Origin of the sequence: Novosphingobium sp. ZN18A2 (genome assembly GCF_036784765.1) — a bacterium.
Lineage (GTDB): Bacteria > Pseudomonadota > Alphaproteobacteria > Sphingomonadales > Sphingomonadaceae > Novosphingobium.
In genome coordinates, this window is sequence record NZ_CP136651.1 from 3,219,510 (window position 1) to 3,304,454 (window position 84,945).

89 protein-coding genes and 2 tRNA genes (1 of these 91 cut by a window edge) are annotated in these 84,945 nt (G+C 66.0%); 41 read left to right on the plus strand and 50 right to left on the minus strand.

Annotated elements, in window-relative coordinates; genetic code table 11:
* Positions 1 to 954, minus strand: partial view of an L-aspartate oxidase gene (gene nadB, locus RXV95_RS15385; protein ID WP_338466897.1) — the 5' portion only. It extends 624 nt beyond the left edge of the window; only the first 954 of its 1,578 coding nucleotides appear in the window; the start codon lies at positions 952 to 954; the stop codon falls past the left edge of the window.
* The gene (locus RXV95_RS15390; RefSeq protein WP_338468586.1) at positions 951 to 1,895 is read right to left on the minus strand and encodes an ABC transporter ATP-binding protein; all 945 of its coding nucleotides are present in this window, start codon (positions 1,893 to 1,895) and stop codon (positions 951 to 953) included. Before RXV95_RS15390 ends, nadB begins: the two co-directional genes overlap by 4 nt.
* A 97-nt stretch (positions 1,896 to 1,992) precedes the next feature.
* On the opposite strand from RXV95_RS15390, the gene RXV95_RS15395 reads away from it, so the two are divergent.
* From RXV95_RS15395 to RXV95_RS15435, 9 genes are all read left to right on the plus strand, one after another.
* Positions 1,993 to 2,253: a zinc-finger domain-containing protein gene (locus RXV95_RS15395; RefSeq protein WP_338466898.1), complete on the plus strand. Its 261-nt coding sequence runs from the start codon at positions 1,993 to 1,995 to the stop codon at positions 2,251 to 2,253.
* Between the two features lie 51 nt (positions 2,254 to 2,304).
* The gene (gene tldD / locus RXV95_RS15400) at positions 2,305 to 3,747 is read left to right on the plus strand and encodes a metalloprotease TldD (RefSeq protein WP_338466899.1); all 1,443 of its coding nucleotides are present in this window, start codon (positions 2,305 to 2,307) and stop codon (positions 3,745 to 3,747) included.
* A 99-nt stretch (positions 3,748 to 3,846) separates the two neighbouring features.
* Positions 3,847 to 4,284 carry a hypothetical protein gene (locus RXV95_RS15405; protein WP_338466900.1) on the plus strand — a complete coding sequence of 146 codons (438 nt, stop codon included), beginning with the start codon at positions 3,847 to 3,849 and terminating at the stop codon, positions 4,282 to 4,284.
* Positions 4,285 to 4,336: 52 nt separating this feature from the next.
* Entirely contained in the window at positions 4,337 to 4,891 is a 555-nt protein-coding gene (locus tag RXV95_RS15410; protein ID WP_338466901.1) for a DUF924 family protein, read from the plus strand.
* A gap of 141 nt (positions 4,892 to 5,032) precedes the next feature.
* The gene (locus tag RXV95_RS15415; RefSeq protein ID WP_338466902.1) at positions 5,033 to 5,548 is read left to right on the plus strand and encodes a GNAT family N-acetyltransferase; all 516 of its coding nucleotides are present in this window, start codon (positions 5,033 to 5,035) and stop codon (positions 5,546 to 5,548) included.
* Positions 5,549 to 5,588: 40 nt separating this feature from the next.
* Positions 5,589 to 6,722 (plus strand): flavodoxin-dependent (E)-4-hydroxy-3-methylbut-2-enyl-diphosphate synthase, encoded by a 1,134-nt coding sequence (gene ispG / locus RXV95_RS15420; RefSeq protein WP_338466903.1) that lies wholly within the window; start codon positions 5,589 to 5,591, stop codon positions 6,720 to 6,722.
* 60 nt (positions 6,723 to 6,782) lie between these two features.
* Positions 6,783 to 7,337 carry a TIGR02281 family clan AA aspartic protease gene (locus RXV95_RS15425; protein WP_338466904.1) on the plus strand — a complete coding sequence of 185 codons (555 nt, stop codon included), beginning with the start codon at positions 6,783 to 6,785 and terminating at the stop codon, positions 7,335 to 7,337.
* A gap of 46 nt (positions 7,338 to 7,383) precedes the next feature.
* A complete protein-coding gene (locus RXV95_RS15430; RefSeq protein WP_338466905.1) occupies positions 7,384 to 7,890 on the plus strand; it encodes a GNAT family N-acetyltransferase in 507 nt (168 codons plus the stop codon).
* A 53-nt stretch (positions 7,891 to 7,943) separates the two neighbouring features.
* Positions 7,944 to 8,567, plus strand: a complete 624-nt coding sequence (locus RXV95_RS15435) for a murein L,D-transpeptidase catalytic domain-containing protein (RefSeq protein ID WP_338466906.1) — start codon at positions 7,944 to 7,946, stop codon at positions 8,565 to 8,567.
* Between the two features lie 105 nt (positions 8,568 to 8,672).
* On the opposite strand, the gene RXV95_RS15440 is transcribed toward RXV95_RS15435, so the two are convergent.
* Entirely contained in the window at positions 8,673 to 10,130 is a 1,458-nt protein-coding gene (locus RXV95_RS15440; RefSeq protein WP_338466907.1) for a L,D-transpeptidase family protein, read from the minus strand.
* 206 nt (positions 10,131 to 10,336) lie between these two features.
* Between RXV95_RS15440 and RXV95_RS15445 the strand changes: the two genes are divergently transcribed.
* Together RXV95_RS15445 and acnA are read left to right on the plus strand one after the other, a co-directional pair.
* Complete coding sequence (locus tag RXV95_RS15445; protein WP_338466908.1) at positions 10,337 to 11,212, plus strand: DMT family transporter; 876 nt, start codon at positions 10,337 to 10,339, stop codon at positions 11,210 to 11,212.
* Between the two features lie 263 nt (positions 11,213 to 11,475).
* Positions 11,476 to 14,148 carry an aconitate hydratase AcnA gene (gene acnA, locus RXV95_RS15450; RefSeq protein WP_338466909.1) on the plus strand — a complete coding sequence of 891 codons (2,673 nt, stop codon included), beginning with the start codon at positions 11,476 to 11,478 and terminating at the stop codon, positions 14,146 to 14,148.
* A gap of 124 nt (positions 14,149 to 14,272) precedes the next feature.
* Here the strand turns inward: acnA and RXV95_RS15455 are convergent, their stop codons facing one another.
* Positions 14,273 to 14,371 carry a PEP-CTERM sorting domain-containing protein gene (locus RXV95_RS15455; protein ID WP_338466910.1) on the minus strand — a complete coding sequence of 33 codons (99 nt, stop codon included), beginning with the start codon at positions 14,369 to 14,371 and terminating at the stop codon, positions 14,273 to 14,275.
* A gap of 52 nt (positions 14,372 to 14,423) precedes the next feature.
* On the opposite strand from RXV95_RS15455, the gene RXV95_RS15460 reads away from it, so the two are divergent.
* On the plus strand, positions 14,424 to 15,092 hold the full coding sequence (locus RXV95_RS15460) for a hypothetical protein (protein ID WP_338466911.1): 669 nt from the start codon (positions 14,424 to 14,426) through the stop codon (positions 15,090 to 15,092).
* A 529-nt stretch (positions 15,093 to 15,621) separates the two neighbouring features.
* Here the strand turns inward: RXV95_RS15460 and ruvB are convergent.
* The 14 genes from ruvB to RXV95_RS15530 form a co-directional block, all read right to left on the minus strand.
* Positions 15,622 to 16,653, minus strand: a complete 1,032-nt coding sequence (gene ruvB, locus RXV95_RS15465) for a Holliday junction branch migration DNA helicase RuvB (protein WP_338466912.1) — start codon at positions 16,651 to 16,653, stop codon at positions 15,622 to 15,624.
* Positions 16,654 to 16,671: 18 nt separating this feature from the next.
* Entirely contained in the window at positions 16,672 to 17,217 is a 546-nt protein-coding gene (locus tag RXV95_RS15470; protein ID WP_338466913.1) for a DsrE family protein, read from the minus strand.
* 62 nt (positions 17,218 to 17,279) lie between these two features.
* Entirely contained in the window at positions 17,280 to 17,882 is a 603-nt protein-coding gene (ruvA, locus tag RXV95_RS15475; protein ID WP_338466914.1) for a Holliday junction branch migration protein RuvA, read from the minus strand.
* An 84-nt stretch (positions 17,883 to 17,966) separates the two neighbouring features.
* Positions 17,967 to 18,437, minus strand: coding sequence for a crossover junction endodeoxyribonuclease RuvC (gene ruvC / locus RXV95_RS15480; RefSeq protein ID WP_338466915.1), 471 nt, complete (start codon positions 18,435 to 18,437; stop codon positions 17,967 to 17,969).
* A gap of 117 nt (positions 18,438 to 18,554) precedes the next feature.
* Positions 18,555 to 19,307, minus strand: a complete 753-nt coding sequence (locus RXV95_RS15485; protein WP_338466916.1) for a YebC/PmpR family DNA-binding transcriptional regulator — start codon at positions 19,305 to 19,307, stop codon at positions 18,555 to 18,557.
* Positions 19,308 to 19,414: 107 nt separating this feature from the next.
* Positions 19,415 to 20,191 carry a DsbA family protein gene (locus RXV95_RS15490; protein ID WP_338466917.1) on the minus strand — a complete coding sequence of 259 codons (777 nt, stop codon included), beginning with the start codon at positions 20,189 to 20,191 and terminating at the stop codon, positions 19,415 to 19,417.
* A gap of 50 nt (positions 20,192 to 20,241) precedes the next feature.
* Positions 20,242 to 21,606, minus strand: a complete 1,365-nt coding sequence (locus tag RXV95_RS15495; protein ID WP_338466918.1) for a M48 family metalloprotease — start codon at positions 21,604 to 21,606, stop codon at positions 20,242 to 20,244.
* Between the two features lie 9 nt (positions 21,607 to 21,615).
* Positions 21,616 to 22,554 carry an alpha/beta hydrolase gene (locus tag RXV95_RS15500; RefSeq protein WP_338466919.1) on the minus strand — a complete coding sequence of 313 codons (939 nt, stop codon included), beginning with the start codon at positions 22,552 to 22,554 and terminating at the stop codon, positions 21,616 to 21,618.
* Positions 22,555 to 22,661: 107 nt separating this feature from the next.
* Positions 22,662 to 24,005: a hypothetical protein gene (locus RXV95_RS15505; protein ID WP_338466920.1), complete on the minus strand. Its 1,344-nt coding sequence runs from the start codon at positions 24,003 to 24,005 to the stop codon at positions 22,662 to 22,664.
* A gap of 125 nt (positions 24,006 to 24,130) precedes the next feature.
* The gene (locus RXV95_RS15510; RefSeq protein WP_338466921.1) at positions 24,131 to 25,009 is read right to left on the minus strand and encodes a CoA ester lyase; all 879 of its coding nucleotides are present in this window, start codon (positions 25,007 to 25,009) and stop codon (positions 24,131 to 24,133) included.
* Positions 24,996 to 26,300: an MFS transporter gene (locus RXV95_RS15515; protein WP_338466922.1), complete on the minus strand. Its 1,305-nt coding sequence runs from the start codon at positions 26,298 to 26,300 to the stop codon at positions 24,996 to 24,998. Before RXV95_RS15515 ends, RXV95_RS15510 begins: the two co-directional genes overlap by 14 nt.
* 66 nt (positions 26,301 to 26,366) lie before the next feature.
* On the minus strand, positions 26,367 to 26,810 hold the full coding sequence (locus RXV95_RS15520; protein WP_338466923.1) for a DUF2141 domain-containing protein: 444 nt from the start codon (positions 26,808 to 26,810) through the stop codon (positions 26,367 to 26,369).
* Positions 26,807 to 27,517, minus strand: a complete 711-nt coding sequence (locus RXV95_RS15525; protein WP_338466924.1) for a sterol desaturase family protein — start codon at positions 27,515 to 27,517, stop codon at positions 26,807 to 26,809. Before RXV95_RS15525 ends, RXV95_RS15520 begins: the two co-directional genes overlap by 4 nt.
* A 261-nt stretch (positions 27,518 to 27,778) precedes the next feature.
* Positions 27,779 to 28,141: a UrcA family protein gene (locus RXV95_RS15530; RefSeq protein ID WP_338466925.1), complete on the minus strand. Its 363-nt coding sequence runs from the start codon at positions 28,139 to 28,141 to the stop codon at positions 27,779 to 27,781.
* A gap of 221 nt (positions 28,142 to 28,362) precedes the next feature.
* Between RXV95_RS15530 and RXV95_RS15535 the strand changes: the two genes are divergently transcribed.
* Positions 28,363 to 30,141: a winged helix-turn-helix domain-containing protein gene (locus RXV95_RS15535; RefSeq protein WP_338466926.1), complete on the plus strand. Its 1,779-nt coding sequence runs from the start codon at positions 28,363 to 28,365 to the stop codon at positions 30,139 to 30,141.
* Between the two features lie 58 nt (positions 30,142 to 30,199).
* Here RXV95_RS15535 and RXV95_RS15540 read toward each other — a convergent pair whose 3' ends face one another.
* Positions 30,200 to 31,669: a DEAD/DEAH box helicase gene (locus RXV95_RS15540; RefSeq protein ID WP_338466927.1), complete on the minus strand. Its 1,470-nt coding sequence runs from the start codon at positions 31,667 to 31,669 to the stop codon at positions 30,200 to 30,202.
* Positions 31,670 to 32,091: 422 nt separating this feature from the next.
* Positions 32,092 to 33,576: a SulP family inorganic anion transporter gene (locus RXV95_RS15545; RefSeq protein WP_338468587.1), complete on the minus strand. Its 1,485-nt coding sequence runs from the start codon at positions 33,574 to 33,576 to the stop codon at positions 32,092 to 32,094.
* Positions 33,577 to 33,798: 222 nt separating this feature from the next.
* On the opposite strand from RXV95_RS15545, the gene RXV95_RS15550 reads away from it, so the two are divergent.
* Both RXV95_RS15550 and RXV95_RS15555 read left to right on the plus strand, forming a co-directional pair.
* Positions 33,799 to 34,134, plus strand: a complete 336-nt coding sequence (locus RXV95_RS15550; RefSeq protein WP_338466928.1) for a YbjQ family protein — start codon at positions 33,799 to 33,801, stop codon at positions 34,132 to 34,134.
* Complete coding sequence (locus tag RXV95_RS15555) at positions 34,131 to 34,436, plus strand: hypothetical protein (protein WP_338466929.1); 306 nt, start codon at positions 34,131 to 34,133, stop codon at positions 34,434 to 34,436. The genes RXV95_RS15550 and RXV95_RS15555 overlap by 4 nt, the downstream gene beginning before the upstream one ends.
* Before the next feature lie 33 nt (positions 34,437 to 34,469).
* On the opposite strand, the gene aqpZ is transcribed toward RXV95_RS15555, so the two are convergent.
* From aqpZ to RXV95_RS15570, 3 genes are all read right to left on the minus strand, one after another.
* Positions 34,470 to 35,186, minus strand: a complete 717-nt coding sequence (gene aqpZ / locus RXV95_RS15560; protein WP_338466930.1) for an aquaporin Z — start codon at positions 35,184 to 35,186, stop codon at positions 34,470 to 34,472.
* A 134-nt stretch (positions 35,187 to 35,320) separates the two neighbouring features.
* Positions 35,321 to 35,812, minus strand: coding sequence for an MmcB family DNA repair protein (locus tag RXV95_RS15565; RefSeq protein WP_338466931.1), 492 nt, complete (start codon positions 35,810 to 35,812; stop codon positions 35,321 to 35,323).
* 59 nt (positions 35,813 to 35,871) lie between these two features.
* Positions 35,872 to 36,276 carry a hypothetical protein gene (locus tag RXV95_RS15570; RefSeq protein ID WP_338466932.1) on the minus strand — a complete coding sequence of 135 codons (405 nt, stop codon included), beginning with the start codon at positions 36,274 to 36,276 and terminating at the stop codon, positions 35,872 to 35,874.
* A 210-nt stretch (positions 36,277 to 36,486) separates the two neighbouring features.
* Between RXV95_RS15570 and RXV95_RS15575 the strand changes: the two genes are divergently transcribed.
* Positions 36,487 to 36,563 (plus strand) — tRNA-Arg (locus RXV95_RS15575).
* A 76-nt stretch (positions 36,564 to 36,639) separates the two neighbouring features.
* Here the strand turns inward: RXV95_RS15575 and hypF are convergent.
* The 9 genes from hypF to RXV95_RS15620 form a co-directional block, all read right to left on the minus strand.
* Entirely contained in the window at positions 36,640 to 38,949 is a 2,310-nt protein-coding gene (gene hypF, locus RXV95_RS15580; protein WP_338466933.1) for a carbamoyltransferase HypF, read from the minus strand.
* Positions 38,950 to 38,952: 3 nt separating this feature from the next.
* A complete protein-coding gene (gene hypE / locus RXV95_RS15585) occupies positions 38,953 to 39,999 on the minus strand; it encodes a hydrogenase expression/formation protein HypE (protein WP_338466934.1) in 1,047 nt (348 codons plus the stop codon).
* Entirely contained in the window at positions 39,996 to 41,147 is a 1,152-nt protein-coding gene (hypD, locus tag RXV95_RS15590; RefSeq protein WP_338466935.1) for a hydrogenase formation protein HypD, read from the minus strand. Before hypD ends, hypE begins: the two co-directional genes overlap by 4 nt.
* Entirely contained in the window at positions 41,144 to 41,398 is a 255-nt protein-coding gene (locus RXV95_RS15595) for a HypC/HybG/HupF family hydrogenase formation chaperone (RefSeq protein ID WP_338466936.1), read from the minus strand. Before RXV95_RS15595 ends, hypD begins: the two co-directional genes overlap by 4 nt.
* A gap of 4 nt (positions 41,399 to 41,402) precedes the next feature.
* Complete coding sequence (gene hypB / locus RXV95_RS15600) at positions 41,403 to 42,278, minus strand: hydrogenase nickel incorporation protein HypB (protein ID WP_338466937.1); 876 nt, start codon at positions 42,276 to 42,278, stop codon at positions 41,403 to 41,405.
* Positions 42,278 to 42,619 carry a hydrogenase maturation nickel metallochaperone HypA gene (hypA, locus tag RXV95_RS15605; RefSeq protein WP_338466938.1) on the minus strand — a complete coding sequence of 114 codons (342 nt, stop codon included), beginning with the start codon at positions 42,617 to 42,619 and terminating at the stop codon, positions 42,278 to 42,280. The genes hypB and hypA overlap by 1 nt, the downstream gene beginning before the upstream one ends.
* Positions 42,619 to 43,602 carry a hypothetical protein gene (locus RXV95_RS15610; RefSeq protein WP_338466939.1) on the minus strand — a complete coding sequence of 328 codons (984 nt, stop codon included), beginning with the start codon at positions 43,600 to 43,602 and terminating at the stop codon, positions 42,619 to 42,621. The genes hypA and RXV95_RS15610 overlap by 1 nt, the downstream gene beginning before the upstream one ends.
* Complete coding sequence (locus tag RXV95_RS15615; RefSeq protein WP_338466940.1) at positions 43,599 to 43,760, minus strand: hypothetical protein; 162 nt, start codon at positions 43,758 to 43,760, stop codon at positions 43,599 to 43,601. Before RXV95_RS15615 ends, RXV95_RS15610 begins: the two co-directional genes overlap by 4 nt.
* Before the next feature lie 159 nt (positions 43,761 to 43,919).
* Positions 43,920 to 43,994, minus strand: a tRNA-Gly gene (locus RXV95_RS15620).
* 223 nt (positions 43,995 to 44,217) lie between these two features.
* Between RXV95_RS15620 and trxA the strand changes: the two genes are divergently transcribed.
* From trxA to RXV95_RS15635, 3 genes are read left to right on the plus strand one after another with little or no spacing between them, the layout of a single operon-like run.
* Positions 44,218 to 45,138, plus strand: coding sequence for a thioredoxin (gene trxA, locus RXV95_RS15625; RefSeq protein ID WP_338466941.1), 921 nt, complete (start codon positions 44,218 to 44,220; stop codon positions 45,136 to 45,138).
* Positions 45,139 to 45,148: 10 nt separating this feature from the next.
* Positions 45,149 to 45,778, plus strand: coding sequence for an LON peptidase substrate-binding domain-containing protein (locus RXV95_RS15630; RefSeq protein WP_338466942.1), 630 nt, complete (start codon positions 45,149 to 45,151; stop codon positions 45,776 to 45,778).
* Between the two features lie 20 nt (positions 45,779 to 45,798).
* Positions 45,799 to 46,839 (plus strand): nitronate monooxygenase, encoded by a 1,041-nt coding sequence (locus RXV95_RS15635; RefSeq protein ID WP_338466943.1) that lies wholly within the window; start codon positions 45,799 to 45,801, stop codon positions 46,837 to 46,839.
* Positions 46,840 to 46,885: 46 nt separating this feature from the next.
* Here the strand turns inward: RXV95_RS15635 and RXV95_RS15640 are convergent, their stop codons facing one another.
* From RXV95_RS15640 to RXV95_RS15665, 6 genes are all read right to left on the minus strand, one after another.
* Positions 46,886 to 47,512: a MarC family protein gene (locus tag RXV95_RS15640; protein ID WP_338466944.1), complete on the minus strand. Its 627-nt coding sequence runs from the start codon at positions 47,510 to 47,512 to the stop codon at positions 46,886 to 46,888.
* Positions 47,509 to 48,327 carry a hypothetical protein gene (locus tag RXV95_RS15645; protein WP_338466945.1) on the minus strand — a complete coding sequence of 273 codons (819 nt, stop codon included), beginning with the start codon at positions 48,325 to 48,327 and terminating at the stop codon, positions 47,509 to 47,511. The genes RXV95_RS15640 and RXV95_RS15645 overlap by 4 nt, the downstream gene beginning before the upstream one ends.
* Before the next feature lie 70 nt (positions 48,328 to 48,397).
* On the minus strand, positions 48,398 to 49,294 hold the full coding sequence (gene folD, locus RXV95_RS15650; RefSeq protein WP_338466946.1) for a bifunctional methylenetetrahydrofolate dehydrogenase/methenyltetrahydrofolate cyclohydrolase FolD: 897 nt from the start codon (positions 49,292 to 49,294) through the stop codon (positions 48,398 to 48,400).
* Positions 49,294 to 49,593, minus strand: a complete 300-nt coding sequence (locus RXV95_RS15655; RefSeq protein WP_338466947.1) for a YggT family protein — start codon at positions 49,591 to 49,593, stop codon at positions 49,294 to 49,296. The genes folD and RXV95_RS15655 overlap by 1 nt, the downstream gene beginning before the upstream one ends.
* Positions 49,594 to 49,727: 134 nt before the next feature.
* Complete coding sequence (gene argB / locus RXV95_RS15660; protein ID WP_338466948.1) at positions 49,728 to 50,624, minus strand: acetylglutamate kinase; 897 nt, start codon at positions 50,622 to 50,624, stop codon at positions 49,728 to 49,730.
* A 60-nt stretch (positions 50,625 to 50,684) separates the two neighbouring features.
* Positions 50,685 to 51,380: a queuosine precursor transporter gene (locus RXV95_RS15665; RefSeq protein ID WP_338466949.1), complete on the minus strand. Its 696-nt coding sequence runs from the start codon at positions 51,378 to 51,380 to the stop codon at positions 50,685 to 50,687.
* Positions 51,381 to 51,475: 95 nt separating this feature from the next.
* Between RXV95_RS15665 and RXV95_RS15670 the strand changes: the two genes are divergently transcribed.
* Positions 51,476 to 52,777: a NupC/NupG family nucleoside CNT transporter gene (locus tag RXV95_RS15670; RefSeq protein WP_338466950.1), complete on the plus strand. Its 1,302-nt coding sequence runs from the start codon at positions 51,476 to 51,478 to the stop codon at positions 52,775 to 52,777.
* Positions 52,778 to 52,781: 4 nt separating this feature from the next.
* A complete protein-coding gene (locus tag RXV95_RS15675) occupies positions 52,782 to 53,420 on the plus strand; it encodes a DUF2185 domain-containing protein (protein ID WP_338466951.1) in 639 nt (212 codons plus the stop codon).
* Between the two features lie 31 nt (positions 53,421 to 53,451).
* On the opposite strand, the gene RXV95_RS15680 is transcribed toward RXV95_RS15675, so the two are convergent.
* Both RXV95_RS15680 and mutS read right to left on the minus strand, forming a co-directional pair.
* Positions 53,452 to 53,655 carry a hypothetical protein gene (locus RXV95_RS15680; protein WP_338466952.1) on the minus strand — a complete coding sequence of 68 codons (204 nt, stop codon included), beginning with the start codon at positions 53,653 to 53,655 and terminating at the stop codon, positions 53,452 to 53,454.
* 104 nt (positions 53,656 to 53,759) lie between these two features.
* Positions 53,760 to 56,336, minus strand: coding sequence for a DNA mismatch repair protein MutS (gene mutS, locus RXV95_RS15685; protein ID WP_338468588.1), 2,577 nt, complete (start codon positions 56,334 to 56,336; stop codon positions 53,760 to 53,762).
* 92 nt (positions 56,337 to 56,428) lie between these two features.
* Here mutS and RXV95_RS15690 point away from each other — a divergent pair, with 92 nt between their 5' ends.
* The 3 genes from RXV95_RS15690 (at position 56,429) to RXV95_RS15700 (ending at position 61,195) form a co-directional block, all read left to right on the plus strand.
* On the plus strand, positions 56,429 to 58,060 hold the full coding sequence (locus RXV95_RS15690; protein WP_338466953.1) for a hypothetical protein: 1,632 nt from the start codon (positions 56,429 to 56,431) through the stop codon (positions 58,058 to 58,060).
* 178 nt (positions 58,061 to 58,238) lie between these two features.
* Positions 58,239 to 60,503: an NADP-dependent malic enzyme gene (locus tag RXV95_RS15695; protein ID WP_338466954.1), complete on the plus strand. Its 2,265-nt coding sequence runs from the start codon at positions 58,239 to 58,241 to the stop codon at positions 60,501 to 60,503.
* Between the two features lie 167 nt (positions 60,504 to 60,670).
* Positions 60,671 to 61,195 carry a hypothetical protein gene (locus RXV95_RS15700; RefSeq protein WP_338466955.1) on the plus strand — a complete coding sequence of 175 codons (525 nt, stop codon included), beginning with the start codon at positions 60,671 to 60,673 and terminating at the stop codon, positions 61,193 to 61,195.
* Positions 61,196 to 61,407: 212 nt separating this feature from the next.
* Here RXV95_RS15700 and thiS read toward each other — a convergent pair whose 3' ends face one another.
* Together thiS and RXV95_RS15710 are read right to left on the minus strand one after the other, a co-directional pair.
* Positions 61,408 to 62,424 carry a sulfur carrier protein ThiS gene (gene thiS, locus RXV95_RS15705; RefSeq protein ID WP_338466956.1) on the minus strand — a complete coding sequence of 339 codons (1,017 nt, stop codon included), beginning with the start codon at positions 62,422 to 62,424 and terminating at the stop codon, positions 61,408 to 61,410.
* Positions 62,425 to 62,479: 55 nt separating this feature from the next.
* Positions 62,480 to 62,857, minus strand: a complete 378-nt coding sequence (locus RXV95_RS15710; protein WP_338466957.1) for a MerC domain-containing protein — start codon at positions 62,855 to 62,857, stop codon at positions 62,480 to 62,482.
* Positions 62,858 to 62,997: 140 nt separating this feature from the next.
* On the opposite strand from RXV95_RS15710, the gene RXV95_RS15715 reads away from it, so the two are divergent.
* The 5 genes from RXV95_RS15715 (at position 62,998) to rpsI (ending at position 66,324) form a co-directional block, all read left to right on the plus strand.
* On the plus strand, positions 62,998 to 64,047 hold the full coding sequence (locus RXV95_RS15715; RefSeq protein WP_338466958.1) for a COX15/CtaA family protein: 1,050 nt from the start codon (positions 62,998 to 63,000) through the stop codon (positions 64,045 to 64,047).
* A gap of 20 nt (positions 64,048 to 64,067) precedes the next feature.
* Positions 64,068 to 64,445 (plus strand): divalent-cation tolerance protein CutA, encoded by a 378-nt coding sequence (gene cutA / locus RXV95_RS15720; protein WP_338466959.1) that lies wholly within the window; start codon positions 64,068 to 64,070, stop codon positions 64,443 to 64,445.
* Complete coding sequence (locus RXV95_RS15725) at positions 64,442 to 65,173, plus strand: hypothetical protein (protein WP_338466960.1); 732 nt, start codon at positions 64,442 to 64,444, stop codon at positions 65,171 to 65,173. The genes cutA and RXV95_RS15725 overlap by 4 nt, the downstream gene beginning before the upstream one ends.
* Positions 65,174 to 65,305: 132 nt before the next feature.
* Positions 65,306 to 65,785: a 50S ribosomal protein L13 gene (rplM, locus tag RXV95_RS15730; RefSeq protein ID WP_338466961.1), complete on the plus strand. Its 480-nt coding sequence runs from the start codon at positions 65,306 to 65,308 to the stop codon at positions 65,783 to 65,785.
* Positions 65,785 to 66,324 carry a 30S ribosomal protein S9 gene (gene rpsI / locus RXV95_RS15735; protein WP_338466962.1) on the plus strand — a complete coding sequence of 180 codons (540 nt, stop codon included), beginning with the start codon at positions 65,785 to 65,787 and terminating at the stop codon, positions 66,322 to 66,324. Before rplM ends, rpsI begins: the two co-directional genes overlap by 1 nt.
* 106 nt (positions 66,325 to 66,430) lie before the next feature.
* Here rpsI and RXV95_RS15740 read toward each other — a convergent pair whose 3' ends face one another.
* The 4 genes from RXV95_RS15740 to RXV95_RS15755 form a co-directional block, all read right to left on the minus strand.
* Positions 66,431 to 66,628 (minus strand): hypothetical protein, encoded by a 198-nt coding sequence (locus tag RXV95_RS15740; protein ID WP_338466963.1) that lies wholly within the window; start codon positions 66,626 to 66,628, stop codon positions 66,431 to 66,433.
* Positions 66,629 to 66,763: 135 nt separating this feature from the next.
* Entirely contained in the window at positions 66,764 to 67,666 is a 903-nt protein-coding gene (locus tag RXV95_RS15745; protein WP_338466964.1) for a metallophosphoesterase, read from the minus strand.
* Complete coding sequence (locus tag RXV95_RS15750) at positions 67,663 to 68,505, minus strand: diacylglycerol kinase family protein (RefSeq protein WP_338466965.1); 843 nt, start codon at positions 68,503 to 68,505, stop codon at positions 67,663 to 67,665. The genes RXV95_RS15745 and RXV95_RS15750 overlap by 4 nt, the downstream gene beginning before the upstream one ends.
* Before the next feature lie 53 nt (positions 68,506 to 68,558).
* Positions 68,559 to 68,825 carry a hypothetical protein gene (locus RXV95_RS15755; protein ID WP_338466966.1) on the minus strand — a complete coding sequence of 89 codons (267 nt, stop codon included), beginning with the start codon at positions 68,823 to 68,825 and terminating at the stop codon, positions 68,559 to 68,561.
* A 270-nt stretch (positions 68,826 to 69,095) separates the two neighbouring features.
* Here RXV95_RS15755 and RXV95_RS15760 point away from each other — a divergent pair, with 270 nt between their 5' ends.
* Positions 69,096 to 69,386 (plus strand): UrcA family protein, encoded by a 291-nt coding sequence (locus RXV95_RS15760; protein WP_338466967.1) that lies wholly within the window; start codon positions 69,096 to 69,098, stop codon positions 69,384 to 69,386.
* Between the two features lie 111 nt (positions 69,387 to 69,497).
* Here the strand turns inward: RXV95_RS15760 and RXV95_RS15765 are convergent, their stop codons facing one another.
* Positions 69,498 to 69,992, minus strand: a complete 495-nt coding sequence (locus tag RXV95_RS15765; protein ID WP_338468589.1) for a helix-turn-helix domain-containing protein — start codon at positions 69,990 to 69,992, stop codon at positions 69,498 to 69,500.
* A 145-nt stretch (positions 69,993 to 70,137) separates the two neighbouring features.
* Between RXV95_RS15765 and RXV95_RS15770 the strand changes: the two genes are divergently transcribed.
* The 7 genes from RXV95_RS15770 (at position 70,138) to RXV95_RS15800 (ending at position 76,029) form a co-directional block, all read left to right on the plus strand.
* Positions 70,138 to 70,479, plus strand: coding sequence for a hypothetical protein (locus tag RXV95_RS15770; RefSeq protein WP_338466968.1), 342 nt, complete (start codon positions 70,138 to 70,140; stop codon positions 70,477 to 70,479).
* Between the two features lie 161 nt (positions 70,480 to 70,640).
* Complete coding sequence (locus tag RXV95_RS15775) at positions 70,641 to 71,351, plus strand: hypothetical protein (RefSeq protein WP_338466969.1); 711 nt, start codon at positions 70,641 to 70,643, stop codon at positions 71,349 to 71,351.
* 107 nt (positions 71,352 to 71,458) lie between these two features.
* Positions 71,459 to 72,439, plus strand: a complete 981-nt coding sequence (locus tag RXV95_RS15780; RefSeq protein WP_338466970.1) for an SPFH domain-containing protein — start codon at positions 71,459 to 71,461, stop codon at positions 72,437 to 72,439.
* Between the two features lie 4 nt (positions 72,440 to 72,443).
* Positions 72,444 to 72,896 carry an NfeD family protein gene (locus tag RXV95_RS15785; protein WP_338466971.1) on the plus strand — a complete coding sequence of 151 codons (453 nt, stop codon included), beginning with the start codon at positions 72,444 to 72,446 and terminating at the stop codon, positions 72,894 to 72,896.
* Between the two features lie 46 nt (positions 72,897 to 72,942).
* Positions 72,943 to 73,344 (plus strand): peptide-methionine (R)-S-oxide reductase MsrB, encoded by a 402-nt coding sequence (msrB, locus tag RXV95_RS15790; RefSeq protein ID WP_338466972.1) that lies wholly within the window; start codon positions 72,943 to 72,945, stop codon positions 73,342 to 73,344.
* Between the two features lie 133 nt (positions 73,345 to 73,477).
* On the plus strand, positions 73,478 to 75,703 hold the full coding sequence (locus RXV95_RS15795) for a PBP1A family penicillin-binding protein (RefSeq protein WP_338466973.1): 2,226 nt from the start codon (positions 73,478 to 73,480) through the stop codon (positions 75,701 to 75,703).
* An 86-nt stretch (positions 75,704 to 75,789) separates the two neighbouring features.
* Entirely contained in the window at positions 75,790 to 76,029 is a 240-nt protein-coding gene (locus RXV95_RS15800; RefSeq protein ID WP_338466974.1) for a hypothetical protein, read from the plus strand.
* A 146-nt stretch (positions 76,030 to 76,175) separates the two neighbouring features.
* Here RXV95_RS15800 and RXV95_RS15805 read toward each other — a convergent pair whose 3' ends face one another.
* The 3 genes from RXV95_RS15805 to RXV95_RS15815 form a co-directional block, all read right to left on the minus strand.
* Positions 76,176 to 77,699, minus strand: a complete 1,524-nt coding sequence (locus tag RXV95_RS15805) for a Do family serine endopeptidase (RefSeq protein ID WP_338466975.1) — start codon at positions 77,697 to 77,699, stop codon at positions 76,176 to 76,178.
* Between the two features lie 129 nt (positions 77,700 to 77,828).
* Complete coding sequence (locus RXV95_RS15810) at positions 77,829 to 78,671, minus strand: protease modulator HflC (protein WP_338466976.1); 843 nt, start codon at positions 78,669 to 78,671, stop codon at positions 77,829 to 77,831.
* A 1-nt stretch (position 78,672) separates the two neighbouring features.
* On the minus strand, positions 78,673 to 79,800 hold the full coding sequence (locus RXV95_RS15815) for a protease modulator HflK (protein ID WP_338466977.1): 1,128 nt from the start codon (positions 79,798 to 79,800) through the stop codon (positions 78,673 to 78,675).
* Between the two features lie 378 nt (positions 79,801 to 80,178).
* Between RXV95_RS15815 and RXV95_RS15820 the strand changes: the two genes are divergently transcribed.
* From RXV95_RS15820 to rpsT, 4 genes are all read left to right on the plus strand, one after another.
* Positions 80,179 to 80,946, plus strand: coding sequence for an Mrp/NBP35 family ATP-binding protein (locus RXV95_RS15820; RefSeq protein WP_338468590.1), 768 nt, complete (start codon positions 80,179 to 80,181; stop codon positions 80,944 to 80,946).
* Between the two features lie 5 nt (positions 80,947 to 80,951).
* A complete protein-coding gene (locus RXV95_RS15825; RefSeq protein ID WP_338466978.1) occupies positions 80,952 to 83,237 on the plus strand; it encodes a molybdopterin cofactor-binding domain-containing protein in 2,286 nt (761 codons plus the stop codon).
* 12 nt (positions 83,238 to 83,249) lie between these two features.
* A complete protein-coding gene (hemH, locus tag RXV95_RS15830) occupies positions 83,250 to 84,305 on the plus strand; it encodes a ferrochelatase (RefSeq protein ID WP_338466979.1) in 1,056 nt (351 codons plus the stop codon).
* A gap of 113 nt (positions 84,306 to 84,418) precedes the next feature.
* A complete protein-coding gene (rpsT, locus tag RXV95_RS15835) occupies positions 84,419 to 84,679 on the plus strand; it encodes a 30S ribosomal protein S20 (protein ID WP_338466980.1) in 261 nt (86 codons plus the stop codon).
* Positions 84,680 to 84,945: the final 266 nt, after the last annotated feature.

Consider the following 84,945-nt stretch of genomic DNA (forward strand, 5'->3'; position numbering starts at 1 on the left):
CGGGAAGTGATGCCGGACGAATTCGGGCTCCTTGTGGCTGATATCCAGGTGGACGTAATCGAGGCCGAAGCGCTTGATCTGGTCGTCATTGGCGCGCGCCACGATGTCGCGCGGGGCCAGTTCCGCGCGCTCGTCGTAATCGGGCATATATCGGTGGCCGGTTACAGGGTGCTTCAGTATCCCGCCTTCACCGCGAACCGCCTCTGTTATCAGGAAATTCTTGACCTCGAGGTTATAGAGGCAGGTGGGGTGGAACTGCATGAATTCCATGTTGGAGACGCGGCAGCCCGCGCGCCATGCCATCGCGATCCCGTCTCCCGTCGCGCCGCGCGGCGCGGTCGAGAACAGGTAGGTTCGCCCTGCCCCGCCCGTGGCAAGGATCGTCGCCTTGGCGGAAAGGCATTCCACCCGCCCCGCGTCCTTGTTCAGTGCATAGACGCCCCATGCGCGGCGCTGCCCCTTGGGGTGCGCGCGGTGCCGGTCGGTCACAAGGTCGATCGCGACCATGTTGGGCTTCAGCGTGATGTTGGGATGCGCATTCGCCGCCTTCAGCAACGCTTCCTGCACCGCCCAGCCGGTGGCATCGTTCACATGGACGATGCGACGATGCGAATGCCCGCCCTCGCGCGTCAGGTGAAGCGCGCCCTTTTCATTGTTGAACGGCACGCCCAGATCGATCAGCCGCTGGATCGCCTCGGGTGCGTGTTCCACCACGAATTCCACGGTTTCGCGCCGGTTGAGGCCCGCCCCGGCGACCATCGTATCGCGAATGTGGTCTTCGAACGTGTCGCCCTTGTCGAGCACGGCGGCGATGCCGCCCTGCGCCCACGCGGTCGATCCTTCGTCCAGTCCGCCCTTCGCCAGCACCATCACGCGGCAATGTTCGGCCAGCACCAACGCTGCCGTAAGCCCTGCCGCGCCCGAACCGACGATCAGGACATCATGGTTGCTCACGCCGGTTGCTTCGCGGTCAGTTCGACGAATACGTCTTCAAGGTCCGCCTCGCGCGTGGACACGTCGACAATGCCGCAACCCAGGCCCTGGACGACCGCCAGCACCTCGCCCGCGTTCATCCGGTCCTTGTCGTAGGTAATCTCTACCTCGCGCTCGTTGCTGATGCGGCTCTTGAGGAAAGCCTGGTGCTGCGGCGCCTGTTCAAGTTCGCGGTCGAGCGTCAGCACCACGATCTTCTCGCGCGCCATGTCCACCAGTTCGCGCGTCGGCTTGTCTGCGATCAACTGGCCGTGGTTGATGATCGCGATGCGGTCACACAGTTCCTCTGCCTCTTCGAGGTAGTGCGTGGTGAGCACCACGGTCACGCCTTCGTCGTTCAGTTCGGTCACCAGTTCCCAAAGCTGGCGGCGCAGTTCCACGTCCACGCCCGCGGTCGGCTCGTCCAGCACAAGGATCGGCGGCGAATGCACCATCGCCTTGGCGATCAGCAGGCGGCGCTTCATGCCGCCCGAAAGCGTGCGCGAATAGGCATCGCGCTTGTCGGCCAGGTGCACTTCGCGCAGCAGCGCTTCCGACCGGCGCAGCGCCTTGGGCACGCCATAAAGGCCCGCCTGGTTTTCCAGCACCTCATACGGCGTGAAGAACGGATCGAACACGATTTCCTGCGGCACTATGCCGATGCTGGCCTTCGCGTTGCGCATGTCGCGGTCGATATCGAAGCCCCAGATCTCCGCCGTGCCGGAGGTTTTCATCACCAGCCCGGCAAGGATGTTGATAAGCGTGGACTTGCCCGCGCCGTTGGGGCCGAGAAGGCCGAATATCTGGCCCTGCGGCACATCGAAGCTGACGCCGCCCAGCGCGAGCTTGCCCTCTCCCTTGCCGGTGGGGGCGTAACGCTTGACGAGATCCTTGATGCGGATGGCTGGTGGCGGGGTATCCATGCGCCGCTGCCTGCCGCGCGCGGCGCGCAAAGTAAAGGCCCGGATCGATCCGCAGGCAGCTTGCCGCACCGCAGCGATTTTGCTAGCGGCGCTGTCCATGATCCAGCCTCCTGAAACCGTGACGACCGACCAGCCCCGCGTCTGCTGCGACGGGGCCAGTTCGATCCGCTCCACCGGCGCCTACAAGCCCAGCGCACTGGGCCACCCGCGCATCTGGCTTGAGATCGACGAGAAGGGCTATGTCGACTGCCCTTATTGCGATCGTCGCTTCGTGCTTGAAGGCGGCCCCGCGCAGCCGGGCATCGACGAACTGGAACCGGGCGACCTTCCGGCGCCGGGAGACGGCTCGGTCGCGTAATCGCCGCGCCGGGCGTTGGCGCTTTGCGTCCAAGCGCCTATATCCGGCGGCATGACACAGACGCCCGATCCCCGTTCGCTGCTCTATCGTCCCGGCCTGCTCGATCCCGATACCGCGCAGCGGTTGACGGCAGAGGCGCTGAAAGCCTGCGACGATGGCGAGCTTTACATGCAGTTCATCGCCAGCGAATCGTTCGGGTTCGACGACGGGCGACTGAAGACGGCGGACTATTCGCGCGATGCCGGTTTCGGCCTGCGCGGCGTTTCCGGAGAGATGACGGGCTTTGCCCACGCGAACGAGATTTCCGCCGCCGCCATCGCGCGCGCCGGCGAGACGCTGGCGCTGCTCGATCCGGCGAAGGGCCAGCCCGCTCCGCCGCCGCGCAGCACCAACCGCCACCTCTATACCGACGCGTCCCCGCTGGACCTTGTGCCTTTCGAAAAGAAGGTGAAGCTGCTGGAAATGATCGACGCGGCCGCCCGCGCCCGCGACCCGCGCGTGGCACAGGTTTCCGCCTCGCTCGCCGCATCGTGGTCGGTGGTGGAAATCGTGCGTGCAGACGGCTTCATCGGGCAGGACATCCGCCCGCTGGTGCGGCTCAACGTGCAGATCGTGGCCGAACGCGACGGCCGCCGCGAGGTGGGCAGCTTCGGCATCGGCGGACGCCGCCTTTACGATGACCTGTTCGAACCGGAAACCTGGAACCGCGCGATCGACACCGCGCTGGCGCAGGCGCTGGCCAACCTTGAATCGGTGCCCGCGCCCGCCGGAGAGATGACCGTCCTTCTCGGCCCCGGCTGGCCCGGCGTGTTGCTGCACGAAGCGGTGGGCCACGGGCTGGAAGGCGATTTCAACCGCAAGGGCACCAGTGCCTTTTCCGGCCGCATCGGAGAGCGCGTGGCCGCCCCCGGCGTGACCGTGGTGGACGACGGCACGATGGCCGGCGTTGGCGGACAGGGCCGCCGCGGATCGCTTTCCATCGACGACGAGGGCACGCCGACGCAGGAAAACGTGCTGATCGAGGACGGTGTGCTGAAGGGCTATATCCAGGACCGGCTGAATGCACGCCTGATGGGCGTTGCCCCCACCGGTAACGGGCGGCGCGAATCCTATGCTCACGCGCCGATGCCGCGCATGACCAACACTTTCATGCGCGCCGGAAACGACGATCCGGCAGAGCTGCTTTCGCGCGTCAGGGACGGCATCTATGCCAAGTCGTTCGGCGGCGGGCAGGTGGACATCACCAGCGGCAAGTTCGTGTTCAGTTGCACGGAAGCCTACCGCGTGGAAAACGGAAAGCTGGGCGCGCCGGTCAAGGGCGCAACGCTGATCGGCGACGGCCCCAGCGTGCTGGGCAAGGTAACCGGCATCGGCAACGACCTGGAACTGGACGAAGGCATCGGCGTGTGCGGCAAGGGCGGCCAGTCGGTTCCGGCAGGCGTGGGCCAGCCGACCCTGCTGGTTTCGGGACTTACCGTTGGCGGAACCGCCTGAATCCGCGACAATTCGCGACAACAATTCGTGGAACTTCACCACCGGTTCAGCGCATTTGTGATTAGACTATCCGGGAAATTGCACGAAAGGACCGATTCCATGCGCAATACCGTTGCCAAGGTCGGCCTCGCGCTGGCCGCCGCGTCGATGATCGCCGTGCCCGCCGCCGAAGCCCGCACGAAAAAGACACCGCAGGAAGAACTGGCCAAGGCGCTGAAGGGCCGCGTCGCCGGAAAGCCGGTGAACTGCATCTGGATGCCAACCGTCGATTCCACCCAGATCATCGACAAGACCGCCATCATCTACAAGGCGGGAAGCACCTGGTATGTGAACTTTCCGAAGACCGGTGCGGATTCGCTGGACGACGACGATATCCTGGTGACCAAGCTATATACGTCCAACCTGTGCTCTATCGATACCGTGCAACTGCATGATCGCACGTCGGGCATGTGGTCCGGCTTTGTCGGGCTGGGGCCGTTCATCCCCTATACCAAGCCCAAGGACGGGCAAAAGGACGCGGGCGAAAGCGGAAAGTGACGCAAGTGACCCCGGCGGCAGGCGCATTGGCGTTTGGCGGGCTGGCCCGCGGGTGACGGCGGCAACGCGCTTCTGGGCGCGGGACATCCTGCATTTCTGGTTCGCAAAACTGCGTCCGCAGCAGCGGTTCGCACGCGACGATGCGGTGGATGCCCTGCTGCGCCGCCACTTCGCGCCGCTGCTTCCCGGCCTTTCGCACCAGCCTGTTTCCGGCTTCCTGTCCGATCCGCTGACCGCGCGCGCGGCGATCCTGCTGTTCGACCAGGTGCCGCGCAACGTGTTCCGCGACGATCCGCGCGCTTTCGCGTTCGATCCGCTCGCCCGCGCGATAACGCACGGCGCGATTGCGCGCGGGTTCGACAAGGGCCTTGCGCTGGAGCAGCGCCAGTTCCTTTACATGCCGCTGATGCACAGCGAACATATCGCCGACCAGCGCGAAAGCGTGCGGCGCTTCACATCGCTGGGCAGCGCCTATGTTACCGGGTTCGCCCGCGCGCACTATCGCATGGTGGCGCGCTTCGGCCGCTTCCCGCACCGCAACGCGGTTCTGGGCCGTGCCTCCACGCCTGCCGAAAAGCGCGCCGTCGCTGCCGGGAACCACTGGTAATACCAAGGCGCTAAGATGCTGACGCATCACGCCTTGGAAATGTTCAAGCGCCACACGGGCTTAACCAAAGCCCGATGAGTCAAGCTCATCGCGCTTGGGTATGACTTGCCAGTCGCGCGCGGTGCCCCTTATGGCGCGCGCATGAATCTCCGCCTTGCCACCCCCGCAGACGTTCCCGCGCTTGGCGCGCTGTCCCGGCGCGCGATGTCGGCCAAGTGGGAACATCTCTATCGCCCCGAAGATTTCGCCGCGTGGATCGAAAGCAGCCATTCGGACCGCAAGATCGAAAGCGAAATCGCCGATCCGGCAATGCGCGTCGCGGTGATGGAAGACGCGGGCGAACTGGTCGCGTTCTGCAAGCTCAACCTTTCGGCCAGCTTCGACCGCGACCATTCGGACGCTGCAAACCCGCTTGAACTGAAGCAGCTTTATACCGCGCCCGAACGGCTTGGCCGGGGGCTTGGCGCGCGGCTGATGGACTGGACGCTGGATCAGGCGCGCGCGGCGGGCGCGGACGAGATCCAGCTTTCGGTATGGAGCGGCAACCACGATGCGCAGCGGTTCTACCGTCGCTATGGCTTCGCGAAGATAGCGGACATCACGTATCCGGTGGGCGAACAGATCGACGAGGAGTTCCTTTTCGCGCTTCGTCTCTGACCGTTTGCCCCGCCCCGTCGCAGCGCCTATATGGCGGGCCATGTCTTCGATCCGTCCCTGGCGCGATATCGCGCGCCGAAACAGCCGCCAGATCATGGTCGGCAGCGTCCCCGTTGGCGGCGATGCGCCGATTACCGTGCAGACGATGACCAACACGCCCACGTCGGACGCGGCGGCGACGATCGACCAGATCCGCCGATGCGAGGACGCGGGCGCGGACCTGATCCGCGTTTCGTGCCCAGACGTGGAAAGCACTGCCGCGTTCCGTGCAATCGCAAAAGCCGCGCGGGTGCCGCTGATCGCGGACATCCATTTCCACTACAAGCGCGCGCTGGAAGCGGCGGATGCGGGCGCGGCCTGCCTGCGCATCAACCCCGGCAATATCGGCAGCAGCGAACGCGTTGCCGAAGTGGTGCGCGCGGCCAAGGCCAACGGCTGCGCGATCCGCATCGGCGTGAACGCGGGATCGCTGGAAAAGGACTTGCTGGAAAAATACGGCGAGCCCTGCCCCGAAGCGCTGGTGGAATCCGCGCTGGACCATATCAAGCTGCTGCAGGATCACGATTTCCACGAATACAAGGTGGCCGTGAAGGCCAGCGACGTGTTCCTTGCCGTTGCCGCCTATATGGGCCTTGCCGAAGCGGTCGATTGCCCGCTGCACCTTGGCATCACCGAAGCGGGCGGGCTGATTGGCGGAACGGTGAAAAGCGCGATCGGCATCGGCAACCTGCTGTGGGCCGGGATTGGCGACACGATCCGCGTATCGCTTTCGGCCGAGCCGGAGCAGGAAGTGCGCGTGGGCTTTGAAATCCTGAAATCGCTGGGCCTGCGCACGCGCGGGGTGCGCGTGGTTTCATGTCCCAGCTGCGCGCGGCAGGGCTTTGACGTGGTGAAGACCGTCTCGATCCTGGAAGACCGGCTGAGCCACATCAAGACGCCGCTCTCGCTTTCGGTGCTGGGCTGCGTGGTCAACGGCCCCGGCGAGGCGCGCGAAACAGACATCGGCATCACCGGCGGCGGTGCGGGCAAGCACATGGTCTATCTTTCGGGCGTGACCGACCACCACGTGACGAGCGACGCCATGCTCGATCACATCGTGGAACTGGTCGAAGCGAAGGCCGCCGAAATCGAGGCGCAGATGACCGACGCGGGCAAGGCCGACGTAGCCGCCTGAGCAATTGGTCCCGATCCAGCTTGAACTTTGCGTAACCCTTTGGCGCTAGACCTTGCGCCGATGGTACGGCTGCTTTCCATTGCCTTCGGCATGATCGGGATCATGCTGCTGGCCGCCCAGTTCCTGGGCGGGGCACATCCGCTTTCTCCCGCAGCCGATGCACCTGCCGTCACCGGCCGCAACCCGTGGTCGAACCACGCCAGCGAAGCGGCCGCGAAGAACGCACCCACTGTCTATACCGGCGTGAACGAAGCGAGCACGATTGCGCGCGGGCCGGACGGCCAGTTCCACCTGAACGCCACCATCGACGGGCAGGATACGCGCTTCCTTGTCGATACCGGGGCAGACGTTGTCGCGCTGACCGTGGACGAGGCGCGGCGGCTGGGCATTTTCGTCGATCCGCCGTCGTTCCAGCCGATCCTGCGCACCGCTTCGGGCACGGGATACGGCCAGGCGATCCAGATCGACCGGCTCGAGATCGCGGGGCGCGAACTGGACGATGTCGATGCGGTGGTCGTGCAGGGGCTGAGCACAAACCTCCTCGGCCAGTCGGTGCTGCGCCGCCTTGGCCGGGTGGAACTCAGCGGCGACCGCCTTGTGATCGAGCCGGCCTGAATCGCCGCCTTCGACAAGCCGCGACCGAGCCGATAGGGATGCGCGAATGACCACGATCTCGATCCGATCCGCCGCCCCGCCAGACCTGCCGCTGATCGCGCAGTTGATCCGCGATCTTGCCGAATACGAAAAGCTCTCCCACGAAGTGCGCTTCGACATGGACGTGCTGGGCGAAAACCTGTTCGGCCCGCGTCCCGGCGCGGAAGTGGTGATCGGAGAGATCGACGGAACAGCGCAGGGATTTGCGCTGTTCTTCCATAACTTCTCCACGTTCGAGGGGCGGCCCGGCCTCTATCTTGAAGACCTGTTCGTGCGGCCCGCAGCGCGCGGGGCGGGGCTTGGCAAGGCGCTTCTGATGCACCTCGCGTCGCTGGCGCTGGAAAGGGGCTGCGCGCGGTTCGAATGGTCGGTGCTGGACTGGAACGAACCGTCGATCGGCTTCTACCGGTCGCTGGGCGCGCGGATGATGGACGACTGGCGCATCATGCGCGTGGATGGCGCCGCGCTCGCTCGGCTCGGCGCAAAGGATGCGCAAACCGCCGAAACGCGCTAGAATACCGGTTCGACCTTCGCGCATATTCGAAAGGAGGGGACAACGGACGGGTCATGAAGAACACGATCGACAGGCGTAACCTCCTGAAAGCGGGCGCATTCGCAGGCGCCGCGCTTGCCATGCCCGCGCGCGTCTTTGCGCAGGCATCACCGCTCACCGGCCAGCAACGCCGCATCTTGGACGTTGCGAAAGAGCAGCTGGAGCGCGTGCGCGACCGGTTGTGGCGCACCGACCTTGTCGGCGTGGCCGACTTCGGCCTGCCGTCCTCGCAGCCGCGCCTCCATTTCGCGAATCTCGACCAGGGAACGGTGCGCAGCTTCCTTGTCGCTCACGGCATCGGCTCCGACCCGGAGCATGACGGATACCTCCACAACTTCTCGAACGTCGAAGGCAGCCGCGCGACCAGCAAGGGCGCGTTCGTCACCAATGAATGGTACAAGGGCAAGTACGGCACCTCCATCCGGCTCGTCGGCGTCGACCCCACCAACAGCAACGCGCTCGACCGGCTGATCGTGATGCACCCGGCGTGGTACGCGAACGAGGACATGGTCGAAAAGTGGGGCAAGCTGGGCCGCAGCGACGGCTGCTTCGCGATGGGCGAACAGAACTTCAACGAAGCGCTGTGGCACCTTTCGGGCGGACGGCTGCTCTATTCGGACCAGCTGGGGATTGCTTGACCAACCCTAAGTCGAACCTGCGACTGCCCGCATAACCGTCATAGGCTGACGGAAGCTCGCAAAAGTGCCGTTCGCAGGCCCGCATGGGCTGAACCCACGCGGCGCCTACAATGGATCCTGCGCGACGATTACTTCCTGCGTCGAATGACGCTGGCCGGTGTGTTCCGGGCGCGGGCCGGCGAAGCTTTCCAGTACCGGCGGATCGCGGTCGTACAGGTCCTTGAACGCGTGCAGGTCGCCGTTCACATCGCGCGCATAGGTGAAATAGACGATATAGACCGGGAAGGTCTTGCTCATCGGCACGCGCGTGTACTTGCCCGACGTGGAAATCTCCACGCCTTCCTCCGGCGACATGTCCGCGCCCAGGATCGCCATCGTCATGCCCAGCTCCGTCGCGCGCTGGGTGCGGATGCAGCCATGGCTTAGCGCGCGGTTATCCTGATCGAACAGGTTGCGGTTGGGCGTATCGTGGATGAAGATCGCGTGCTGGTTGGGCATGTCCAGCTTCATCAGGCCCAGCGCGTTGTTGGCGCCGGGCTGCTGGACGACCGTGATCATGCCGCTGTCGCTTTTTGTCACCTTGTAGCCCTGCCGCCGCGCAGAGGCGGGATTGGCCAGCAGGCGCGCGCCCAGCCCTTCGCCCTTCACGATTGATTGCGGCACGGTCCACGTGGGGTTGAAGATCACCCCCTGCACCGTTTCGGCCAGCTGCGGTGTGGCGGTGCGGCCCGGCTTGCCCACGATCGTCTTGTACGTGGTGATGATCTTGTTGTTCACCGTAAGCCGCAGCATCTCTTCGGGCACGTTGGTAATCAGGTATTGCAGGCCCAGGTCTTGCGGCAGCCACCGCCAGCGGTCCATGTTGATGCGGATCAGCGCCTTTGTCTTCGGGTCTTTCGTTTCGGCCAGCTTCGCCTTCAGCGCCGCATAGTCCGGGTTCGTCGGGTCCAGTTCCGTCAGCGCACCCTTGATGTCATGCATTTCCAGCGCGTGGGCGAGCACGACCGACGTGGGATCGTTGTCCGCATCGGGATCGAACACGAACCACTGGATGCGGTCGTCCATCGGCGTGCGCCCGTCGCGCAGGTCTTCCACCAGCCACGAGAACAGCCGGGTTGCGGTGGCGTTCAGCGCATCGCCTTCCCCCGCGGCAATCGCTTCGGCCAGTGCCGTCGGCTCGTAATCCTTGGGGAACAGACCTTCCGCGCCGATGCCTCGGATCGCCGCCAGAAGCTGTTTCGCGTCGCCAAGCGACCAGTGCGGCGGCGGAGGCGGCGGACCTTGAAGTTCGGGCGGCGTCACGCCGGGAATCGGCTGGATCACCGGCACGGACGTCGCCTGCGGCTGGGGCGCGGTGTCTCCGGGCGCGGCGTTGGCGGCCTGCTTCGTCTGCTGCGGCTTGGCCTGTTCCACCTCGCCTTGCCGGTCGGTTGCCGCCTGCTGCGCCGTGGCGGTCAGGTCCACCGGGCCTTGCTGCCGCGCGAAAGCGGGCGCAGCCGTAAGCGCCGTGCCGGCAACAAGGGCGGCGATGCTGGCCGCGCGCAAGGAAACGATCCTGTTCATGTGGTCGCAAAAATCCTGTTGCCGCCAAAAGGTCAAACGCCTGCGGGCGGTCCGTATCTCCACGCCCCGAATAACCCGAGGCTTCAGCCAGTATCAAGCATGGCGGCTGAAGCCCCGCTGAATCGCCCGCGCGCAGACCGCGACCGATCGCGTCAGGCGCGACTTCGCGCATGACAGCCCGGCCCGCACCGCAGTAGGGCACGCAGGTGCCAAGCCTTCCGCGCCAGTCCCTGCCGATTCTCGCCGCGATCCTGGGGCTGGGCACCTATGGCGTGATGGACGGCTTCATGAAGGCCGCCGCAATCGCCGCCGGGGCATATAGCGCGACCTTTTTCCGCAACATGATAGGCGCGGGAATCATGGCCGGGCCGTGGTTGTGGCGGGCGCGTTCGCTGCCCGGCCCTGACGCCTTGCGCATCCACGCCCTGCGCGGCGCGGTTACGGGCGTCATGGCCGTGCTGTTCTTCTATGGACTGGCGCGCACGCCGATGGCCGAAGCGATGGGCCTGACATTCACCGCCCCGCTGGTCGCGCTCTATCTTGCCGCCGCGCTGCTGCACGAACCCGTGGGCGGCCGCGCGATCGCAGGCTCACTGCTTGCGCTCGGAGGCGTGGGCGTGATCGCGCAGGGCAAGTTCACCGGCGCCTATGACGCGGAAAGCGTGAAGGGGCTGGGCGCGATACTGGTTTCGTCGATGCTCTATGCGGTCAACCTCGTGCTCCAGCGCAAGCAGGCACAACTGGCCGCACCGCAGGAAATCGCGTTTTTCCAGGCGCTGTTCGTCACCGCATTCCTGGGCCTTGGCGCGCCGCTGCTTGCCCATGTCCCGTCTTCCGAAACTTGGGGCTATATTGTCGCGGGCGCGGCGCTGGCGGGCATTTCGCAACTTTTGCTCAGCTGGGCCTATGCCCGCGCAGAGGCGCAAGTGCTGGTGCCGATGGAATATACCGCCTTCGTCTGGGCCGCGCTGGTCGGCTGGATCGGATTCGCAGAACCGCTGACATGGCGCACGCTGGCCGGGGTGGCGCTGATCGTGGCGGGCTGTCTCCATGCCGCGCGAAAGGTGCGCGTTCCGGCCTGACCATACCCGTCCGCAGGGCAATTTCATGGCGCGGGCGCGGCCTGAAAGGCAACGTCCCGCCGTTTTGGCGCTTCTCCGCGCAGATTTAGACCCCCGGCCACCTTGACGGATCGCACTTAACCGCGCATCGCGGCGGCGAAAATTCGGGCCGTCCGCAAATCCCGGCACCCGATGTGCGATGCCCGCCCCCGGCGCGGCTTCCCCCGCACTCGGCACCGGGCATGCGCGCGGCACAATCTGCAACGAAGGGAACCCCCGCAGCCATGACCCAGGTCGGACAGGACACTCTCGGCACCCGCAGCACGATGACCGTCGGCGGCAAGACCTATGCGTATTACTCGCTCAAGAAGGCGGCGGAGAAGCTGGGCGACGTTTCGCGCCTACCCTTCTCCATGAAAGTGCTGCTGGAAAACCTGCTGCGCTTCGAGGACGGCGGCTTCACCGTTTCGGCCGACGACATCCAGGCGATTGCCGACTGGCAGAAAGACCCCAAGTCCAGCCGCGAGATCCAGTATCGTCCCGCGCGCGTGCTGATGCAGGACTTCACCGGCGTGCCCTGCGTGGTTGACCTTGCCGCAATGCGCGACGCGATCAGGGCGCTGGGCGGCGAAACCGCGAAGATCAATCCGCAGGTTCCCGTGCACCTTGTGATCGACCACTCCGTGATGGTGGACGAGTTCGGCACGCCCAAGGCTTTTGAGCACAACGTGGAGCTGGAATACCAGCGCAACGCCGAACGCTATGACTTCCTGAAGTGGGGATCGAAGAGCCTCGACAACTTCAAGGCCGTGCCTCCGGGCACCGGCATCTGCCACCAGGTGAACCTTGAACACATCGGCCGCGGCGTGTGGTCCAGCAAGGATGCCGACGGCAACGAGGTCGCCTATCCCGACACCTGCGTGGGCACCGACAGCCACACCACGATGATCAACGGCCTGGGCGTTCTGGGCTGGGGCGTTGGCGGAATCGAGGCGGAAGCCGCGATGCTGGGCCAGCCGGTCTCGATGCTGATCCCCGAAGTCGTGGGCTTCAAGCTGACCGGCAAGCTGGCCGAAGGCGTGACCGCGACCGACCTTGTGCTCACCTGCACGCAGATGTTGCGCGCCAAGGGCGTGGTGGGCAAGTTCGTCGAATACTTCGGTGACGGCCTTGCCACCCTTTCGCTGGCCGACCGCGCGACGCTGGCCAACATGGCGCCCGAATACGGCGCGACCTGCGGCTTCTTCGGCATCGACGACAAGACGCTGGATTACATGCGCCTGACCGGCCGCGACGAAGGCCAGATCGCGCTGGTCGAAGCCTATGCGAAGGAACAGGGCTTCTGGCACGACGCATCGCACCCCGATCCGGTGTTCACCGACACGCTGGAACTGGACATGGGCACGGTCGTCCCCTCGCTCGCCGGTCCCAAGCGCCCGCAGGACAAGGTCGTGCTGACCGAAGTGGACGACAGCTTCAACGGCGATCTTGAAAAGGTCTACAAGAAGAAGGCCACGCGCGTTGCGGTGGAAGGCCGCGACCACGACATCGGCGATGGCGACGTGGTGATCGCCGCGATCACGAGCTGCACCAACACGTCCAACCCCGGCGTGCTGATCGCAGCCGGTCTTGTCGCCCAGAAGGCCGACGAAAAGGGCATGAAGCCCAAGCCCTGGGTGAAGACCAGCCTCGCCCCCGGATCGCAGGTGGTTACCGACTACCTGACCAAGTCGGGCCTGCAGGAGCATCTCGACAACATCGGGTTCAACCTTGTCGGCTATGGCTGCACCACCTGCATCGGCAACTCCGGCCCGCTGGCCGAACCGATCAGCAAGGCGATCAACGGCAACGACATCGTCGCCGCCAGCGTCCTTTCGGGCAACCGCAACTTCGAAGGACGCGTTTCGCCCGACGTGCGCGCGAACTTCCTCGCTTCGCCGCCGCTGGTCGTCGCCTATGCGCTGAAGGGCACGGTCACCGAAGACTTCACCACCACCCCGATCGGGCAGGACAAGGACGGCAACGACGTGATGCTGGCCGACATCTGGCCTTCGAACGAGGAAGTGGCCCACGTGATGGCCGGCGCGGTGACGCGCGACATGTTCCAGGCCCGCTATGCCGACGTCTACAAGGGTGACGAGCACTGGCAGGCGATCAACGTGACGGGTTCGGAAACCTATCAGTGGCGCTCTGGCTCCACCTATGTCGCCAACCCGCCCTACTTCGAGGGCATGGAGATGACCCCGGCGCCGGTGGGCGACATCGTCGCCGCCAAGCCGCTGCTGGTGCTGGGCGATTCGGTCACCACCGATCACATCAGCCCGGCCGGTTCGATCAAGGCCGATTCCCCCGCGGGCAAGTGGCTGATGGACCGCCAGGTCGCGCCTGCGGACTTCAACTCCTACGGCTCGCGCCGTGGCCACCACGAAGTGATGATGCGCGGCACTTTCGCCAACATCCGCATCCGCAACGAGATGGTGCCCGGCACCGAAGGCGGCTTCTCGCGCTTCGATGGCGAGACCATGCCGGTCTACGACGTGGCGATGAAGTACAAGGAGCAGGGCACGCCGCTGGTGGTCGTGGCCGGCAAGGAATACGGCACCGGCTCCAGCCGTGACTGGGCGGCCAAGGGCACCAACCTGCTGGGCGTTCGCGCCGTGATCGTGGAAAGCTTCGAGCGCATCCACCGTTCGAACCTGGTCGGCATGGGCGTGCTTCCGTTGCAGTTCAAGGACGGCGATACGCGCCAGTCGCTGGGCCTGACCGGTGACGACGCCTTCACGATCAAGGGCGTTGCCAGCCTGCAGCCGCGCCAGGATGTGGAAGTGGAAGTGACCCGTCCGGACGGTTCGACCTTCACCTTCACCGCGCTGTGCCGCATCGATACCGCCAACGAACTGGAATACTTCATGAACGGCGGCATCCTGCAATACGTGCTGCGCAAGCTGGCAGCCTGAACAAAGGCGCCGCCCCCGCCCGATGGCGCGGGGCGGCGGCCGCTGCCGGGTTTTTCAGGATCCCACAAACGAAAAGGGCGGCCCCTTGCGGGAGCCGCCCTTTTTGCTGGGAACGAAAGCCCGGTTACTTCGCCGCCGCAGCCTTCTTCGCGCCGCGGCGCTGGCGGGCGACGAGCATCGCCGCACCCGCGCCGAACAGCAGGATCATCGGCGGTTCGGGCACTTCGGTAGGCGGTCCGCCAGAAGACGAGGTTGACCCGCCCGAACTGGAAGACGTGCTGGACGAGGTAGAGCTGGAAGACGACGTCGACGAACTGGACGACGTGGACCCGCCGCTCGACGATCCGCCCGAGCTGGACGTGGACGACGATGACGACCCCGACGAGGAGGAACTGGTAGAGGTAGAGCTGCTCATGCCGCCGCTGCTCGTGGCCCCGCCGCTCGACGACGATGAACTGGACGAGGACGAAGACGACGAGGAACTCGACGAAGAGCTGGATGAGGACGAGCTTGAGCTCGAGACATTGCCGCTCGACGTGGAAACATTGCCAGACGAAGTGCTGACGTTACCGGACGACGTGGACACGTTACCCGACGAGGTCGAGACGTTGCCGCTGGACGTGGAAACGTTGCCGCTCGACGTAGAGGTGCTGCTCGTCACCCCGCCTGTCGAGGTCGAGACGTTGCCCGAAGAGGTCGTGGAACTGATCCCGCCGGTGGAGGTGGACGTGGAACCGCCGGTGCTGGTCAACCCGCCGGTCGACGTGGAAGTCGATCCGCCCGAGCTTGAGGTGGACGTCGATCCGGTAGAGGTGGACGAGACGACAACGCTGCCGCCGCCACCGCCGCCACCGAAGAAGCCGCCGAAAAATCCGCCGCCGAAGCCGCCGTTGAATCCGCCGCCGCCGATCACGACCGGCACCGTGGCACCACCGCCCGAATAGGGCTGCTGCGGGGGCGCGGGCGGCATATAGGGCACGGGCACCATCGCCATCTGCGGCTGCGGCGCTTCGCACGTTTTCGTCACGGTTTTCTTCACGATCCGCCGGGCGCGGTGCACCTTGCGCGGGGCTTCGCGCCGCGCGACATGGCGCTTCACCTTGGTGCGCTTCACCTTCACCGGCTTCACGTGGTGGATTTCCTGGTTCGAGGGCGTTTCCGACACGTGGACCGCACCGCCGCCGAGCATCGCTCCGCCGGCCGCGCAAGCCATCAGTTTCGCCATTGCCGCTTTCATCGACATACTCGTCGCCCTCGTTGCTTCTCGCCAGGGGAGCGATAGGCGGAACGCAGTTAAAGGCGTCCTTTCACCTGCCCCTGTTCGTGCCAGCAACGCAGAACCCGCGCGAAGGAACAATGGCGTTAACCGCGTTTAGGCCATTGTAAGGCTGGAAAAATCACGCAAAGACTGTCCCACGCGGCACAGTGTCCCGATATGGAACCGAAATCGGGGTGCGTGTTAACCTTGGCGGCTTACTTGCCGCCGTCGAACAGCCCGGCCTGCCCGCCCGAAGGCGCGCTGAGTCCCAGGTGCTGCCAGCCGCGATCGTTCAGGCAGCGCCCCCTTGCGGTGCGCGCGACCAGGCCAAGCTGGATCAGGTAGGGTTCGATCACGTCTTCGATCGTGTCGCGCGGTTCCGAAAGGCCGGCGGCCAGCGTTTCCACGCCCACCGGACCGCCTTTATAGATATCCGCGATCATGGTGAGATAGCGCCTGTCCTGCGCGTCCAGCCCCAGCGAATCCACTTCCAGCCGGGTCAGTGCATCGTCCGCGACGGCGCTGGTCACGGTGCTGTTTCCAGCCACGTGCGCAAAATCGCGCACCCGGCGCAGCAGCCGTCCGGCAACGCGCGGCGTCCCGCGTGCGCGCCGCGCAATCTCTGTCGCGCCGCCCTTGTCCATACCGATACCCAGCAGCGCCGCCCCGCGCGATACCACGCGTTCCAGTTCGGGCACGGTATAGAAGTTCAGCCGCACCGGTATGCCGAAACGGTCGCGCAGCGGCGTGGTGAGCAGCCCTTGCCGCGTCGTGGCGCCGATCAGCGTAAATTCGGGCAGGTCGATCCGCACCGACCGGGCGGACGGGCCTTCACCGATGATAAGATCGAGCGCGCGGTCCTCCATCGCCGGATAGAGCACTTCCTCCACCACCGGATTCAGCCGGTGAATCTCGTCGATGAACAGGACGTCGCCCGCCTCAAGGTTTGTAAGGATTGCCGCAAGATCGCCCGACTTGGCGATCACCGGCCCGCTGGTGGCGCGAAAGCCCACGCCCAGTTCGCGCGCAACGATCTGGGCAAGCGTGGTCTTGCCAAGGCCGGGCGGGCCGAAGAACAGCGTGTGGTCCATCGCTTCGCCGCGCGACTTCGCGCTTTCGATGAAAACGCGCAGGTTGTCCTTCGCCGCCGCCTGACCCACGAAATCGGCAAGCGACTTCGGCCGCAGCGCGGCATCGGGGTCTTCGGCCCGGCGCGCGGGGGACATCAGGCGGTCGTCTTCGTCCATTCTTGCGTCAGTGCACCGTCACGGGATCAGGTGATAGCCCTGCTGTTGCAGCAGGGTTTCGGCCGTCATCGCGGAAAGCGCCATCTTCACGCCGGGCAGCAGGTCCGCCTTGGCGATGCCCAGCGCGGCGGAGCTTTGCCCGCAGATATAAATCTTCACGCCATGGGCCAGAAGCGCGGCGATAATCGGGGCGTTGGGGTTCTCCTTGCCCGGATATTTCTTTGCATAGGCCGCCGCGTTCGTCACATCGAACCCCGCCGTGCCGTGAACGACCAGCGCCACTTGCACATAGTCTTCGGGCACGCCGGCGGCGACGTTCATGTTGATATAGCGCCCGATGCTGTCGAACGTGCGGTTGACCTTGCCCGGATCGGCGCCCTTGCCTTCCTCGAACATGGCTTTCAGCACGGTTCCCGGCGGAATGGGCATATCGCTTTCGACATCGGCGATCTTGCCGAAGTCCTTGAAAACCGGGCCTTCGTGGAACTTCGACATGTCCTGCGCCATCGCCGGGCTGGCCGCGAATGCCGCCGCGGCAAGCGCCGCGATCATCAGCTTGTGCATCGTGTTTGTCCCCTTCCTGGTCGGGCATCCCCTCGCCCGGTCCGTCCCCGCATCGAAGCCCATCAGCCCGCCGCCTTGCGCAAGGCGAGGCGGACAAGATCGTCCAGCGGCGCGCCATCGCCCAGTTCGCCCATCGCATGCGCGACGGCGGCAGAGGCTATCGCCGGTTTGAAACCCAGGTTTTCCAGTGCGGAGACGGCATCGGCGCTGGCCGATCCGGCGGGCAGAGGTGCTGCCCCGGCAGCGCCTGAACCGCCGGGCAGCGCGCCCGCCTTGTCTTTCAGTTCGTTGACGATGCGGCCTGCGAGTTTCGGCCCCACGCCCTGCGCACGCGCGACCATCGCGGCGTCCCCGCCCGAACAGGCGCGCTGCAATTCTTCCGCCGAAAGCGCGGAAAGGATCGCCAGCGCAACCTTGCTGCCCACCCCCTGCACGGCGGTAAGCAGGCGGAACCACGCGCGCTCCGCCGCGCTGGCGAAGCCGATCAGCCGCATGTCGTTTTCGGAAACCTGGAGATCGGTATGCACCGTCACCTTATCGCCAGCGATGCCCAGCGCATCCAGCGTGCGGGCAGAGCAATGGACGAGGTAGCCCACGCCGTGAACGTCTATCACCGCCCAGTCCGGGCCGGTTTCGTCAAGCGTTCCGGTGAGCTTTGCGATCATGCTTTGTTCCTATGCACCGCCCATCCGGCGCGTGCAAGCCCGCCCCCTTCCGCTTGCGGGAGCGATTGGGCGTGGGCAAATGCGCTATTTCGCCAGATGCGCGTGCGCGATGGCCACGGCCAAGGCGTCCGCCGCGTCGGCTCCGGCCAGTTTCGCACCCGGCAAAAGCACCTTCAGCATAGCCTGCACCTGTGCCTTTTCCGCCCCGCCGGTGCCCACGATCGCCTTCTTAACCAGCCGCGTCGCGTATTCGTGAACGGCAAGCCCCGCACGCGCGGCGGCGAGCAGGCACACCCCGCGCGCCTGCCCCAGCTTCAGCGTCGATTGCGCGTTCTTGTTGACGAAGACCTCTTCCACCGCCGCGCAATCGGGATGGAAGCGCGCGATCACGTCGGTCAGTTCGCGGTCCAGCGTCACCAGACGCTCGGCCAGCGGCGCTTTCGCGTCGGTCGGTACCTGTCCGTTGGCGATGTGCGTCAGCCGGTTACCGTCCTTCGCCACCACGCCCCAGCCGGTGCAGGAAAGCGATGGATCGAGGCCGAGGATCAGAGGCAATCAACCATTCCGTTGGTGTCGAGCGGGTTCAATCCCCATGCATAAAGAAGCCGCCGACAAAAGCCAGATAGCCGAGAGATACCGACAGGCTGACCGCAAAGAGCCAGCCCCGCCAATTCACCCCAGCTTTTCCATCACGTCATCGGAGATTTCGTAATTGCCCCACACGGTCTGCACGTCGTCGTCGTCGTCCAGCACGTCGATCAGCTTCATCAGCGTGCCCGCCGCGTTTTCGTCGACGTCGACCTTGATGTTGGGGCGCCATGCCAGCTTCACGCCTTCGGCCTCGCCCAGCGACTTTTCCAGTGCGCTGGCGACTTCGTGCAGGCTTTCCACCGCGGTCCAGATCTGGTGGCCGCCGTCTTCGCCCATCTCGCTTTCGACATCGTCCGCACCGGCTTCGATCGCGGCTTCGAGAACTTTCTCCTCGTCGCCCGCGCCCACCGGGTATTCGATCAGGCCCAACCGTTCGAAACCGTGGCTCACCGCGCCGCTGGCGCCCAGGTTGCCGCCGTTCTTGGAGAATGCAGTGCGCACGTTGGTGGCGGTGCGGTTGCGGTTGTCCGTCAGCGCCTCGACGATCAGGGCGACGCCCGCCGGGCCATAGCCTTCGTAGCGCACTTCCTCGTAATTCTCGTCATCGCCCTTGGTTGCCTTGTCGATCGCGCGCTGGATGTTGTCCTTGGGCATCGACTGCGCCTTCGCGGCGTTCACGGCGGCGCGCAGGCGCGGGTTCATGTCCGGATCGGGCATGCCCATCTTCGCGGCGACGGTGATTTCGCGGCTGAGCTTGCTGAACTGCGCCGAGCGTTTTTTGTCCTGCGCACCCTTGCGATGCATGATGTTCTTGAACTTGGAATGGCCTGCCATCGTGCTGCCTTCGGAGATCCTGATTTCTAGCTGTCGCGGGTTCGCCTCACGCGTCCCGCCGTAAACGCCATGCGCCCTGCACCGGCAGGGGGCGCGCGGTCAAGCCTTCAGCCCTTCTCGCGCGCGCTGTCGATCGCCTTCTGCAAGGCGTCCTGGCCAACCGCGCCCCGAACGAGCTGGTCACCCACCACGAATGCCGGCGTCCCGTCTATCTGCAATTGCTGGGCAAGCGCCATGTTCTTCTGCAATTCGCCCGTCACGTCCTTGCTGGCGCCGAATGTCTTTGCCGCAGCAAGGTCCAGCCCGGAACTGCGCGCCGCCGCCATGATGGATTCGGGGCTGGGGCGCGGCCCGCCGAACATCGTGCGATAGAACTGGCGGTACTTGCCCTGCTTCGCCGCCGCGAGCCCCATGCGAGAGGACGGTTCGCTCATCGGGCCGATGATCGGCAATTCGCGCACCACAACTTTCAGGTCGGGGTTCTTTTCGATCAGCTTTTCCACGTCGGCGGCGCTGGCGCGGCAATAGGGGCAGGCGAAATCGGTGAACTCCACCAGCGTTATCTTGCCGTCGGGATTGCCGAGGACCGCGCCGGGGAACGGCGTTTCGATCGCATCGCGCGCCGGGCCGATCGCCTGCGCGGCCTGCTTGTCGCGCAAGTTCTGGATCGCCTGGGGAATGATTTCCGGATGATCGAGGATATAGGCGCGCACCAGATCCTCCATCGCCGCGCGCTGCTTCGCGCCGATCCCCGCATCGGCAAGCGTCCGGGTCAGCGCGGGATCGCCGTCGCTGTCGCCCGCCGCGGCGGGCGGACTGCGCATCCCCCACCACACGCCCAGCGCGGCTGCGGCGAACACAAGCACCATCGCGAGAATCAGCAAGCCGCTTCTGCGGGCGGTAATGGAAGTGCGAATTGTCATCGCCGCTTGCGCTAGCGCTTCTTCTTCTGCTGCTCAATCGCCGCGCGCGAACTCATTTCGATATCCTGCGCGCGAAGGAAGTCCGGCGAATCCTTGGGCAGGCCCATTTCGGCCGCCATCGAACTGCGCAGCGCCTCGTCGTATTCGCGTTCCATGAACTGCTGTTCCGCGCTGGCGAGCCGCGCGCGGGCATGATCGCCGTTCGCTTCGTAAACCATGCCAAGCTGGTACCAGGCGAAGGGATTCTGGTCGTCCTTGGCCACGGCCGCCTTCAGCACGCGCTGCGCTTCGGCATAGTTCGCCTTGTCCTCCGTCGCGATCAGCGCGTGGCCGAATGTCGTGGCGATCAGCGGGTTGTTGCCGGTCAGTTCGGTCGCTTCGCGCAAGGGCGGGATCGCGGCCCTGGGCTTGCCCGATTCAAGCAGGATCTGCCCCTTCAGCTCAAGGAAATAGGGATCGTCCGGTTCTTTGGCGAGCAGCTTGTCGGCCTCGTCCAGCGCCTTGTCCATGAAGGCTTCCTTGTGGAAGGCATAGGCCCGCGCATAGAGCGCCGGAACCGTGTTCACATATTCGGGAAAGGCGCGCAGCGTGTCCTTGGGATCGGCCAGATAGCCATAGAGCTTCGCCTTGATTCTCTGGAACCGCTCTTCCAGCTTGGCCGGCGTCTTGGTGTTCCAGGCCGGGTCTTTCTCATAGGTATCCTGCAGCCGGGTAAGGCGGTCTGCGGTCATCGGGTGGGTGGAATAGAATTCGGTCATGTCGTTGCGGGTGAAGCCATAGCGGAACTCCATGTTCTGCAGCTTCTTGAAGAAATCGATCGATCCCTTGCCCGAAATGCCCGCCTTGGAAAGATACTTCGCCCCGGCCGCGTCCGCCGACGATTCCTGCGCGCGGCTGAAGGCCAGGTACTTGCCCAGCGCCGCCTGCTGCCCGGCGCCGATGATGCCCATCCCCGCTTCGCCCGCGCCCGCCGCCGCCGCCGCCAGGCCCAGGACCAGGCTGAGGATCGTGATTCCGGTCGCCGGCTTCGCGCCCTCGCTGTTGCGCACGGCGTGGCCGCCGGTGACGTGGCCCAGTTCGTGCGCGATCACGCCCTGCACCTCGTTCGCGTCGTCCGCCGCGTTGATCAGACCCGAATTGATGTAGACCGCCTGCCCGCCGGCCACGAAAGCGTTGATCGAAGGATCGTTGACCAGAACGATGTCGACGTTCTTGGGATCGAGCCCGGCGGCCAGGATCAGCGGCCGCGCCATATCGTCCAGCACGGCTTCGGTTTCCGCGTCGCGCAGGATCGATTGCGCGGCGGCCTGCTGCACCGTGAGAGAGAAGACCGCCAGCACCGTGGCGACTTTGGCAACGAAGCGGGAAAGGCGCATGGGCAAGACCTATCGCGACCGTGCCTGAACCGGCGCTGAAATCGCAGGTCCGGCAGGCGCGGTCACCCGCTTCAGAAAGGGCAGCACGGCATCGATCACGCGCGCGTCGCGGGCGAAAGGTTGCGCCAGCTTCATCACCATGCCGGTGTGGTTCACGCCTTTCAGGATGATCGCCTGCGTCGGCTCTCCGGCCGCCGTCATCGCCTTGGCCAGCGCCAGCGAATTGCGCGGCTTCACGGTCGTATCCCCGTCTCCGCTGAGCAAGAGCAGCGGCGGCGCATCGCCGCGTGCGTGGTTCACGGGCTGCGTTGCCTGCGGATCGGCTGCTTCACCGAAACTGTGGATCGAGGAAGGCTTGTCGAACGGATAGAAATCGTATGGTCCCGATAGCCCGACGACGCCGCGCAGCGCGTCTGCGGAAAGCCCCTCTCTCCCCAGCCATTGCCGGTCGAGCGCAAGCATCACCGCGTTATAGGCGCCGGCCGAATGCCCCATCAGCACGATCCGCGAAGGATCGCCACCGTGTGCGGCGGCATGGTCCGCCACCCAGCGCAGCGCGCCCGCGCCGTCTTCCAGCATCGCGGGATAGCGCGCGTGGGGATAGAGCCGGTATCCGGCCAGCACGACCGCATAGCCGTGGGGGGCAAGCGCGCGGGCCACGAAGCGATAGGAACAGGGGTCGCCAGAATCCCAGCCGCCACCGTGGATAAACACGACGATCGGCAGCGGTCCCTTTGCCCCTGCGGGCAGCACCATTTCCAGCTTCTGCGCCGGGTCTTGCCCGTAATGCGCCCTGGCGACCGTGCGGATTTGCGATTCGCCCCGGAACAGCCGGTCGCCCGCGTCGAGCAGGCCCACCGCGTCGGTCGCCAGCGCATAGCGGAAAGCGCCATAACCCGCCGCGACCAGCGCAAGCGGGATCAGGACCGTCCAGACGATCCATCCCATGCTGCGCCGTCCTTTCGCTGCCGTCATTACGGATGCGAACTAGCAGCCTCTTGCCCTGCCGCGAAGCCCCTGTGCTGCGTGCAAGCGGTCAGGCGGCGCGAAATGCGTCAGGCGACAAGGCGGCGCGCGGCGCGCTCCACCAGCGCCGGATCGCCTTCTACCTCGCCCACCAGCGCGACTTCGCCGGTCGGCAAGCGGCGGACGACCACAACCGAGAACTCCTCGCCCTCACGCGCCACTTCGGCCAGCGGCAGCGGCGGCATCGAACGCAGGCGGCCGAACACCGCATCGGGTCCGTCCTCGCGCGGCTTGCGCCCCGCTTCCTCGCGGCGCATCCGGCGTTCGGCTTTCAGCACGCCTTTCAGGCCGCCCGGTGTTTCTGACAGGAAACGCCCCAGCTCGCCGCGGCCCAGGCCGATGCGCTGCGCATGGGTAAGCGCGGCGGCATATTCGGTCAGCCGCGTCTTGTCGTAATCCGCGCCGAAAACCAGCTTTACCACCGGCGTCATCGGCGCGCGGCTCTGCATCTTCAGGCCGCTTTCTTCCAGCAGTTCGGCGAAATCCTCGGGCGCGGTGCGCGCCGCGATGGCAAAATCCCACGCACGGCCGATCGCTGCGTAAAGCGTGGCGCGGGTGCGGTCCTCGCTCGAATGGGCGGCGTCCGCCATCTCGCGTGCGGCGGCCAGCCAGTCACCCAGCGAAAGATCGTCGGCATCGTCGGGGATGGACGAATCCGCCTGCCCGAAAAGCGGCATCGGATCGAGCGCGCGCACGTCGCGGTCGTCGATATCGGGCAGGGATGCCGGACCATCGGCCCAGTCGGTCAACGGGTCGGCGGCGCGGCGCGGCGCCCTGGCCAGCGATTCGCCGATTTCGGCCATCAGTTCGTCGGTGGTGTGCTGGTCGGCCAGTTCCTTCCAGTTGATCACCCCGTAGATGTAATCGATCGTGCTGTCGTCGGTGCTGAACGGAAGCAGGATGCCGCGATAGAGAATCGTCACCCCGCGCTGGTTCACGAATTCGGCCTCGAACCCGATCGGCGCCTGGTTGCCCAGGATCTGCATATAGTGATCGGTGATGCGCGACAGCAGGGAACGGCCGGGAATATCGGCAAGGCGGTGGATGTCGCCGGCGGCATCGCATTCGTCGGCCAGCTTTTCACCCAGCCACGCGATTGCGGGATCTTCCAGGCCGTTGTCGAAATGCAGCAGCACGGCATGGTCGGCAAAGTCGGGCCGGCCATCGCCCATCAGCGCGTCGACTTCGGGAAAGTTGCGGTCGCCCAGCAGGCCCGCCCAGAAATTGTAGGCGCGCACCTGCATCCGGCGCTCGTCCTGGCCGATCGGCGGAGGCGGAGCCTCGCTCTCGCCCGCGTCGTCGATCATGTCCAGATCATGCACTTCTTCGGCCGCGTCGTACCGGTCGCCGCCAAGCCCCCGCATAGTGTCCATGTGCACGCCTTCCCTCATGTCCGTGTGCCTTGGACGGGTTTTGGCGCAACTTGGTAAAAGAACGTTTAAGTCGCGCCGCCATGGTTGCGGAACTGGGTGAACGGAGTGCTAACGCTATATCCGTTTCAGCGCGAAGCGATCGCATCGGCGGTGGCGATCACCTGCCGGGCCTGCGCAAGGTGGAGCAGTTCCACCATCTTGCCGTCCACGCGAATCGCGCCCTTGCCCCGGTTTTCAGGCGCATCGAACGCGGCGACGATGGCCATTGCCTGCGATATCTCACTATCCGAAGGTGCGAACACGGCGTTGACCGGCGCGATCTGCGCGGGGTGGATCAGCGATTTTCCGTCAAACCCGAATTCGCGCGCCTGGCGCGCTTCGCCTTCAAGGCGGGCGGCATCGTCAATCGCGTTGCAGACCCCGTCGATCACGACAAGGCCGTTGGCCCGCGCGGCCAGCATCGCGCCGACCATTACCGGCACGAACGCTTCGCGCCCCGGCGTCTGGGCCATGCCGGTATCCTTTGCAAGATCGTTGAGGCCAAGCACGAAGCCCGCCAGCCGCGTGGTTGCCGCCATCGCGGCGATGCGTTCGATCGCCAGCACGGCAGCGGGCGTTTCGATCATCACCCACAACGCGGCATCGGGCGCGAATCCCAGGCGATCCATTTCGAGGGAAAGCGCCGCGATATCGTCCTCGCGGTCGATCTTCGGCGCCAGCAGCGCCTCCACCGGCGCGTGGGCGAGCGCCGCCATGTCCGCCCGGCCCCATGGCGTATCCAGCCCGTTCATCCGCGCGACAAGGCGGCGATAGCTGAAACCGCCGCGCGACAGTTCGCTGCACAATTGCGCGCGCGCATCCACCTTGGCATCGGGCGCAACCGCGTCTTCAAGATCGAACACCAGTGCATCGGCATCCAGACCGCGCGCCTTGTCGATCGCGCGGGCGTTGCTGGCGGGCATGTAGAGCACCGAGCGCAGCGGGCGGGAATCAGCGTTTTTCATGGGTTGCACCTTCGGATGGCGGCGGCGGGTCCATATCGACGCGGCCTTCGCTGCGCTTGGGCATGGGCGCCAGGAATACCATCAGCAGCGACGCGGCAAGCCACGCCGTTGCCGTGTGGAGCGAGACCGGCAGGCTCTTGATGTCGGCCAGCGCCCCCCAGGCATAGGCACCCACCGCCATCGCGCCGAACGTGATCGCCTGATAGATCGACATGCAGCGCCCCAGGATCTGTTCCGGCGCGCGAAGCTGCATGGAAACGTTGAGGCTGGTCATCGTGGCGACCCAGCCGGTGCCCGCCAGCAAGGATGCCGCCAGCGCCAGCGGCAGCGCGCGTGCTTCAGCCAGCAGCAATTGCCCGCCGACGAAACACAGCGTGCCCAGCACGACCGCGGCTTCCGCCCCGAAGCGGCGGCGCAGCCTGCCGATCCACAGCGCGGACTGGATCGATCCGATGCCGAACGCCCCCAGCATCAGGCCATAATCGATCTCGGTCCCGTGCATCCTGTCATGCGCGACGACCGGCATCATCGCCTGGAAGGCAACGGCGGCAAACCCGAAGGAGAAACCGCGGATCAGCACGCGGCGCAGCGGGTTGGACGTGAAGCAGAACTTCAGCCCCACCGCGATCGAGCCGAGCATCGGCTTGCGTTCGGGCAGCACCATGTTCTGCGGCTTCCAGCGCGACAGCACGATGATCATGCCGACATAGCTGATCGCGTTCAGGCCGAAGGCAAGGCTGGGGCTCCACAGCGATATCAGCAGCCCGCCCAGCGCCGGACCGACGCTGCGCGCGAGGTTGAATGAAATGGAATTGAGCGCGATCGCCTGCGGCAGGTCTGCCTTGCCCACCTGCAAGCGCACCGAAGCCTGCCACGCCGGCGAATTGAGCGCGGTGCCCATGCCCACGCTCAGCGTCAGCAGCAGCAGCACCGCGGGGCCGACCAGCCCGGCGAAGGCGAGGCTTGCCAGCACGGCGGAGGCAAGCAGCATCCCGGTCTGCGCGGCAAGCATCACGCGGCGGCGGTCGAAATTGTCGGCAATCGCCCCGGCGAATACGCCCAGCAGCATGATCGGCAGCGTGTTCGATGCCTGGACCAGCGCGATCAGCCGATGCGATCCGGTCAGTTCCGTCATCAGCCAGGCCGCGCCGACCGACTGGATCATCGAACCGATGTTGGAGAACAGGTTGGCGATCCAGATCGCGCGGAATGCCGGATAGCGGAAGGGGGCAAGCGATGCGCCGTGGGCGAATGGTCCTCGCTCTGGCGCGGGACTCGGCGGATCGGTCAACGGCACGCCTGCCGGTTAGGCCGTGCCCCGCCCGCGGGCAACCCCGTCGCGCGCGAACCCGCGCACTCAGAACATATAGCGCATGCGTATCTGCGTGCGCACGTCCACCTTGCTTACGTCGAACGCCGCCGCCTTGAACGACGGCGGGCCGAAGCGAACCGGCGCATCGCGCGAAAAGCCGAAGCCTTCCTTCGGCATCATCAGCAGCTTGTCGAGCTTGCCGTTGCCGTTTTCGTCATGGAACATCGAAAGCGCATAGCGGCCCGGCGGCACGTCGCGGAACACCAGCGTTTCGCCCGGCGCCGCGGCGATAGACAGGTGCCGCGCGGCCGGGTCTTTATTGCAATCGGGAAAGTCGCGCGGATTCGCGGTAAGGCAGGCAAGCACCTGCCCCCTGGCCGATCGCAGACCTTCCACCGTCACCGAAACGGTCGTGCCCGCATCCTGCACCGCGGGCGCGGCCGCGCACAGCAGCAGGGCCGGCCCCAGCAAGAGCGCGCGCGCCGTCATGCCGCCTTCGCCAGCCCCTTGTCGGTTCCGCACAGCCGGTCCCAGAATCGGAAATAGAGCCCGTAGTTGCACTGGTATCTTTCATGATGGAGCTGGTGGTGGCTGGCGGTTATCAGCCAGCCGCCCACCCGCGAGTGGACAAGCGCGCGCGGAAACATTTCCCAGCCCATATGGTTGGTCACGCCCATCACCGTCATGATCGCCAGCACAAGGCCCAGCACGGCGATGTGGACCGGGACCAGGAAGACGAGCGCGGGAATCACCACCGCGCCCGAAATCGCCTCGATCGGGTGAAAACTCATCGCCGCCCACGCGGTCGGCGGACGGCTGGCGTGGTGAACCGCATGCGCCACGCGGAACCAGGCCGGGCGATGGAGCAGGCGATGGGTCCAGTAGAACCACGTGTCATGCGCGAAGAGGTAAACGAAAAGCGAAACCGGCAGGTACCACAGCGGATAGGCGTGAACGTCGCGGTAGATCAGCGTCCAGCCGTGCTGCTGCCAGCCCCATGCGACGATGCCCGCCGGAATGCCATAGATCGCGGCAGAGGCAAGGCTCCAGCCGATTTCGCGCCGCATCTGCGGACCGAGACCGGTATAGAAGCCGGGCCGCACCCTGTCCGTCGCCCAGGCGAATGCGCCACTGGTGACGAGGTATCGAACCGCCACGATCAGCGTCATCGCCAGCGCGGAGAGCCACAGCCCCATTCAGGAATCCCGCCCGAAACCCGGCGAAGTTGACGGTGTTGACGGGTACGTTGCCCAACATCCCCGACCCCAGGCGCGCGCACGTCCCCCTTGCGCAAAAAACAGCAGGGAAGCGACACCGTCCATACCCGCGCTTATGCCAGCACGACGCTGCGTAGGACAGATGGTTTCTGGGCCAGGCGGCGATGCGCGGCAGCACGAGAAAAGGCGAAGGGCGCCGGTCGCCCGACGCCCTTCCTCCGGCTGCTCCTGCCGCAAGCGTCAGTTCCTGGACGCCGTGCGGATCGAGTCGCTCCCCTGCCACTGGGCGAGCAGGTCGGCATTTTCAACCTGCCGGATCATCTGCTCCGTCACCTGCAGTTCGCAGCGGCGGCGCTTGTATCCATCCGTCAGCGGGTTGCCTGACCAGCACAGGCGCGACGCCGCATGCCTGATGCGATTGATCGCCAGGGCGCGTCCGTCGAACGAGACAAGTTCATGCGGATAGACCTTGACCGAAACGCTCCGGGAAATACCCGTTGCATTTGCAGGACTTGCGGCAACGGCAGCAAAAAAGGCGAAACCTGCGATCAGGCTGATTTTTTGCGTCTTCATGGTGACAACTCCTTTCGGGGCAATGCCCATGACTGTTTCCTAGTCCTCGTCACCACGATGATCTTGACGATGTCTTGGAAAGATTCCCGCTCAGAATATTCGCAGAATTGCCGGCCAGTCTTTTTCTCGCTCCCGATTGCCGCCAATGGTATTGTTCTTGGGTGGAGTGCCAACCGATCACGATTCGGTTCGGTGAGTTCATAGTCGATCCCACCGATCGCCGATTGTACGGCCCGCATGGAGAAATCCATGTGGGTGGGCGGGCATTCGACGTGCTCGAAGTCCTGCTTTCCGCCGATGGCCGGCTTGTCACCAAGGACGAGCTGTTCGAAACGGTCTGGGCCGGACTGACGGTCAGCGACGCGGCGCTGACCTCTGTTATCCGCGACTTGCGGCTGGCGCTGGGCGACCGGGACCGGGACGGGATGATCAAGGCCGTCTATGGCAAGGGCTATCGCCTTGAAGCCGGAACGGTCAGCACCTCGCAAACCGCGCCCGTTGCCACACGGCCCAAAGCGCCGCATGCACCCCATGCGCTGCGCACATCGCTGGCCGTCCTGCCCTTCGCCAACCTGACCGGCGATGCCGCGAACGACTATCTGGGCGATGGCATGGCCGAAGAAGTGCTGGACCTGTTGGGTGCCAGTTCGGGTTTGCGGCTTTCCGCGCGCGCTTCGAGTTTCTCCGCGAAAGTGCGCGAGATGTCGGGCGTCGATGCGGCAAAGGCGCTGGGCGTCGACGCGATCCTGGAAGGCAGCGTGCGCGCCGCGGGCAAAAAGCTGCGGATCGGTGCGCGCCTGATCGACGGCGGCGACGGCTATGTGCTCTGGTCGCAATCGTTCGACCGCGACATGGAAGATATCTTTCTTGTCCAGGCGGAAGTGGCAGGTGCCGTGGTCGATGCCCTTCTGTTGAAACTCAATTCCGCGATCGCGCCGCTTCCTCCGCCGCCCGACCGGGATTCGGGCCATGTCGAAGCCTACAAGCTGTTGCTGAAGGCACAGTGGCTTGCCGGACGGATGACCCCCGCCTTCCTGGCCGCGGCGGTTGAACTTTGCGAGCAGGCGATAGAGCGCAGCCCCGATTTCGCGGAGTGTCACGCGCGCCTTGCGATCTTGCTGATCATCAAGAACATTCATTCCGATTTGCCCGACGCGGTGGAATTGCAAAGAGCCCAAGCCCTTGCCAGGCAAGCCCAGTCCCTCGATCCGCGCTCTGTCAGCGCGCTTCATGCGAAGTCGATGAGTGCCGTAATCGCAGGCCGGCTGGTGGAAGCGGATCGCCATTTCCTCGCCGCCATTTCACAGCGTCCCGGCCAGGGGCTTTTCCATCTGTCGCATGCATCGTTCGTGACGGCCGCTGCGGGACATTTGCGTGCGGCGTCTCCCGACCAGTCCACCATAGACGCGCTTATCCCCTTTCATGCCGGAGCCGCTGCGCTCCTGGCGATGCATTACGCGGGCCTCGGTGAGAACGAGCTGGCGGAGCGCTATCTGGCGATGGCCCTGGAATTCGGGTTCCCGCCGCAAAGCTTCGTCCATGCGGAAACGCGCGCGCTGCTCCATGCGCGGAACGGCCGGCTCGAGGATGCGGCCGCTTCCATCATCGCTTCACTCGACCAGGGACGCGAAGCGCACATGGCCCAGGCGGTAAGACTCGCCTACTTCGCCCTTGGCGACGAAAGTATGCGGCGCAGTGCGATCGATGCGATCGCGGCCATCCACGCAAACGGCATCGAAGCGCTAAGCACCATGATGCGCAAGCGGCTGGTGCTCTATCTTGCGCAGTTGGGTGAGATCGATCGGGCCGTCGAAGTTCTGACGGAAAGCGTGCGTGACCTCAAATCGCGCGGAATGCTGGCGGTTGGCTGGGGCTTCCTCTGGTTCGAGGAACTGCGCGAAGTCCAGCGCCATCCTGGCTTCATCCCCATCGCGCGCGAACTCGGCTTCGTCGCCTACTGGGAAGTCAACGGACCGCCGGACGGTTACCATTTCGATGGAGAGGAACTCGTCCCTATCAACGCCCTTTGACCGGACGGCCCGCCAGTGAATGGCAGGCCGCCTTTGTTGCCGGTCACGAAAACGCCGCTTACCCGTTGCGCGTTACCGCGCCGCGGTGCTTGCCCACGCCGGGCGCGCCGCGGGGGCGGAAGCGACGCTTGCGCTGGCCTTCGCCGTTCCGCTCGCCATGACGGTCGTCCTGGCGGCGCTCGCCCCGGTTTTCGCCATCGCGGCGACCGTCACGCCGATCGTCGCGGCGGCCTTCGTTACGCTCGCCACGCTGCCCGCCACGGTTGCCGTCGGCGCGATGATCGCGCCCGCGATTGCCTTGCGGTCGCCCGCGCCCGCCGCCGCGCTCATCGCCCAGCAGGGGCTGGCTGCGCGTCGCCTTGGGCAGCTTCGCCGCTTCGGCCATGAAGTTTTCGGGCAGGCCAAGCGGCGCCAGTTTCACGCCGGTCAGCCGTTCGATATCGCGGAGATACGGCTTTTCGTCCGGCGCGCAGAAGCTGATCGCCACGCCGTCCGCCCCGGCGCGCGCGGTGCGGCCGATGCGGTGGACGTATTGTTCGGGAACGTTGGGCAGTTCGAAGTTGAAAACGTGGCTGACGCCCGAAACGTCGATCCCGCGCGCGGCAATATCGGTCGCCACCAGCACGGGCGAACTGCCCTGCCGGAACGCGTCCAGCGCGGCGGTGCGTTGCGCCTGGCTTTTGTTGCCGTGGATCGCGCGCGCGTTCACGCCCGCGGCGGAAAGGAAGCGCACCACGCGGTCCGCACCGTGCTTTGTGCGGGTGAACACCAGCGCGCGGTCAAGCGTCTTGTCCGCGATCAGCGCTTTCAGCCGCAGCGTGAGCAGCGCCTGCTTTTCGGCCTGGTTGATGAACGTCACGTACTGCTCGACGCGTTCCGCCGTGGTCGATTGCGGCGCCACTTCCACGCGGACAGGATTGTGGATGAACTGACGGCCCAGCTCGGCAATCGCCTTGGGCATCGTGGCCGAAAAGAACAGGCTCTGGCGCTTGGCGGGCAGCAGGTTCGCCACGCGCTTCAGCGCATGGATGAAGCCCAGGTCCATCATCTGGTCGGCTTCGTCGAGCACGAAGATCTCCACCCGTCCCAGCGTCAGCGCGCGCTGGTCCACAAGGTCGAGCAGGCGGCCAGGCGTGGCGACGAGGATATCTGTGCCCGGCACCAGCCGGCGCGCCTGCTTGCCCACCGGCACGCCGCCGAACACGCAATCGACCTGCAGGCGCAGGTTGCGGGCATAGCCCTTCATGTTCTCGGCGATCTGCGCTGCCAGTTCGCGCGTGGGGGAAAGCACCAGCATCCGGCACGATGCGGGCTTGCGCGGCTTGGGATCGGCGGCAAGGCGATGGAGCGAGGGCAGCGAGAATGCTGCCGTCTTGCCGGTGCCGGTCTGCGCGATGCCCAGGATGTCGCGCCCTTCAAGCAGCGCGGGGATCGCCTGTCGCTGGATCGGGGTGGGATCGGAATAGCCCTTGGTCTCAAGCGCATGAAGGATGGGCTCGGCCAGGCCGAGGTCTGAAAAATAGGACATATGTTTTTCGAATCTCGTTGGCGCACGGGCAAGGACCGCGCGCGGCAGGGGTCGTCTTGGCGACCCTTGCGTGAAAGGGGAGCTTGTGAAGCGCCGCACCGTGAACCCCGGGCGGGTCTCGCCTCAATCGGCGGACCTCACGCCAGCACCGGGACGACGGGCAAGCCCGCCGGTCGCGCTGGCGGCGCAGGTAGGGGTTGTTGCGCGAAAAAGCAAGGAAATTGCGCGCAGGTGTGCTGAAGCGGTCTGGGTGGATGGGGGCATTGTCTGAGATATGACCAGGAGCGGACCGTCCGGAAACGACTGCATTGCGAAAGTTGCACTTGGCCCACCCCCAACCCCTCCCGCTTGCGGGAGGGGAGCGAGACTTGCGCCGCCGCAGGCGGTGCTAGTCGCAGCGGGGTGGGCAATGCTCGCCGCCCTCAATGCCCCACCACGCCCAGCGAGGCGAAGGGCTTGTCGTGTTCGCCGTATTTCTCGACCAGCGTCGCGCTTGCTTCGTTGAGACCGATGACCTCCACGTCCTTGCCCTCGGCGCGCAGGCGCAGCACGATCTTGTCGAGCACGCCGGTGGCCGAAATGTCCCAGAAATGCGCGTGGCTGACGTCGATCGTCACGCGGTCCACGTCCTCGCGGAAAATGGCGCTCTCCATGATCCGGTCGGTCGAGCCGAAGAATATCTGCCCGGCGATCGTGTAGCGCCGCTCACGCCCGTCGTCCGACAGCGACATTTCGATGGTGACGAGGTTGCGCACCTTGGCGGCGAAGAAGATGCCGCTCAGCAGCACGCCCGCGATCACGCCCTTGGAAAGATCGTGCGTCCACACCACGATCACCACCGTCACCAGCATGACCACGGTGGACGGCAGCGGGTGGTGGCGCAGTTCCATGAACGAGCGCCAGCGGAAGGTGCTGATCGACACGAACACCATCACCGCCACCAGCGCGGGCATCGGCACGCGGCTGACCAGCGGGCCGAGCACCACCATCAGCACCAGCAGCATCACGCCCGCCACCATCGTGGACAAGCGCCGCCGCCCGCCGGACTTGATGTTGATCACCGACTGCCCGATCATCGCGCAGCCGCCCATCGCGCCGATGAAGCCGGTGCAGAAATTGGCGATGCCCTGCCCCACGCATTCACGCTGCTTGTCGGAGCGGGTTTCGGTCATGTCGTCGACGATGCTGGCCGTCATCATGGATTCGAGCAGTCCCACCGCCGCCATGGCCGCCGAATAGGGCGCGATGATCGTCAGCGTCTGAAAGGTCAGCGGCACGTGCGGGATATGGAACGTGGGCAGCGCGCTGGGCAGCTGGCCCATGTCGCCCACGGTGTTCACGTGCGTGCCCGTCAGCATGGTGAAGGCCGAAAGGATGACGATCGAAACCAGCGGCGCGGGCAGCGCGGTGGTGAGGCGCGGGAACAGGTAGATGATGGCAAGCCCCGCCAGCACCAGCGCATATGTCTCCCACCCCACGCCGGTAAGCTGCGGCAGCTGCGCCATGAAGATCAGGATCGCCAGCGCGTTGACGAAGCCTGTGATGACCGAGCGCGAGACGAAGCGCATCAGCAGGTCCAGCCGCACGAATCCGGCAATCGCCTGGAAAATGCCCATCAGGATCGTCGCGGCGAACAGGTATTCCACGCCATGCGCGCGCACCAGCGGGCCGACCAGCACCGCCACGGCCGCCGTCGCCGCCGAAATCATCCCCGGCCGCCCGCCGGTGATCGCGATGATGCAGGCGATGGAAAAGCTGGCATAAAGCCCCACCGCCGGATCGACCCCCGCGATGATCGAAAAGCCGATCGCCTCCGGGATCAGCGCCAGCGCGACGACCAGGCCCGAAAGCGCCTCTCGCCCCGGATTGGTCAACCAGTCGCGCTTTATCGCGGAAGCGAAGGACATGTGGACGTCGGCCATGCGGATTTCCCCTTGCGGCGGCCATGCGTCGGGCTGCCGGTGATCGTTCGCGCGTCGTGCCGCGGTGATCTTGTCGTTTCGGATTGCTGCGCCGCACAAATTGTCGGGCAGGCGCCCCATATGGGTCCGCAGCGGATGTTGCAACCCCGCGTCTTTGCGCCGCGGCCGTTCGCGCATAGGGTGCGGCAAAACGGAAAGGACCAATGCATGATCGTGACCACGACCGAAAACCTGCCGGACCACCAGGTGGCCGAAGTGCTGGGCCAGTGCTTCGGCGTGGTCGTGCGCAGCCGCGGGCTGGGCGGCAATATCGTGGCCGGCCTGCGCTCCATCATCGGCGGAGAGATCAAGGAATATACCTCGCTGGTGGAAGACACGCGCCGCCATGCGATAGACCGCATGGTTTCGAACGCGCGCCTGATGGGCGCCGACGCGGTGATGATGATGCGCTTCGATTCCGGCTCTCTCGGCCAGACGATGAACGAGGTCGTCGCCTATGGAACCGCCGTGCGTCTCGCCCGGTCTGCGGAGGCCGGGCGATGAGCGCCAACGCGCGCTTCGCGATCTATGCGCTTTGCGCGCTGCTGGTGCTGGCCGGCATGGCGATGCTGAACGGCGGCGGCGGGCTGGTGCTGATCGGCATCGGGCTGGTGCTCTTCGCCAGCGTGGTGCTGGAAGGCCGCTATCGCACCGGCGGGGCCGCGCAGGACGTGCCGCCCGACCGCTGGCAGCGCACCGGCGAGCGCGAGATCGACAGCGAAACCGGAAAGCCGGTGGAAGTGTGGTTCGATCCCGTAACCGGCGCGCGCCGCTACCGGCCGCTGGACCACGATCCGCGCCGCTGACCGGGCGGCGCGGAAGTTACGCGGGGTGCGCCGTCAGTCGCCCTCGCCCGGATCGGCCGCCGTGGTACCCGGATCGATCAGGTACCGCCAGATCGCCGCGCCCAGCGCGCCGCCGATCAGCGGGGCGAGCCAGAACAGCCAGAGCTGGCCCAGCGCATCGGTCGCCGCGAACAGCGCCACACCGGTGGAGCGCGCGGGATTGACCGAGGTGTTGGTGACGGGGATCGAGACGAGGTGGATCAGCGTCAACGCAAGGCCGATCGCGATTCCCGCAAAGCCCGCAGGCGCATGGCGCGACGTCGCGCCCATGATCACCACCAGGAAGCCCGCCGTCATGATCACTTCGCACAGGAACGCGGCCTGCAACGAATAACCGCCCGGCGACAGGTCGCCATATCCGTTCGAGGCAAAGCCGCCTGCCTCGAATCCCGGCTTGCCCGATGCGATCGCATAAAGCGCAACGGCCGCGACGATCGCGGCCAGGACTTGCGCGACCCAGTAGGGAAGAAGATCCTTCCACGCAAAACGCCCGCCAACGGCAAGGCCCAGTGAAACCGCCGGATTGAAATGCCCGCCGGAAATGTTGCCCACGGCATAGACCATGGTCAGCACGGTAAGGCCGAAGGCCAGCGCCACACCCGCAAAGCCGATACCCAGGTCCGGAAAGGCCGCGGCAAGAACGGCCGAGCCGCATCCGCCGAACACCAGCCAGAACGTGCCGAAGAATTCGGCCGCCAGTTTACGCGTCATTGCTTCCCCCTCTCCCAAAGGAACATGAGAGAAGCAGCTTAGGCCCGGTCCGCGATTTTCACCAACGCGGAAATGCTCCGTTCGGGCCGTATCCGTTCGTGACGGGCGGCAAAGACCGCTTCCCTCCCGCCAGCCTACGCCCCGCCCCAGCGCGAACAATCGGGATCGAGGCCGACCACGTGACGGCGCAGCGCGGCGCGTGCCAGCCGCTCCGTCTCTGCCTTGCGCCGCGCCGCCGCAAGCGGAAGCGTGGGCGCGGGACGCACGATTTCCGCATCATAGCCATCGGCAACGATCAACCCGCACATGTCGGGTCGGAACGTTTCGGTCTCCATGCAGGCACGATCAAGATGCGGGGCTAGCCCCCAGAAGAACCGGTCGCAATGGTCAAGGTAATCGGGCCATTTTGCATCGCCCAGCAGGTCTGCCTTGGCGACCTTGATCTCCACGATCACCAGCCGCCCCTTGGCATCGATGCCCATAAGGTCCGCCCGCCTGCCCGATCGCAGCGGCATTTCACCGATGCACCAGATATCGTTGCGCGCGAACAGGCGACTTATGCCGCGGGCAACGTCCTGCGCCGTCGCAAGGTCGGCATTCGAGAGGGAAGCGGCAGAATCGGCCATGACGGCCATGATAGGAACGTAACGGGAACATGGCAAGGCCCGCCTTGCCTGCGGGACGATCAGGCGTCGCGCCCGGCTCCGGGCGGTGGGGCAAGTGCAAGCAGCGCAGTCCGCGCGGCGATAAATTCATGCCACAGCGCCAACGCGGCCGGCGCCGGATCGGCGCCGCGCGCGCGCACCGCCATAAGTGCCGAAAGGCCCGGCTCCATGATCGCCACCAGATCGTCCACCCCGCGCCGCGCGATCTCGCGGCGCCAGTCGCCCGCGTCCTTCATCATGTCGGGAAAATCGCACACGGCAGGCTGGCGCGCGTCCGGTGAAAGCCCGGCAAGCCTGCAAACGATATCGCCGGCGTCCTGCAGCGCAGACCACTTCGCGCTCAACGCGGTTGCGGCCGAATGGCCGAAATCGGGACGGCCGGCCTCCGGCGGAACGGTGCCGCGGGCTTCGGGATTGCTTGCCATAACAGCGACTCGTGCCACGAATGCGCCTACCAAATCGCTAATGCCCGAATAGGGAAAGCATGACGCGCCGCATTCCCCACAGCCCCATGACGCGCCCGGGCGATTTACACCGGACACGGCACCTTCAACGCTGCAGTGCGGATTTATCCGCCCACCGGCACCAAAACCACTGGCAAGCCCGCGCACACGCTGCTAGGTGCCCATGCCCACGCACCCGTAGCTCAGCTGGATAGAGCGCTGCCCTCCGAAGGCAGAGGCCACAGGTTCGAATCCTGTCGGGTGCGCCAGCTTTTCCATGTGATGGACCGTCTCTTCCGAAGAGGCGCCGCTTGTCACGGCATGGTCGCCTCGCGCGGGGATCGGTTACGCGGTGCGGCAGCCTGCCGCGGCGGCTGCGGCCTGGCCGAGGGATAGTCCGCCGTCGCCCGCCGGCAGCGTGTGGTGGACGAGCGGGACGAGGCCCAGCGCCTCCAGCCGCGCCGACACGCCCTCGCGTATCAGCCGGTTCTGGAACGTACCGCCGGAAAGCGCGACGGGGGTGGCGGGCGCGGGCGGGCCGCCTGACATAAGCAGCGCGACCATTGTATCCGCGAAGGCATGGTGGAACCGCGCGGCGATCACGCCCGGTGCGGTTCGGGCGGCAAGGTCCGCGGCAATTGCGTGCCATAGCCCCGCCAATCGCGCGCGTGACGGATCGCCCGGCTCCGGCCGGTCGAGCGCATAGCCTTCGCATCGATCCATGTGAGGGCGCGCGAGCGATTCCAGCGTCATTGCCGCGTGCCCTTCGTATCCGATGGCCAGCGGATGCACGCCAAGTGCGGCCGCGACCGCATCGAACAGGCGCCCGGCGGAGGAACAGGGCGGGCTGTTGAGTCTCTTGGCAATGGCCTGTTCGATCACGCGCACGCTGGAATCCTCGGGCAGGTGCGCGGTTAGCGGCGCAACCTTGGCACGCCAGTCCGGCCCGAATGCGTGCAAGAGGTGCGCGACGAGGTTGCGCCACGGCTGCTTCATCGCCTGTGCGCCGCCCGGAAGCGCCACCGCCGGAACCGCGGCAATACGCTCAGCCGAGACATAACCGCCGCGCAGCACCTCCCCGCCCCATAGCGTGCCGTCGGCGCCCAACCCCAGCCCGTCGCACACGATTGCCAGAGCTTCACGACCGGGCGCGACACCATGCTCCGCCAAGCACGCCGCCATATGCGCGTGGTGGTGCGCCACAGCGATAACCGGCACGCCCAGCTCGTCCGCCATGCGCCGCCCGAGCTGGGTTGAGAGGTAGTCCGGATGCGCGTCCACCGCGATCAGGCCCGGTGTGAAGTCATAAAGGCGGGCGAACAGGTCCAGCATCCGGCGATAGTCGGCAAGCGCCGCCGCGTCTTCCAGATCGCCGATATGCTGGGACAGCACCGCTTCGCGCCCGCGCAGCAGGCAGAAGGTGGCTTTCAACTCGCCGCCCATCGCCAGCACCGGCACGTCGCTTGCCAGCCCATCAGGCAGCATGACCGGATCGGGCGCGATGCCGCGCGCGCGGCGCAGCACGATCGGCCCGCGCGCGTCGAGTGCGACCACGCTATCGTCCACGCGGTTCACGATCTCGCGATCATGCATCAGCCACGCATCGGCAAGGTCCGCCAACCGCTCGCGCGCTTCGGCATTGGCAATCGCCTGCGGCTCGTCGCTGCGGTTGCCCGATGTCATCACCAGTGGCTGCCCCACCGCCTGCATCAGCAGATGGTGGAGCGGGGTATAGGCCAGCATCACGCCCAGATGATCCTGACCGGGCGCCAGCGCATCGGGCAACGCCTTGTCGCGGCGCGGCAACAGCACGATCGGCGCCGCGCTGGACGACATCAGCGCGGCGGCTTCGTCGCTCACATCGCAGATCGCCCGCGCCTGCTCTACGGACGCGACCATCAGCGCCAGCGGCTTCGCGTCGCGCGCCTTGCGGCGGCGCAGTTCGGCAACGGCGCTGCCATCGCGGGCAAGGCAGGCAAGGTGAAACCCGCCCAGCCCCTTTATCGCAACGATCCGCCCGGCCTTCAGCAGCCGCGCGGCTTCCATCAGCGGATCGGCGGCGGCGTTCCCCTCTCCTTCAAGCCACAGGCGGGGGCCGCATTCGGGGCAGGCGATGGGCTGGGCGTGAAAGCGCCGGTCCGCCGGATCGCGGTATTCCGCGGCGCAAGCCCTGCACATGGGGAACGCCTTCATCGACGTGTTCGCGCGATCATAGGGCACCGCCTCCACGATGGTCAGGCGCGGGCCGCAATGCGTGCAGTTGGTGAAGGCATAGCCGTGGCGGCGTTCTGCCGGGTCGCGGATTTCGGCAAGGCAGGCGGGGCACGTCGCGGCATCGGCGGTGATGCCGGTGCGCGCGTTTCCGCCGTGGCTCTCCCCGATCACGAAATCCGTGCGCGCGACGGGAGCGCCCGGCGAAGGCTCAACGCTGGCGACATGGGCAAGCGGCGGCGCTTCATCCGCCAGCGCGCGCACGAAATCGGCAAGCGCACGATCCGGTCCGGCGGCATGAACGATCACCCCTTCGGCATCGTTCGAAACCTCTCCCCGCAGCCCCAGCCGCCGCGCGAGTTGCCACACGAAGGGACGATAGCCCACGCCCTGAACCTGCCCGCGCACGCGGATCGAAAGGCTGGTCTCAGCCTCCGTAGCCATCCGTCAGCATATCCGGGGAAGCTGTTCGCCCGAAAGCCAATCGACCACGCGCATTCCGCCGATCCGGGTGGTCATCCGCACGAAGCCGGGCTGCTCTGCGGTAACGTGGCCGATCAACGCCGCGCCCGCGCCTTCGGGGTGCGCGTGCATGGCGGCCAGCACCCGGTCCGCATCGACGGCATCGCAGATGCACACCAGCTTGCCTTCGTTGGCGATGTGCAGCGGATCAAGGCCGAGCAGTTCGCAGGCCGAGGCGACTTCGGGCCGCACCGGGATCGCGCGTTCGTCTATCAGCATGCCGTGGCGCGTGCCTTCGACCAGTTCGTTCAGCGTGGCCGATAGCCCGCCGCGCGTGGGATCGCGCAGCAGCGCAATGTCCGGCGCGGCGGCGATCATGTCTGCCGCCATGCGGTGCAGCGCCGCGCTGTCCGACACGATGGAGGTGCCGAATTCCAGCCCCTGCCGCGCCGAAAGGATCGCCACGCCATGATCGCCGATCGGGCCGGACAGCAGAATCGCCTGCCCCGGCGCGATCCGCTCGGGCGAAATCTCCACACCGTCTGGCACCACACCGATGCCGGTGGTGGTGATGAACACGCCGTCTCCCTTGCCGCGCTCCACCACCTTGGTATCGCCCGTGGCGATGGGAACGCCCGCCTTCCTGGCCGCTTCGCCCATAGACGCGGCGATACGGTCAAGATCGGCAAGCGGAAAGCCTTCCTCGATAATGAAACCGGCGGTCAGCGCGACGGGCCGCGCACCGCCCATCGCCACGTCATTCAGCGTGCCGTGCACCGCCAGACTGCCGATGTCTCCGCCGGGGAAGAACAGCGGCGAGATAACATGCCCGTCGGTGGACACCACGATACGCCCCTCTGGCCGATCCAGCCGCGCGACATCGTGGTGCTGGTCCAGCAGCGGGTTGGCGAAATGGTGCGCGAAGACCTTGCGGATCAGGTCCGCCATCGCGCGCGCGCCGCCGCCGTGGCTCATCGTCACGCGCTCGTCCGCGCGGAAGCGAGCCTTGCCGAGGGGTTCAAGCGCGGTCATTCAGCCGCCTCCAGCGCCATTTCGGCCAGCGTTTCGGCCCGGCGATAGGTCCAGTAGGCTGCACAGGCCCCTTCTGAGCTGACCATGCAGCTGCCCATAGGGTTTTCGGGCGTGCAGACTTTGCCGAACAGCTTGCAGTCCTTTGGCTTTTTCACCCCGCGCAGGATTGCCGGACATTCGCAGGACTTCACTTCGCGCGCGGTCTTCTCGCTGATCGGGAAACGCTTTTCCGCATCGAAGCGCGCATATTTGTCGCGGATCGCCAGCGCGCTGTCCGCCATCCAGCCCAGCCCGCGCCATTCGAACGTGGGGCGCAGTTCGAACACGTCGTCCACCAGTTCCTGCGCTTTCGCATTGCCTTCGCGGGTGACGACGCGGGTGTACTGGTTCTCCACCGCCACGCGGCCGTCATTCACCTGACGGATCAGCATCAGCACCGACTGCATCACGTCAAGCGGCTCAAACCCGGCGATCACCACCGGCTTTGCATATTTCTCGGCCAGAAATTCATAAGGCTTCGATCCGATCACGGTCGAAACGTGGCTTGGTCCCAGAAACCCGTCGAGCCGCACCGCCTGTTCAGGATCGATCTCCGGCGCGTCGAGGATGTGGCGGATCGCCGCCGGGGTGAGCACGTGGTTGCAGAATACAGAGAAGTTCTCCAGCCCCTCGTCCGCCGCCTGGCGGATCGCCAACGCTGAGGGCGGCGTGGTGGTTTCAAACCCTATGCCCAGAAACACCACCTGCCGGTCCGGATTGGCGCGCGCGATGGCCAGCGCGTCCAGCGTGGAATAGACCATCCGCACGTCCGCGCCATCGGCCTTCGCGCTCATCAGCGATCGGCGCTTCGATCCGGGCACGCGCAGCATGTCGCCATAGGAACACAGGATCGCGCCGGGCATTTCGGCCAGTTCTATCGCATCGTCCAGCCGGCGGATGGGCAGGATGCAGACCGGGCAGCCGGGGCCGTGGATGAAGTGGACGTTGGCGGGAACAAGATCCTGCACGCCATAGCGAAAGATCGCATGAGTGTGCCCGCCGCAGAACTCCATGAAATTATAGTCGCGCGCCGGATCGGCCTCTGCATGGATCGCGGCAGACAGCTTTTCGGCCAGCGCGCGGTCGCGAAATTCGTCAACGTATTTCATGACGCGGCCTCCCCGATTTCGGCCAGTTCGCTGTCGAGCAGCCCGCCTTCGGCCATCAGCGCCAGCGTGCGCTGCGCTTCTTCTTCGCTGACCTTGTGCAAGGCATAGCCGACGTGGACCAGCACATAGTCGCCAGCCGAAACCTCATCGAGCAGTGCGACGGATATCGTCTTGGTCACGCCGCCAAGCGAAACGACGGCCATGCCGTCATCACTCAGGTCCGTAACCAGCGCGGGGATGGCAAGGCACATGGCGCTACTCCTGTCCGGCGGCGGGCGGTAATGTCGCACCCGCCATCATCGCGCCGCCCTTTATCCAGGCGATCCACGCCTCCATCCCTTCGCCGCTGCGTGCCGAAACGCGCAAGGTGCGCGCCTTCGGGTTCACGCGGCGCACGTTGGCTTCGGCAAGGTCGATATCGAAATCGAGGTGCGGCAGCAGGTCCACCTTGTTGAGCAGCACAAGGTCAGACGCGGCGAACATATCCGGGTATTTGAGCGGCTTGTCCTCTCCCTCGGTCACCGAAAGAATCGCCACCTTGTGCGCTTCGCCCAGATCGAAACCGGCCGGGCAGACAAGGTTGCCAACGTTTTCTATCAACAGAACAGAGCCATCCTGCGGCGCCAGCGGTTCAAGCGCGTGGCCGATCATGTGCGCGTCAAGGTGGCAGCCCTTGCCGGTGTTGACCTGCACCGCCGGAACGCCGGTTTCGCGGATGCGATCGGCATCGTTGCTGGTCTGCTGATCGCCCTCGATCACCGCCAGCGGCAGTTCGCCTTTCAGCTTTTCAAGCGTCCTGACCAGCAGGCTCGTCTTTCCCGAACCGGGCGAGGAGACGAGGTTGAGGACGAACATGCCCTTGTCGGCAAACAGCTTGCGATTGGCGGCGGCATAGGCGTTGTTCTTGCCAAGGATATCGGCTTCAAGCCGGATCAGGCGCGACTGGCTCATCCCCGGCACGGACGTTCCCGCCGGGCCTTCGCCATAGTGCAGATCACCATGATCGCCGTGGTGGTGGTGATGATCGTGGTCATGATGATCGTGACCATGATCGTGATGATGATGATAGTGGTGATGGCCCTGCCCTTCGATCCGGGTTTCGCCTTCGCCGCATCCGCATACGTTGCACATCAGCACACCTCCAGTTCGCGTATCTTCAGGTCTTCCCCGCCGGTCACCTGCACCTGGTATCCGCCGCAATGCGGACAGGCATCATAACGCTGCGCAAGCCGAACCGCACGCGCGCAGGGCATGCACCACCCCTCGCCCGGCAATTCCACGATTTCCAGCGTGGCGCCCTGCGCAACCGAACCGTTCATCGCCACGTCGAAACCGAAGCGCAGCGCTTCTATTTCCACGCCCGAAAACGCGCCGACTTCCAGCGCCACACGCTCAACCCGCGCGAAGTTCCGCGCACGCGCCTGATCCTCGATGATGGAGCGGATGGATTCGCACAGCGCCAGTTCGTGCATCAGCCCACCTCCTCGCGCCCCGCCTCCACGCGCCCCGCCTCCACGCGCCAATGCGTGCACGGATCGACCGCGGCGACGATTTCGCGCGCCGCATCCGCGCGGTCACCCGCGGGAAGAGTCGCCAGTCCGGCCAACCATGGCCGCACAAAGCCGCCTTGCGCAAGCGCGGTATCGGTGGGCGAAAGGATCGCATAGTCCGACACGCGGCCGTGTTCTGCGCGCGCCCGGTGGGTCAGCGCACCGCGCGCGCATTCCACCGTTACCTGCGCGCCGCCGTCGGCCGGTCGCTGCGCGACAGCGGGCGTTCGGGTGTCTCCGCTTCTCATGGCCTTCACCACGGCGGCAAGGTCCGCCAGCCGCGCGGCGTGGAACGACGCGACGCTGCCCGAGCGCACGTCTGCCAATGCGGGCGCGGCGGAATGGCGATGCACCAGCGTTTCGAGCAATGGCCCGTCCGCTTGCGGCAAGTGGTCCTGCCCAAGCGCGCGGAGCATATGCCGGGCCGCAACGGTCTGGCCGCGCGCGGCCCATTGCGGCAGACTTTCGCGCGCCAGCCATTCATCGGCAGGGCACCCGAACACCCGCTCCTCGATCAGTGCCAGTGCGCGGTCCGCCCCGCCAGAGCGCGTGGCGCGGTTCACCTCCATCGCCGCGTCCCGGTCAGGCGCTTCGCCCAGAGCCGCCGTCCAGCCAAGAAACACCCGCAAGGCGTGTTCCCGCACGGTTTCGGCCATGGCCGCATCGCGCAAGGCCGCGTGTTCATCCGCATCGACCGGCTGACCGGCGGCGGCTGAAAGCGCCAGCATCGCCGCAAGTTGCTGCGCCGCCGGGCAGATCGCGAAAACGCGGCCGAGCAGCGGCACCACCTCTTGCACATCCCGCCCGGCAAGGATGCGCGCCACGCGGCCCGTTCCCTGATAATCGACCGTCAGCGCCGGTTCCGCATCGGACACGCGCACCACAAGGCCGGGAAGCCCGCTCATCGCGCGGCGTCCTGGCTCTGCGAGCCACCCGCGAAACGGCTGGAGGCGAAAAAATGGGCGCAGTCGGCAAGCGAAGGCATGATCACCGGCAAGTCTCCGGGCACGGCTGGCGCGGTTTCGGGAATCTGGCCACCCTCGATCGCGCTGCCAAACAGCATATCCCGAGAATTGCGATAGCGCACGTATCAAGTGTCGCGCATCGCAGCCGGCTGAGCGGCACCGCGAAGCGACTTCCGAATGCTGTTGGCAACGGGCCGGAACCCGCTCGCTGGCAAGGGCGCCCAAAACGCAGACAGCGATCAAACTATGGGAAAAACTGGAGCGGGCGAAGGGATTCGAACCCTCGACCCCAACCTTGGCAAGGTTGTGCTCTACCCCTGAGCTACGCCCGCTCGTGCGTTTCGGGACCGGGGCTTCGAAGCCCTCCGATCCGGGGTGAGGCGCGCCGTTAGCATGGGGTCCGTGACCCCGCAAGCAGGAAATTTCCCTTTGCGCGCAGCAGAGGGGGCGTCCCTGCGTCAAAGGGCATAAACCCCTTGCCGTTCGCCATGCGGTTCCCACATTGTGTCGCCTGAAAGCCATTCCTTCCAACCCGACACACGCGGAGAATCGACCTTGGCGAGCGCTGGCCTGAGCATCGACGAACAAAAAGCAGTGGACCGGTTCCGCAAGACGGTGGTCGAACCGTCGATGAACAACCTCGTCATCCTGGACTTCTGGGCCGAATGGTGCGGACCGTGCAAGGCGCTGACCCCGGTGCTGGAAAAAGTCGCGGCCGAATATGCCGACAAGGGCGTGGTGCTGGCCAAGGTGAACGTTGACGAGGAACAGTTCATCGCCGCCCAGTTCCAGGTGCGTTCCATCCCCACGGTCTATGCGATGTTCCAGGGCCAGCCGGTGGCCGACCTGACGTCCGCCCGCAGCGAATCGCAGCTGAAGCAGGCGATCGACCAGATCCTGAAGCAGCTTCCGGTCGAGCCAGGCGGCGCGGCGAACGGCGAGGAAAAGCAGGACATCGGCGCGCTGGTGGCGATGGGCGAGGAAGTGCTGGCGGGCGGCGATGCCGAACGCGCGGCGGGCGTGTTCGCCCAGATCGCCGAGATGGCGCCCGACAACGCGGAAGCCCACGCCGGGCTGATCCGCGCGTTGACGGCGGCCGGGCACCGCGAACAGGCGCAGGCCGCGCTCGACGCGCTCGACCCGAAGATCGCCGCCGATCCCGCGCTCGACCAGGCGAAATCCGCGCTCGCACTGGCGGAGGACGCGCCCGACACCGGAGAGCTTGACGCGCTGAAAAGCGCGGCGGCCGCCGATCCGGCGGATATGGACGCGCAACTGGCGCTTGCCAACGGACTCTATGCCAGCGGCGACCGCGATGGCGCGGTCGACCTGCTGCTGAAGATGATCGAAACCGACCGCGAATGGAACGAAGGCGCGGCAAAGGCCCGCCTGTTGCAGATATTCGAAGCGGTCGGGCTTGAAGACCCCTGGGTTGCGGCCAAGCGGCGGCGGCTCTCGCTGGTGCTGTTCGGCTGAGGCCTGGCGCATGGCCGGAACGATCAGCACGACGCGCCTGTCGATCTTCCCGCTGGCCGGGGCGCTGCTTTACCCCGGCCTGCACCTGCCGCTGCACATCTTCGAACCGCGGTACCGCGCGATGGTGTCCGACGCGCTGGCGCGCGACCGGCGCATCGCGATGATCCAGCCGCAGCCGACCGGCGACGGGACGCAGTTGTTCACCATCGGCTGCGTGGGCCGGATCGACGAGGTGGAGGCGCTGGACGACGGACGCTTCAACCTTGTGCTTGAGGGTCTTTCGCGCTTCCGCGTGCTGCGCGAACTGGACGTGACGACGCCGTTCCGACAGGTCGAGGCCGAACTGATCCCCGAACCCGACGACCAGACGCTGAGTTCGGTGGAACGCGCGGGGTTCGAACAGGAAGCGCGCGATTTTGCCGATGCGCAGGGCTATCGCGTCGACTGGGAGGCGGTTTCGCGGCTGGACGACGTGACGCTGATCAACGGCGTGGCGCAGATCGTGCCCTTCGATGCGGCCGCCAAGCAGGCGCTGCTGGAAGCGGGCGACATCAACGAACGCTGCGACCTTCTGGTGCAGCTGATGCAGTTCTTCGGACGCCGCGACGATGACGACGACGACCGTGTGACGCTGCAGTAGCGGTGGCGATCGGCGGCACGATGCTAGAGCGTCTAGGCCTGAACCTGCCGATCATTCAGGCGCCGATGGCCGGTGTTTCGACGCCCGAACTTGCGGCGGCCGTCTCTAACGCGGGCGCACTCGGTTCCATCGGCGTGGGAGCTACGGACGCGGCGGGCGCAGGCGCCATGATTGCCAAGCTGCGCGCAAGGACCGACCGGGCCTTCAACGTCAACCTGTTCGTGCACCGCAGTCCGGTGCCCGACCCGTCGCGCGAAGCAGCATGGCTTTCCGCGCTCGACCCGACCTTTCGCGCCTTCGGGGCAAAGCCCCCGACCACGCTTCGCACGATCTATCGCAGCTTCGCCGAAGACGAAGCCATGCTGCGACTGCTGATTGCGACAAAGCCGCCGATGGTCAGCTTTCACTTCGGATTACCCGACGGCCCCCGGATCGCGGCGTTGAAAGAAGCCGGATGCCACCTTGTCGCAACGGTCACGAACCTGGCCGAAGCGCAGGCCGCACGGCGGGCAGGCATCGATGCCCTGGTTGCGCAAGGTATCGAAGCGGGAGGCCATCGCGGCTGTTTCGACGAGAATGCCGCCGACGATTGTCTGGGGACGATGCCCCTCGTCCGCATCCTCGCAAGCCAATCCGGCCTGCCGGTAATTGCGGCCGGAGGGATCATGGACGGCAGGGGCATCGGCGCCGCGCTTCGAATGGGCGCAATCGCCGCGCAACTGGGCACGGCCTTCATCGGCTGCCCGGAAAGTGCGGCGGACGAAGCCTATCGTTCGGCCCTGTTCGCCACGGAGGCACGGCACACGGTGATGACACGCGCGATTTCCGGCCGCCCCGCCCGCTGCCTGCGCAACCGCTTCACGATCCTGGGCGACACGATCGAGGCGGGCGTGCCGGACTACCCGATTGCCTACGATGCGGGCAAAGCGCTCAACCTGGCGGCAAAGGCGGCTGGCGAAAGCGGTTTCGGTGCGCAATGGGCCGGTCAGGGCGCGCCGCTGGCGAGAACGCTTCCGGCAGCGGACCTTGTCGCCCGATTGGCGGCAGAGATGGCCGGTTGAATTGCCGCCCAGGCGGTGCAGGGCTGCAAATGTCAGAATCGTGCCGCTAGAACTGAGCCTTGATCCCGTCGATCACGTATTGCGCGGCGAGGGCGGCCAGCAGCACGCCCAGCAGCCGCGTGATCACCGCTTCGGTGCGTGCGCCCATCAGGCGCATCAGCGGGCCGGCGGCGATCAGCGCGATGAGCATCAGGACCATCACGGACGCAAGCGCGGCAAGCACGACCAGCGTCTGTTCCGCGCCTTGCGCGCGCGCCATCAGCAGCATGATAGAGGCGATGGCGCCCGGCCCAGCCAGCATCGGCATGGCCATGGGGAAGACGGAAACATCCTCTATCTCCGGCCCCTGATGCTCTTCCTTCACGCGCTCCGCCCGTTCCTCTCGCCGCTGGGTGCGCTTTTCGAACACCATGTCGAGCGCGATCACGAACAGCATGATGCCGCCCGCGATGCGGAACGCATCCAGCTCTATGTGCATGGCGGCGAGCAGTTGCTTGCCGAACAGCGCGAAGGCGACAAGGATCGTGCTGGCGATCAGCACCGCGCGGATCGCCATGGATCGCGATTGCTGCGGCGTCGCGCCGCTGACGAGCCCGGCAAAGATCGGCGCACAGCCGGGCGGGTCTATCACCAGGAACAGCGTTACGAAGGCAGACAGGTAAAGCGAAATCATTGCGCGGCCCCTTGCGGCGCGGCAACGCGGCTGTCCACCACCGTTTTCCACGCGCCGTCTTTCCACGCCCATGCGATAAAGCGGCGGGCCATGTCGGGCATCACGGTGGAACGCCAGGCAAGCGTGCCGTCGTCGGACCGGCCATCCCTGCTGTCGGCGCCGGCGGGAAGCTGCGTGTCCGGCAAGGCGGCGGGCAGCGGCGCGATGCGCAGGCCGGTTTCATCGTCCTTCGGCCAGTCCTTGTGCTCTCGCAGATACATCGGCGGCACCCCGCCATGCGCGCCGCGCTTGCAATCGGCCACATTGCCATCGACGAAATCGGCTTGCGGAAGCGGCTTTGCCAGCGTGTCGCCCTGGTCAAGCACCCACTTCAAATCGCCCTTCTTGTTGCGCCGCCAGACGGTTGTGAAATAGCCGGTCCCTTTCGGCCCCTGCCACGCCCCCTTCGTGAGCGCATAGCTGCCGTCGCAGCTCGACCACACGACCTGCGGCTGCCACGTCATCGCGGCGGGCGGGTTCGCACGGTCCTTCAGCCAGTCGCGCGCGTTCACGCGCCGGGGCACGAACATCTCCGCGTCCTTGGCCGCGTTGTCGCGAAAGGCGGTCCACTGGCCCTTGTCCTTCGCCTCCTGCGCGAAGCCCAGTTCAGCCGCGATCACCGCGCCGGGGTTGGCCACGGGCCGCAGTTCGGGCCTGCGCCGCGCATCGGCGGGTGACGAGGCGAGAACGGCGGCAAGCGCCAGAGCAATCCCGATGGACGCCCGGACGGTGTTCCGTCCGTCCCGGGCCTGTCGATAGACAATAGTGCCGCTCATCGTTCCTGCCACATTGCCCTGCCACATTGCGAAGTCGCCCTTCGACACGCTCAGGGCGAACGGGATAGAGTCAGATCGCGTCTTCCGCCAGCGTCAGCCCGGCATTGCGATGCGCGGCAACCAGCGTGTTGCGCAGCAGCACGGCGATGGTCATCGGCCCCACGCCGCCCGGCACCGGCGTAATCGCGCCCGCCACTTCTGCCGCCGAAGCATAGTCCACATCGCCCACCAGACGGCCCTTGCCGCCCTCTTCGGCCGGCGGCAGGCGATTGATGCCCACGTCGATTACGGTCGCGCCGGGCTTGATCCAGTCGCCCTTCACCATTTCGGGACGGCCCACCGCGGCCACCACGATATCGGCGCGGCGCACAACCGCTGGCAGATCCTTCGTCCGGCTGTGCGCGATGGTGACGGTGCAGCTCTCCTGCAAGAGCAGCTGCGCCATCGGCTTGCCGACGATGTTGGACCGCCCGATCACCACGGCATCAAGCCCGGACAAGCTGCCCAGCCGGTCTTTCAGCAGCATCAGGCAGCCGAGCGGCGTGCAGGGCACGAATCCCGGTTGCCCCACCGCAAGCCGTCCGGCGTTGGTGACGTGGAAGCCGTCGACATCCTTGTCCGGATTGATCGCGGCGATCACCTTCTGCTCGTCCATGTGCCTGGGCAAGGGAAGCTGCACCAGGATGCCGTCGACCGCCGGATCGGCGTTCAGCTGTTCGACCAGTGCCAGCAGGTCCGCCTCGGGCGTATCGACGGGCAGCTTGTGCTCGAAACTGGCCATCCCGGCCTCGACCGTCTGCTTGCCCTTCGAGCGCACATAGACCTGGCTTGCCGGATCTTCGCCCACCAGCACCACGGCAAGGCCCGCCTTGCGTCCCGCTTTCGCCTCGAACCCGGCGGCGAGCTCACCCACCCTGGCGCGCAGCGTTGCGGCGAAGGCCTTTCCGTCAATCACGTCAGCAGCCATCAGTACGCCACCGAGCTTGCGGCCACGCCGCGCAGAAGGATGATCAGCAGGTTCAGCAGGATGATCAGCACCATAGGCGAGAAATCGATCGAGCCGGTATTGGGCATGAACCTGCGGATCGGATTGAGGATCGGATCGAGGATGGCATTCAGCGCGGTCCACAAGGCGCTGACTGCGGCGTTATGCATGTTGACCACGTTGAACGAGATCAGCAGGCTGAGAACGAACTGGATAATCACCGCAATGATGATGATGTTGACCAGGTATCCGATCATCTCGATCAGGGTGTAAAGCAGCACTGGCGTCGAACCTCTCGCTAAAACCGGCAGGCCGCTCGTCTAGCCGAGAGGCACCGGGTGTATCAACCGGGCAATACGCAGACCGCACGTGCAAATTTCACGCGCGCAAATTTCACTGGCCGGTCCGCAGCGTTTCACGCGCGGATCAGTGTGCCCGCACCCTTTTCGGTGAAGATTTCCAGCAGCATCGCGTGCGGCACCCGCCCGTCGAGCACGACCGCCGCCTCGCATCCGGCGCCGACCGCCTGGACGCAGGTTTCCAGCTTGGGGATCATTCCACCCGAAATCGTGCCGTCATCCCTCAACCGGGCAATGTCGCGCGGGCGCAGGTCGGTCAGCAGGTTCTTGTCCTTGTCGAGCACGCCGGCAACGTCGGTCAGCAGGAAAAGCCGCGCCGCGCCCAGCGATGCGGCGATCGCACCCGCCATCGTATCGGCGTTGATGTTGTAGGTGTGCCCGTCCTGACCCACGCCGATCGGCGCGATGACCGGGATCATGCCGGCCTTGCTGGCGGTTTCGATGATCGTCGGGTCGATGTGCGCCGGTTCCCCCACGAAGCCCAGGTCCACGGCCATTTCGATATTGCTTTCCGGGTCCTTGGTGGTGCGCTGCACCTTCACCGCCGTCACCAGTCCCGCGTCCTTGCCCGAAATGCCCAGCGCCTTGCCGCCGGCCTTGGCGATCCAGCCGACCAGTTCCTTGTTGATCGCGCCGGACAGGACCATCTCGGCCACTTCGGCCGTCGCCTTGTCGGTTACGCGAAGCCCGTCGACAAAGCTCGATTCAACGCCCAGCTTCTTCAGCATCGCGCCGATCTGCGGCCCGCCGCCGTGAACCACCACCGGGTTGATGCCCACCGCCTTCAGCAGCACGACGTCTTCGGCGAAATCGTGCGCGAGTTCGGGATCGCCCATCGCGTGGCCGCCGTATTTGACGACGAAAGTCTGTCCGGCATAGCGCTGGAGATAGGGGAGCGCTTCGGTCAGCGTCTCCGCCTTGGCAAGCATCGCGGGGTCGTGGGTCTGTGTCATCGCGCGCAGCCCTTACGCGCAAGTGCGCGCGCGTTCCACCCTTTTGCCCTTTTCCGCCCGTCAGGCCTTCCCGTCCAGCTTGCGCCCCAGCCGCACGAAGACCCAGATCAGCGGCGGCACCATGATCGTGGACAGCACCAGCTTGGAAATGATCTGGCCTTCCATGATGTTGAGCAGGGGCAGCGGCTGGCCGTTGGCGCTGTCCACCACGCCATAGAACGATATGGTGATGAACAGCACGGTATCGACGATCTGGCTGAGCATCGATGCAATCCACGCGCGCAGCATCAGCAGGTGCCCGCGCCCGCCCGCGAGACGCGAGAAGATATAGACGTTGAGCGTCTGCGAGGTGCCATAGGAAATAAGCCCGGCAAGCTGCATCCGCGCGCCCTGCCCCAGAAGCCGCGCATAAGCTTCCTGATCGCCCCAGAACGGCGCGGGCGGCACCGCGCGGATCACGATCGTCAGCAGGATCATCGATACGATCAGCGGCACGAAGCCGAAGCGCACCAGCTTGTTGGCCATGTCCTGCCCGAACAGTTCGGCCACCGCGCTGGCCATCACCACCAGCAGCAGGAAGGCGAAGATGCCCGATTCTACCGCAAGGTCGCCCAGCACGGGCCAGTGCCCCAGCGATGCGAGCTTGGTGCCCAGCACGCCCGCCAGCACGGCCAGCCCGCCATAGAGCAGCGAGAAGACGAACAGCGAACGCGGGAAGGCGGCGGGCGAAGGCGCGGCAGCGGGCGAGTTATCCATCGCCGCCCGATAGCGGCAATTTGCCCGCCGGCCAATTCGCGATTAGGAACGGACGAAACCAGTATCGTTCCCCTGCCGGAGGCCAAGCGCCCTTCATGCACATCCTGTCCAGTCTTGCCGGGATGGCGCTCATCCTGCTGGCCGCATTCCTGCTTTCTTCCAACCGCCGCGCGATCCGCCTGCGCGTGGTCGGCGCGGCCTTCGCGCTCCAGGCCGGGTTCGCGGCGCTGGTGCTTTACGTGCCGGTAGGCAAGGCGGTTCTGCAGGCTACGGCGCACGGCGTGGAATCGCTGCTCGGCTATGCCAAGGCGGGGGTCGATTTCGTGTTCGGACCGCTTGCCTCGCCCGAGATCGGAGGCAACTCCTTCGCCATCGCCGCGTTGCCGGTGATCATCTTCTTCGCCGCGCTGATATCGATCCTCTATTACCTGGGGATCATGCAGCTGGTGATCCGCTGGATCGGCGGCGCGCTGGAAAAGGTGACGGGGATCAGCCGCGTCGAATCGCTGTGCGCGGCGTCCAACATCTTCGTGGGCCAGTCCGAATCGCCACTGGTGATCCGGCCCTATCTGGCGGCGCTTACCCCGTCGCAGCTGTTCACGGTGATGAGCGTGGGCATGGCCGGCGTCGCGGGAACGATCCTGGCCGCCTATGCCAGCATGGGCATCCGCATCGATTACCTTGTCGCCGCCGCCTTCATGTCCGCGCCGGGCGGCATCCTGATGGCCAAGATCATGATGCCCGACGAGCCGGGGGAGGAACATTTCGAACCGGACGAGGCGCAGGCCGCCACCGCCGCCGAACAGAAGCTGACCAATCCGCACGACCCGGCCAAGATCCGCCCGCCCGTGCAGATCGAGCCGGAGGAGGAGCGCCCGGCGAACATCATCATGGCCGCCAGCCAGGGCGCGCAGACGGGCGTGAAGCTGGCCGTTGCGGTGGGCGCGATGGTGCTGGCATTCGTGGCGCTGGTTGCGCTGGCCAACGGGTTTCTGGGCGGGATCGGCGGATGGTTCGGCTATCCTGACCTCAGCTTCCAGCAGGTTATCGGCTATGTCTTCGCGCCGGTGTTCTGGCTTCTGGGGGCGCCGAACTGGAACGAGGCGATGCAGGCGGGCGGCTTTTTCGGCACAAAGCTGGTGCTGAACGAGTTCGTGGCCTTCATCGAACTGGGCAAGGACACCGGCCTTTCGCCGCAGACCAACGCGCTCGTCACTTTCGCGCTCTGCGGATTTGCCAACTTCAGCTCGATCGCCATCCAGATGGCAGTGACGGGCGGGCTTGCCCCGAACCAGCGCGAACAGATCGCCAGGCTCGGGCTGAAGGCGCTGGCCGCCGGATCGCTTTCCAACCTGATGAGCGCGGCCCTGGCCGGCCTGTTCCTGAGCCTGTCCTGACGGCATGAGCGACGCGCACCCCTTCCGCCTTTCCAATGCCGAAGCGCTGGCGGCGGACGCGCCGTACACCTTCTTCATCCCGTCGGCCGCCGAACGGGAGGCCGTGGCCCCCGGTGCGATGGTAAAGCTGGTGTTCGAATACCAGTGGGACAGCCGCAAGCTGAACGGTGAGCGGATGTGGGTGAAAGTAACCCATGTCGACGGCAGGGAGATGACCGGACTGCTGGACAACCGGCCTTACGAAGAAGGGCTGGAAGAAGGCATGGTCGTCAACTTCTCGCCCGCCAACGTGATAGAAATCGAATGGGGCGACCTGCCGCGCCCCGACGTGCCCGAACGGCGCGAATACTGGGAACGATGCTTCGTCGATGCCTGCGTGGCGGACGGCGATGTGCCGGTCGGCTTCCTTTATCGCGAGGAGCCGGACCTTGAAGGAAGCGACGAGAAATATCCCGACAGCGGCTGGCGCATCCGCGGGCGCGAAACGGGCGATCCGGCCGACAGCCTGGACGCGCGCAAGATCGCCTACGTCGCGCTCGGCGCGGTGCTCAACAGGGACAGTTCGATCCTCCCCCTGCTCGATGCGCCGATCGGCAGCGCCTTCGTGCGCGATCCGCAAAGCGGCGAGTACCGACCCGCCTGAACGGACGGAGCGGCGCAAGCGGAGGCGCAGTTCAGCCCTGCGTCGGGCCGGACGTATCCTTCTGCCACCATTTCGCGGCATGGTGCTGCTTCTTGGCGACGGTCGGATGCGCGGCAGAGGGCGGTGCGTCCGATGCCTGGGGCACGCTGCAATAGGCGGTCATGCAGATGCCCGCCCCCCACCACAGGGCATGCCACCGGCTGCGGAATACCTGGTTGATCCTGGGCTTGAACATGGCCGCGAAGGTTACGCCCACACGGTTAAGAAGCGTTGAAAGGGCGCAGCTATCCCGGCCTCACCCGCCTTTCGGCGTCACCCTCTCGTCCCGATCCGCGAACGCTATTCTCCCGCCTCGCGCTTCAACTCGTAAAGCAGGTCCAGCGCCTCGCGCGGGCTGAGCGCGTCTATGTCCAGCCCTTCAAGCCGCGCGCGCAAGGCATCCACCTTTTCCTCTGCGGCGTCGAGCGCGGCGGCAAATAGCGGCAGGTCGCCCAGCCCCGCCGCCAGCCCGCCGGTTTCCGCGCGGCCCTTTTCCAGCTTGTCCAGCACCGCCTTCGCGCGCCGAACCACGGCATCGGGCACACCCGCCAGCCGCGCCACGGCAAGGCCATAGCTCTTGTCCGCCGGGCCTTCGGCCAGTTCGTGCAGCAGCACCAGTTCGCCTTTCCATTCACGCGCGCGGACGTGATGGAGCGACAACGCCCCGCAGCTTTCGGCAAGGCGCGACAACTCGTGATAGTGCGTGGCGAACAGGCAGCGGCTCCGGTTGATCGAATGCACCGCTTCCACCACCGCCCAGGCAAGCGCCAGCCCGTCATAGGTGGATGTGCCGCGCCCCACTTCGTCAAGGATCACGAAACTGCGCTCTGTCGCCTGCGAAAGGATCGCGGCGGTTTCCACCATCTCCACCATGAAAGTGGATCGCCCGCGCGCCAGGTTGTCGCTTGCGCCCACGCGGCTGAACAGCCGGTCCACCATGCCCACCGTCGCGCTTTCCGCCGGAACGAAGCCACCCGCCTGCGCCAGCAGCACCACCAGCGCGTTCTGGCGCAGGAAGGTGGACTTGCCGCCCATGTTCGGCCCGCCGACCAGCCACAGCCGGTCCTGTTCCGAAAGCACGCAATCGTTGGCGACGAAGCGTTCGCCACCCGCCGCAAGCGCCGCCTCCACCACCGGATGCCGGCCGCTGCGGATATCCAGGTCCAGCCCTTCGGAGATCTTCGGCAGCGCCCAGCCGCCTTCCGCCGCACGCTCCGCCTGTCCGGCGGATACGTCTATCCGGGCGAGCGCGTCGGCGGTGGCGGCAATCGCCTCACGCGCGTTTACCGCTTCTCCTACCAGTTCCTCGAAATGCGCTTCTTCCGCCGCCAGCGCGTGCCCGCCCGCTTCCGCGATGCGGCTGGCCTCTTCATGCAGCGCCAGCGCGTTGAAGCGCACCGCGCCGGCCATCGTCTGGCGGTGGGTGAAGCCGCTGTCTCCGGCCATCAGTTTATCGGCGTGCTTGGCGGGCACTTCGATGAAATAGCCGAGCACGCCGTTGTGCTTGATCTTGAGCGCGGAAATGCCGGTTTCGTCGCGGTATTTTGCTTCCAGCGCAGCGATCGCACGGCGCGCGTTGCCCGATGTGCGCCGCAATTCGTCAAGCGACGCGTCATAGCCTTCGGCAATGAAACCGCCCTGCGCGCGTTCGGTGGGCGGTGACGGCACCAGCGCGCGCGAGAAGAGATCGACCAGCGCGCCGTGCCCGCCCAGTTTCGGCAGCAGCTTATCGAGCAAGGCAGGCCGTTCGCTTCGCGCCGACAGATAATCGCGCAGCCGCCGCGCCTCTGCCAGCCCGTCGCGCAACTGGCCCAGGTCGCGCGGGCTGCCGCGCCCGGCAACCACGCGGCCCAGCGCGCGGCCGACATCGGGCGCGGCACGCAGCACCGCGCGCAAGTCTTCGCGCAGCAACGGATCGTCATGCAGCCAGCTGACCAGTTCCAGCCGCGCGCGGATCGCACCCGCGTCGGTCAGCGGTGCGGACAGGTCATCCGCCAGCAGGCGCGCGCCCGCTCCGGTCACGCAGCGGTCTATCGCGGCGACAAGGCTGCCCGTGCGTCCGCCCCCGCTCGCAACAAGGATTTCCAGGCTGGCCCGCGTCGCCTCGTCCATCGCCATGTGCCCGCCGCTCGCGCGCGCGACAGGCGGCAGCAGAAGGGGCAACGCGCCGCGCCCGACGTGATCGAGATAGGCAATCAGGCCGCCCGCCGCCGCCAGCATCGCGCGGGTGAACTGGCCGAATCCGTCAAGCGTGGTCACGCCGTGGATCGCCTTCAGCCGCGCTTCGCCTTCGCCGCTGTCGAAGCTGCGCCCGTCGCGCGGCACGGCATCGAGGGGCGCACCGTCAAGCCCTTCGGGCGCAACGACCTCGCTCGCGCCGATCCGCGCCAGCGCCGCGCCCACGGCCTCGGGCGCGCATTCTTCCAGCTCCATGCGGCCGGTGGAGATGTCGCAGGCGGCAATGCCCACGCTGCCCCGCACGTCGCACAACGCGGCCAGCACGTTTGCGCTGCGCGGGTTGAGCAGCGCCTCTTCGGTCAGCGTGCCGGCGGTAACGAAGCGCACGATATCGCGCGCGACCAGCGCCTTCGACCCGCCGCGCTGCTTCGCTTCCTCGGGCGTTTCCACCTGCTCGGCAATCGCCACGCGGCATCCCGCCTTGATCAGCCGCGCAAGGTAACCTTCGGCGGAATGGACCGGGACGCCGCACATCGGAATGGGCGCGCCGGCGTGTTCTCCCCGGCTGGTCAACGCGATGTCGAGCACTTGTGCCGCCGTTTTCGCATCGTCGAAAAACAGCTCGAAGAAGTCGCCCATGCGGTAAAACAGCAGGCAGTCCCCTGCTTCCTGCTTGAGCGCCAGATATTGCGCCATCATCGGAGTTGGGGCATGGGGGCTTTTCACGGCGCACGTGGCTAGACGATGCGTTGACGTTTCTCAAACCATCGGCAGTGGATATCGACAGGGGTATGAACACCCGTCAGGAGCTTCGGCCGTTACAGCGGCTTTTGCGTGGACTGGTCCCCGGGCGCGATTCCTGGAGCGGCCCCGTATTGCCGTGGCTGACCGGCCCCGGCATCGCGATTATCACGCTGCTGGTCTGCCTGCCCTTCGTTCTGGTGGAAGTGCCGCCGCTGGTGGACCTGCCGGGCCACATGGGCGCCGCCGCGATCGAATCCGCATCCCCCGACAGCCCGCTTTCGCAATACTGGGGCTTTCGCTGGATGTTCACGCTGAACCTTGGCGGCGGTGTGCTGATGAAGCTGATCGGCGCGGAATTCGGCGTGCTCGCCGCCGGGTGGTGGAGCACGGTGCTGGCCACCGGCCTGTTTGCCGCGGGTTGCCTGGCGACAGTGCGGATGCTGAACCCCAGGGGCGGCCATGCGGCGGCGTTCGCCCTGATGTTCGTGTTCAGCTTCCCGCTGCTGACGGGCTTTCTCAACTATATCCTGGCAACCGGCCTCAGCCTTGCGGCCTTTGCCGCATCGATCAGGCTGGAAGACCAGCCGCGCCGCCGCGCGCTGCTGCTGATCGTGGTGCAGCCCATCGCGCTGTTGTGCCACGCGATCGGCGGCATCCTGCTGCCGGTGCTGGTGGGCGTTTACACGCTGGGCAAGCTGCTGGACGATCGGCCCGGCCGGCTGGACCGTGCCGCGCTTCGCGAAATGGCGCGCAAGATGATGGTCGCGTGCTGGCCGCTGGTTGCCGCGCTGGTGACGATCGCGATCTGGAAGATCGCCTCTTCCGATCACGGCGTCCATTCGGTGCTGCGCTGGCGCTGGAACCAGAAGGCGTGGTCCTTCGTGCTGACGCTCCGCGACCAGAGCCTTGTGCTTGACGCGGCGACGACCGCCGCGTGCTTTGCGCTGATCCTGTTCGGCTGGATGCTGGGCGCGCGCTGGACGTGGAAGCAGCTGCTGCCGGGCCTTGCCGTCCTGTTCATGTTCGCGGCCATCCCCAGCGACATCGACGGTTCGGCCTTTGTCGATATCCGCCTCTTGCCGGTTGCGGCGATGCTGCTGCTGGGCCTGCAGGACTGGAGCCGCGCCCCGTTCAAACGCGCACGCGCCGTCGCGGTGGCGGGTGCGATGATCCTGGGCGTCCGGCTGGTGGTGACCGCGGCCAGTTTTTCCGACTATGCCGACGATTACAACCGCCAGCTTTCCGCGCTGGACCACGTGAAGGCGGGCAGCCGGGTTCTGGCGTTCGTTGAGCATTCCTGCATCGAGGAATCGTGGCGCAACACGCGGCGCGACCACCTGGCCAGCCTTGCCGGCCTCTATCGCCAGGCCTGGGTGAACGACAACTGGGCGGTGCCCGGGCTCGACATGATCCAGCCACGCTTCCGCCCCGGTCGCTTCTATGTCGCCGATCCGTCCGAGTTCGTGTGGTCGCCCAAGTGCGCGGGCGGGCGCCTGCGCACCGTGGACATCGCGCTGAAGCACGCGCCGATCGACATGGTGGATTATGTCTGGCTGATCGACACCGGCCTTCCCAGGCGTCCCGACCCGCGCCTGCGCCTTGTCTGGCAGGATGGCCGGTCGATGCTGTTCGAGGTGCGTCCGCTCGGTTTCGCGAACTGGCGCCTCAGCCAGTTGTGATCGCAGGGTCCGATCCGGACGTTTCGCGGCAATGCCGTAGCGTCCGGAGCGATGGAACCGCATTACCAAAACGCCATCACGGAAATGGTTGCCAAACCGGCCCCCCGATAGGCTAAGGGACTTGAACCTGAACACCATGAGTCCGCGAATGCGCTTCGCGGCATAGCGGGGAAATTGCATGGCCGAGGAAGACAACGTCCGCTTCACCGAGCGCGAGGCGCTGTTTTACCACAACACGATTCGCCCCGGTAAGATCGAAATCATCGCCAGCAAGCCGATGGCGACGCAGCGTGACCTGTCGCTCGCCTACTCGCCCGGCGTGGCCGTTCCCGTGCGCGCCATCGCCGACGATCCGCAAACTGCATACGACTATACCGCCAAGGGGAACCTTGTTGCCGTCATCTCAAACGGAACGGCGATCCTGGGCCTGGGCAATCTGGGCGCGCTCGCTTCGAAGCCGGTGATGGAAGGCAAGGCGGTGCTGTTCAAGCGCTTTGCAGACGTCGATTCGATCGACATCGAACTCGCCACCGAAGACGCCGATGCCTTCATCGAAGCCGTCGCGCTGATGGAACCGAGCTTTGGCGGCATCAACCTTGAAGACATCAGGGCGCCCGAATGCTTCATCATCGAACAGGCGCTGAGGGACCGGCTGAACATCCCGGTCATGCATGACGACCAGCACGGCACCGCAATCATCTCTGCCGCCGGCCTGCTCAATGCCTGCCACCTGACCGGGCGCGACCTGAAGAACGTGAAGGTGGTGGTGAACGGCGCCGGCGCGGCGGCCATCGCCTGCACCGCGCTGATCAAGGCGATGGGCGTTCCGCACGAAAACGTGATCATGTGCGACCGCAAGGGGCCGATCTACATCGGCCGCGGCGAAGGCATGGACCAGTGGAAAAGCGCGCACGCGGTCGATACCGCCGCGCGCAGCCTGGAAGAGGCACTGGACGGCGCGGACATCTTTCTGGGCCTTTCGGTCGCGGGCGCGCTGAAGCCCGAATGGGTGAAGAAGATGGCCGCGCAGCCGATCATCTTCGCGATGGCCAACCCCGATCCGGAAATCACCCCGCCAGAGGCCAAGGCCGCGCGGCCCGACTGCGTGATCGCCACCGGCCGGTCGGACTATCCCAACCAGGTCAACAATGTGCTGGGCTTCCCCTTCATTTTCCGCGGCGCGCTCGACGTGCGGGCAACCGCCATCAACGAGGAAATGAAGATCGCCGCCGCAACCGCGATTGCGGAGCTCGCGCGCGAACCTGTGCCGGAGGAAGTTTCGGCCGCCTATGGCCAGAACCACCAGTTCGGGCTGGATTACATCATCCCTGCGCCGTTCGATCCGCGCCTTATGGAAGTGGTTTCATCCGCCGTTGCCAAGGCGGCCATGGATTCGGGTGTGGCACAGAAGCCGATCGAGGACTTCGACGTCTATCGCAACAGCCTGAAGGCGCGGCTCAACCCCACCACCACGGTGATGACCAACATCTATGCCCAGCTGAAGCAGGACCCCCGGCGGGTGGTGTTCGCAGAGGCGGAGAACGAGGTCGTGCTGCGCGCCGCGATCCAGTATCGCGCTTTCGGATACGGCACGCCCGTACTGGTCGGCCGCACCCAGCCGGTGATCGACAAGCTGGTGGAACTGGGCGTCAGCGACCCCGACAGCTATGAGATCCACAACTCCAACGTCTCGCCGCTGGTGCCGGAGATGGTGGATTTCCTTTACAAGCGCCTGCAACGCCGCGGCTTTCTGGAACGCGACGCGCGGCGAATGGTCAACCAGGACCGCAACATCTTCGCCTCGCTGCTCGTCGCGCTGGGGCACGGCGACGCGATGATCACCGGCATGACGCGCACCTTCGCGCAGTCGATGAAGGAAATCCGGCACGTCCTGGACCCGAAGCCCGGGCACGTGCCCTTCGGCATCCACCTGATGGTGGCGAAGAACTATACCGTGTTCCTTGCCGATACCACGGTGAACGAGCGGCCGAGCGCAGAACAGCTGGCCCATATCGCCACCGAGACGGCGGCCGTCGCGCGGCGCATGGGGCATGAACCGCGCGTGGCGTTCCTTTCGTTCTCCACCTTCGGCAACCCGGGCGGCCGCTGGCTCGACAACGTGCGCGAAGCCGTCTCCATCCTCGATTCGCAAAAGCCGAACTTCGAATACGAAGGCGAAGTGGCACCCGATGCCGCGCTCAACCCCAACGTGATGGCCAAGTACCCGTTCAGCCGCCTGTCTGGCCCGGCCAACGTGCTGATCATGCCGGGGCTGCAATCGGCCAATATCTCGGCCAAGCTGCTGCGCGAGCTGGCGGGCAACGCCGTGGTCGGGCCGATGCTGCTGGGCATGGAAAAGCCCGTGCAGATCGCCCCGATGACGTCCATCGCGCCCGATATCCTGACGCTGGCGGTTCTCGCCGCCGCTGGAATCGTGGGGTAACGGCGGGTTTATTGGGCTGCGAGTGAGGGGAAGCCCCCGCTCTGGTTAGCGAAAGCCGCTACTCGTTCAGGCAAGCGGCGCTGCCCGCTTGCCGACCGACACCGCCCGACGATTGTGCATTGTCGCCGCCTGCCGTACTATTCGCTCTCCGCACCGGGAGAGCAGCAATGAAAGACGATGCCTTCAAGATCGTTGCTTCGGTCGGGCTGTTGCTTGGTGGAGCCACGGGAATTGCCGGCACCTTTGCGCCGACGGCGGCGATGCGGGGTCTGCTGTGGGGGATCGACGGCACCAGCCTTGTCATTGCCGCGGTCCTGCTGTCGCTGATTTTCCTGCGGTCCGGGCACGAACAGGTTGCAGGAGGCTTCCTTGTCTTCGCCTTCGGCCAGTGCCTGGTGCTGGCAAGCGCGGGCATGACCCTCGAAGCCGGGGCGCCGATATTCGGGGCGGGCGCGGCCTTGTGGGCGGCGGGATTGGCGCTGGTCAGCCTATCGGCATCGTTGCCCGTGGTCGCGCGGTTGATCGGCCTTGCCGCTGCGCTTCTCCTTGCGGTACCGGCGGTCGGGATACTGAGTGGCGAGCCAGTCAATGCCCTGTCGAAGCCGCTGCCATTTGGTGCCTATCCGGTTCTGGTTGCGACCATGCTCGCCTGGATCTGGACGCTTTGGAAGAGACCGCCCGCTCTCGCTTGAGCGAAGGTCGTATGGCGCAAACCTGCTGCGCGAACTGGCGGGCAGGGCAAAGCTCATGCAGATCGTCCCGATAACGTCCATCGCGCCCGATATCCGGACGCTGGCGGATTTCGCCACTACGGGAATCGTGGGGTAGCATCGGCGCGGGCAATTGCGCGACGGCTTCAACCGCGACCTTCCCTCATTGAGAATGCGCGCAGGGCGTTTGCCGCCTAGATCAAACCGGCCAGCGGGCTGGACGGATCGGCATAGCGGCGCGTTGCCATGCGGCCTGCGCGATAGGCGTCGCGTCCGGCTTCGACCGCCAGTTTCATGGCGCGCGCCATGCGGATCGGGTCTTTCGCTTCGGCGATGGCGGTGTTCATCAGCACGCCGGTGCAGCCAAGCTCCATCGCCACGGCCGCATCGCTGGCGGTGCCCACGCCCGCATCGACCAGCACCGGCACGTTCGCGCCTTCCACGATCAGGCGGATCGTCACCTTGTTCTGGATGCCCAGCCCCGAACCGATCGGTGCGCCCAGCGGCATAACCGCCACCGCGCCCGCTTCTTCCAGTTGTTTCGCCGCGATCGGATCGTCCGCGCAATAGACCATCGGCAGGAAGCCTTCCTTCGCCAGCACCTCTGTCGCGCGCAGCGTTTCGCGCATGTCGGGATAAAGCGTTTTCGCTTCGCCCAGAACTTCCAGCTTCACCAGATCCCAGCCGCCCGCCTCGCGCGCCAGTCGCAGCGTGCGGATCGCGTCCTCGGCCGTGAAGCAGCCTGCGGTATTGGGCAGGTAGGTGGTCTTTTTCGGATCGATGAAATCGGTCAGCATTGGCGCCTTGGGATCGGACACGTTCACGCGGCGCACCGCGACCGTCACGATTTCCGCGCCTGATGCTTCGAGCGCGGCAGCGTTTTGCGCGAAGTCCTTGTACTTGCCGGTGCCGACGATCAGGCGACTGCGGAAAGTGCGCCCCGCGACGGTCCACGAATCGTCTCCGGCCGCGCCATCGTCCTGCCCGCCGCCGACGAAATGGACGATTTCCAGTGCATCGCCATCGGCCAGCGCGATCACTTCCAGCGAGGAACGCGGTGCGATTTCGCCGTTGCGCTCTACCGCGACCTTGGCCGGGTCTAGCCCGAGGCCGCGCACCATATCGGCAACGGAGCCGGCAGGCACGCGGTGCGCCTCTCCGTTGACGGTGACGGAGAGCGTGGCGATCTGGGGGGGCGTCTCGGAGGTCATGGCGCGCGATGTAGGCGGCGCGCACGCTTGTCGCAACCGGCGTATGGCCGGCAGGTCAGTGACAGCAGCCGCGGCGGATGTTGATGATGTGGGCAAGCGCGACCAGCGACACACCGCCGATGGTCAGCAGCGCCTCGTGCGTGCCGTGCCCCACGAACAGCCCGGCGGTCATCAGCGAAAGCCCCGCACCGCCCAAAGCCAGCAGCGACAGGCGCCCGTGGCGAATCGCGTTGAGGCCGATCGTCAGCGCGCCGATCAGCACGGCCAGCGCCAGCCCGACGCGGTGGATTTCCGGATTCAGCAGGATGCCGCCACCCACGCCCAGCAGGCCGACAAGCACGATCCCGGCCACGCAGTGCACCGCGCACAGGCCGGAGATAAGGACACCCGCCCGGTCAAGCCGGTCGCGCACGGAATGGAAGGCTTCGTTCATCGTGACCGGGCATATATGTAACAATGTATCATCGTGCAACCCATCTTTTCCGGCCCCTCCGTTGCGGCCTGTCGCCCCGAAACGCGCAGGGCGGCATTTATCCTTGCGATTTGGCCGGTTGCGCCCCAGAGCATCGGGGCATGGAAGCGGTCGCAAGTTCTCGTCTCTCGCACCCCGCACGCATCAATCCGCGCGCGCTGGCCATCTGGCTGTTCGTGGTGGCGGCCATGATCGTGGGGATCGTGGTGGTCGGCGGTATCACCCGCCTTACCGAATCGGGCCTGTCCATCACCGTGTGGGATCCGATCACCGGCGTCATACCGCCGCTGACGCACGCGCAATGGCAGGCGGAGTTCGCGCACTATCGCCAGATCGACCAGTACGCGGCTGTCCACGCGGGCATGACGCTGGACCAGTTCAAGGGCATTTTCTTCTGGGAATATACGCACCGGCTGCTTGCCCGCACGATCGGTTCGGTATTCGCGCTGCCGCTGATCTGGTTCTCGGCGCGGCGGATGATCCCCGGGGGATATGGCTGGCGGCTGGTCGCGCTGCTGGCGCTGGGCGGGCTGCAAGGCGCGTTCGGCTGGCTGATGGTGCGGTCCGGCCTGCAGCCGGGGATGACCGAAGTCGCGCCCGGCTGGCTGGCGGTGCACCTGCTGACCGCGCTGTTCACACTGGCGGGAATCGTGTGGACCGCGCTCGACCTGATGGTTCTCGCCCGCAATCCCAACGCAAAACCCGCACGGCTGACGGCCTTCGCCGCGATCACGGGCGCGGCGCTGTTCGTGCAGCTTCTTTATGGTGCGCTGATGGCCGGACTGCGCGCCGGACACGTGACGAACCAGTGGCCGTTGATGAACGGCACGATCTTTCCCGGTCCCACGCTTTCGCACCACAGCCTGCTGGGGCTGCTGACGAACGATCCGGCCGTCGTCCATTTCATCCACCGCTGGTGGGCCTGGGTGGTGGTCGCATTGCTTGTGGTGCTTGCCCGCAAGGTAAGGCGTGCAGGCAGGCGCCCTGCTTCCGTCGCGATCCACACCGCGTTCGGAACGCAGATCCTGCTGGGCATCGCGGTGGTCTGGATGGGCGTGCCGATCTGGCTGGCCGCTCTTCACCAACTGGTCGGCGCGCTACTGGTCGTCGCCACGGCCTGGGGGGCGCACGTCATCGGGCGGACGCGCTGATCGTGGCCGCGCAAGGCGCCATGCCGAACAGGGCCGCAACGGATGGCGGGGCCGCCGCGCTCGTCTGGTGCCCCTTCGCCGACGTGCAGAGCGCGGAGACGGCGGCATCGACCCTCCTGGACGAAGGGTTGATCGCCTGCGCGAACATCATGCCGCCGATGCGATCGCTCTACCGCTGGAACGGGGAGCGCGGGGAAGGCACGGAAACCGGCGTCCTGTTCAAGACATGCGCGCACTTGCTGGAACGGGCCGTCGCTCGGCTGGAAGCGATACACCCGTATGACGCCCCTGCGATAACCGGTTGGCGCTGCGATGCGGCGGGGGCCGCCACGCGCGGCTGGCTTGCGCAGGAATTGGTGCAGGTGCAGGCGCAGGAACCGGCACGGGGCGCAGAATGAAGGGCCGGCACGCGACCCTGTTTGCCTTGTTGCTGCCGGCGCCCATCGCGCCGGGCGCGGCCTTTGCACAAGCCGCACAGGCGCTCGCCGCCGCATTCGCCCCTCCGGTCGGCGCGCCCATGGTGCTGACGCGCACGGTTATCCGGCCTTTGAAGGACGGGAAGTCCATCGTCGCCCGGCGAAGCTGGCGCATCCGGTTCGTCAAGGCGGAGGATGGCGGGTGGCAAGTGCAAGGCACGCTGCTGCGCGCCACGGTGGATGCGCCGCCCGCGCTGGACGAACTGGCCGCGATAGAGCGCAACCGGCCCGATGGCATCGCCTGGCCGCTTCGACTGGGCGCCGATGGCACGATAGAGGAAAAGGCCGGTGCGGATACCGGCTCCGGCACGGTAGAGCAGGCCATCGCCGCGATGCAGCGCCAACTGCCCGGCAAGGGCGGGCAGGCAGGAGACCGGGACTTTATCGCAAGGGTCCGTGCCGCCGCCGCGGCCCCCGCCGTCTCGCACTGGCCGGCCGACCTGTTCCTTCCGGGCAGCGCCAGCCGCGCGGATGCGCGTACATTCGCCTTGCCCGGCGACATGACCGGGAAGGTCGCCACCCGGTTCACCCGCACCGGCAAGGGCGGCACGATGGCGACGGCCGAACGGCGCGTGACGACGGTGATCGACGGCGAAAGCGAAGTTGCGACAGAGCGCTGGACCCTGTCCCCGGCTGACGGCAAAACATAGCGCGGTATTATTTTACCTCTCCCGAATCCCGCAGGGATGCTTGACTTGCGCGCGGATTTCCACGAAAGGGCCGCCTTCCCGCCCGATCGGAGCAGTCCGTTACGGCGGCCAAGCCAAGGGATTTGAACAGCCATGAAGGCTCTCAGCAAGCAGACCCGGTCGATCAAGCCGGCCGAGGTCGAGAAAAACTGGCATCTGATCGATGCCGAAGGCCTGGTGGTCGGCCGTCTCGCCGTCATCATCGCCAACCACCTGCGCGGCAAGCACAAGCCGAGCTACACCCCGCACGTCGATTGCGGCGATCACGTTGTCGTGATCAACGCCGACAAGGTGAAGCTGACCGGCAACAAGCTGAAGCAGAAGACATATTACAAGCACACCGGCTATGCCGGCGGCATCAAGGAAGTGACCGCCGACAAGGTGCTGGACGGCCGCTTCCCCGAACGCGTGCTGGAAAAGGCCGTGGAACGCATGATCCCGCGCGGACCGCTGGGCCGTGCGCAGATGCGCGCCCTGCACCTCTATGCCGGCACCGAGCATCCGCATGGCGGCACCCAGCCGCAGCCGCTCGACGTCGCTTCGCTCAACCGCAAGAACAAGGTGGGTGCGTAATGTCCGACACCGATACCTCCGTTTCGAGCCTGTCGGACCTCAAGGATCTGACCGGCAACGCCCCCGCTCCCGCCGCCGAAGCCCCCGAGGGCGAAGCGCCGGCCACTCCGGTGGCGCCGTCCGCACCGTTGCGCGATCAGGAAATTGACGCACAGGGCCGCGCTTACGCGACCGGTCGCCGCAAGGACGCCGTTGCCCGCGTTTGGATCAAGCCCGGTTCGGGCAAGATCATCGTCAATGGCCGCGATCAGGAAGTCTATTTCGCACGCCCGACGCTGCGCCTGGTGATCAACCAGCCATTCCAGATCGCAGAGCGCGATGGCCAGTACGACGTTGTCGCCACGGTCAAGGGCGGCGGTCTTTCGGGCCAGGCCGGTGCGGTCAAGCACGGCATCTCGCAGGCGCTCGCCAAGTTCGAGCCCGCGCTGCGCGGCACCGTGAAAGCAGCCGGCTTCCTCACCCGCGACAGCCGCGTGGTGGAACGCAAGAAGTACGGCCGCGCCAAGGCCCGCCGCAGCTTCCAGTTCTCGAAGCGCTAAGCGCTTCGGGCAACGAACCGATCAAAAGAGGGCGGTCCGCTTGGTTGCGGGCCGCCCTTTTTCGTGACGACCGGAAACGAGGCGCAACCCTGGCAGCGCGCCCCGTTCAGCCGCGCGGCTTCGTTGCGGCAAGGATCTGCCGAGACACAAGCCATGTGACCGGGATCGACAAAACGAATCCCGCCGCTGCCGCCAGCGTGACCGGCTTCCACGTATCCATGCCGATGACGAGAACCGCGATCACGAAAACGCCCATGAGCGATGTCGCAACCACCGCGAACAGGATTGCAGAAAGACGCGCCATTGTATTTCCCCAGCTATCCCCATTCCAATGATGCGCTGGAATGGCCTCCGCGATCGTCCCGCGCATTGACTCCGGTCAAGCCTCCGATTCTCGGCTTGATGGGCGTGCACAGGGGGACGCCGGTAAACCCCGATATCAATAGACCGGCGGATCGACTTCGGGAACGCGGTGCACCGGCGCGACGGGATCGTCCTCCTCACGCGGGGGCATCGCGTCTTCTGGCACGTCGGGCACCAGCATCGCGGCGCTGGGCACGTGTTCAAGGTTGCGTACTTCGACGGTGATGCCCGATGCGTCGATTTCCAGCATGTTGAAACTGGGCGGGGTTGACCGGATACGCCGCGAAAGCGTGCCCGCGCCGATCATCCGCACCGTGCCATGCGCGGATTCGTGCAGGATATCGAATGCGTCGTGCACATGGCCGGATATTACCGCCAGCACGTTGCGCTTCGCCAGTTCGTTTAGCGCGTGTTCGCCACCGCTGGTCAGCGCGGTGCCGTGCGTTCCGGTTTCCACCAGCGGGTGATGGCACGCCACAAGCGCGCGCGTTCCCGCGGGCAGGGCATCGATTGCGTTCAGGGCATGGTCCAGCGCATCGCGCGACACGCAGCCTTTCGACCAGTTGAGGCGCCATTGCGCCCGCGCGGTCGTGCGCAGGGGGACGACCGCCAGCCCGGGCAGGTCGATCTCCGCCTCGACCTTGTCCTTGATCGACCGGAAGCGGCGATAGGGATCGGTAAAGCGTTCCCACAGGTTGAAATAGGGCAGGTCGTGGTTGCCCACTTCCACCGTCACCGGCGCCTCCAGCGTGTTGATCCAGTCGCACGCGGCCGCGAACTCGCGGTGGCGCGCACGCATGGTCAGATCGCCGGTGATCGCCACCGCATCGGGCCGTTCGCGCGCGATCGTCGCCGCTGCCCAGTCGAGCGCAGTGCGATCCTCGAGCCCGAAGTGGATATCGCTGAGGTGGAAAATGCGCATCGGCGCCGCATTAGCGAACGCGGACGGTCCCGTCACCCGTTCCGGCGCGCCTGTCATCCGCCGGTCGTTATCAGGTCGACTTCGGCATGCGCCAGTTCGAACGCGATATCGTGCCCGCCTTCGGCCGGTTCGCCGTCGATCAGCAGGTCGGTCGCTTCGCCGTCAAGCCCGCGGCACGTCAGTGCTTCGAACGTGCCCAGCTTGTCATGCGGTCCCTGGCGGAAGTTGCGGCGCAGCAGTGCAAGGCCCTGTTGCGCATAGTCGGCGAAACTTGCCGCGTAATAGCCTTCGGCGATGATCCCCTTGTCGTCGGGCGTCAGCATGATCGCGGAATAACCTTCGCTCCGGCATCCTTTTGCCGGTTCGCAGATAACCATCGATCCGGCGGTGCTTTCCTCAATCGCCGAAGCGGTCTCCGAGATGAAGCGCAGCACGTCGCCCGCCCGCATCGCCTCGCGCACGTGGTTCCACGCCGTTCCCGGACCGACGATCAGGCCCGCCAGGGCATCGCCGCTTGCCGTGCGGATAACCGGAATCCTGCGAACCCGCGCATCGTCCAGCCGCGCCAGGATGGCAGGCGCATCACGCTCGCCGTGGAGAATGATGGAAAGCAGGTTCATCGTCCCGCCGGGCAGAACCAGTATCCGGCCGCCCCAGCCGTAAAGCCCCGTTACTGCCGCGTTCACCGTGCCGTCTCCGGCGAAGACGACCAGCGTTGCGATGCCTGCGGCATCGAGTTTGTCCGCCGTGGGGAGCGGTTCGCTGGGGAACAGGATCGTCTTCGCCACCGCAAGCCCTGCCCGCTTCAGCGCCCCGTCCAGTTCTTCAAGCCTGCCTTCATCGTTGCTGCCACTGGCCGGGTTGCGCACCAGCCAGACCGATCCTGCCGTCTCCATGCCTGGCCAATCCTGCAATGCCGCCACGGTTCCCGCAGTTCGCACCATTCCGGTCATACCCGTCCCGTCAGGACCAGCCATGCGGCAATCGCGTTCAGCAGCGAATAGGCGGCATAGGCCCCCGCGACCCACGGCGTGCCTTCCGCCACGAAAAGCAGCGACGCCAGCAGCAGCAGGAATTCCACCACCAGTGCGAAGCGGCGACCCAGCGCGTGATAGAACCAGGGCACTTCGCCAAGCAGCGGGTGCCCGCTGTCCATCACCGCGCGGTTCATCGCGAAATTTCCGATCCCCAGCAGGAAAACCACAATAAGCGCCATGGCGGCATCATAATTCGTGCCGCGCGCCTTGTCAGGAGCGCAATTACCTGTCGCCCTTTCCTGTCGTTCGCCAGTCCGGCTTGGCCGTTCGTCGGGCGGGCGCGCCGTTTGTCGGCGCAACCGCCAATCCGGTCGAGCGGGTGGCGAAACGGGTGCGCGACCGGCCTATCCAATGGTCATGCGGTGGCGGCCTGAGCCCCCGGAAAAACACAACGAAGGCCGCCATCGCAGACCCGAAAAGTCCCTGAAACCAGACCCGAGGATAATGCCATGAATCGCAAGACCATCCTTGCCGCCGGCCTGATCGGGCTGGCCTTCGCCAGCCAGCCGGCCTTCGCCAAGAGCGTGAAAGTCCCCTACCACGACCTGGACCTTTCGACGCCGCAGGGCCAGCAGGCGCTTGACCGCCGCGTTCGTTCCGCCGCCCGTTCGGTGTGCGATGTCAGTTCGCGGCGCGTATCGCTGAACGAATGGGTCGCGGCCCGCGATTGTTACCAAGATGCCGTGTCTTCCGCCCGCAAGGCTTACGCGGACATCATCCCGGCGCGCAGGCCTGCCTGAAGGCCGCGTCCACCTGGCCCGGAAGCGGATCCAGTCCCCCGCTTCCGGGTCATTCTTAGTTGGAATTCGAAATCAGGGCCTGTCCCGCACGCCGCCCGGTCCGGGCGGCGTTCATGCAACGGCCGAAGCCTTGCGCCGGGCCTCTTCCGCATCCACGTCCACCCGGTTGCGCCACGTCAACTCGTGTCCGTCCAGGATGCGTCCGTCGTGCGCGAGGATAGAGACAGGGCCGATCGGCTGCCCGTCGCGCGCGTCGCACAGCACGGGGTCGGACGGCACGCCCAGCGCCCATTTTTCGCCCCACTGGCGCAAGGCGAGCATGGCGGGCAGCAGATCATACCCCTTGTCGGTCAGGCGATATTCGATCCGTCGCCGGTCGTCCGCACAATGCTCGCGTTTCAGGATGCCAGCCTCGACAAGCCTTGACAGGCGGTTCGAAAGGATGTTCCGGGCTATGCCCAGCGCATCGAGGAAATCCTCGAAATGCCGCACGCCGTTGAAGGCAGCGCGCAGAATCATAAAAGACCAGCGCTCCCCCATCGCCTGAAGCGCTACGGGGAGACCGCACTGGTCGGTTTCGGCGAGAGGTTCACGTAGCTTGTCCATGGACTTGAGGGTGTAACCCATGTTGCCAACCTATTTAAGTTTCTAGTTGCAACTTAAAACCTATAGTGATAGGTAGTGATTCGCAACGGAAATCGTATCCTCTCCAGATCCATGGATTTCCGGCATTGACCAAAGGGGAAAGACCATGACCGCCATTAGCACCAACGTGCTTCGCAACACGATGATCGCAACCGCCGCCCTGATCGGCACCGTCGCCACTTTCGGCGTAACCACCACGCCGGTTCGCGCGGCGGAAACCTATTACACCGCCAAGCTGGCCGCGCCGGTCGACGGCGAACAGCGTGCCGTTCTGGGCGATACGATGTGGACCTGCGCAGGCGACAGCTGCACCGCCCCGCGCGACACCTCGCGCCCGAAGATCACGTGCGAACGCCTGGTCAAGAAGTTCGGCGAAGTGTCCTCGTTCGCCACGCCGAAGGGGGAACTTTCGGGCAAGAAGCTGGCTGGCTGCAACGCCAAGGCCTGATTTCCGCCATCTCCAGCGCGCGCCCGGTTCCAATCCCATCGGAGCGCGCCTGACTGACGGGCCGCGGCACCGGATCGAATTCCGGCCGCCGCGGCCCGCATTTTTTGTTGTTCGCCCGATTTTGCGGTGACCCGCCGGCGCGCGTCACTATAGTCGCGCGTATGCGTATCCCAGCCCTTTTGGCCGCCGCTTCGCTTGTCCTGCCGCTTCCCGCCGCCGCACAGCAAGCCGCCCCGCCCCCGCCGGACCTATCGAAACTCACGCTGGAACATCGCGCCGCGCTGAAATGCGCCGCCGTTTTCGCGATCGTCGCGTCCGAACAGCAGCGCGGCGTGGAAAGCGCGCTCGAATGGCCGCCGCTCGGCTGGCGCGGCAAGGAATACTTCGTGCGCACCAGCGCGCGGGTGATCGATGAGGCCGGGCTGACGAAGGAACAGGTGCGCGACCTTCTGGTGGCCGATGTCGCCGCGTTCCAGAAACAGGCGGTCGACTCGCACGATCCCGACGGAACGGTAAAGGCGGCGATGAAACCGTGCCTGACGCTGCTCGACGCCGCGATCCCGCCGCTGCAGACGCCCGACCTGCTTACCTGCAGCGCGATCCTGCAACTCGCCTATGACGAGGTGCACACGCGCGAGGGATTGAGCGCGTCTGCAAAAGACCTGAAGACGCTGGCCCTTGTGCTGAAGGACCGCGCGAGAAAGCAGCTAATCGCCGGCGGCAAGAGCGGCAATGAGGCCGACCGCGCGATCGAACAGGCGCATGACAGGGTGGTCGGGGAAGACGCGGACAAGAGCAAGGGCGGCGCCAACCGCTATGACATCAACGTGTGCTTCGACCTCGCCAAGCCGGACAAGGCCAAGCATTATTGATGCGGCCCCCGGCAGCGCGCGCCCGCCGCACTCCGATTTGACTTGGCAGGCGCGCCCCACCGGCTAGTCTGTTTGCGGCGCTTTTTCGCTGTTTGGAGGGAATTGCCGTGAACGGTCTGCTGATACTTCTGGTCGTGCTGGTGATCGTCTATCTCGTCACCGGGATCCGGGTGGTCCGGCAGGGCTATGTCTATACCGTCGAAAGGCTGGGCAAGTTCACGCTGGCGGCGTCGCCGGGGCTGCATTTCATCGTGCCCTTCGTCGACCGCGTCGGCCGCAAGATCAACATGATGGAACAGGTGCTCGACATTCCCGGGCAGGAGATCATCACGCGCGACAACGCGATGGTCGGCGTGGACGCTGTGGTGTTTTTCCAGGTGCTGGACCCGGGCAAGGCGGCTTACGAGGTCGCCAATCTCACCGTCGCGCTGATGCAGCTTACCACCACCAACCTGCGCACGGTGATGGGCAGCATGGACCTTGATGAAACGCTGTCGAAGCGCGACGAGATCAACGCGCGGCTGCTGGCGGTGATCGACCATGCGACATCGCCCTGGGGCGTGAAGATCACGCGGATAGAGATCAAGGATATCCGCCCGCCGCTCGACATATCGAACGCGATGGCCCGCCAGATGAAGGCGGAGCGTGAAAAGCGCGCGCAGATCCTGGAAGCCGAAGGCGAAAAGCAGGCCGAGATCCTGCGCGCCGAGGGCGAGAAGCAGTCCAACATCCTCGAGGCGGAGGGCCGCCGCGAAGCCGCTTTCCGCAATGCCGAAGCGCGCGAACGCGAAGCCGAGGCCGAAGCGAAGGCCACGCTGGTCGTTTCCGAAGCGATCGCCAGTTCGGGCACGCAGGCGCTGAACTATTTCGTCGCGCAGAAATACGTGGAGGCGGTGCAGAAGTTCGCCACGTCGCCCAACGCCAAGACCATCCTGTTCCCGGTGGAAGCAACGCAGCTGATCGGCTCTCTGGGCGGGATCGGCGAACTGGTGAAGGAAGCCGTCGGCGCGCCGCCCGCCGCCTCTCCGCAACCGCCGCGCACCACGGTGCCGCGCACCGCCGCGCCGCCACGCCAGACGGAGGGCTGAACCGATGCTGGACAGCTTTGTGGCGACCGTTACCAGCCACTGGGGCTGGCTGGCACTGGGCGTGGGGCTTGCCATCGCCGAGATGCTGGCGCCGGGCTATTTCCTGATCTGGATCGCCGCTGCCGCCTTCCTGACCGGGATCATCGCCGCGCAGCTTCCGGTGGGGCTGGCGGCGCAGGTTGTGATCTTCGTGGTGCTGGCCGCGCTCGTCCTGTTCGGTGCGCGGTCGTGGCTGGCCGACAACCCGATCGAGAGCGCGGACCCCAACATGAACGATCGCGGCGCAAGGCTGATCGGCGAAACGGTGATCGTGACCCATGCGATAGACGGCGGCTCCGGACGGGTGAAACAGGGCGATTCGGAATGGATCGCGCGCGGCCCGGACGCCGAACCCGGCACACGGATGCGCGTATCGGGGCACGATGGCGCGATCCTGCTGGTCGAACACTTGCACTGACGCGGGGCCGCATCCCATATCCCTTGGCAACAAGGGAGAATCGAACGTGTCCGACAAGATCCAGCTGACCGACGCCGAATGGCGCGAACGCCTTACGCCCGAGCAGTATCAGGTGCTGCGCCAGGCGGGGACGGAGCGCGCCTTCACCGGCAAGTACGAAAAGAACAAGGCCGCCGGCATGTATCGTTGCGCTGGGTGCGGTGCGCCGCTGTTCCTGTCCGGAACCAAGTATGACAGCGGATCGGGCTGGCCCAGCTTCACCGCGCCGGTCGACGGCGAAGCGGTGGAAGTCCACCGCGATGCGTCGCACGGCATGGTCCGCACCGAAGTGCGCTGCGCGAAGTGCGAAGGGCATCTTGGCCACGTTTTCCCGGATGGCCCCGGCCCCGACGGGCTGCGTTACTGCATGAACAGCGCATCGCTCGATTTCGAACCGCAAGACGATTGATCCGGCATTTGCCGCGCGAAAACGGGCGCTTTTTCCGTCCGCGCGAGAAATCGATTAATTCCCGGTTACAACTTGCCTATGCATGGGCGAATGGACGGGCGCGGATGCCCGCGAGGGAAACGATAACAGCGTAATGGCAAGACGGGACACCCCGCGCGGCTCTGGTTCGGGCCGCTCATCACGATCACGCAAGGCAAAGCCGTTCTGGCGGCGATGGCTCGGACGGCTGTTCGTCTGGGGCCTGGCCTTCGCGTTGCTGGGCGCGATCGTGCTGGGCGTGGCCGTCGCGATGACAGAGCGTTCGCTGCCCAGCTACCAGTCGCTGAAGTCCAGCCAGACCGGCCAGATGATCGTGGTGCGCGCGAACGACGGGTCCGAACTCGTCACGCTTGGCCCCAGCTATGGCAAGTGGGTGCCCTATGCCCAGATCCCGAAGACGATGACCGAAGCGATCGTTTCGACGGAGGACCGGCGTTATCGCGACCATTTCGGCATCGATCCGCTGGGCATCGCCCGGTCGATCATGGTGCGCGTGGAAACCGGCCACTGGCGGCAGGGCGGATCGACGATCACCCAGCAGCTGGCACGCAACATCTTCCTCAACAATTCCAAGACCTTCGCCCGCAAGGCACGCGAAGCGGTCCTGGCGCTGGCGCTGGAACAGAAATTCTCGAAAGACCAGATACTCGAGCTGTATCTGAACAAGGTCTATTTCGGCGGCGGCGCCTATGGCATCGACGCGGCCAGCCGCAAGTTCTTCGGCCATCCCGCGCAGCAGCTGACCTTGGGCGAATCCGCGATTGTCGCGGGGCTGGTGAAGGCACCGTCGCACTATTCGCCCACCGCCGACGCCGAAGCCGGGAAGGAGCGCGCGCACGTGGTGCTGGGCCTGATGGTCCGCCACGGCGCGATCACCCAGGCCCAGGCGGACGCGGTAAACCTGGACAAGGTGAAGCTGGCGAAGGAAACCGGGCAGAACTCGGTGCGCTATTTCACCGACTGGGCGCTGCCCCAGCTAGACGTGCTGCTGCCCGAAAACGACAAGCCGATAGAAGTCTGGACCACGCTCGATCCCGGCATGCAGCGCGCGGCCACCGCGGCGATCAAGGCCAATGCCCCCAAGGGCGCGCAAGGCGCGCTGGTCAGCCTTGACCGTGACGGCGCTGTGCTGGCGATGGTGGGCGGCACCGATTACGTGACCAGCAACTATAACCGCGCGACGGACGCGATGCGCCAGCCCGGCTCTGCATGGAAGCTGTTCGTCTATATGGCCGCGCTGGAAGCGGGATATACGCCCGACGACCGCGTGGTTGACGAGCCGGTGACGATCGACGGGTGGAGCCCCAAGAACGCGGGCAACCACTATGCCGGCGCAATCGACGTGCGCAGCGCCTTTGCCTATTCGAAGAACACCGTTGCCGCGCAACTGGGCAACGAAGTTGGCTTTGCCGCGGTAGCGGGAATGGCGCGGCGCTTTGGCATCACCACGCCGATCAACACGATGCCCGCGATGGTGCTGGGCAGTTCGGAAGTGCGCGTGATCGACATGACGCGCGCCTTTGCGGGCGTGGAGGCGAAGGGCCAGCTGGTCACGCCATACGGCATCCGCAAGGTGACGACGACCGACGGCGAAGTGCTGTACCAGCACCAGCCCAACCCGCCGCAAGTCCTCGTCCCGCCCTATGTCGTGGCCGGAATTACCGACCTGTTGCAGACCACGGTCAACACCGGCACGGGCCGCGCCGCGCAGATCGGCCGGCCGGTCGCGGGCAAGACCGGAACGACCAGCTCCGACAAGGACGGTTGGTTCGTGGGCTTTTCCAGCGGGATCACCACCGGCGTATGGATGGGCCGCGACGATGCCAAACCGGTGCCTGGACTTCACGGCGGCGCCGCGCCTGCGCGGGCCTTTGCCGCCTATATGCGCTATGCCACCGCCAAGCGGCCGGTCGAGCATTTCGATACCGAGGTGAAACTGCCCCAATGGCAGCTTGAACCGGACGACGAGGCCTATCAGGGCGATCCGGGCGACTATTACTATGTCGACGAGCAGGGCAACCTGGTCGATCCGTCGCACGCCGGCCAGCAAGACCAGCCGCAGCGCCCGGCCGATGGCCAGCCACTGCCCTCCGGCCCGGACGGCCTTGTCCCGGCGGGTCCGCCCCCGCCCGCCGCTGGCGAGGATTTCCTCGACCGTGCGACCGGGAAGCAGGACGGGCAGGGCACCACGCAAACGGGCGCGCTTTCCCCCGACGTGAAGCGCAACATCGCACCGCGTCCGCGCATGGCGCCAACGCCCACGCCGATACCCACGCGAACCGTGGCCCCGCCTTCCGTGCCGCGCCCGTCCGGTTACTGAAACACGCGAACCATTTCGGCTTCCATGCGTTGATCGGGTATGATGGCGGGCCACGGGCCTGCGGCCGATACGCATGGGAGACGAAAATGGGACTGCTGAACTGGGCGGCTGCGGGGATCGCCGGCGGCTATGCCATCTATCGCATCGCCAATCGTTCACGCCGGCGGCACGCCGCGCTGCCGGGCCGGAACGGCTTTGGCGGCAACTTTTCCAAGGTGCGCGATGCCGGGGCGGACGCACAGCGCGACCGTCCCGTGCAATGGGACAAGGTGGACGAAGCGATGGACGAAACCTTCCCGGCCAGCGACCCGCCTGCCAGCTATTGACGCCCGACAGCTTAGGGCGCGTGGACAGGTAAAAGCCTGAAGCTAACCGTTCCTACGCTGGGATGGCGGGATAAGGGAACGCGAAAAGGGCCGCGCCGGGCTTATACCGGCGCGGCCCTTTTGCATGGCCTGCTCGCTGCGCCTGGTCAGCGCAGGCGGATAGGCACGTAGATGGCCGGCTGGCCGCGCCGCTTCACGCGCAGCAGAAGCGCTTCGCGCCCGTCGGCCTTGGCCGCGCGCACCGCCGATTCGAGGTCGCCCGGAGAGGCGACGTCGCGATAGTTCGCCGACATGATGATATCGCCGCGCTGCAAGCCCTTGGCCGCCGCGTCGGACGAATTGTCGACGCCTGTCACCACAACGCCGGTCACGTCTCCCGCGCCAAGCTGGCGCGCGATCTGCGGGGTCAGCGTGATCACGCCCAGCCCCAGCGACTTCTCGATCGTGCCGGACTGGTCCTGCTGGTCCTGTCCGTTGGCGAAAGGATTGTTGTCCTGGCTGTTCGGGTCGAACGATTGCTGCGCAAGTTCCTTCTCGCTCGGCCGCGTGGCGACCGTGACGTTCAGCGTCATGCGCTTGCCGTTGCGGATCACCTCAAGCGGGATGCGCGTGCCCGGAGGCGTGTTGGCCACCAGGTAGGACAGCGACTGGTCGGGCGTCACGTCCTTGCCGTTGACGGCGGTGACCACGTCGCCCGCCTTGATACCGGCCTTGCCCGCGGGTCCGTCCGGCTCGACCGCCTGGATGAATTCACCACGGTTGTGCGCAATGCCCAGCGAATCCGCCAGGTCGTCGCTCACCGCCTGAATGCGCACGCCCAGATAGCCGCGCTCGATCTTTTCGCCCTTGATCAGCTTCTGCACGATCGGCGCCGCCGTATCGGCGGGGATCGCGAAGCCGATGCCCACGCTGCCGCCGGTGGGCGAGAAGATCGCGTTGTTGATGCCGATCACCTGGCCCTGCATGTCGAACATCGGCCCGCCCGAGTTGCCCCGGTTGATCGATGCGTCGGTCTGCAGATAGCGGTCATAGGCGCTGCCCGATCCGGTGTTGCGATACACCGCCGAGATGATGCCGGCCGTCACCGTGCCGCCCAGCCCGAACGGGTTGCCGATCGCCAGAACCCAGTCGCCCACGCGCGCCTTGCGCGAATCCCCGAACTTCACGAACGGGAACGGCTTGGTGCGGTTGATCTTCAGCACCGCAAGGTCGGACGCATCGTCGCTGCCGACCAGCTTGGCCGGATACTCTGTGCCGTCCTGCAGGGTGACGGTGATCGATTCCACCTTGCCCTTGCCGTCGGCGGTGATGACGTGGTTGTTGGTGACCACATAACCATCGGCCGAAATGATGAAGCCCGACCCCAGCGACTGCGCCTCACGCGTGGTCGTGCCGCCGCCCTGGCCGCCGAACATGTCGCCGAAGGGCGTTCCGGCAAAGGGATTGGTCTGCACGCGCATGCGCTGGCGGGTGGAGATGTTGACCACCGCCGGCTGAAGCTGCTCTGTCAGGTCCGCAAAGCTGGATGGGGCACCTGCACGCGGCACCACGGTGCGCATTTCGGTCTGGTCGTTCTGCGCAACCTGCGCACCGGCGGGAAAGCCCGTGGCAAGGGTGAGCGCGCTCCCGGCGAGGAGGAGTGCGGTGGTTACTCCGTAGGCGTATCGCACGTGTCTTGTATCCTCTTGCTATTCGCAGTCGTGCGGGCACTTGGCCGCGTTACGATCCCCGGTATCCCTACAACCTGCATACGCCTGAACATGGTTTGAATATGCGCGGGCGCAAGCCTTACAAATCGGTCACTTTCCCTTGAACTGCTTCAGGTACTCGTTGTCGGGCGACAGGATGATGGAAGTCTGGCCGTCCTTCGAATCGAAGGTCGTGTCATAGCTCTGCATCGCCCGGTAGAAATCATAGAACTTCGGATCCTTGCCAAAGGCGTCGGCATAGGTCTTTGCCGCCTGGGCTTCGGCCTCGGCCCGGATGATCTGCGCCTTCTTGTCGCCCTGCGCGCGGATCGTCGCCGCTTCCTGCTGGCGCGCGGTCTGCATACGGGTAAACGCGCTTTCCAGCGGCGCGCCGTCGGGCAGGTCGGCCCGCTTGATGCGCACGTCGATCACCTGCGCGCCATATTCGCGCGCTTCCTTGTCCAGCCCCTTGCGGATGTTGTCCATCGCCGCGCCGCGTTCCGCCGTAAGCAACGACGCGAACGTGCGCTTGCCCAGTTCCTGGCGAAGCTGCGAGTTGAGGATCGGCTGGAGCTGTTCGGCCACGCGCTCGGTCGTGCCGGCGGTCTCGTACATCTTGACCGGGTCGATCACGCGGAAGCGGGCATAGGCGTCCACCATCAGGCGCTGCTGGTCCGAACTGGTCACCTGCTGGCTTTGCATGTCGACGTCGAGCACGCGCTTGTCGATCCACACCACCTGTTCCAGCAGCGGAATGCGCCACGAAAGCCCGGCGCCGGTCTGGCCATAGGGCTGGTTGGGCTTGAAGCGGTTGATCACCCGCACCGGATCGCCCAGCCGGACGACAACGGCCTGTTCGTTTTCGGGCACGACGATCGCCACGCTGAGCGCCGCGACCACCAGGATCACGATTGCGACAATAGCCGCCTTCTGGTCCCTGAAGAACTGTTCCATGTCAGTTCCCTCCCGAACCCGAAGTGGTGCCGGCCTGCGGCGCCTGCACCATCTGCGGCGGCAGCGGCAGGTAGGGAATCGTTCCCGGCGCTTCTATGATGATCTTGTTGTTCTTGCTCAGCACGCGTTCCATCGTTTCGTAATACATGCGCCGCCGGGTCACTTCGGGAGCCAGCCGGTACTGTTCATAGACCTTGTCGAAAGCCGTCGCGTCACCCTGCGCGCGCGCGGTGAGCTGCTGCGCCCAGGCTTCGGCCCGGTTGATGGAGCTTTGCGCGTCCTGCTGCGCGGCCAGCACTTCCTTGAAGGCGTCCACCACCTTCGACGGCGGGTCGGTCTTCTTGATCTCCACGCCCTGGATCGTGATCCCGGCGTGATAGGCATCCAGGATCTGCTGCATGCGCTGGCGCGCGTTCTGTTCTATCTGCGCCCGGCCCGCGCCCATCGCGTCGTTCAGAGTCACTTCGGCGATGGACTGGCGCATCGCGGCTTCGGCCACTTCCTTCACGGTCTTGTCCGGGTCCGCGATCTGATAAAGATAGCGCTTCAGATCCTTGATGTTCCAGCGCACCAGGTACGACAGGTCGACCAGGTTCTGATCCGACGTGAGCATCAGGCGCTCGCTCTCGCCCTCGGGGATCGAATCGCGCCGGATCGACGTCACGTCGCGCACCGTAACCGTCTGGAACGGCCAGGGCAGCGTCAGGCTGGTGCCGGGAGTCAGCTCGTGCGAATACTTGCCGAAGGTGGCGACCACGCCGCGTTCCTGCGGGCCGATGCGATGCACGGCGGTGGTGAACAGCCACACAGCGACCACCGCCAGCACCAGCCACGGCGCCCAGCTGCGCCCGTCGGGACGGATCGGCAGGCGCGGGAACGATCCGCCGCCGCCGCCGCCACCTCCGCCACCACCACCACGGCGGTTGGAGCGCGAACGGAAGATATCTTCTATGCTGGCCGAACGGCGCGGGCCTTCGTCCGGCGAGGACGGCGGCAACCAGGGATTGCGCGGGCCATCGCCGCCGGCGGACTTGCCGCCGCCGGGCGCGCCATCGTCTCCGCCCGCCGGGGAATCACCCTCGTCGCCTGAATCGCCCGACGGTCCCCACGGACTTTTCCTGCCGGCCATTGCCCATCCAATGCGCCTTATGCGCCCACCCAGAAATGTCATGCCACCCGTTATAGGAAGCCTTCCCGCGAAAAACAGTCTCTCCACCCGAAAAAGGCTCTGCTAGGAGGCGTGCCACGCAAAAATTCCGCGCCGTGCATCAACGGCTGGCAAGGACAAGGGCAAGGACAGGGCGCAAGAGTGAGCAAGGAAGAAGACGATTTCGCAGCAACCGTCAGCGCGGCGGCCGGCGGCAGGATGCAGTCGGCAAGGCTGGCAGACGGTGTAGGCACGATCGTGGTCGACGTGGCCGGGCTCGACCGGCTGGACCGCGACAAGCTGGAAATGGCGGTGCGCGACGCGGCCCGCAAGGCAGGCGCCAGCGAAGTGCGCGTGGCGATGACGGCCGACAAGCCGCAACGCAAGATCCTGGCGATCGGATCGGGCAAGGGCGGTGTCGGCAAGTCGACCCTTTCGGCCAATGTCGCCGTCGCGCTTGCGCGCATGGGCCGCAAGGTCGGGCTGGTGGATGCCGATATCTATGGTCCGTCGCAGCCGCGCCTGTTCGGCAACGAAGGCGTGCAGCCAGAAGCCGACGACAAGAAGCTGTACCCCGTGCCCAGCAAGTATGGCGTGCCGCTTCTTTCGATGGGCCACCTGCTTCCGCCCGGACGCGCCGCCGCATGGCGCGGGCCGATGGCGGGCAATGCGCTTTCGCAGCTGGTCGACGCGGACTGGGGCGATGCGGAAATCCTGGTGATCGATCTGCCGCCGGGCACCGGCGACGTTCAGATCACGATGCTGCAGAAGTTCAAGCCGGCAGGCGCGGTGATCGTTTCCACGCCGCAGGATCTTGCGCTGATCGACGCGACGCGGGCGATCAACCTGTTCGAACAGGGGCAGGTGCCGGTCATCGGCCTGGTAGAGAACATGGCGGGTTATGCCTGCCCGCATTGCGGCGAGGTGAGCGATCCCTTCGGGCAGGGCGGCGCGGAAGCGGCGGCGAAGACGATGGGGCTGGATTTTCTGGGCCGCGTTCCGCTCGACCTCTCGATCCGGCAGGACAGCGATGCGGGCAAACCGCCCGCCGCAGGCGACAGTTCGCAAGGCGAAGCCTTCGCCGCCATCGCGCGGCGCATCGCCGCCTGGCTGGACAGCCAGGGCTGAACCCGGTGCGCGTCACGCGTCGCGGCATCCTGATCGGCGCGGCAGCGGGCGGCGGCCTTGTCGCCGCCTTCGCGCTGATGCCGCGCCGCTATGCCGTGCCGCTGGACGCGGGCAAGGGCGAACACGCCTTCAACGCATGGCTTCGCGTTTCGCGCGGCGGCGTTGTTACCGTGGCGCTGCCCGTGTGCGAGATGGGGCAGGGAATTTCCACCATCCTGCCGCAAATCGCGGCGGTGGAAATGGGCGCGGACTGGCGGCAGATCGCGATCGAGCCCGCACCGCAAAGTCCCGTCTATGCCGATCCGGTGCTTGCCGCGCACTGGGCGCGGCTGTGGATGCCGGCGTTTCCCTCGCTCGCCGATGCGCCGGGCGACGCCCTGGCTGAACGCTATGCCGATCGCGCGCCCTTGCTGGTCACGGCGGACGGCACCGCGCTTGCCGCCTATGAACAGCCGCTGCGCGAAGCGGCGGCGGGTGTGCGCGCGGTGCTGGCGATGGCCGCCGCCGAGAAATGGGGCGTGCGCTGGGAGGAATGCCAGGCGAAGGACGGCTTCATCCTCCATGGCGACAAGCAGGCGCGCTTCGGCGAGCTGGCGGACAAGGCCGCCGGGTTTGACGCACCCTCTCCGCTCGTGCTGTTACAGGATGCCGCGCGCGAAGTGCCTTCATCGGTGCCCGAAGGAATGCGCCCTGCGTTCCCAAGGATCGACCTGCCCGCCAAGGTGGACGGCAGCTTCACTTTCGCTGGCGACGTGCGCGTGCCCGAAATGGTTCACGCCGCGATCATGCACGGGCCGCAAGGCAACAGCGTGCTGGGCCGCTATGACAAGGATGCCGCCGCCAGCGTGCCCGGCCTTGCCGGCGTGGTCCATGCGCGCGGCTGGCTGGCGGCAGCAGCCAACACCTGGCACGCCGCCGAAACGGCGGTGAAGGCGATGGCTCCCACCTTCCGCGCCGCAGGGCCGGTGGCGGACAGCGGCACGATGGACGACGCGATGGACAAGGCGCTGAAAAGCGGCAAGGCCCACCGCGTCGCCGGCACGGGAAATCCCGATGCAGTGCTGGCCAAACCCGATCTTTCCGTCCGCTACGATGTCGAACCCGCGCTTCACGCCGCGATCGAAACCGCCACAGCGACGGCGCGGATCAAGGACGGACGGCTGGAACTGTGGCTCGCCACCCAGGCGCCCGAACGCGCGCGGCGCGTGGCGGCGCGCATTGCCGGGGTCAGCCTTGCCGACACCATCCTTTATCCGATGCAGGCGGGCGGATCGTTCGACGCGCGGCTCGACACGCGCATCGCGGCGGAAGCGACGGCCATCGCCAGGGCGCTGGACAAGCCGGTGCAACTGCGCTGGTCGCGCTGGCAGGAATCGCTTGCCTCGTTTCCGCGCACGCCGGTAGCCGCGCAGCTTTCCGCCGCCGTCGGGCCGGACAGGATGCAGGTGCTGGGCTGGCGCACACGCATGGCGCTGCCCGCCACCGCGATCGAAGCGGGGGAACGCCTGCTGCACGGCAAGTCGCCGCCCGATGCGCTGGACGCGGCCAGCGGCAAGACAGACCCGACCGCGTGCGAAGCCGCGCTGCCGCCCTATGCCATTCCGGAATGCGCGGTCGATCACGTTCCGGTCGACCTTGCGCTGCCCACGGGCCGCTATCGCTCGAACGCGCACGGCTATGGCGCGTTCTTCACTGAATGCTTCATAGACGAGGTTGCGCACCACGGATCGCGTGAACCGCTTTCCTTCCGCATCGGCATGCTGGGCGACAACCCGCGCCTTGTCGCCTGCCTGCAAGGCGTGGCGAAGCTTTCCAACTGGGGCGGCGGGGGCGACAATTCCGGACAGGGCATCGCCTGTCACACGATGCGGCTGGCCGGGCCGGACGGGATGCGCGAAGGCCACATCGCCGTCGTCGCCACCGCCCGGCGCGACGAAGGCGGGGTGCGGGTAGACCGGTTGAGCGCCTTTCTGGACATAGGGGGCATCGTGAACATGGATATCGCCCGCCAGCAGGTGGAAGGCGGCATGGTTTTCGGGCTGGGCATGGCGATCGGCGGATCGACCGGTTATGCGCGCGGCCTTCCGCTGGCCGGTCACCTTTCGGAACTGGCGCTGCCGCTGCTTGCCGATTGCCCGGCGATAGACGTGGCCTTCGCCGATAGCGGGGAAGGACCGTTCGATCCGGGGGAACTGGCCGTGGCACCGGTCGCTCCCGCGATTGCCAACGCGCTGTTCTCTGCAACCGGCCTGCGCTTCCGGCGCTTGCCGCTGCTGTCCGACGGGCTTTAGGAAGCGCAGGGCATGGACACACCCAATCCGCACACCCCGGCCGACCATCCGGCCATCCGTTCGGGACGCATCGGCGTGCTGCTTGTCAACCTCGGCACGCCGGACGCCCCCACCCCCTCGGCGGTGAAGCGCTACCTTGCCGAATTCCTTTCCGACCGGCGCGTGGTGGAAATCCCGCCGATTGCCTGGCAGCCGATCCTGCGCGGCATCATCCTGAACACGCGGCCGAAGAAATCCGCCCACGCCTATGCGCAGGTCTGGGGGCCGGACGGCTCGCCGCTTGCCGCGATCACCGCCGCGCAGGCCCGCGCGCTGCAGGACCGGCTGGGCAATGGCGCGATCGTGCGCCACGCGATGCGGTACGGCAGCCCGTCCATCGCCGGCGAAATGGACGGACTTGCCGAAGCCGGCTGCGACCGCGTGCTCGTCGCGCCGCTCTATCCGCAATATTCGGGCGCGACGACCGCCAGCGTGCTCGATGCGCTGGCGGACTGGATCAAGGCCACGCGGCGCCTGCCCGCGCTGCGCACGCTGCCCCCCTATCACGACGATCCCGGCTATATCGCCGCGCTCCATGCCGACCTTTCCAACCAGATGGACGCGCTCGATTTCAGGCCGCAGATCCTGCTGCTCAGCTATCACGGCATGCCGGAACGCACGCTGCACCTGGGCGATCCCTATCACTGCCACTGCCGCAAGACGTCGCGCCTGCTGGAGGAGGCCTTCGCCGCCAGCCATCCCGGCCTGCGGATAGAAACCACGTTCCAGTCGCGATTCGGGCGGGCGAAATGGCTCGAACCGGCAACGGACGCGGTCCTGCTGGAAGAAGCGCGCAAGGGCACGCACGGCGTGGCGGTGGCGGCGCCGGGATTTTCCGCCGATTGCCTGGAGACGCTGGAAGAACTGGCGATTCGCGGGCGCGACGATTTCCTGGCGGCAGGCGGCGCGCACTTCGCCGCGCTGTCGTGCCTGAACGCGGGCGGGCAGGGCATGGACATGATCGAATCGCTGGTGCGGCGCGAACTTTCGGGCTGGCTGCCGGGGGCGGAAAGCGCCGGAAACAGTTGACGATTCGCACCCGCACCGTTAAGGGCGCCGCTTTCCGGCGGGTTCTCCCGCTCTTTCGATATTCGACAACCAGGAATTCACCGGTCGCCCCGGCGGCCCGTTAGAGGACAGACATGGCCAATACGCCGCAAGCCCGCAAGCGCATCCGTCGCAACGAACGCCGCGCCGTGATTAACGGCAACCGCATGAGCCGCATCCGCACTTTCGTGAAGACCGTGGAAGCGGCGATCGCCGGCGGAGACAAGACCGCGGCACAGGAAGCGCTGAAGGCTGCCCAGCCCGAACTGGCCCGCGGCGTTGCCCGCGGCGTGATTCACAAGAACACCGCCGCGCGCAAGTTCTCGCGTCTGACGAAGCGAGTCGCCTCGCTCTGATTCGCTTGCGGGGCGCCCCTGGCGCACGCAACACCGGCACATAAACGGAACATGGCCGGCGGCATCCCCGCCGGCCATGTTCCGTTTGTGTCACACACGTTGCAATGGTGACATTGTGCGGTCGCGGCAAGTGTAGGAAAAACCGCGATTCGCTTTCGCCAAATCGGGTAAATCGTTTCAAAACAAACCTTTGACGGAGTTCTGCGCTTCACAGCCCGTCAAGGGTCAATATTTCAGTTTTTTTGCGTCGGCGCGCTGGACACTTT

What these genes read in the sequence shown, in the direction of transcription:
- RXV95_RS15390 (WP_338468586.1), bottom strand. Translation starts at nt 1,895, where the DNA reads ATGGATACCCCGCCACCAGCCATCCGCATCAAGGATCTCGTCAAGCGT.
- RXV95_RS15395 (WP_338466898.1), top strand. Translation starts at nt 1,993, where the DNA reads ATGATCCAGCCTCCTGAAACCGTGACGACCGACCAGCCCCGCGTCTGC.
- tldD (WP_338466899.1), top strand. Translation starts at nt 2,305, where the DNA reads ATGACACAGACGCCCGATCCCCGTTCGCTGCTCTATCGTCCCGGCCTG.
- RXV95_RS15405 (WP_338466900.1), top strand. Translation starts at nt 3,847, where the DNA reads ATGCGCAATACCGTTGCCAAGGTCGGCCTCGCGCTGGCCGCCGCGTCG.
- RXV95_RS15415 (WP_338466902.1), top strand. Translation starts at nt 5,033, where the DNA reads ATGAATCTCCGCCTTGCCACCCCCGCAGACGTTCCCGCGCTTGGCGCG.
- ispG (WP_338466903.1), top strand. Translation starts at nt 5,589, where the DNA reads ATGTCTTCGATCCGTCCCTGGCGCGATATCGCGCGCCGAAACAGCCGC.
- RXV95_RS15425 (WP_338466904.1), top strand. Translation starts at nt 6,783, where the DNA reads ATGGTACGGCTGCTTTCCATTGCCTTCGGCATGATCGGGATCATGCTG.
- RXV95_RS15430 (WP_338466905.1), top strand. Translation starts at nt 7,384, where the DNA reads ATGACCACGATCTCGATCCGATCCGCCGCCCCGCCAGACCTGCCGCTG.
- RXV95_RS15435 (WP_338466906.1), top strand. Translation starts at nt 7,944, where the DNA reads ATGAAGAACACGATCGACAGGCGTAACCTCCTGAAAGCGGGCGCATTC.
- RXV95_RS15440 (WP_338466907.1), bottom strand. Translation starts at nt 10,130, where the DNA reads ATGAACAGGATCGTTTCCTTGCGCGCGGCCAGCATCGCCGCCCTTGTT.
- acnA (WP_338466909.1), top strand. Translation starts at nt 11,476, where the DNA reads ATGACCCAGGTCGGACAGGACACTCTCGGCACCCGCAGCACGATGACC.
- ruvB (WP_338466912.1), bottom strand. Translation starts at nt 16,653, where the DNA reads ATGGACGAAGACGACCGCCTGATGTCCCCCGCGCGCCGGGCCGAAGAC.
- RXV95_RS15470 (WP_338466913.1), bottom strand. Translation starts at nt 17,217, where the DNA reads ATGCACAAGCTGATGATCGCGGCGCTTGCCGCGGCGGCATTCGCGGCC.
- ruvA (WP_338466914.1), bottom strand. Translation starts at nt 17,882, where the DNA reads ATGATCGCAAAGCTCACCGGAACGCTTGACGAAACCGGCCCGGACTGG.
- RXV95_RS15485 (WP_338466916.1), bottom strand. Translation starts at nt 19,307, where the DNA reads ATGGCAGGCCATTCCAAGTTCAAGAACATCATGCATCGCAAGGGTGCG.
- RXV95_RS15495 (WP_338466918.1), bottom strand. Translation starts at nt 21,606, where the DNA reads ATGCGCCTTTCCCGCTTCGTTGCCAAAGTCGCCACGGTGCTGGCGGTC.
- RXV95_RS15500 (WP_338466919.1), bottom strand. Translation starts at nt 22,554, where the DNA reads ATGGGATGGATCGTCTGGACGGTCCTGATCCCGCTTGCGCTGGTCGCG.
- RXV95_RS15505 (WP_338466920.1), bottom strand. Translation starts at nt 24,005, where the DNA reads ATGGACACTATGCGGGGGCTTGGCGGCGACCGGTACGACGCGGCCGAA.
- RXV95_RS15510 (WP_338466921.1), bottom strand. Translation starts at nt 25,009, where the DNA reads ATGAAAAACGCTGATTCCCGCCCGCTGCGCTCGGTGCTCTACATGCCC.
- RXV95_RS15520 (WP_338466923.1), bottom strand. Translation starts at nt 26,810, where the DNA reads ATGACGGCGCGCGCGCTCTTGCTGGGGCCGGCCCTGCTGCTGTGCGCG.
- RXV95_RS15525 (WP_338466924.1), bottom strand. Translation starts at nt 27,517, where the DNA reads ATGGGGCTGTGGCTCTCCGCGCTGGCGATGACGCTGATCGTGGCGGTT.
- RXV95_RS15530 (WP_338466925.1), bottom strand. Translation starts at nt 28,141, where the DNA reads ATGGGCATTGCCCCGAAAGGAGTTGTCACCATGAAGACGCAAAAAATC.
- RXV95_RS15540 (WP_338466927.1), bottom strand. Translation starts at nt 31,669, where the DNA reads ATGTCCTATTTTTCAGACCTCGGCCTGGCCGAGCCCATCCTTCATGCG.
- RXV95_RS15545 (WP_338468587.1), bottom strand. Translation starts at nt 33,576, where the DNA reads ATGTCCTTCGCTTCCGCGATAAAGCGCGACTGGTTGACCAATCCGGGG.
- RXV95_RS15550 (WP_338466928.1), top strand. Translation starts at nt 33,799, where the DNA reads ATGATCGTGACCACGACCGAAAACCTGCCGGACCACCAGGTGGCCGAA.
- RXV95_RS15555 (WP_338466929.1), top strand. Translation starts at nt 34,131, where the DNA reads ATGAGCGCCAACGCGCGCTTCGCGATCTATGCGCTTTGCGCGCTGCTG.
- aqpZ (WP_338466930.1), bottom strand. Translation starts at nt 35,186, where the DNA reads ATGACGCGTAAACTGGCGGCCGAATTCTTCGGCACGTTCTGGCTGGTG.
- RXV95_RS15565 (WP_338466931.1), bottom strand. Translation starts at nt 35,812, where the DNA reads ATGGCCGATTCTGCCGCTTCCCTCTCGAATGCCGACCTTGCGACGGCG.
- RXV95_RS15570 (WP_338466932.1), bottom strand. Translation starts at nt 36,276, where the DNA reads ATGGCAAGCAATCCCGAAGCCCGCGGCACCGTTCCGCCGGAGGCCGGC.
- hypF (WP_338466933.1), bottom strand. Translation starts at nt 38,949, where the DNA reads ATGGCTACGGAGGCTGAGACCAGCCTTTCGATCCGCGTGCGCGGGCAG.
- hypE (WP_338466934.1), bottom strand. Translation starts at nt 39,999, where the DNA reads ATGACCGCGCTTGAACCCCTCGGCAAGGCTCGCTTCCGCGCGGACGAG.
- hypD (WP_338466935.1), bottom strand. Translation starts at nt 41,147, where the DNA reads ATGAAATACGTTGACGAATTTCGCGACCGCGCGCTGGCCGAAAAGCTG.
- RXV95_RS15595 (WP_338466936.1), bottom strand. Translation starts at nt 41,398, where the DNA reads ATGTGCCTTGCCATCCCCGCGCTGGTTACGGACCTGAGTGATGACGGC.
- hypB (WP_338466937.1), bottom strand. Translation starts at nt 42,278, where the DNA reads ATGTGCAACGTATGCGGATGCGGCGAAGGCGAAACCCGGATCGAAGGG.
- hypA (WP_338466938.1), bottom strand. Translation starts at nt 42,619, where the DNA reads ATGCACGAACTGGCGCTGTGCGAATCCATCCGCTCCATCATCGAGGAT.
- RXV95_RS15610 (WP_338466939.1), bottom strand. Translation starts at nt 43,602, where the DNA reads ATGAGCGGGCTTCCCGGCCTTGTGGTGCGCGTGTCCGATGCGGAACCG.
- RXV95_RS15615 (WP_338466940.1), bottom strand. Translation starts at nt 43,760, where the DNA reads ATGCTGTTTGGCAGCGCGATCGAGGGTGGCCAGATTCCCGAAACCGCG.
- RXV95_RS15630 (WP_338466942.1), top strand. Translation starts at nt 45,149, where the DNA reads ATGGCCGGAACGATCAGCACGACGCGCCTGTCGATCTTCCCGCTGGCC.
- RXV95_RS15635 (WP_338466943.1), top strand. Translation starts at nt 45,799, where the DNA reads ATGCTAGAGCGTCTAGGCCTGAACCTGCCGATCATTCAGGCGCCGATG.
- RXV95_RS15640 (WP_338466944.1), bottom strand. Translation starts at nt 47,512, where the DNA reads ATGATTTCGCTTTACCTGTCTGCCTTCGTAACGCTGTTCCTGGTGATA.
- RXV95_RS15645 (WP_338466945.1), bottom strand. Translation starts at nt 48,327, where the DNA reads ATGAGCGGCACTATTGTCTATCGACAGGCCCGGGACGGACGGAACACC.
- folD (WP_338466946.1), bottom strand. Translation starts at nt 49,294, where the DNA reads ATGGCTGCTGACGTGATTGACGGAAAGGCCTTCGCCGCAACGCTGCGC.
- argB (WP_338466948.1), bottom strand. Translation starts at nt 50,624, where the DNA reads ATGACACAGACCCACGACCCCGCGATGCTTGCCAAGGCGGAGACGCTG.
- RXV95_RS15665 (WP_338466949.1), bottom strand. Translation starts at nt 51,380, where the DNA reads ATGGATAACTCGCCCGCTGCCGCGCCTTCGCCCGCCGCCTTCCCGCGT.
- RXV95_RS15670 (WP_338466950.1), top strand. Translation starts at nt 51,476, where the DNA reads ATGCACATCCTGTCCAGTCTTGCCGGGATGGCGCTCATCCTGCTGGCC.
- RXV95_RS15675 (WP_338466951.1), top strand. Translation starts at nt 52,782, where the DNA reads ATGAGCGACGCGCACCCCTTCCGCCTTTCCAATGCCGAAGCGCTGGCG.
- RXV95_RS15680 (WP_338466952.1), bottom strand. Translation starts at nt 53,655, where the DNA reads ATGTTCAAGCCCAGGATCAACCAGGTATTCCGCAGCCGGTGGCATGCC.
- mutS (WP_338468588.1), bottom strand. Translation starts at nt 56,336, where the DNA reads ATGATGGCGCAATATCTGGCGCTCAAGCAGGAAGCAGGGGACTGCCTG.
- RXV95_RS15690 (WP_338466953.1), top strand. Translation starts at nt 56,429, where the DNA reads ATGAACACCCGTCAGGAGCTTCGGCCGTTACAGCGGCTTTTGCGTGGA.
- RXV95_RS15695 (WP_338466954.1), top strand. Translation starts at nt 58,239, where the DNA reads ATGGCCGAGGAAGACAACGTCCGCTTCACCGAGCGCGAGGCGCTGTTT.
- RXV95_RS15700 (WP_338466955.1), top strand. Translation starts at nt 60,671, where the DNA reads ATGAAAGACGATGCCTTCAAGATCGTTGCTTCGGTCGGGCTGTTGCTT.
- thiS (WP_338466956.1), bottom strand. Translation starts at nt 62,424, where the DNA reads ATGACCTCCGAGACGCCCCCCCAGATCGCCACGCTCTCCGTCACCGTC.
- RXV95_RS15710 (WP_338466957.1), bottom strand. Translation starts at nt 62,857, where the DNA reads ATGAACGAAGCCTTCCATTCCGTGCGCGACCGGCTTGACCGGGCGGGT.
- RXV95_RS15715 (WP_338466958.1), top strand. Translation starts at nt 62,998, where the DNA reads ATGGAAGCGGTCGCAAGTTCTCGTCTCTCGCACCCCGCACGCATCAAT.
- cutA (WP_338466959.1), top strand. Translation starts at nt 64,068, where the DNA reads ATGCCGAACAGGGCCGCAACGGATGGCGGGGCCGCCGCGCTCGTCTGG.
- RXV95_RS15725 (WP_338466960.1), top strand. Translation starts at nt 64,442, where the DNA reads ATGAAGGGCCGGCACGCGACCCTGTTTGCCTTGTTGCTGCCGGCGCCC.
- rplM (WP_338466961.1), top strand. Translation starts at nt 65,306, where the DNA reads ATGAAGGCTCTCAGCAAGCAGACCCGGTCGATCAAGCCGGCCGAGGTC.
- rpsI (WP_338466962.1), top strand. Translation starts at nt 65,785, where the DNA reads ATGTCCGACACCGATACCTCCGTTTCGAGCCTGTCGGACCTCAAGGAT.
- RXV95_RS15740 (WP_338466963.1), bottom strand. Translation starts at nt 66,628, where the DNA reads ATGGCGCGTCTTTCTGCAATCCTGTTCGCGGTGGTTGCGACATCGCTC.
- RXV95_RS15745 (WP_338466964.1), bottom strand. Translation starts at nt 67,666, where the DNA reads ATGACAGGCGCGCCGGAACGGGTGACGGGACCGTCCGCGTTCGCTAAT.
- RXV95_RS15750 (WP_338466965.1), bottom strand. Translation starts at nt 68,505, where the DNA reads ATGGAGACGGCAGGATCGGTCTGGCTGGTGCGCAACCCGGCCAGTGGC.
- RXV95_RS15755 (WP_338466966.1), bottom strand. Translation starts at nt 68,825, where the DNA reads ATGGCGCTTATTGTGGTTTTCCTGCTGGGGATCGGAAATTTCGCGATG.
- RXV95_RS15760 (WP_338466967.1), top strand. Translation starts at nt 69,096, where the DNA reads ATGAATCGCAAGACCATCCTTGCCGCCGGCCTGATCGGGCTGGCCTTC.
- RXV95_RS15765 (WP_338468589.1), bottom strand. Translation starts at nt 69,992, where the DNA reads ATGGACAAGCTACGTGAACCTCTCGCCGAAACCGACCAGTGCGGTCTC.
- RXV95_RS15770 (WP_338466968.1), top strand. Translation starts at nt 70,138, where the DNA reads ATGACCGCCATTAGCACCAACGTGCTTCGCAACACGATGATCGCAACC.
- RXV95_RS15775 (WP_338466969.1), top strand. Translation starts at nt 70,641, where the DNA reads ATGCGTATCCCAGCCCTTTTGGCCGCCGCTTCGCTTGTCCTGCCGCTT.
- RXV95_RS15785 (WP_338466971.1), top strand. Translation starts at nt 72,444, where the DNA reads ATGCTGGACAGCTTTGTGGCGACCGTTACCAGCCACTGGGGCTGGCTG.
- RXV95_RS15795 (WP_338466973.1), top strand. Translation starts at nt 73,478, where the DNA reads ATGGCAAGACGGGACACCCCGCGCGGCTCTGGTTCGGGCCGCTCATCA.
- RXV95_RS15800 (WP_338466974.1), top strand. Translation starts at nt 75,790, where the DNA reads ATGGGACTGCTGAACTGGGCGGCTGCGGGGATCGCCGGCGGCTATGCC.
- RXV95_RS15810 (WP_338466976.1), bottom strand. Translation starts at nt 78,671, where the DNA reads ATGGAACAGTTCTTCAGGGACCAGAAGGCGGCTATTGTCGCAATCGTG.
- RXV95_RS15815 (WP_338466977.1), bottom strand. Translation starts at nt 79,800, where the DNA reads ATGGCCGGCAGGAAAAGTCCGTGGGGACCGTCGGGCGATTCAGGCGAC.
- RXV95_RS15820 (WP_338468590.1), top strand. Translation starts at nt 80,179, where the DNA reads ATGACGGCCGACAAGCCGCAACGCAAGATCCTGGCGATCGGATCGGGC.
- hemH (WP_338466979.1), top strand. Translation starts at nt 83,250, where the DNA reads ATGGACACACCCAATCCGCACACCCCGGCCGACCATCCGGCCATCCGT.
- rpsT (WP_338466980.1), top strand. Translation starts at nt 84,419, where the DNA reads ATGGCCAATACGCCGCAAGCCCGCAAGCGCATCCGTCGCAACGAACGC.